Origin of the sequence: Paraburkholderia sp. BL17N1 (assembly GCF_003634175.1) — a bacterium.
In the GTDB taxonomy this organism is placed as follows: domain Bacteria; phylum Pseudomonadota; class Gammaproteobacteria; order Burkholderiales; family Burkholderiaceae; genus Paraburkholderia.
In genome coordinates this window covers 2,920,023-3,035,365 of record NZ_RBIW01000001.1, presented here as the reverse complement: position 1 = coordinate 3,035,365, position 115,343 = coordinate 2,920,023, and the positions used below count along the sequence as shown (strand labels likewise).

95 protein-coding genes and 6 tRNA genes (1 of these 101 only partly in view) are annotated in these 115,343 nt (G+C 63.8%); 39 read left to right on the top strand and 62 right to left on the bottom strand.

The genetic code is table 11. The annotated features are described in order from the left end of the window. The first annotated feature begins 136 nt into the window (after positions 1-136). Positions 137-952, top strand: a complete 816-nt coding sequence (locus tag B0G82_RS13675) for a pyruvate, water dikinase regulatory protein (protein WP_012433432.1) — start codon at positions 137-139, stop codon at positions 950-952. A gap of 154 nt (positions 953-1,106) precedes the next feature. On the opposite strand, the gene B0G82_RS13670 is transcribed toward B0G82_RS13675, so the two are convergent. From B0G82_RS13670 to rpsB, 16 genes are all read right to left on the bottom strand, one after another. Then, on the bottom strand, positions 1,107-1,892 hold the full coding sequence (locus B0G82_RS13670) for an RNA methyltransferase (RefSeq protein WP_116140548.1): 786 nt from the start codon (positions 1,890-1,892) through the stop codon (positions 1,107-1,109). Between the two features lie 74 nt (positions 1,893-1,966). Next, entirely contained in the window at positions 1,967-2,713 is a 747-nt protein-coding gene (rnhB, locus tag B0G82_RS13665; RefSeq protein ID WP_116140546.1) for a ribonuclease HII, read from the bottom strand. Beyond that, positions 2,710-3,879 (bottom strand): lipid-A-disaccharide synthase, encoded by a 1,170-nt coding sequence (lpxB, locus tag B0G82_RS13660; protein ID WP_106279647.1) that lies wholly within the window; start codon positions 3,877-3,879, stop codon positions 2,710-2,712. The genes rnhB and lpxB overlap by 4 nt, the downstream gene beginning before the upstream one ends. A 3-nt stretch (positions 3,880-3,882) precedes the next feature. Beyond that, on the bottom strand, positions 3,883-4,671 hold the full coding sequence (lpxA, locus tag B0G82_RS13655; RefSeq protein ID WP_116148372.1) for an acyl-ACP--UDP-N-acetylglucosamine O-acyltransferase: 789 nt from the start codon (positions 4,669-4,671) through the stop codon (positions 3,883-3,885). A 117-nt stretch (positions 4,672-4,788) separates the two neighbouring features. Next, positions 4,789-5,253 (bottom strand): 3-hydroxyacyl-ACP dehydratase FabZ, encoded by a 465-nt coding sequence (gene fabZ / locus B0G82_RS13650; protein WP_012433437.1) that lies wholly within the window; start codon positions 5,251-5,253, stop codon positions 4,789-4,791. Between the two features lie 228 nt (positions 5,254-5,481). Continuing rightward, positions 5,482-6,582, bottom strand: a complete 1,101-nt coding sequence (gene lpxD / locus B0G82_RS13645; RefSeq protein ID WP_121307637.1) for a UDP-3-O-(3-hydroxymyristoyl)glucosamine N-acyltransferase — start codon at positions 6,580-6,582, stop codon at positions 5,482-5,484. 74 nt (positions 6,583-6,656) lie between these two features. Beyond that, the gene (locus B0G82_RS13640; RefSeq protein WP_181916899.1) at positions 6,657-7,178 is read right to left on the bottom strand and encodes an OmpH family outer membrane protein; all 522 of its coding nucleotides are present in this window, start codon (positions 7,176-7,178) and stop codon (positions 6,657-6,659) included. 62 nt (positions 7,179-7,240) lie between these two features. Then, positions 7,241-9,544, bottom strand: a complete 2,304-nt coding sequence (gene bamA / locus B0G82_RS13635) for an outer membrane protein assembly factor BamA (RefSeq protein WP_116140542.1) — start codon at positions 9,542-9,544, stop codon at positions 7,241-7,243. 67 nt (positions 9,545-9,611) lie between these two features. Continuing rightward, positions 9,612-10,997 carry an RIP metalloprotease RseP gene (gene rseP / locus B0G82_RS13630; RefSeq protein ID WP_121308687.1) on the bottom strand — a complete coding sequence of 462 codons (1,386 nt, stop codon included), beginning with the start codon at positions 10,995-10,997 and terminating at the stop codon, positions 9,612-9,614. Between the two features lie 7 nt (positions 10,998-11,004). Then, the gene (locus tag B0G82_RS13625; protein ID WP_106279639.1) at positions 11,005-12,210 is read right to left on the bottom strand and encodes a 1-deoxy-D-xylulose-5-phosphate reductoisomerase; all 1,206 of its coding nucleotides are present in this window, start codon (positions 12,208-12,210) and stop codon (positions 11,005-11,007) included. Positions 12,211-12,220: 10 nt separating this feature from the next. Continuing rightward, positions 12,221-13,042: a CDP-archaeol synthase gene (locus B0G82_RS13620; RefSeq protein WP_116140540.1), complete on the bottom strand. Its 822-nt coding sequence runs from the start codon at positions 13,040-13,042 to the stop codon at positions 12,221-12,223. Beyond that, entirely contained in the window at positions 13,036-13,818 is a 783-nt protein-coding gene (gene uppS, locus B0G82_RS13615; protein WP_106279635.1) for a polyprenyl diphosphate synthase, read from the bottom strand. The genes B0G82_RS13620 and uppS overlap by 7 nt, the downstream gene beginning before the upstream one ends. A 63-nt stretch (positions 13,819-13,881) precedes the next feature. Then, positions 13,882-14,442, bottom strand: a complete 561-nt coding sequence (gene frr / locus B0G82_RS13610; RefSeq protein WP_012433445.1) for a ribosome recycling factor — start codon at positions 14,440-14,442, stop codon at positions 13,882-13,884. 100 nt (positions 14,443-14,542) lie between these two features. Further along, positions 14,543-15,256 carry a UMP kinase gene (gene pyrH, locus B0G82_RS13605; RefSeq protein WP_012433446.1) on the bottom strand — a complete coding sequence of 238 codons (714 nt, stop codon included), beginning with the start codon at positions 15,254-15,256 and terminating at the stop codon, positions 14,543-14,545. 221 nt (positions 15,257-15,477) lie between these two features. Then, positions 15,478-16,359, bottom strand: a complete 882-nt coding sequence (gene tsf, locus B0G82_RS13600) for a translation elongation factor Ts (protein ID WP_106313372.1) — start codon at positions 16,357-16,359, stop codon at positions 15,478-15,480. Positions 16,360-16,564: 205 nt separating this feature from the next. Next, entirely contained in the window at positions 16,565-17,317 is a 753-nt protein-coding gene (rpsB, locus tag B0G82_RS13595) for a 30S ribosomal protein S2 (RefSeq protein WP_012433448.1), read from the bottom strand. Positions 17,318-17,796: 479 nt separating this feature from the next. On the opposite strand from rpsB, the gene map reads away from it, so the two are divergent. The 4 genes from map to B0G82_RS40425 all read left to right on the top strand — a co-directional run bounded on the left by map (position 17,797) and on the right by B0G82_RS40425 (position 23,496). Continuing rightward, a complete protein-coding gene (map, locus tag B0G82_RS13590) occupies positions 17,797-18,606 on the top strand; it encodes a type I methionyl aminopeptidase (protein WP_116117591.1) in 810 nt (269 codons plus the stop codon). Positions 18,607-18,636: 30 nt separating this feature from the next. Continuing rightward, on the top strand, positions 18,637-21,216 hold the full coding sequence (locus tag B0G82_RS13585) for a [protein-PII] uridylyltransferase (RefSeq protein ID WP_121307636.1): 2,580 nt from the start codon (positions 18,637-18,639) through the stop codon (positions 21,214-21,216). Positions 21,217-21,424: 208 nt separating this feature from the next. Further along, the gene (locus B0G82_RS40430; RefSeq protein ID WP_241974542.1) at positions 21,425-22,765 is read left to right on the top strand and encodes a hypothetical protein; all 1,341 of its coding nucleotides are present in this window, start codon (positions 21,425-21,427) and stop codon (positions 22,763-22,765) included. Beyond that, positions 22,744-23,496, top strand: a complete 753-nt coding sequence (locus B0G82_RS40425; RefSeq protein ID WP_241974541.1) for a pseudouridine synthase — start codon at positions 22,744-22,746, stop codon at positions 23,494-23,496. Before B0G82_RS40430 ends, B0G82_RS40425 begins: the two co-directional genes overlap by 22 nt. Before the next feature lie 123 nt (positions 23,497-23,619). Here B0G82_RS40425 and def read toward each other — a convergent pair whose 3' ends face one another. The 5 genes from def to B0G82_RS13555 all read right to left on the bottom strand — a co-directional run bounded on the left by def (position 23,620) and on the right by B0G82_RS13555 (position 32,467). Then, the gene (def, locus tag B0G82_RS13575; RefSeq protein ID WP_012433453.1) at positions 23,620-24,153 is read right to left on the bottom strand and encodes a peptide deformylase; all 534 of its coding nucleotides are present in this window, start codon (positions 24,151-24,153) and stop codon (positions 23,620-23,622) included. Beyond that, positions 24,150-26,216, bottom strand: a complete 2,067-nt coding sequence (gene ligA, locus B0G82_RS13570) for an NAD-dependent DNA ligase LigA (RefSeq protein ID WP_121307634.1) — start codon at positions 26,214-26,216, stop codon at positions 24,150-24,152. The genes def and ligA overlap by 4 nt, the downstream gene beginning before the upstream one ends. 190 nt (positions 26,217-26,406) lie before the next feature. Then, complete coding sequence (locus tag B0G82_RS13565; protein WP_121307633.1) at positions 26,407-27,687, bottom strand: cell division protein ZipA C-terminal FtsZ-binding domain-containing protein; 1,281 nt, start codon at positions 27,685-27,687, stop codon at positions 26,407-26,409. A 116-nt stretch (positions 27,688-27,803) separates the two neighbouring features. Continuing rightward, on the bottom strand, positions 27,804-31,322 hold the full coding sequence (gene smc / locus B0G82_RS13560) for a chromosome segregation protein SMC (protein ID WP_121307632.1): 3,519 nt from the start codon (positions 31,320-31,322) through the stop codon (positions 27,804-27,806). A gap of 149 nt (positions 31,323-31,471) precedes the next feature. Then, positions 31,472-32,467 carry a DMT family transporter gene (locus B0G82_RS13555; RefSeq protein ID WP_121307631.1) on the bottom strand — a complete coding sequence of 332 codons (996 nt, stop codon included), beginning with the start codon at positions 32,465-32,467 and terminating at the stop codon, positions 31,472-31,474. A gap of 571 nt (positions 32,468-33,038) precedes the next feature. On the opposite strand from B0G82_RS13555, the gene dapC reads away from it, so the two are divergent. The 6 genes from dapC (at position 33,039) to cls (ending at position 39,644) form a co-directional block, all read left to right on the top strand. Then, positions 33,039-34,256 carry a succinyldiaminopimelate transaminase gene (gene dapC / locus B0G82_RS13545; protein WP_121307630.1) on the top strand — a complete coding sequence of 406 codons (1,218 nt, stop codon included), beginning with the start codon at positions 33,039-33,041 and terminating at the stop codon, positions 34,254-34,256. A gap of 70 nt (positions 34,257-34,326) precedes the next feature. Beyond that, positions 34,327-35,154, top strand: coding sequence for a 2,3,4,5-tetrahydropyridine-2,6-dicarboxylate N-succinyltransferase (gene dapD, locus B0G82_RS13540; RefSeq protein ID WP_121307629.1), 828 nt, complete (start codon positions 34,327-34,329; stop codon positions 35,152-35,154). Further along, positions 35,154-35,519 (top strand): ArsC family reductase, encoded by a 366-nt coding sequence (locus B0G82_RS13535; RefSeq protein ID WP_012433461.1) that lies wholly within the window; start codon positions 35,154-35,156, stop codon positions 35,517-35,519. The genes dapD and B0G82_RS13535 overlap by 1 nt, the downstream gene beginning before the upstream one ends. A gap of 243 nt (positions 35,520-35,762) precedes the next feature. Then, positions 35,763-36,902 (top strand): succinyl-diaminopimelate desuccinylase, encoded by a 1,140-nt coding sequence (gene dapE / locus B0G82_RS13530; protein WP_121307628.1) that lies wholly within the window; start codon positions 35,763-35,765, stop codon positions 36,900-36,902. Between the two features lie 16 nt (positions 36,903-36,918). Next, the gene (gene prmB, locus B0G82_RS13525; RefSeq protein WP_106279611.1) at positions 36,919-37,803 is read left to right on the top strand and encodes a 50S ribosomal protein L3 N(5)-glutamine methyltransferase; all 885 of its coding nucleotides are present in this window, start codon (positions 36,919-36,921) and stop codon (positions 37,801-37,803) included. Positions 37,804-38,192: 389 nt separating this feature from the next. After that, positions 38,193-39,644, top strand: coding sequence for a cardiolipin synthase (gene cls / locus B0G82_RS13520; RefSeq protein WP_116140516.1), 1,452 nt, complete (start codon positions 38,193-38,195; stop codon positions 39,642-39,644). Positions 39,645-39,655: 11 nt separating this feature from the next. Here cls and B0G82_RS13515 read toward each other — a convergent pair whose 3' ends face one another. Continuing rightward, positions 39,656-40,135, bottom strand: coding sequence for a glutathione peroxidase (locus tag B0G82_RS13515; protein ID WP_116140514.1), 480 nt, complete (start codon positions 40,133-40,135; stop codon positions 39,656-39,658). A 134-nt stretch (positions 40,136-40,269) separates the two neighbouring features. On the opposite strand from B0G82_RS13515, the gene B0G82_RS13510 reads away from it, so the two are divergent. Then, positions 40,270-42,222, top strand: coding sequence for an ATP-binding cassette domain-containing protein (locus B0G82_RS13510; protein ID WP_116140512.1), 1,953 nt, complete (start codon positions 40,270-40,272; stop codon positions 42,220-42,222). Between the two features lie 12 nt (positions 42,223-42,234). Here B0G82_RS13510 and B0G82_RS39685 read toward each other — a convergent pair whose 3' ends face one another. Further along, on the bottom strand, positions 42,235-42,504 hold the full coding sequence (locus B0G82_RS39685; protein WP_121307627.1) for a hypothetical protein: 270 nt from the start codon (positions 42,502-42,504) through the stop codon (positions 42,235-42,237). On the opposite strand from B0G82_RS39685, the gene B0G82_RS13500 reads away from it, so the two are divergent. Next, the gene (locus B0G82_RS13500; RefSeq protein ID WP_121307626.1) at positions 42,491-43,534 is read left to right on the top strand and encodes a CaiB/BaiF CoA-transferase family protein; all 1,044 of its coding nucleotides are present in this window, start codon (positions 42,491-42,493) and stop codon (positions 43,532-43,534) included. The genes B0G82_RS39685 and B0G82_RS13500 overlap by 14 nt on opposite strands. Positions 43,535-43,759: 225 nt before the next feature. Here the strand turns inward: B0G82_RS13500 and B0G82_RS13495 are convergent, their stop codons facing one another. The 3 genes from B0G82_RS13495 to alr form a co-directional block, all read right to left on the bottom strand. Then, positions 43,760-44,038, bottom strand: a complete 279-nt coding sequence (locus tag B0G82_RS13495) for a DUF2866 domain-containing protein (RefSeq protein ID WP_106279604.1) — start codon at positions 44,036-44,038, stop codon at positions 43,760-43,762. Positions 44,039-44,180: 142 nt separating this feature from the next. Continuing rightward, positions 44,181-45,557: a DNA repair protein RadA gene (gene radA / locus B0G82_RS13490; RefSeq protein WP_121307625.1), complete on the bottom strand. Its 1,377-nt coding sequence runs from the start codon at positions 45,555-45,557 to the stop codon at positions 44,181-44,183. 76 nt (positions 45,558-45,633) lie between these two features. Beyond that, positions 45,634-46,704 (bottom strand): alanine racemase, encoded by a 1,071-nt coding sequence (alr, locus tag B0G82_RS13485; RefSeq protein WP_106279600.1) that lies wholly within the window; start codon positions 46,702-46,704, stop codon positions 45,634-45,636. Between the two features lie 221 nt (positions 46,705-46,925). Between alr and lplT (B0G82_RS13480) the strand changes: the two genes are divergently transcribed. Further along, positions 46,926-48,233 carry a lysophospholipid transporter LplT gene (gene lplT, locus B0G82_RS13480; RefSeq protein WP_106279598.1) on the top strand — a complete coding sequence of 436 codons (1,308 nt, stop codon included), beginning with the start codon at positions 46,926-46,928 and terminating at the stop codon, positions 48,231-48,233. Positions 48,234-48,292: 59 nt separating this feature from the next. Then, a complete protein-coding gene (thiD, locus tag B0G82_RS13475) occupies positions 48,293-49,099 on the top strand; it encodes a bifunctional hydroxymethylpyrimidine kinase/phosphomethylpyrimidine kinase (protein ID WP_121307624.1) in 807 nt (268 codons plus the stop codon). Between the two features lie 7 nt (positions 49,100-49,106). On the opposite strand, the gene B0G82_RS13470 is transcribed toward thiD, so the two are convergent. The 4 genes from B0G82_RS13470 to tsaB are packed head-to-tail and all read right to left on the bottom strand — an operon-like array spanning position 49,107 to position 52,630. Continuing rightward, positions 49,107-50,096: a DUF1853 family protein gene (locus B0G82_RS13470; RefSeq protein WP_241974683.1), complete on the bottom strand. Its 990-nt coding sequence runs from the start codon at positions 50,094-50,096 to the stop codon at positions 49,107-49,109. 20 nt (positions 50,097-50,116) lie between these two features. Next, positions 50,117-51,331 (bottom strand): uracil-DNA glycosylase family protein, encoded by a 1,215-nt coding sequence (locus B0G82_RS13465; RefSeq protein WP_121307623.1) that lies wholly within the window; start codon positions 51,329-51,331, stop codon positions 50,117-50,119. Continuing rightward, positions 51,318-51,812, bottom strand: coding sequence for a ribosomal protein S18-alanine N-acetyltransferase (gene rimI / locus B0G82_RS13460; RefSeq protein ID WP_012433475.1), 495 nt, complete (start codon positions 51,810-51,812; stop codon positions 51,318-51,320). Before rimI ends, B0G82_RS13465 begins: the two co-directional genes overlap by 14 nt. Further along, on the bottom strand, positions 51,809-52,630 hold the full coding sequence (gene tsaB / locus B0G82_RS13455; RefSeq protein WP_121307622.1) for a tRNA (adenosine(37)-N6)-threonylcarbamoyltransferase complex dimerization subunit type 1 TsaB: 822 nt from the start codon (positions 52,628-52,630) through the stop codon (positions 51,809-51,811). Before tsaB ends, rimI begins: the two co-directional genes overlap by 4 nt. 342 nt (positions 52,631-52,972) lie before the next feature. Here tsaB and B0G82_RS13450 point away from each other — a divergent pair, with 342 nt between their 5' ends. The 3 genes from B0G82_RS13450 to aceA all read left to right on the top strand — a co-directional run bounded on the left by B0G82_RS13450 (position 52,973) and on the right by aceA (position 57,187). Then, the gene (locus B0G82_RS13450; RefSeq protein ID WP_012433477.1) at positions 52,973-53,242 is read left to right on the top strand and encodes an acyl-CoA-binding protein; all 270 of its coding nucleotides are present in this window, start codon (positions 52,973-52,975) and stop codon (positions 53,240-53,242) included. 532 nt (positions 53,243-53,774) lie between these two features. Next, the gene (locus B0G82_RS13445; protein WP_121307621.1) at positions 53,775-55,421 is read left to right on the top strand and encodes a DEAD/DEAH box helicase; all 1,647 of its coding nucleotides are present in this window, start codon (positions 53,775-53,777) and stop codon (positions 55,419-55,421) included. Positions 55,422-55,882: 461 nt separating this feature from the next. Next, entirely contained in the window at positions 55,883-57,187 is a 1,305-nt protein-coding gene (gene aceA / locus B0G82_RS13440; RefSeq protein WP_116140496.1) for an isocitrate lyase, read from the top strand. Positions 57,188-57,433: 246 nt separating this feature from the next. On the opposite strand, the gene B0G82_RS13435 is transcribed toward aceA, so the two are convergent. Both B0G82_RS13435 and B0G82_RS13430 read right to left on the bottom strand, forming a co-directional pair. Then, a complete protein-coding gene (locus tag B0G82_RS13435; protein ID WP_012433480.1) occupies positions 57,434-57,868 on the bottom strand; it encodes a universal stress protein in 435 nt (144 codons plus the stop codon). A 191-nt stretch (positions 57,869-58,059) separates the two neighbouring features. Then, entirely contained in the window at positions 58,060-58,962 is a 903-nt protein-coding gene (locus tag B0G82_RS13430) for a LysR family transcriptional regulator (RefSeq protein WP_116140494.1), read from the bottom strand. Between the two features lie 151 nt (positions 58,963-59,113). Here B0G82_RS13430 and B0G82_RS13425 point away from each other — a divergent pair, with 151 nt between their 5' ends. Further along, positions 59,114-59,929, top strand: coding sequence for a haloacid dehalogenase type II (locus tag B0G82_RS13425; RefSeq protein ID WP_121307620.1), 816 nt, complete (start codon positions 59,114-59,116; stop codon positions 59,927-59,929). An 82-nt stretch (positions 59,930-60,011) separates the two neighbouring features. Then, entirely contained in the window at positions 60,012-61,622 is a 1,611-nt protein-coding gene (aceB, locus tag B0G82_RS13420) for a malate synthase A (RefSeq protein WP_121307619.1), read from the top strand. Between the two features lie 208 nt (positions 61,623-61,830). Here the strand turns inward: aceB and B0G82_RS13415 are convergent, their stop codons facing one another. Both B0G82_RS13415 and rraA read right to left on the bottom strand, forming a co-directional pair. Continuing rightward, positions 61,831-62,232, bottom strand: coding sequence for a gamma-glutamylcyclotransferase family protein (locus B0G82_RS13415; RefSeq protein WP_121307618.1), 402 nt, complete (start codon positions 62,230-62,232; stop codon positions 61,831-61,833). An 88-nt stretch (positions 62,233-62,320) separates the two neighbouring features. Beyond that, complete coding sequence (gene rraA / locus B0G82_RS13410; protein WP_116140490.1) at positions 62,321-62,815, bottom strand: ribonuclease E activity regulator RraA; 495 nt, start codon at positions 62,813-62,815, stop codon at positions 62,321-62,323. Positions 62,816-62,989: 174 nt separating this feature from the next. Between rraA and B0G82_RS13405 the strand changes: the two genes are divergently transcribed. Then, entirely contained in the window at positions 62,990-63,889 is a 900-nt protein-coding gene (locus B0G82_RS13405) for a helix-turn-helix transcriptional regulator (protein WP_116140488.1), read from the top strand. A 36-nt stretch (positions 63,890-63,925) separates the two neighbouring features. Here B0G82_RS13405 and B0G82_RS13400 read toward each other — a convergent pair whose 3' ends face one another. The 7 genes from B0G82_RS13400 to gltX form a co-directional block, all read right to left on the bottom strand. Continuing rightward, complete coding sequence (locus B0G82_RS13400; protein ID WP_106279573.1) at positions 63,926-64,390, bottom strand: GNAT family N-acetyltransferase; 465 nt, start codon at positions 64,388-64,390, stop codon at positions 63,926-63,928. 142 nt (positions 64,391-64,532) lie between these two features. Further along, positions 64,533-64,609 (bottom strand) — tRNA-Asp (locus B0G82_RS13395). A gap of 94 nt (positions 64,610-64,703) precedes the next feature. Further along, positions 64,704-64,779, bottom strand: a tRNA-Glu gene (locus B0G82_RS13390). A 61-nt stretch (positions 64,780-64,840) separates the two neighbouring features. After that, positions 64,841-64,917, bottom strand: a tRNA-Asp gene (locus tag B0G82_RS13385). Positions 64,918-65,014: 97 nt separating this feature from the next. Further along, positions 65,015-65,090: transfer RNA gene (locus B0G82_RS13380), tRNA-Glu, on the bottom strand. A 155-nt stretch (positions 65,091-65,245) separates the two neighbouring features. Continuing rightward, positions 65,246-65,321: transfer RNA gene (locus B0G82_RS13375), tRNA-Ala, on the bottom strand. A 121-nt stretch (positions 65,322-65,442) separates the two neighbouring features. Next, positions 65,443-66,852 carry a glutamate--tRNA ligase gene (gltX, locus tag B0G82_RS13370; RefSeq protein WP_121307617.1) on the bottom strand — a complete coding sequence of 470 codons (1,410 nt, stop codon included), beginning with the start codon at positions 66,850-66,852 and terminating at the stop codon, positions 65,443-65,445. Positions 66,853-67,258: 406 nt separating this feature from the next. Between gltX and B0G82_RS13365 the strand changes: the two genes are divergently transcribed. Beyond that, positions 67,259-68,209, top strand: coding sequence for a patatin-like phospholipase family protein (locus B0G82_RS13365; RefSeq protein ID WP_121307616.1), 951 nt, complete (start codon positions 67,259-67,261; stop codon positions 68,207-68,209). Positions 68,210-68,323: 114 nt separating this feature from the next. Here the strand turns inward: B0G82_RS13365 and B0G82_RS13360 are convergent, their stop codons facing one another. The 5 genes from B0G82_RS13360 to B0G82_RS13340 form a co-directional block, all read right to left on the bottom strand. Then, complete coding sequence (locus B0G82_RS13360) at positions 68,324-68,989, bottom strand: C40 family peptidase (protein ID WP_121307615.1); 666 nt, start codon at positions 68,987-68,989, stop codon at positions 68,324-68,326. A 137-nt stretch (positions 68,990-69,126) separates the two neighbouring features. Further along, complete coding sequence (locus tag B0G82_RS13355; protein WP_121307614.1) at positions 69,127-70,761, bottom strand: dipeptide ABC transporter ATP-binding protein; 1,635 nt, start codon at positions 70,759-70,761, stop codon at positions 69,127-69,129. Beyond that, entirely contained in the window at positions 70,758-71,864 is a 1,107-nt protein-coding gene (locus B0G82_RS13350) for an ABC transporter permease (protein WP_106279563.1), read from the bottom strand. Before B0G82_RS13350 ends, B0G82_RS13355 begins: the two co-directional genes overlap by 4 nt. Continuing rightward, positions 71,864-72,901, bottom strand: a complete 1,038-nt coding sequence (locus tag B0G82_RS13345; RefSeq protein WP_121307613.1) for an ABC transporter permease subunit — start codon at positions 72,899-72,901, stop codon at positions 71,864-71,866. The genes B0G82_RS13350 and B0G82_RS13345 overlap by 1 nt, the downstream gene beginning before the upstream one ends. 35 nt (positions 72,902-72,936) lie before the next feature. Beyond that, positions 72,937-74,778 (bottom strand): extracellular solute-binding protein, encoded by a 1,842-nt coding sequence (locus B0G82_RS13340; protein ID WP_241974682.1) that lies wholly within the window; start codon positions 74,776-74,778, stop codon positions 72,937-72,939. A gap of 246 nt (positions 74,779-75,024) precedes the next feature. Between B0G82_RS13340 and fabI the strand changes: the two genes are divergently transcribed. Beyond that, positions 75,025-75,816 carry an enoyl-ACP reductase FabI gene (gene fabI, locus B0G82_RS13335; protein ID WP_116140470.1) on the top strand — a complete coding sequence of 264 codons (792 nt, stop codon included), beginning with the start codon at positions 75,025-75,027 and terminating at the stop codon, positions 75,814-75,816. A 155-nt stretch (positions 75,817-75,971) separates the two neighbouring features. Here the strand turns inward: fabI and B0G82_RS13330 are convergent, their stop codons facing one another. Beyond that, a complete protein-coding gene (locus B0G82_RS13330) occupies positions 75,972-76,319 on the bottom strand; it encodes a hypothetical protein (RefSeq protein WP_116140468.1) in 348 nt (115 codons plus the stop codon). A gap of 757 nt (positions 76,320-77,076) precedes the next feature. Here B0G82_RS13330 and B0G82_RS13325 point away from each other — a divergent pair. From B0G82_RS13325 to B0G82_RS13310, 4 genes are all read left to right on the top strand, one after another. Then, positions 77,077-78,363 carry an MFS transporter gene (locus B0G82_RS13325; RefSeq protein ID WP_121307611.1) on the top strand — a complete coding sequence of 429 codons (1,287 nt, stop codon included), beginning with the start codon at positions 77,077-77,079 and terminating at the stop codon, positions 78,361-78,363. A gap of 24 nt (positions 78,364-78,387) precedes the next feature. Then, positions 78,388-80,811 (top strand): glycoside hydrolase family 31 protein, encoded by a 2,424-nt coding sequence (locus B0G82_RS13320; protein ID WP_121307610.1) that lies wholly within the window; start codon positions 78,388-78,390, stop codon positions 80,809-80,811. 63 nt (positions 80,812-80,874) lie between these two features. Continuing rightward, positions 80,875-82,059, top strand: a complete 1,185-nt coding sequence (locus tag B0G82_RS13315) for a porin (protein ID WP_121307609.1) — start codon at positions 80,875-80,877, stop codon at positions 82,057-82,059. A gap of 157 nt (positions 82,060-82,216) precedes the next feature. Beyond that, positions 82,217-83,128, top strand: a complete 912-nt coding sequence (locus B0G82_RS13310) for an amidohydrolase family protein (protein ID WP_121307608.1) — start codon at positions 82,217-82,219, stop codon at positions 83,126-83,128. Positions 83,129-83,278: 150 nt separating this feature from the next. Here the strand turns inward: B0G82_RS13310 and B0G82_RS13305 are convergent. From B0G82_RS13305 to cysS, 6 genes are all read right to left on the bottom strand, one after another. Further along, positions 83,279-83,372 (bottom strand) — tRNA-Ser (locus tag B0G82_RS13305). A 191-nt stretch (positions 83,373-83,563) separates the two neighbouring features. Further along, complete coding sequence (locus B0G82_RS13300) at positions 83,564-84,814, bottom strand: aspartate kinase (RefSeq protein WP_106279546.1); 1,251 nt, start codon at positions 84,812-84,814, stop codon at positions 83,564-83,566. Positions 84,815-85,198: 384 nt separating this feature from the next. Beyond that, positions 85,199-86,632, bottom strand: coding sequence for a tRNA lysidine(34) synthetase TilS (tilS, locus tag B0G82_RS13295; RefSeq protein WP_116140184.1), 1,434 nt, complete (start codon positions 86,630-86,632; stop codon positions 85,199-85,201). A gap of 48 nt (positions 86,633-86,680) precedes the next feature. Then, on the bottom strand, positions 86,681-87,652 hold the full coding sequence (locus tag B0G82_RS13290) for an acetyl-CoA carboxylase carboxyltransferase subunit alpha (RefSeq protein WP_074283028.1): 972 nt from the start codon (positions 87,650-87,652) through the stop codon (positions 86,681-86,683). Positions 87,653-87,777: 125 nt separating this feature from the next. Continuing rightward, positions 87,778-88,827 carry a DNA-3-methyladenine glycosylase gene (locus tag B0G82_RS13285; RefSeq protein ID WP_116117630.1) on the bottom strand — a complete coding sequence of 350 codons (1,050 nt, stop codon included), beginning with the start codon at positions 88,825-88,827 and terminating at the stop codon, positions 87,778-87,780. A 47-nt stretch (positions 88,828-88,874) separates the two neighbouring features. Then, positions 88,875-90,272, bottom strand: coding sequence for a cysteine--tRNA ligase (gene cysS / locus B0G82_RS13280; protein WP_116140180.1), 1,398 nt, complete (start codon positions 90,270-90,272; stop codon positions 88,875-88,877). 239 nt (positions 90,273-90,511) lie between these two features. Here cysS and B0G82_RS13275 point away from each other — a divergent pair, with 239 nt between their 5' ends. From B0G82_RS13275 to B0G82_RS13260, 4 genes are all read left to right on the top strand, one after another. Next, the gene (locus tag B0G82_RS13275) at positions 90,512-91,276 is read left to right on the top strand and encodes a tetratricopeptide repeat protein (protein ID WP_116140178.1); all 765 of its coding nucleotides are present in this window, start codon (positions 90,512-90,514) and stop codon (positions 91,274-91,276) included. A 48-nt stretch (positions 91,277-91,324) separates the two neighbouring features. After that, positions 91,325-91,906, top strand: coding sequence for a peptidylprolyl isomerase (locus B0G82_RS13270; protein ID WP_106279534.1), 582 nt, complete (start codon positions 91,325-91,327; stop codon positions 91,904-91,906). A gap of 143 nt (positions 91,907-92,049) precedes the next feature. Further along, complete coding sequence (locus tag B0G82_RS13265; RefSeq protein WP_106279532.1) at positions 92,050-92,544, top strand: peptidylprolyl isomerase; 495 nt, start codon at positions 92,050-92,052, stop codon at positions 92,542-92,544. Positions 92,545-92,590: 46 nt separating this feature from the next. Next, positions 92,591-93,388, top strand: a complete 798-nt coding sequence (locus B0G82_RS13260; protein WP_106279530.1) for a UDP-2,3-diacylglucosamine diphosphatase — start codon at positions 92,591-92,593, stop codon at positions 93,386-93,388. Between the two features lie 172 nt (positions 93,389-93,560). Here the strand turns inward: B0G82_RS13260 and cysE are convergent, their stop codons facing one another. Continuing rightward, positions 93,561-94,394 (bottom strand): serine O-acetyltransferase, encoded by an 834-nt coding sequence (cysE, locus tag B0G82_RS13255; protein WP_121307607.1) that lies wholly within the window; start codon positions 94,392-94,394, stop codon positions 93,561-93,563. A 208-nt stretch (positions 94,395-94,602) separates the two neighbouring features. Then, positions 94,603-95,421, bottom strand: a complete 819-nt coding sequence (locus B0G82_RS13250; RefSeq protein ID WP_121308684.1) for an RNA methyltransferase — start codon at positions 95,419-95,421, stop codon at positions 94,603-94,605. A 407-nt stretch (positions 95,422-95,828) separates the two neighbouring features. Between B0G82_RS13250 and B0G82_RS13245 the strand changes: the two genes are divergently transcribed. The 4 genes from B0G82_RS13245 to B0G82_RS13230 all read left to right on the top strand — a co-directional run bounded on the left by B0G82_RS13245 (position 95,829) and on the right by B0G82_RS13230 (position 102,333). Then, positions 95,829-96,632: an inositol monophosphatase family protein gene (locus tag B0G82_RS13245; RefSeq protein WP_106279526.1), complete on the top strand. Its 804-nt coding sequence runs from the start codon at positions 95,829-95,831 to the stop codon at positions 96,630-96,632. A 201-nt stretch (positions 96,633-96,833) separates the two neighbouring features. Further along, positions 96,834-98,132: a lysophospholipid transporter LplT gene (gene lplT, locus B0G82_RS13240; protein WP_121308683.1), complete on the top strand. Its 1,299-nt coding sequence runs from the start codon at positions 96,834-96,836 to the stop codon at positions 98,130-98,132. 171 nt (positions 98,133-98,303) lie between these two features. After that, positions 98,304-100,988 carry a DNA mismatch repair protein MutS gene (gene mutS / locus B0G82_RS13235; protein ID WP_121307606.1) on the top strand — a complete coding sequence of 895 codons (2,685 nt, stop codon included), beginning with the start codon at positions 98,304-98,306 and terminating at the stop codon, positions 100,986-100,988. After that, a complete protein-coding gene (locus B0G82_RS13230) occupies positions 100,975-102,333 on the top strand; it encodes a hypothetical protein (protein ID WP_121308682.1) in 1,359 nt (452 codons plus the stop codon). Before mutS ends, B0G82_RS13230 begins: the two co-directional genes overlap by 14 nt. Here B0G82_RS13230 and B0G82_RS13225 read toward each other — a convergent pair. Beyond that, a complete protein-coding gene (locus B0G82_RS13225; protein ID WP_012433513.1) occupies positions 102,313-102,855 on the bottom strand; it encodes a peptidylprolyl isomerase in 543 nt (180 codons plus the stop codon). The two genes, B0G82_RS13230 and B0G82_RS13225, sit on opposite strands and share 21 nt — an antisense overlap. Positions 102,856-102,887: 32 nt before the next feature. On the opposite strand from B0G82_RS13225, the gene B0G82_RS13220 reads away from it, so the two are divergent. Next, positions 102,888-104,138 carry a cupin domain-containing protein gene (locus B0G82_RS13220; RefSeq protein ID WP_121307605.1) on the top strand — a complete coding sequence of 417 codons (1,251 nt, stop codon included), beginning with the start codon at positions 102,888-102,890 and terminating at the stop codon, positions 104,136-104,138. A 232-nt stretch (positions 104,139-104,370) separates the two neighbouring features. Further along, on the top strand, positions 104,371-104,646 hold the full coding sequence (locus B0G82_RS40420; RefSeq protein WP_083772052.1) for a hypothetical protein: 276 nt from the start codon (positions 104,371-104,373) through the stop codon (positions 104,644-104,646). Between the two features lie 145 nt (positions 104,647-104,791). Here the strand turns inward: B0G82_RS40420 and B0G82_RS13205 are convergent, their stop codons facing one another. The 3 genes from B0G82_RS13205 to B0G82_RS13195 all read right to left on the bottom strand — a co-directional run bounded on the left by B0G82_RS13205 (position 104,792) and on the right by B0G82_RS13195 (position 108,402). Then, positions 104,792-107,065, bottom strand: coding sequence for an ATP-dependent DNA helicase (locus tag B0G82_RS13205; protein ID WP_121307604.1), 2,274 nt, complete (start codon positions 107,063-107,065; stop codon positions 104,792-104,794). 64 nt (positions 107,066-107,129) lie between these two features. Then, complete coding sequence (locus B0G82_RS13200) at positions 107,130-107,348, bottom strand: DUF465 domain-containing protein (protein ID WP_007181361.1); 219 nt, start codon at positions 107,346-107,348, stop codon at positions 107,130-107,132. 124 nt (positions 107,349-107,472) lie between these two features. Then, positions 107,473-108,402 (bottom strand): hypothetical protein, encoded by a 930-nt coding sequence (locus B0G82_RS13195; protein ID WP_121307603.1) that lies wholly within the window; start codon positions 108,400-108,402, stop codon positions 107,473-107,475. Here B0G82_RS13195 and B0G82_RS40060 point away from each other — a divergent pair. Continuing rightward, on the top strand, positions 108,338-108,634 hold the full coding sequence (locus tag B0G82_RS40060) for a hypothetical protein (RefSeq protein WP_199730142.1): 297 nt from the start codon (positions 108,338-108,340) through the stop codon (positions 108,632-108,634). The genes B0G82_RS13195 and B0G82_RS40060 overlap by 65 nt on opposite strands. Before the next feature lie 157 nt (positions 108,635-108,791). Then, positions 108,792-111,140, top strand: coding sequence for a Tex family protein (locus tag B0G82_RS13190; protein WP_121307602.1), 2,349 nt, complete (start codon positions 108,792-108,794; stop codon positions 111,138-111,140). Between the two features lie 181 nt (positions 111,141-111,321). On the opposite strand, the gene B0G82_RS13185 is transcribed toward B0G82_RS13190, so the two are convergent. From B0G82_RS13185 to B0G82_RS13175, 3 genes are all read right to left on the bottom strand, one after another. Then, a complete protein-coding gene (locus B0G82_RS13185) occupies positions 111,322-113,208 on the bottom strand; it encodes a potassium transporter Kup (RefSeq protein ID WP_106279511.1) in 1,887 nt (628 codons plus the stop codon). A 291-nt stretch (positions 113,209-113,499) separates the two neighbouring features. Continuing rightward, positions 113,500-114,090 carry a phosphoribosyltransferase gene (locus B0G82_RS13180; protein ID WP_106279509.1) on the bottom strand — a complete coding sequence of 197 codons (591 nt, stop codon included), beginning with the start codon at positions 114,088-114,090 and terminating at the stop codon, positions 113,500-113,502. A gap of 3 nt (positions 114,091-114,093) precedes the next feature. After that, positions 114,094-115,343, bottom strand: partial view of an adenylosuccinate synthase gene (locus B0G82_RS13175; RefSeq protein WP_106279507.1) — the 3' portion only. 97 nt of this gene lie beyond the right edge of the window; 1,250 of the gene's 1,347 nt are visible here — the last part of the coding sequence; its start codon lies beyond the right edge, outside the window; the stop codon is at positions 114,094-114,096.

The following is a 115,343-nucleotide window of genomic DNA, read 5'->3' as shown; positions in this document are numbered from 1 at the left end:
TCCGGGCGCAATTGCGGTGCCCACGGCGCGCTGGTCGGACGCTGCTGCAATCTCCGGTTAGCCACCGGGCAGCGTCGTCCGCACAGCGATGTTTCTTTCGAGCGCTTTTTTTCGCTCACGTTCCCCAGCCCCACTGATGCCGCCCACCGTATTCATCGTCTCCGACGGTACCGGGATCACTGCCGAAACCTTCGCGCATTCGATCCTCTCCCAGTTCGACCAGAAATTCCGCCTGGTTCGCGTGCCCTTTGTCGACTCGACCGAGAAGGCCTACGCCACGCTCGAAAAGATCAACGAAGCGATCGTGCAGGACGGCCGCCGTCCGATCGTCTTCACCACGCTGGTGGACAGCGCGTCGAATCAGATCGTCAAAGGCTCGAATGCGCTGGTGCTGGACATGTTTCAGACTTTCGTCGAGCCGCTTGAACAGGAACTGGAGCTGAAGTCGAGCCACGCGATGGGCCGCGGCCACCAGAACGCCGACACCGAGGAGTACAAGAACCGGATCGAGGCGATCAACTTCTCGCTCGCTCACGACGACGGTCAATCGAACCGTAATCTGGCGGACGCCGACGTGATTCTGGTCGGCGTGTCGCGCAGCGGCAAGACGCCGACAAGCCTCTATCTGGCCATGCAGTATGGCGTGAAGGCGGCCAACTATCCGTTGATTCCGGAAGATTTCGAACGCGGCAAATTGCCGACGCCGTTGCTGGCGCATCGGCAGAAGATGTTCGGTTTGTCGATCGATCCGCAGCGGCTTTCGGAGATTCGCAACGAGCGCCGGCCCGGCAGCAAGTACGCCGCGCCGGAGAATTGCCGTTATGAGATCAACGAAGCCGAAGCGATGATGCGGCGTGAAGGGATCAAGTGGTTGTCGTCGACGCACAAGTCGATCGAAGAGATCGCGACGACGATCCTGCAGGAAATCAAGCTGGATAGACCTTCTTATTGAGTCTGTGCACATGGGTCGCGCAAGCCCGGCGGCCTTGAACATGGACACGCGCGAGAACATGCGTGTCGTCGACCAACGGCATAGGCACGATCAGCGCCCCGCAGCCTGAAACAGCCTCGAGTGCGGACGAACGCGGGAGCGCAGGTCTGCTGCTTTAGCTACGGCCGCGCTGCTGGCGGCACTGCTCGAACACGCACACAGCCGCCGCGGCCGCTACATTCAGCGACTCCATGCCGCCCGGCTGGGGAATCGTCACCCGCAACGAAACCTTGTCGCGCCAGATTTGCGAGACGCCCGCGCCTTCGTTGCCGAACACCCACGCGAGCGGTCCGCTCAGGTCGCAATCGTAGATCGCCTCGGCGCCGTGCGAATCTGTAATCACGATCGGCAGCGCGAGGCGCTCGATCAGCGTCTGCGCTTCCACGTCCTCGTGAATCTGCAGCAGGAAATGCGCGCCCATGCCCGAGCGCAAGACTTTCGACGACCACGCGTACGCCGTGCCCGGCGCGCAGAACACCTGCTGAATGCCCGCCGCCGCCGCGCTGCGCAGAATCGAGCCGACGTTGCCCGCGTCCTGTACGCCGTCGAGCACGAGGCAGGTTTGCGCGACCGTGTCGGGTAGCGGCGTGCCGAGCTTTTCAACCAGCAGCAGAATGCCCACACCGTGCACGACATTCGACAACTGCCCGAACAATGCGTCCGGCAGCGTCATGACACGATGATCTTCGATGCGCGAAACGATCGCCTGCGCTTCGTCGTGGCGCAGCGCGCCTTCAGTGACGACGCACATTTCCGGTTGCCCGGCGACGTCGAGATAGGCGCTCGCGAGATGAAACCCTTCGAGCAGCGCGTGGCCGCTCTTGCGCTGTTGATGCGTCGAGCCGGCCAGTGCCTTCAGGCGCTTGTAGAGCGGATTGTCCCGCGAGGTGATGGCTTTCACAGGCAGCGAAGAAGACAGTGAGAATGAGGAAAGAACGGGTCACGCGCAGCGCTCATGAGGCGCTCGTGTGAAGCTCAGGCGGCGCTGCCGCGTTCGCCGAAGGCGTCGTCGTCGAACATCACTTCGGACACGACGATCACTTCACCCGCCGGCAGCGGCACGCCCGTGCCCAGGCGCAGATGCGCCTCACGCACCGGTGCGAATGAACGCCGATGATGCTCGCAAGGCCCATGCTCGCGCAGCGCCTTGAGATGCTGTGGCGTGCCGTAACCGGCATGCGCGTTGAAGCCGTAGACGGGATGCGTCTGGTGCAATTCGAGCAGCATCCGGTCGCGCGTAACTTTGGCGAGAATCGACGCCGCCGAAATGCTTTTGACGAGCGCGTCGCCGCCGATCACCGCTTCACTGCGCACGCTCAGCGTGGGGCAGCGATTGCCGTCGATCTTGACGAGCGTCGGCACGACCGACAGGCCCTCCACGGCGCGCTTCATGGCGAGCATGGTGGCATGCAGGATATTCAGCGAATCGATTTCTTCGACGGATGCCGACGCAATGCAGTAAGCGAGCGCCCGGTCGACGATCTTGTCGTACAGTTCGTCGCGCTTTTTCGCGGTCAATACTTTGGAGTCGTCGAGGCCGCGAATCATCGGCTTCGACGGGTCGAAAATCACCGCCGCGGCCACGACCGGGCCGGCCAACGGGCCGCGCCCTGCTTCGTCGACGCCGCAGACGATGTCATCCGGCGTCTCGAAGTTCAGGCCGACCTGCTGCGCCGCCGCACCGGCGACGGTTTTACGGCGCGGCGCGCGTGACAGGGTCACGGCCGCCCCTTCCGCTTTTCGATGACGCTCGCCACGACTTCCGCCGCACGCTGCGCGGTGTTCTGCTTCAGCACGTGATGCATCTCCGTGAAGATTTCCGTCAGCGTGCGCCGGTTGGTCTCGTCGCGCAACTGTTTCAGCGTGGCTTCGGCCAACGCCTGCGGGGTGGCGAAGTGCTGCAGGATCTCCGGCACCACGAAGCGCCCCGCCAGGATGTTCGGCAGCCCGACATACGGCAGATAGCCCTGGCGGCGCATGATCTGGCCGGTCAGCCAGGGCACCTTGTACGAGATCACCATTGGCTTTTTCAGCAGCGCGGCTTCGAGCGTCACGGTGCCGCTCTTCACGAGGATCGCGTCGGCCGCCGTCATGGCGAGTTGCGCCTGGCCGTCGGTAATCGTCAGCGCGAGGCCGGGGTGCGAATCGACCAACGGCCGCAGCATTTCGCGCAGCGCCGGCGTGGCCGCCGGCATCACGAAGCGCAGACTCGGCTCCTGGTGCTGCATCATCTCCATCGCGGCGAAGAACGTCGGGCCGATCAGATCGATCTCGGAGCGCCGGCTACCCGGCAGCACCGCGATGATCGGACCGTCTTCCGCAAGACCCAGTGCCCGGCGTGCGCCCAGCGTGTCCGGCACGAGCGGAATTTCGTCAGCGAGCGGATGGCCCACGTACGAGGCCGCGACACCGGCTTTTTCCAGCAGCGCCGTTTCGAACGGGAACACGCACAGCATGTGGTCGACCGCCTTGGCGATCTTCTTGATGCGGCCGCCGCGCCACGCCCAGATGGACGGGCACACGAAGTGAACGGTTGGGATCCCGGCCTCGCGCAACGGATGCTCGAGCCCAAAATTGAAATCGGGCGCATCCACGCCGACGAACACCGACGGCGGCTCTGCCAGCAACTGCCGCTTCAGTTCGTTGCGAATGCCGAGAATGCCGGGGATATGCTTCAGCGCCTCGACATAGCCGCGCACCGAGAGCTTTTCCATCGGAAAGTGGGCGTCGAAGCCCGTGGCGATCATGCGTGGGCCACCGATCCCGTAGTACTGGGTGCCGGCGGGCAGACGGCTCGTGAGGCCGTCGAGCAGCGAGGCCGCCAGCAGGTCGCCGGACGGCTCGCCGGCCACCATCGCGACGCGCAATGGACTGGGTTGCAATGCCATCGGTTAGCGGATGATGCCGCGTTGCGACGCTTCGACGAACGCGAGCAGCGTCTGCACCGGCGCGTCGCCATCGCCGCCCGCGGTCGCGAGTTCGCGCAACTGCACCTTCGCTTCTTCGAGCGAGAGACCGTTCTTGTACAGCACGCGATACGCCGCGCGCAGCGCCGAAATCGCGTCCGGCGAGAAACCGCGGCGGCGCAGGCCTTCGACGTTAATGCCGTGCGGCTCGGCCTTGTTACCGGCGGCGATCACGAACGGCGGAATGTCCTGCACCAGCGCCGAAGCGCCGCCCAGCATGGAGTGCGCACCAATGCGCACGAACTGATGCACGCCCGACATGCCGCCGACGATCGCGTGGTCGCCGATCGTGACATGTCCGGCCATCTGCGCGTTGCTCGACAGAATGACGTTGCTGCCGACGTGGCAATCGTGCCCGATGTGCACGTACGCCATGATCCAGTTGTCGTCGCCGAGCGTGGTGACGCCCGCGTCCTGCATCGTGCCGGTGTGGATCGTGGTGAATTCGCGGATCGTGTTGCGGTTGCCGACCACGAGCCGGGTCGGCTCGTCCTTGTACTTCATGTCCTGCGGACGGCCGCCGACCGATGCGTAGTGGCCGATCCGGTTGTCTTCGCCGAGGGTGGTGTGACCTTCGATCACGCTGTGCGAACCGACCATGGTCCGTGCGCCGATCGTCACATGTGCGCCGATCACGGCATACGGTCCGACTTCGACGGATTCGTCGAGTTGTGCGCCCGGTTCGACGATCGCAGTGGGATGAATCCTGCTCATGCGTCCTCGCTTCTGATTCTGTTGCGTTGTCTGGATGGGCGTCTGGCGGGAGGCCAGCGCGCGCATGACGCCGCCGACCACCCGGACGCTGGCTTAAGCGCCTCGCGCCTAAGTGCGTTAAGCGTCTTTGTCCGTGTGCCGCACCGCGCACATCAGGTCGGCTTCCGCCGCCACCACGCCATCCACTTCGGCGCGCGCCTTGAACTTCCAGATGCCGCGCATGTGACGCTCGAACGTGCAGTTCAGGATCAGCTGATCGCCCGGTTCCACCACGCGCTTGAAGCGCGCGTTGTCGATGCCGACGAACAGATACAGCGTGTTCGACGGGTCGCTCGGCTCTTCCGAAAACGTCAGCAGAGCCGCCGTTTGCGCGAGTGCTTCGAGAATCAGCACGCCCGGCATCACCGGACGCGTCGGGAAGTGGCCCTGAAAATACGGTTCGTTGATCGACACGTTCTTCAACGCTTTGATGCACTTGTGCGGCTCGAGTTCGAGCACCCGGTCGACCAGCAGGATCGGGTAACGATGCGGCAGCAGCGTGAGAATCTTATGAATGTCGAGATTGATTTTTTCGGTGCTCATGGTGTTTCTGCTCACGCATTGACTGCGCGGTGATGACTGCGGATGCTGGTGCAGGTGGATTGGTAAAGCGTGCTGCCGGCGCTCGCCGTGACCCGGCGGCCGCGCCACCCGGTCACGGCAACCGACTTTGCTTCCTGTTGCTTGCCCGCCATTTTACGCGGTGCCGGCGGGTTGCCCGGCGAAATGCTGAGTCTGCTGAGTCAATTGCCCTGCGAGTTGCCCTGAGGTTCAGGCTTTGCTGCCCGCGGAATTGCTTGCTGCGCCGTCCTGCTTCGCAGCCGCGGCGTTTTCAAGCGCCTTGATTCGATCGCGAAGTTTGTCGATATTGCGCAGCAACGCCGCGCTCTTGTTCCAGTCTGCATGGTTCACGGCCGGGAAGGCACTGGTGTACATACCAGGCTTGAGCAGCGACTTCGAGACGCCGGACTTGGCCGTGACGATCACATAGTCGGCCAGCGTGACATGCCCGGCAATTCCGACCGCGCCGCCGATCATGCAATGGCGGCCAATGGTCGTGCTGCCCGCGATGCCCGCGCAGCCGGCAATCACCGTATAAGCGCCGACTTTGCAGTTGTGGCCGATCTGCACCAGATTGTCGATCTTCACGCACTCTTCGATGATCGTGTCCGCCATGGCGCCACGGTCGATGGTGGTGTTCGCGCCGATTTCGACGTCGGCCGCAATCGACACGCCGCCGACCTGCGGAATCTTCACCCAGCTGCCGGTACGCGCCTCACCCTCGCCGACGAAATCCGGAGCGAAGCCGAAACCGTCCGAGCCGATCACCGCGCCCGCGTGCACGATCACGCGCTCGGCGAGCTTGCAACCGTGGTACACCGCGACATTGGGATAAAGATGCGAGCCCGCGCCGATGCGCGTGCCACGGCCGATCACGACATTGGCGTCGAGCCGCACGTTGTTGCCGATCACCGCACCCGCTTCCACCGTGACGTGCGGTCCGATCACCGCGCTCGCGGCGATCTGCGCCGACGGGTCGATGGTCGCGCTCGGATGCACGCCGGGCGCCGCCTTGGGCGCAGCGAGGTCGATGAAGGTTTGCGCGACGCGCGCGAAGTAAGCGTACGGATTGGGCGTGACGATGAAGTTACGATTCTCGCGGGAAGCGAGCTTGGCGAGGTCGTCGGCGTTGATCAACACCGCGCCCGCACGGGTCGTTTCAACCTGCGACAGGTACTTCGGATTGGCGAGGAACGCCAGCTGGTCCGGACCTGCCTGGTCGAGCGGCGCAAGACTGCCGACGCGCTGCGAACCGTCTCCGACTACTTCACCGCCGAACCGCTGGACGATGTCCTCGAGCGTAAATGCCATGCCTATCCTGTCTCCTGGTATTCGGTCCGACTTGTCAGATCCGCTGCCGGGGCCGTTAAGCCCGGCAGCCATGCTCAGTTACCCGACGCCGCCAGAGCCTTCAGCACCTGATCGGTAATATCGATGCGCGGACTCACGTACACCGCTTCCTGGACGATCAGATCGTAATGCTGCGCTTCGGCGATCTGTTTGATCACCTTGTTGGCGCGGTCGAGCACCGCCGCCAGTTCTTCGTTGCGGCGCTGGTTCAGATCCTCACGAAACTCGCGTTGCTTGCGCTGGAAGTCCGTGTCCAGTTGCGACAGGTCGCGCTGCTTCTGCGCGCGGTCGGCGGGCGACATGGACGCGCCGTTCTTGTCGAGCGAATCGGACATCGACTTCAGCTTCTGCGCCATGTCGGCCAGGTCCTTGTCACGCTTGGCGAACTCGGCCTCGAGCTTGACCTGCGCGGCCTTCGCGGCAGCGGATTCGCGCAGGATTCGGTCGGAATTCACCGCCGCGATCCTGGCCTCCTGCCCATGCGCGACCCCGACACCCAAGGTCATTGCCAGCGCCAGCGCGCACGCCACACGTTTCGAAAACATACCGGTTAGCAAAGTCATCCTCTCGATACTGTAGTTTGGCCGGGCCGCCAGCCGCCTGCCTCCAGGCCGCCGGATCAGAATGCCGTCCCGATCTGGAACTGGAATTTCTGATACTGGTCGCCGGTGTGCTTCGTAAGCGGGAAGCCCAGGCTGAGCTTGAGCGGGCCGATCGGCGAGATCCACGCCAGACCGACACCGTAGCCGTAACGCAGGCCGTTGGCGCCGATACTGTTGCCTTCCGTACCCCACACGTTACCGGCGTCGAGGAACGTGAAGACACGCAACGTGCGGTCGTAGCCCGTGCCCGGCAGCGGGAACGTCAATTCGATGTTACCCACCAGCAGCTTCGAGCCGCCGATCGGGTCGTTCGTCTTGGCGTCGCGCGGACCCAGCGAGCTCGGCTCGTAGCCCCGCACCGAACCGATACCGCCCGCATAGTAGTTCTTGAAAATCGGATAAGGCTTGCCGCCGAGGCCGTTACCGTAACCGCCCTGGAAGTTGAAGCCCAGCACGAAGCCGCGCGAGAACGAATAATAGTACTGCGCGTTGATGTCGGCCTTGTAGTACTGCGTGCCGCCGATCGGCGTGCCGTATTCGGCGTTCGCCTGCGTGAAGTAGCCGCGGCTCGGCACCAGCGCGCTGTCACGCGCGTCGCGCGACCAGCCCACCGTGATCGGCACGTTGTTCGACACGCGGCCGAATTCATGCACGTAGTCGATGTAGCTCTGCGGCGTGTTCGCGTCGATATCCAGCTGGTTCTGCTCGAGGCCGGCACCGAAATACACCGTGTCGACTTCCGAGAACGGAATACCGAACTTCAGGTCGCCACCGATCGTGACGATCTTGAAGCTCGAATCCGTGGAGTAGTACAGCGGCTGGTACGTACGGTAGTAGACGTCGGTAATACGCTTGATGCCGTCGACCGTGAAGTACGGGTCGACCTGCGTGACCGTCAACGTACGGTACGTCTTGGCGGTATTCACGTTCACCGAGAGACTCGTGCCCGAGCCGAACACGTTGTCTTGCGACACGCCGGCCGAGAGCACCACCTTGTCGGTCGACGAGAAGCCCGCACCCAGCGTGATCGCGCCGGTCGGTTTTTCGGCCACCTTGACGTCCACATCGACCTGGTCCGGCGTGCCTTCCACGGGCACCGTGGTCACGTCGACATCGGTAAAGTAGCCGAGACGGTTGATCCGGTCTTTCGACAGCGCGAGGCGGTTCGAATCGAACCACGAGCTTTCGAGCTGGCGCATTTCGCGGCGCACCACTTCGTCACGCGTACGCGTATTGCCGACCACGTTGATGCGGCGCACGTAGACGCGGCGGCTCGGATCCACCTGCAGCGTCAGGTCGACCTTGTGGTTGGCCTGATCGATCTGCGGCTGCGCGTTGACCGTGGCGAACGCATAGCCGTATTCGCCCAGCTTGTCGACGATAGCCTTGGTCGTGGCCTGCAGCTTTTCAGCCGAGAAGCGGTCGCCCGGTTTGATCTTGATGAGCTTGGCCAGCTCCGGCTCGCGATCGAGCAGATTGCCCGCCAGCTTGATATTCGAAATCGTGTACGGCTCGCCTTCGTGCAGCGTGACCGTCAGATACATGTCCTTCTTGTCGGGCGTGATCGACACCTGGGTCGATTCGATGTTGAACTCGAGATAGCCGCGATTCAGATAATACGAGCGAACGTTTTCGAGGTCGCCGGTCAGCTTGTCTTTCGCGTACAGGTCGTTCTTCGTGTACCACGAGAACCAGTTCGGCGTGGACAACTGCATTTCGTCGCGCAACGTGCCCGTGCTGAACGCCTTGTTGCCGATGAAGTTGATCTGGCGGATCTTCGCGCTCGGACCTTCGGCCACCGAGAACAGCACCGACACGCGATTGCGGTCGATCGGCGTGATCGTGGTGGTGACTTCAGCGGCGTAGTAGCCGCGCGTCAGATACTGACGCTTCAGTTCCTGCTCGGCCTTGTCGACCAACGCCTTGTCGTAATAACGGCCTTGCGACAAACCCACGGCGCGCAGCGCCTTGGTCAGATTTTCCTTGTCGAACTCATGAATGCCGGCGAAGTCGATCGTGCCGATGGCCGGACGTTCCAGCACCTGCACGATGACGACGTTGCCTTCGGTCGCGATCTTGACGTCGTTGAAGAAGCCCGTGGCATACAAAGCGCGGATGGCTTCCGATGCCTTGTCGTCGCTGAAGGTGTCGCCTTGCTTGATGGGCAGGTAGGCAAACACAGTACCAGGTTCGACGCGTTGCAATCCCTCGATCCGGATGTCTTGCACCACGAAGGGCGTCGTTGCGTGAGCAACCAGCCCATGCGCGGCGAACGCCGCGGCTATAACCGTCTTTGGAACAAAGCGATGAGGTTTAAACAACGTGCTTCCCCAGTGTGTATAGCTGCATCAGGTCGGGCGGTCGCCATCGTGAACGCCGCCGAACACTTTAAAAATGGATTAAACGAGCCAGATCGTTGAACAGCGCGATCGCCGACAACGCGACGATGCAGGCGAGACCCGCCCTCTGAAAAACGAGTTGCCAGCGATCGGAGACAACTTTACCGGTAACAGCTTCAACCAAATAATATAACAGATGACCCCCGTCCAATACCGGAATTGGTAACAGGTTCAGTACACCAAGGCTAATACTGACAAGGGCCAGGAACGACAGGAATGCAGAAGGACCTAGACGTGCGCTCTTTCCTGCGTAATCGGCGATCGTGACCGGACCGGAAAGATTTTTCAGCGATGCCTCGCCTACGATCATCCTGCCGAACATGCGCACCGAGTAAACCGCGAGATCCCACGTGCGGCGTGCACCCAACTGCAAGCTTTCAACCGGACCGTAATGCACGTCGATCGACGGCACCTGCGTGGCCAGTTCCGCGCCGATGCGGCCGATCTGCTGCCCGGTCGTTTCATCGCGCTGCGCCTGCGGCACGATGTTCACGTCTTCGAGCTTGCCCGCCGCTTTACCGCCTCGCTCGACCTGCAGCGTCACCGCTTTGCCGGCGTGCGATTTTACATAAGCGATGAAGGCCGTGGCGTTATCGGTCGGAATATCATCGACGGCACGCAGACGATCGCCGGCAACGAGGCCGGCCTTTTGCGCCGCGCTGCCCGGTTGCACACCCGCGACCGTCAGCTTGCCACCGCCCGGCTCGAAACCGAGATGCGACATGAAGTCGTCATCGACATCTTTTTCGCTGAGGCCGCGCAGATCGAGTTGGAAATCCGAGGTGCCGTGTGCGTCTTTTGCACTCAGAACGATGCGCTTGTGATCGAATGCCGCGCCGAGCAGCTTCCAGCGCAGGTCTGACCACGAACGCACCGGCTCGGATTCGGCAGCGTTCTCGGCACGCACGGCAACGATCGTTTCACCGCCGTCAAAACCGGCAACAGCCGCGGGCGTATTCGGCGCGGGCGCCGCGATCACCGCCGCCGGCTCCGTCACGCCAGTGGCGAAGACGAGCGCGAACAGCACGATGGCCAGCAGGAAGTTCGCGACCGGACCGGCCGCGACAATCGCAAAGCGGCGCCACACGGACTGCCGGTTGAACGCATGCGGCAAGGCTTCGGCGGGAATCGGCTCAGCGCCCGTTTCGCGCTCGTCGAGCATCTTCACGTAGCCGCCGAGCGGCAGCGCGGCAATGGTCCATTCGGTGCCCGTCTTCGGACTCACCCACTGAAACAGCGGCTTGCCGAAGCCGATCGAAAAGCGCAGCACCTGGACGCCGCACAGGCGCGCCACGCTGTAATGCCCGTATTCGTGGACGACCACGAGTACGCCAATCGCGACCGCGAAGGCGAGCAGTTCGATCAGCAGGTTCATGAGCGCCTCACTGGACGGCGCGTTCCGTGCGACGGGCGCCGTCGGGCAGACGCGCGATGAATTCGGCAGCGGCGCGACGCGCGGCGGCATCCGCTTCGATCACGTCTTCGAGCGCATGCGCGCTGCGGTTCGGCAATGCGCTGAGCACCGCGTCGACCACCTGGGCAATCGCCATGAAACCGATCTGGCGCGCGAGGAACGCTTCAACCGCGATTTCATTCGCGGCGTTCAGCGCCGCGCTCGCCAGGCCGCCCTCGGCCAGTGCCTTCACTGCGAGAGCAAGGCACGGAAAGCGCGTGTAATCCGGCTTTTCGAACGACAGGGACGCGACCTGCAGCAGATCGAGTTGCGCCACGCCCGAATCGACGCGATCCGGAAACGCCAGCGCATGCGCGATCGGCGTGCGCATGTCGGGATTGCCCAGTTGGGCGAGCACCGAGCCGTCGGCGTAGGACACCATCGAGTGAATCACGCTCTGCGGGTGAATCAGCACCTCGATGCGCTCGCCCGGCAGATCGAACAGCCAGTGTGCCTCGATCACTTCGAGGCCCTTGTTCATCATGGTGGCCGAGTCGACCGAAATCTTGCGGCCCATGACCCAGTTCGGATGCTTACAGGCTTCGTCCGGCGTGACGTCGACGAGGGTGGCCGGTTCGCGCGTGCGGAACGGCCCGCCCGACGCGGTCAGAATGATCTTGGAGACGCCGCCGTGCAGCGCGGCCTCGCGCGGCAGGCACTGGAAAATCGCGTTGTGTTCGCTGTCGACCGGCAGCAGCACCGCGCCGTTGTCGCGCACCGCGTCCATGAAGATCGCGCCGGACATGACCAGCGCTTCCTTGTTGGCAAGCAGGATGCGTTTGCCCGCGCGCGCGGCGGCAAGACTCGGCGCGAGGCCGGCCGCGCCGACGATCGCCGCGACCACCGTATCGCAGCCGTCGCTCTTCGACACGTCGACGAGCGCTTGCGGTCCATACGTGACCTCGGTCTTGCAACCCGCTTCGCGCAGTTTCGCCGCGACGCTCGCGGCCGTATCGGCGTCGCCGACCACCGCGACTTCGGGCTGAAAGCGCAGGCATTGCTCGACGAGCTTGTCGCCGTTGCGATGCGCGCTCAGCGCATAAACCGAAAAGCGCTCGGGATGACGCGCGACGACGTCGAGCGTGCTGTCTCCAATCGAGCCCGTGGAACCGAGCAATGTCAGACGTTTTTGCATATCTCTTTCTCTAGCCGAGCAGCAGCATGGCAAGCGGCAGCACCGGCAACAAGGCATCGATGCGGTCGAGCACGCCACCGTGCCCCGGCAACAGGCCGCTTGAATCTTTCACACCGGCCTGGCGTTTCATCATCGATTCGAACAGGTCGCCCACCACGCTGAATGCCACCAGCAAGGTCAGCGCGAGCAGCGTGCGCACGGCGCCCCAGTGCGCCAGCAGCGCAGAATACAGGGTCGGCTCGAACGCATGCAAAAAGACCGCCGCCGCCGCGACGATCATCACCACCAGCCAACCGCCGATCGCGCCCTCCCAGGTCTTACCCGGACTGATGGCAGGCGCCAGCTTGTGTTTTCCAAACGCTTTTCCGGAGAAGTATGCGCCGATATCGGCCAGCCATACCAATAGCAGCAGCGACAGCACGAATGGCACACCCTGCATGCGCGCGGCGACGAGAGCATGCCAGCACGCGACGAATACCACAATGCCGGCAAGAAACAGGAAGGGACGCCACGCGCCCTGCGCGAGCGTGGGCTTGCGCAGCAGCACGAACGGGCCGGCGATCACCCAGAAAATAGCGGCCGCTTCAAAGAGCGGCCTGGCCTGTTCGATGCCGGTACCGAGGCGCGTGCTTGCCACCAGCGCCACTGCGGCGATCAGGGCGTAAATGACCGGGCCCGCGCCGCCCAGCTTGAGCAGGCGCGCCCACTCCCACGCGGCGAACACGACGACAAAAGCGATCAGCGCGCCGAACGCGCCCACCGGCGCGAACAACGTGACCGGCAGGAACACTGCCAGCAGGATGATCGCCGTGATGACACGGGTTTTTAGCATGGAAGCGAATCGACGTTTTGCGATTGCGGCTCGAGTTGAGCACTGGTGCGGCCGAAGCGGCGTTCGCGCTCCGCGTACGAAGCGATGGCGTGGCCGAGCGCGTCGGCGTCGAAATCCGGCCAGAACGTGTCGGTGAAGTAGAACTCGGTGTAGGCGAGTTGCCACAGCAGGAAGTTGCTGACGCGGCGCTCGCCGCCTGTGCGGATGAAGAGATCCGGCTCCGGCGCATAAGCCATGGAGAGGTGTTCGGCGAACGAATCTTCGGTCACCTCGACCGCCTTGCCCGCCAGCGCCGACTGTTCGGCGAGCTTGCGGGTGGCCTGCATGATGTCCCAGCGGCCGCCGTAATTCGCGGCAATCGTGAGTGTGAGACGGGTATTGCGCGCGGTCTTGGTCTCCGCACGCTTGATCAGGTCGCGGATGCGCGTATCGAAGCGGGCCAGGTCGCCCACCACGCGCAAGCGGATGCCGTTCGCATGCAGCTTGCCGATCTCGCGCTCCAGCGCGGTCACGAACAGGCGCATCAGGAACGAGACTTCCTCGTTCGGACGGCGCCAGTTTTCCGAGCTGAAAGCGAACAGCGTCAGATATTCGACACCCTGACGGGCGCACGCCTCGACGGCCGCACGCACCGCGTCGACGCCGCGCGTATGGCCCGCCACGCGCGGCAAGCGCCGCTGGGTGGCCCAACGGCCGTTGCCGTCCATGATGATCGCGATATGTCGCGGCACCGCGGCGACATCAGGCACGCGCACGGTTGAGCTGGTATAGGTCATGGCCGTCGGGACAGTGACTGCAAATAAAAGAAGTGGAGAACGTGAGCAACTGAGCGGCCGGCCTCAGACCGTCATGATCTCGGCTTCTTTCGTCACGACGAGCTTGTCGATTTCGGCGACGAACTTGTCCGTCAGCTTCTGAACGTCGTCGCCCGCACGACGTTCGTCGTCTTCCGAAATTTCCTTGTCTTTCACGAGCTTTTTCAGCTGCTCGTTGGCGTCGCGGCGCAGGTTGCGCACCGCGACCTTGGCCGTTTCCGCTTCGCTCTTGACCACTTTGGTCAGTTCGCGGCGGCGTTCTTCGGTCAGCGCGGGCATCGGCACGCGGATCACGTCGCCTTGCGTGGCCGGGTTCAGACCCAGGTCCGACTCGCGGATCGCCTTTTCGACGACCTGCACCATCTTCTTTTCCCACGGCTGCACGCCGATCGTGCGTGCGTCGATCAGCGTCAGATTCGCGACCTGCGAAATGGGCACCGGCGAACCGTAGTAATCGCACTGGATGTGATCGAGCAGGCCCGTGTGCGCACGGCCCGTGCGGATCTTCGACAGGTCGTTCTTGAACGCGTCGATGGAACGCTGCATCTTTTGTTCAGCGCCCTTCCTGATATCAGCCACAGACATTTTTAAACCTCCGAACCTTCAAAACGGTGCGAGCCGGCCAGCGCGCGCAAGATACGGCGGCCCGGGCTCGCGCTAAAGCCCACGTTATGTGAACGAGAGTTTACACGTGGACGAGGGTACCCTCGTCGTCGCCTTGTACGATGCGCTTGAGCGCGCCCGGTTTGACGATCGAAAACACCCGGATCGGCAGTTTCTGGTCGCGGCACAGCGCGAATGCCGTGGCGTCCATCACCTGCAGATTGCGGCCGATCGCCTCGTCGAAGCTGATCGTGGTGTAACGCGTCGCGCTCGGGTCTTTCTTCGGGTCGGCGGAATACACGCCGTCTACCTTGGTTGCTTTCAGCACGACTTCCGCGCCGATTTCCGAGCCGCGCAGAGCGGCGGCCGTGTCGGTCGTGAAGAACGGGTTGCCGGTGCCGGCCGCGAAAATCACGACTTTGCCTTCTTCGAGCTGGCGAATCGCGCGGGGCCGGATGTACGGCTCGACCACCTGGTCCATGCGCAGCGCCGATTGCACGCGCGCCTCGATGCCGGCGTGGCGCATGGCATCCTGCAGCGCCAGCGCGTTCATCATGGTGGCCAGCATGCCCATGTAGTCGGCCGTGGCGCGGTCCATACCCGCCGCGCCGCCCGCGACGCCGCGGAAAATATTGCCGCCGCCGATCACCACGGCCAGCTGCGTTCCGAGACGGACCACTTCGGCCACGTCCGCTACCATTCGTTCGATGGTCGCGCGATTGATGCCAAAGGCATCGTCGCCCATCAGAGCTTCACCGGAGAGTTTGAGCAGGACGCGTTTATAGGCAGTGGGCATAGGGGTATCCAGATCGCGCAGAACAGGGCAACAACAAGGGACTAATGTAGGGGTGAAATGCTGATTCGGGCAAGCGTCGCCAAATTGACGAACCCTGGGTTCGCCAGCGGCGGCTGCGCGGCGAGGGTCAACCCGCGCGCAGCCTTGCGGCGCTGCCGACCGCGGCAAAGTCTTGCTCCGCCGCGGGTCCGACGATACAACAGTTGCTGCTTAGGTAAGACTTATTGTTGCTTTGCAGCAGCGACTTGAGCGGCCACTTCAGCTGCGAAGTCGTCCTGCTTCTTCTCGATGCCTTCGCCCACCACGAACAGCGCGAACTTCTGCACGCTCGAGTTGCCGGCCTTCAGCATCTGTTCGATCGTCTGCTTGTCGTTCTTAACGAACGTCTGGTTCAGCAGCGACACTTCCTTCAGGTACTTCTGCACGCTGCCGTCGACCATCTTGGCGACGATTTCAGCCGGCTTGCCCGATTCAGCAGCCTTCTGCTCAGCAATGCTGCGCTCCTTGGCGATCAGGTCCGCCGGCACGTCGTCCGACGACAGCGAAACCGGCTTCATCGCGGCGATGTGCATCGCGACGTCCTTGCCGACCTGCTCGTCCGCGCCGGTGTACTCGACCAGCACGCCGATACGCGTGCCGTGCAGGTACGCTGCCAGCTTGTTCGAGGTTTCGAAGCGCACGAAACGGCGGATCGACAGGTTTTCACCGATCTTGCCGACGAGTGCCAGACGCACTGCGTCGACCGTCGAGCCGTCCAGCGGGAGTGCCGCCAGCGCTGCGACGTCAGCCGGATTTTGCGTGGCGACCAGTTCAGCGACTTTCTTCGAGAAACCCAGGAAGTCGTCGTTCTTCGAAACGAAGTCGGTTTCGCAGTTCAGCTCGACCAGCGAACCCGCGTTGCCGCCGATGAACGAGGCAACCACGCCTTCTGCCGTTACGCGCGATGCAGCCTTGCTGGCCTTGTTGCCCAGCTTCACGCGCAGCAACTCTTCAGCGCGCGCCATGTCGCCGTCGGCTTCCGTCAGCGCCTTCTTGCATTCCATCATCGGCGCGTCGGTCTTTGCGCGCAGTTCTGCAACCATGCTTGCGGTAATTGCCGCCATCATTTGCTCCTTGAGTTCCGTCTGTCACACACCGCCCGCACTTCGATGCCGGCGGCAAGAATTCGTTTCAGCGTTTACCGTATTTTTTACGGAGGACGCGTTGAGCGCTGCTTCGGACATTGCCGGCAGCGCCCCACTACAATGTCGCGGCTTAAAAAAAGGGGGCCTGTAGAAAGCCCCCTTTTTTGCCGGACACGGGGCAGCTTTACGCTTCCGAGTTGACCTCGACGAACTCGTCGCCGTCGCCACCACGTGCAGCCTGCACCACTTCGTTGACCGCGTTCGCACGGCCTTCGACGATCGCGTCAGCCACGCCAGCCGTGTACAGAGCGACAGCCTTCGAGGCGTCGTCGTTACCCGGGATCACGTAGTCGATGCCTTCCGGCGAGTGGTTCGTGTCGACCACGGCGATGACCGGAATGCCGAGCTTGTTCGCTTCGGTCACGGCAATCTTGTGGTAGCCGACGTCGACCACGAAAATCGCGTCCGGAATGCCGCCCATGTCTTTCACGCCGCCGATCGACTTGACCAGCTTGGCCATTTCGCGTTCGAACAGGAGCGCTTCCTTCTTGCTCATGCGTTCGGTTTCACCGGCTTCCAGCGCTGCCTCCATGTCCTTCAGGCGCTTGATCGAAACCTTCAGCGTCTTGAAGTTGGTCAGCATGCCGCCGAGCCAGCGTGCGTTGACGAACGGCATGCCAGCGCGCTGTGCTTCTTCAGCGATCGTGTCGCGCGATTGACGCTTCGTTCCGACGAACAGGATCGTGCCGCGATTGGCTGCCAGTTGACGCGCGTACTTCAGCGCGTCGTTGTACATCGGCAGCGTCTTTTCGAGGTTGATAATGTGAATCTTGTTGCGATGACCGAAAATGAAGGGGGCCATCTTCGGGTTCCAGAAGCGCGTTTGGTGACCGAAGTGGACACCGGCTTCCAGCATTTGACGCATGGTAACTGCCATGAAAATCTCCGCGAGGGTTGGGTCTTAAGCCGGCTGCCGTATCGGCCGCGCTGCCATCTCTCTGGCTGAACGCGACGGACACCCTGGGTGCGCCGGCTTGCGAGTCTGCTGCGTGTACTGCCTTTTGTTGCCTTTTCGTTGCCTGTTGCCTTCTTATGCTCTGCTTTCGCTTCTGCATGACCTCATAGTGCAGGCAACCGGCGCTATGAGAAGCCAATCGTGCCGCTTTTTTGCCCACATGGACAAATATTGCAAGACAGAGATCGACTTAGCCAAAGATTATAGCACGCGACTATTGCACGACTCAACCTACCCGGTAGCCCCGTTGATGGCCTGCGGGTTGCACCCGCGCGAGCGCCGGCCGCCTTGAACAAGCCCGCACGCGAGCCTGAGAAAGCCGCCGGTCCGGCCGCAAAAGCCTGCGGCGGTCGGAATATGGTGCGATAATCCTGCAATAAATCGCATTTCAGGCCCGACTCATGGCTATTACGCTCAAAAACGAACACGATATCGCGCAAATGCGCGTCGCCTGCAAACTGGCAAGCGAAGTGCTCGACTACATTACTCCGTTCGTCACCGCCGGCATCACGACCGGCGAACTCGACCGTCTGTGTCACGAATACATGCTGAAGGAACAGGGCACCGTTCCGGCGCCGCTGAACTATCAGCCGCCCGGCTACCCGCCCTACCCGAAGGCCACCTGCATTTCCGTCAACGACGTGATCTGCCACGGCATTCCCGGCGACAAGACGCTGAAGAACGGCGACGCTCTCAATATCGACGTCACCGTCATCAAGGAAGGCTATTTCGGCGACACCAGCCGCATGTTCATCGTCGGCGAAGGCTCGATCATGGCGAAGCGGCTCGTGCAGACCACCTTCGAATGCATGTGGCTCGGCATCGACCAGGTGCGCCCGGGCGCGCATCTCGGCGATATCGGTTACGCGATCCAGAAACATGCGGAAAGCCATGGCTACAGCGTGGTGCGCGAATACTGCGGCCACGGCATCGGCACGGTATTCCATGAAGACCCGCAGATCCTGCATTACGGCCGTCCCGGCACCGGACTCGAACTGCAAACCGGCATGATCTTCACGATCGAGCCGATGATCAACGCCGGCCGCCGCGACATTCGCACCATGCCGGACCAGTGGACCGTCAAGACCAAAGACCGCAGCCTGTCGGCGCAGTGGGAACATACGATCCTCGTCACCGAAACCGGCTACGACGTGCTGACCGTCTCCGCCGGCACGCCCGCGCGCCCGCCGGTCGTCGCGGCCACGGCCTGACCGACTTCCCACCTCTGCGCCTCCCTGCCAATGAGTAGTGTTCCAGCCGTCGCTCAATCCCCTGCCACGTCGCTCAAGGCGGAGTACAAAGTGGCCAAAGCCCAACTGCTGGAACGTTTCAGGACGGCCACCAACGTCGACGCGTTGATGGCCTCGTTGGCGCGCGCCACCGACGACTCCCTGCGCGCCGCCTGGAACACCTGCGAACTTCCGCCCGAACTGGCGCTAGTGGCGGTAGGCGGCTACGGGCGCGGCGAATTGGCGCCGCATTCCGATATCGACATTCTGGTCCTGCTGCCCGACGCACCGATCGGGCATCTCGAACCACGTATCGAACGCTTTATCAGCCTCGCATGGGATTTAGGGCTGGAACTCGGCAGCAGCGTGCGCAGCGTGTCGCAATGCCTCGAAGAAGCCGCCAACGACGTCACGGTGCGCACCTCGCTGCTCGAGGCACGGCGCATTACCGGCAGCGCTGAGCTGTTCGACGACTTCGCGAAGCGTTACCGCGAAGCGCTCGACCCGAAAGCCTTCTTCCAGGCCAAAGTGCTGGAAATGCGCCAGCGCCACGCGAAATTCCAGGACACGCCCTACTCGCTCGAACCCAATATCAAGGAAAGCCCGGGCGGCCTGCGCGATCTGCAGCTGATTCTGTGGATCACCCAGGCGGCCGGTTTCGGCAGCAGTTGGCGTGAACTCGAAGCACGCGGCCTGATCACCGAGCGCGAGGCGCGCGAGCTTCGCCGCAACGAGAGTTTCCTGAAGGCGCTGCGCGCCCGGCTGCATGTGATCGCCGGGCGTCGTCAGGACATCATGGTGTTCGACCTGCAAACGGCGGTGGCCGAGAGCTTCGGCTACAAGCCGACCGCGACCAAGCGCGCGAGCGAACAGCTGATGCGCCGCTATTACTGGTCCGCCAAGGCGGTCACGCAGCTCGCCACGATCCTGATACAGAACATCGAAGCGCAGCTCTTCCCCAGCACGAGCGGCATTACGCGCGTGCTGTCGGACCGCTTTGTCGAAAAGCAGGGCATGCTGGAAATCGCCAGCGACGACGTGTTCCAGCGCGAGCCGAACGCGATCCTCGAGGCCTTCCTGCTGTACGAACAGACGCCCGGCGTGAAGGGCCTGTCGGCGCGCACGCTGCGCGCAATTTACAACGCCCGCGACGTGATGGACCAGCACTGGCGGCGCGATCCGGAAAACGGCCGCCTCTTCATGGACATCCTGAAGCAGCCGGCCGGCATCACCCACGCGCTGCGATTGATGAACCAGACCAGCGTGCTGGGGCGTTACCTGCTGAACTTCCGGCGCATTGTCGGACAGATGCAGCACGACCTGTATCACGTCTACACCGTCGACCAGCACATCCTGATGGTGCTGCGCAATCTGCGCCGCTTCGCGGTGGCCGAACACGCGCACGAATATCCGTTCTGCAGCCAGTTGATCGCCAACTTCGACCGGCCGTGGGTGCTGTACGTCGCGGCACTGTTTCACGACATCGCCAAAGGCCGCGGCGGCGACCATTCCACGCTAGGCATGGCCGACGCGCGGCGCTTCTGCCGCAATCACGGCATCGAGGGCGAGGACGGTGAACTGGTCGTGTGGCTGGTTCAGCAACATCTGACCATGAGCCAGGTCGCGCAAAAGCAGGACACGAGCGACCCGGAGGTCATCAAGCGGTTCGCCGAACTGGTCGGCACCGAGCGGCGCCTCACGGCGCTCTATCTGCTGACCGTGGCAGATATTCGCGGCACCAGCCCCAAAGTCTGGAACACGTGGAAAGGCAAGCTGCTGGAAGACCTGTACCGCGCCACGCTCGCCGTGCTGGGCGGCGCGCGGCCGGATGCGCATTCGGAGCTGAAGTCGCGTCAGGAAGAAGCGCTCGCGCTGCTGCGCCTCGAAACCGTGCCGGAAGGCGCGCAGAAAGCGCTGTGGGACAAGCTCGACATCGGCTATTTTCTGCGCCACGACGCGGCGGATATCGCGTGGCAAACACGTGTGCTGTACCGCCACGTGGAAACGCCCACGCCGATAGTGCGCGCCCGTCCGTCGCCGATCGGCGAGGCGCTTCAGGTGCTGGTGTACGTCAAGGACCAGCCGGATCTGTTCGCCGGCATTTGCGCGTATTTCGACCGCAACGGGCTGTCGGTGCTCGATGCGCGGGTCAGCACGACTCGACACGGGTACGCGCTCGATAATTTCCTCGTCGCGCATACCGAAGAAGACGTGCATTATCGCGATATTGCCAATCTGGTCGAACAGGAACTGACCGCCCGCCTCACCGGTGACGGCACCCTGCTCCCCGGGCCGTCGAAAGGCCGTTTGTCGCGGCTGTCGCGGACCTTCCCTGTTACCCCGCGCGTCGATCTTCGGGCCGACGAGCGCGGCCAATACTACATCCTGTCCGTGTCGGCGAACGACCGGCCAGGCCTTCTTTATTCGATCGCGCGCGTGCTGGCCGAGCATCGGGTCGGCGTCGCTTCGGCGCGGATCAATACGCTCGGCGAACGCGTCGAAGACGTGTTCCTGCTGGATGGACACGGTCTGTCGGACAGCCGCCTGCAAATTCAGGTCGAGACCGAACTGCTGCGCGCGATCGCAGTGTGAGATTTCATGCGAGTCAAATTAACAGCCAAGCACCCGCGGCCGGCTTCGTCCGAACGCGCCCCTGTCCGTACCGGCAGCACGTCGGCGCGTAAGCCGACGCGCCCGGCGGGACCCAGGCCGGCGACGCCGGCTCCCGGCGGGGCGCGGGACGAACGCGCCGGCGCGGCCGGCGGCGGTAAGCGGCCGGCGGGCGCTGGCAAACCGGCCGGTGCCGGCGCGCGTCCTGCGCGTCCCGCCAGGGCTGAAGGGTCGTTTTCGCGCGAGCGGGACGCCGGTGGCGCGCCGCGCGCGGCGTCGGATCGACCGGCGCGCCGCGAGGGCGCGGGTGGTGCGCCGCGTCGGTTCGAAGGCGGTGGCGATCGTGCTCCGCGTCGGGATGATGGTGAGCGTGCGCCGCGCCGGTTTGAGGGTGGCGGCGATCGTAGCGAACGTGCGCCGCGCAGGGCTGACGGCGAACGGGGTCCACGAAGGTTTGAAGGTGGCGGCGATCGTGCTCCGCGTCGGGATGATGCGGAACGCGCGCCGCGCCGTTTCGAAGGCGGCGCGGATCGCGGCGAACGTGCGCCGCGCCGGGCGGACGGCGAGCGCGGCCAAGGCGCTCCGCGTCGGTTTGAAGGCGGTGGTGACCGTACCGGCGGCGCCCCGCGCCGTTTCGAAGGTGCGGGCGATCGCGCTGAGCGGGCTCCACGCAGGTTCGAGGGCGGTGGCGATCGCTCGGAACGCGCGCCGCGCCGATTTGAAGGCGCAGGCGATCGAGCCGAACGCGCTCCGCGTCGCTTTGAAGGCAGTTCAGATCGCGGCGAACGCGCCCCGCGCCGTTTCGATGGCGCCGCGGACCGCGGTGACCGCGCGCCACGTCGTGAAACCGGTGATCGAGCCGAACGCGCACCGCGCCGCTTCGAAGGCAGCACGGATCGCAGCGAACGCCCGCCGCGCAGCTTCGGCGATCGCGCTCCGCGCCGCGACGACGGCGAACGCCGTCCGTTCAGCGGAGCACGTACGGGCGCAGGCCGTACGTCGGAAGGCGCTCCGCGTGGCGAGCGTCCGGAACGCCGTGAACGCGATGCATCCGACCGCCCGCGTTTCAGCAGCGACCGTGGTGCTCCGCAAGACCGCCGAGGCAGCGAGCGCGGGCCGCGCAGCGATAGCGCGCCGCGCCGTTTCGAAGGCGAACGCGGTGCATCCGAACGCGGCGAACGCAGCTTCGCCAAGCCCGTCAAAGCCGGCTTCAGCGACCGCGCGGACCGCCCGGCGCGCGCGCCGCGCGACGAGCGTGGCGAACGCGCCCCGGCCAAACGCGAATTCGGCGACCGTCCGGCGCGCAGCGCTGAGCGCAATGAACGCACCGAGCGTGGCGAGCGCCCAGTGCGCAGCTTCGACAAGACGCTGCCGGCCGCCGGCCGCCGGTTTGGCGACGACCGTCCCGCGCGCGCCGACAAGCCGCGTGGCGCGGCCCGAGCCGAGCGCGACAGCGAAATCGACGCCGCTCCGCGCACCCCGCGTCGTGACTACGAAGACGCGCCGGGCATGCTGCGCCTGTCCAAGCTGATGTCCGAACTCGGCATGTGCTCACGCCGCGAAGCCGACGAGTGGATCGAAAAAGGCTGGGTGATGGTGGACGGCGAGCGCATCGACACGCTCGGCACCAAGGTCCGTCCGGACCAGCGCATCGAAATCGACCCCGCCGCCGAGGCCGCGCAGATGAGCCAGGTGACGGTGCTGATTCACAAGCCGGTGGGTCTGGTCTCAGGTCAGGCGGAAGACGGTTATCAACCGGCCATCACGCTGGTCACGCCGGAGAATCGCTGGGAAGGCGATCACTCGGACATCCGCTTCTCCGTCGCGCATTTGCGCCAGCTTGCGCCGGCCGGCCGCCTGGACATCGATTCGACGGGCCTGCTGGTGCTGACGCAAGACGGCCGGATCGCCAAGCAACTGATCGGCGGTCATTCCGAGATCGATAAGGAGTATTTGGTGCGCGTGGCATTCGGCGAACACACCACCGACGTCGAAAGCCACTTCTCGCCCGAAAGTCTCGAGCTGCTATGCCACGGCCTGTCGCTCGACGACGTGCCGCTGAAGCCCGCGCAAGTGAACTGGCAAAACGGCGAGCAATTGCGTTTCGTGCTGCGCGAGGGCAAGAAGCGCCAGATTCGCCGCATGTGCGAACTGGTCGGCCTCGAAGTAATCGGCCTGAAGCGCGTGCGCATGGGCCGTGTGATGCTGGGCGCGCTGCCGCCGGGCCAATGGCGTTATCTGTCGCCGGACGAGTCGTTCTAAAGCCGCGCGCCTGACCGACGCCTCAAGAAAAAACCCCACGCAATCGCGTGGGGTTTTTTTATCCCTGCGCTGCGCCAAGCCGAATACGCCAGCGCCGCAGTGCCCGAAGCAGCACAAGCCGCCTCAATCGTCGCTATTCGGATCCATATCCGGAAACAGCACCTCCGTGAAGCCGAACTTCGCGAAGTCGTTGATCCGCATCGGATACAGCTTGCCGATCAGGTGGTCGCACTCGTGCTGCACCACGCGCGCGTGAAAGCCCTCGGCGACACGGTCGATCGGCTTGCCGTATTGATCGAAGCCGTGATACTTGATCATTGAAAAGCGGCTCACCGCGCCACGCAGCCCCGGCACCGACAGACAGCCCTCCCAGCCCTCCTCCATATCCAGCGAGACCGGCGTGATGGTCGGGTTGATCAGCACCGTTTCCGGCACCGGCGGCGCGTCCGGATAGCGCTCGTTGTGCCCGAAGCCGAAGATCACCACCTGCAGATTCACGCCGATCTGCGGCGCGGCAAGGCCCGCGCCGTTCGCGTCGTGCATGGTCTCGAACATGTCTTTGACGAGCTCATGCAACTCGGGCGTGTCGAAGTGATCGACCGGATCGGCAATACGCAAAAGGCGCGGATCGCCCATCTTGAGAATTTCGCGGATCATAACTGCCCCTCCAGGAGCTTACGCATACCATCTTCGTCGAGTACGGGAACGCCGAGTTCCTCAGCTTTCGCCAACTTGCTGCCCGCATCGGCGCCCGCCACCACATAGTCCGTTTTCTTCGATACGGAGCCGGCCACTTTTGCGCCGGCCGCTTCCAGCATTTCCTTCGCCTCTTCGCGGGCAAGGCTCGGCAAGGTGCCGGTCAGCACGACCGTCTTGCCGGCCAGCACGCCCACAGGCGCCTTCGGCGCGGGCGGGCCTTCGGGCCACGTGACCTTGCCCGGCGCGCGCAACTGCTCGACCACCGTGCGGTTGTGCTCCTCGGCGAAGAACTGATGAACCGACTCGGCGACCACCGGCCCCACGTCGTTGACCTCGAGCAAGGCTTCGACCGAGGCGTCCATGATCGGATCCAGTGAGCCAAAGTGCTTGGCGAGATCTTTCGCCGTGGATTCGCCCACATGCCGGATGCCGAGCGCGTAGATGAAGCGCGCCAACGTGGTGTGCCGGGCTTTTTCGAGCGAATCGAGCAGGTTCTGCGCGGACTTTTCGGCAAAGCGGTCGAGTTCGGCGAGCGTGGCAAAACCGATGTTGAACAGATCGGCCGGCGTACGCACGAGGTTTTGTTCGACCAGTTGGTCGATGATCTTTTCGCCGAGGCCGTCGATATCCAGCGCGCGCCGCTGCGCGAAATGCCAGAGCGCCTGCTTGCGCTGCGCGGGGCAAAACAGGCCGCCGGTACAACGCGCGATAGCCTCGTCCGGCAGGCGCTCGATGCTCGAACCGCACACCGGACATTGCGTGGGCATAACAAATTCGCGGGCGTCGGGGGGACGCCGGTCGAGCAGCGCGCTCACCACTTCGGGAATCACGTCGCCGGCGCGCCGCACGATCACCGTGTCGCCGATGCGGATGTCCTTGCGACGCACTTCGTCTTCATTGTGCAGCGTGGCATTCGTAACCGTCGCGCCGCCGACGAACACCGGCTCCAGCCGCGCTACCGGCGTGATCGCGCCGGTCCGGCCGACCTGCACGTCGATCGCGACGAGTTTGGTCAGCGCCTCCTGCGCGGGGAATTTGTGCGCCAACGCGAAGCGCGGCGCGCGCGACACGAAGCCGAGCGCGTCCTGTTCATCGCGCCGGTTGACCTTGTAGACCACACCGTCGATGTCGTACGGCAGCTTCTCGCGTTTCTCGCCGACGCCGTGGAAAAAGCCCAGCAAGCCCTCGGCGCCCTGCACCACGGCTCGCTCGCTATTCACCGGCAAGCCGAGTTCCTTGTACCAGTCGAGCAGTTCGCTATGCGTGGCCGGCATCTCCATGCCTTCGAGCACGCCGATGCCATAAGCGAAAAACGACAGCGGCCGTTGCGCGGTGATCTTCGAGTCGAGCTGCCGCAAGCTGCCCGCCGCGGCGTTGCGCGGATTGGCGAATTCCTTCTGTTCCGCAGCCCGCTGGCGTTCGTTCAGACGCTCGAAATCGCGCTTGAACATCAGCACTTCGCCACGCACGTCGAGCACGTGCGGGACACGCTTGCCCTTGAGCTTGAGCGGAATGGAGCGAATCGTGCGAACGTTGCCAGTGACGTTCTCGCCGGTCGTGCCGTCGCCGCGTGTGGAGGCTTGCACAAAAGCGCCGTCGACGTAACGCAACGAGATGGCGAGGCCGTCGAATTTCAGCTCGGCCGCGTAGTCGACCGGCACCGGCGGCTCGCTCGCGTTCTTGCCGAGCGCGTCGCCGACGCGCTTGTCGAACGCGACGATGTCTTCGTCGGCGAAACCGTTGTTCAGCGACAGCATGGGCTGGTCGTGCACGACCGGCTCGAAGCCGCTCGCCGCCTCGCCGCCTACGCGCTGGGTGGGCGAATCCGGCACGATCAGGTCCGGATGCTCCGTCTCGATACTCTCCAGTTCCTTGAACAGCTTGTCGTATTCCGCGTCAGGCAAATCCGGCTGGTCGAGCACGTAGTACGCGTAGTTGGCGCGTTCGAGTTCCGCGCGCAGCCACGCGGCACGCTCGGCCGGGGCGTTGGTTGCGGGATGTGAGGCGGAGGTTCGGGCCATGCTGTCGGAAGGTTCTTCAGTGAAGTTCAGACATTGGATTATCGCAGGAAGCGTGCCCCTTTACATCGGCCGAATGGCCAGTTTAGGCGCGTTGCGCGTCGGGTCGAAATGCGCACGTGAAGCCGCGGCCTGAAACGACGACGGCCGCACATTGTGCGGCCGTCGGAGACAGCGGTAAGACGTAAAAAATTTACTGGCTGAACAACCGCCGCGTGGCCGGCGAACCCGCCGGAATGCCCGCCTGTTCGAGCTTCGCGTAGAGGGTCATCAACTGCTTTTCGATCGCGAGCAGCGCGGTTTCCGGCAACGGACGGCGGCCGTCGTCGACCACCCGCCCGCCGATGCGCTCGGCCAACGATTTCGCGTAGTCGCACATCAGACGGAACGGCAGGATGTCTTCGTCGGCCACCGGCACGTCGAGCACCAGCGTGATCATCTGGCCGCCCTTGTAGGTGAGGTCGTCGCGCAAAAAGTTGGTGTCGCCGAATTGCAGCATGAACACCGGGCTTTGCCGCGCGTCGAGCTTGACGAACCGCGTGCCGTCGCGCGAAAGCAGCAGGCCGTCTTGTGACGCGACCGCCTGCACGTAGTTGGCGGACCACGGCGCGCCGTCGGAGAGCACGTTGATCGACAACTGCGCGTCGCACTGCGCGGCAAAGCCGTCGAGTTCGCGCGCCATCGCGACCGTTTCGAGCATGTCCGGGAATTCCGGCGACGCGTCCAGCGCGTCGGCAAACTGCTGCACGCCGGTCACGAACTCGGAAAACTCCAGTTCGTTGAGGGCGCCGCTGCGATTGGCCAATTGCGCGGCCGCGCGCAGTTCTTCATAGCGCGCGCCGTTTTGCAGCAGTTCCCACGCGCCGCCTTCGAGCTTGCCTTCGATATGCACCGGCTTGCTGCCCGCGCGGCGCAGACGCTGCGCGAGCGGAATCACCTTGTCGCCCGCGACCGGACCGTTCAAACGGATCGGCACGATGCAATCGATACGCCGATCGACAATAGCCGGCGGCGCCGACGAGATCGTCGTGGCGGCCGGCAGAATCGGTTCCACGGGTTCGCCGGACTGGCGGGCTTGCGCGGTCTCGGCGCTCGCGTCGCGCTCGGCTTCGGCCACGCCCTCGGCTTCCGGATAGCCGTTCGGCGTGGTCGTCTCGGCCTGAATATCGGCGGCCGTGTCGAGCGGCGCCGTGCCGGCTGCCTGGCCGCCGAACGTTGGTTCGACACGCGCCGCCGTGCCTGGCTCCGCCGCCTCGGCGCCCACTACGGGCTCACGGCGCGTGGTCGGACGGGCCGGTTCGATGAACGGGCTCTGTTCCTCCTGATCGTCCCGCGCGAGATTTTCGGCGGTGTCGGCCGGCATCGGCCGCGGCATCTTCCGGCGCACCTTCGCGCTCTGCCATGCGTTGTACACGACCACGCCCCCGACCACCACGGCACCCGCGCCGATCAAACCGAGTGTCAACTCGTCCATGCATGCTCCATCAGCAATTCTTTTATCTGCGCGGCTCTGCGCCCGCTCCACGTGTCGCGCGACCACCGGCCGCTGCGCTGAACGCGGACACCCGCGAGGCTCAATTCAAATCAAACTCAAACGATATTCTGGGCGAAACCAGCGGCCGATTCCATGTCGACGGCAACGATCCGCGACACGCCCTGCTCCTGCATGGTCACGCCGATCAACTGCTGCGCCATTTCCATCGCGATCTTGTTGTGCGAGATGAACAGGAACTGGGTCTTGTCCGACATCGCCCGCACGAGGTTCGCGAAACGTTCCGTGTTGGCGTCGTCGAGCGGCGCGTCCACTTCGTCCAGCAGACAGAACGGCGCCGGATTCAACTGGAACATCGCAAACACCAGCGCGGTCGCCGTCAGCGCTTTTTCGCCGCCCGACAGCAGATGAATGGTCGAATTCTTCTTGCCCGGCGGTTGCGCCATCACCTGCACGCCGGCGTCGAGAATTTCGTCGCCGGTCATGATCAGCTTCGCCTGGCCACCGCCGAACAGACGCGGGAACAGTTCGCCGAAATGCTGGTTCACCTGGTCGAAGGTGCCCTGCAGGAGCGTGCGCGTTTCCGCGTCGATCTTGCGGATGGCGTCTTCGAGCGTTTCGATCGCGCTGTTCAGGTCGGTGGATTGCGAGTCGAGGAACGACTTGCGCTCGGTCGCCGCCTTCAGTTCGTCGAGCGCGGCCATGTTGACCGGGCCCAACGCGGTGATGGCGTTGTTGATGCGCGTGACTTCGCCCTGCAGGTACGACGGCTTCATGTCCGGCGTGAGCTTGGCCTGCAGTTCGGCCTCGTCGACACCGGCAGCGGCCAGTTGCTCGATAAACTGCTCGCCGTTCAGGCGCGCCGCCTGTTCCTTCAACTGCAATTCGTTGATGCGGTCGCGCAGCGGCTGCAGCGCGCGCTCGGCAGTCAGACGCGTTTCGTCCGCGGCACGCAGCTTGGCGGTGAGATCGTCCAGTTCGAGGCGCGCGGCATGCAGCGCCTCTTCCTTGACGGCGCGAATATCGAGCGCGTCCTGCAAGCCGGTGTGTGCGGTCTGCTCGTTGATGGTTTCCAGTTCGGCGCGCGCATCTTCCAGCGACGCGGCCACACGCTCGCTCTGCTCGTGCGCGACCTGAATGCTGCGCTTCAATTCGTCGATGCGGTTCGCCATGTTGCGCGCCGCGAAGCGCGCGTCGGTGGCGGCACGGTCGAGATCGCGCGCCTGAGCACGCGCGGCGGTAAGTTGCTCGTCGAGCGCTTCGAAAGCGAGTTGATGGTCTTCGAAACGCGCCTGCAATTCGGCGAGTTCGCCATCGTGACGCTCGAAGTTCGCTTCCGACTCCACGCGCATGGCGCGCTGCTCTTCGATCTGCGCGGTGATCTCCGCGAGTTCCTCGCGAATCTGCGTGCTGCGCTGGGTGTAGCGCTCGTGCGCCTGGGTCAGTTTGAGCACGTCCATTTGCAGGGCGTGCACGCGCTGCGTGGCGCGCTCGGCCTGTTGACGCACATCGGTCAACAGCTGGGCGGCTTGCGTGTGAGCGGCTTCGGCGCGGATCGCGGCGGCCTTCGCTTCGTCGGCGAGCAAGGCTTGTGCGCGAACCTGGCGCGCCAGATTTTCGATTTCCTGCTGACGGGCCAGCATGCCGGCCTGCTCGGAATCGGCGGCATACAGTTGCACGCCGACGCGCGTCACCACATGCCCCGCCTTGACGACGAACGAACCGCCTTCCGGCAGTTGCGAGCGCATGGCGAGCGCCTGCTGCAGATCGTCGGCGACGAACGCGAGGCCGAGCCAGTCGTTCAGCACCGCGCGGATGCCCGCGTCGTCGATCCGCACCAGCGACAGCAACGGCCGCAGAGCGGGCGGCGTGGCGGCGGGCTGGCCGGCGACGGGCGGCGCATAGAAGGCGAGCTTGGCGGGCGGCGCGTCGGTCGCGAAGGCCTTGACCCAATCGAGGTTCGACACTTCCAGCGCGGCGAGCCGCTCGCGCAGCACGGCTTCGAGCGCGGCTTCCCAACCGGCTTCGACATGCAGCTTTTTCCACAGACGCGGCAGGCTGCCTAACTCGTGCTTTTCGAGCCACGGCTGGATCTTGCCTTCGGTCTGAACGTTTTCCTGCAACTGCTTGAGGGCGGCCAGGCGCGCGTCGAGCTGATGAATCTGGGCGCTTTCCGCCTGCACGCGTTCCTGCGCCGTGCGGCGTTCACCGTCGAGGCGCGGCAGCGTTTCCTGCGCGTCGGCCAGACGCGTTTGCGCGTCGTGCAGGATTTCCTCGTGCTCGGCGAGCTGCATGCGCAGGTCTTCGAGCTGCGCTTCGTCGGGGGCGTCGAGACCGCCCGCTTCCGACTTCAACCGCTCATGACGCGCCTGCAGTTGTTGCAATTGCTGATCGGCATTGCGCTGATGCGCGGCTTCGAGCTTGAGCGCCTGTTCGGTCTGCGCGATACCGCCGCGTTCGGCGTTCAATTCCGTTTGCGCATCGCGCCAGCGCGCTTCGAGCGCGGGCATCGCGTCGTGCCTGGCGGCGGCTTCGTCTTCGGCGAGCGCGGCTTTTTCTTCGGCGACGGCCAGTTGTTCCTCGGCGTCTTCGAGATCGTCTTGCGCTTTTTGCGCCTGCGATTGCCACTGCTCACGCTGCGCGTTCAGGGCGGCGATCTGCGCCTGCACGCGATTGCGCGATTCGACGATGAACTTGATCTCGGCTTCGAGCCGGCTGACTTCCGAATTCGCCTCGTAGAGCGCGCCTTGCGCGCCTTGCATCGCGTCGCTGGCGGAGTAATGCGCGACGCGCAGCGTTTCGAGTTGCGCTTCGACTTCGCGCAGCCTGGCGGTATGCGCTTCGAGATCGATCTGGGCCTGTTCGATCGCGCGTTGCTGGCGTTCCTGCTCGCTGCCGGCTTCGTTCTTGCGCAACAGCCACAAAAGCCGCTGCTTCTCTTCGCCGTCGGTCTGCAGTTCCTTATAACGCGTGGCGACCACGGCCTGCGCTTCGAGCTTCTCCAGATTCGAACTGAGTTCCCGCACGATATCTTCGACCCGCGTCAGATTCTCGCGCGTGTCGTGCAGACGGTTCTCGGTTTCGCGGCGGCGTTCCTTGTACTTCGACACGCCCGCGGCTTCTTCGAGAAACACGCGCAGCTCTTCCGGCTTGGCCTCGATCAGGCGCGCGATCATGCCCTGCCCGATGATCGCGTACGCGCGCGGCCCGAGGCCGGTGCCGAGGAAGATGTCCTGAATGTCGCGGCGGCGCGCCGGCAGATTGTTGATGTAGTAGCTCGAGGTGCCGTCGCGCGTGAGCACGCGCTTCACGGCGATTTCGGCATACTGGCCCCACTGGCCGGCGGCACGGCCGTCGGCGTTGTCGAACACCAGTTCGACGCTGGCGCGGCTACCCGGCTTGCGCGCGGTCGAGCCATTGAAGATCACGTCCTGCATCGACTCGCCGCGCAGCTCGGAGGCGCGCGATTCGCCGAGCACCCAGCGCACGGCGTCGATGATGTTGGACTTGCCGCACCCGTTCGGCCCCACCACGCCGACTAGCTGGCCCGGAACCTGGAAATGCGTGGGATCGACGAATGACTTGAAGCCAGCGAGTTTGATCGAGGTCAGACGCACGGCGATTTCGCTGTTTGAAAAGGGAAAAAAATAGGTGGCTCGTGAGGGCCGCGCCAGCCGTTCGCCGACAGAGCGACACGGCCCGCGAACCCTCGCGCCTCGGGTGCCGGCTTCATGCATTGAGGCATGCGCCGGCTAATGAGGGGCAATCATACCATCGCGCGTGGGCGGTTTTTGCCGTCCTTACGGTCGTCGGGTCCGGCATCGCGTTCGTCAGCGAGACTGACCTCCTGAATGGCCGGATCGGGCGGCATGGCCTTGGTCCGATGCACCCAGCTGGACAGCGCCGAAGCCAGCACGATGCACACGCCGCCCGCCCACTCGCGCGGGCCGGGCGTCTCGCCGGCGAAGAGCCACGCGGACAGCGCCGTGACCACGATCTCGAACAGCATGATGATCGAGGCCCGGTTGGCCGGCACGCGTGCGAGACCGTACTGCACCAGCATATTGTTCGATGCCAGCAGAAAGCCGAGCCCGAGCACCAGCCAGGCCGCCGTGCCGAGATGCGCGCCGGTGGGCGGCGCGGGCATGGCCTCGAACAGGGAAGCACAGGCGCTGAATAACGCCGCACCGCCGAAGATCGTCGCGGTGCGCATTTCCGGTTTCATGTCCGGCAGCACGCGGCTCGTCTTGAGAATCAGCACGTTGCTCATGGCGAAGCCCATGCCGCCCGCGAGGCCCGCCCATTCGGCGAGATTGCCGGGCACGGGGATGCCGAGTTGCGGCGACCACAGCATGGTCATCGCGCCGGCCAGCGACAGCGCGGCGAGTGCCGCGCCGGCCCAGGTCAAGCGTTCATGCAGGATGAAATGCGCGAAAAGCGCGGTCCACGCGGGGGTGAGATAGAACAGCAGCAGCACGCGCATCACCTGGCCGTGAATCGAGCCCCATACGAAGCCGAGGTTGGTGATACCCGCCGCCAGCGCGAGCGCCGGCAGCAGCCAGTGCCAGCGCACGGTCTTGAGCGCGCGATAACGCACCAGCAGCACGAACAGGCAGCCGGCGCCGCTCGTCAGCGCGCTCGCCGCCGTGCCGGTCACGCCGAGCGCGTTCAGCATGCGCAAGGGGTACCAGATCATCCCCCACACCGACGCGCCCAGCATGATCGCGAGCGTCGGCCAACCGTTGCGAAGCCAGTTGCTCATGGTGCGGGGCTCCTTGCGGAGGTGATCGGGGTGTGTCTGTCGCGGACCGCGATGCGTGTTGCGCGGGCGCCGATGAAGCTTGGGCCGAGAACTGCGGCGTTTCTGCCGAAGGTGCCGCTGGCGTTCAGGCCGTGGACCGCGGCGCTCCTGCGCCTGTTGTGTCCGGATGTCTCCAAGACTGCTGCGTACATTGCTGCTCCTGCTTCTTCTTGCGCGAACCGTCGGCGGCTCGCGTCGTTCCCGCTGCAGCGCATTGCCTGCGCCACCTGGCGGGTTGCACCGTTGCTCAACGGGGCGATGTTCTTCATCTGCTCAACGCTTCACTTGCCTTCACCGCGCTGCCGTGGATCGCCTGCGCGACGCCGCCGTGCCATGCTTACCCGCAAAACCGCCACGCCGCCGTATGCCCGCCATGCCGGCCTCGCCACGCTATAATCATTCGCCCGCCGCTGCTGCCGGCCGTTCAGCGTGTTTTGTACGTTTTTACCGCCGCCGGCGCGTGCCCCGCTTTTTGCTGCATGCTTTTCCGCAGCCGTCTCTCGCTCATCTTCGATCAGGCTCGATCCGCCCAGTGAATCCGCTACTCGACTCTCTTCAGCCCTACCCGTTCGAAAAGCTGCGCGCGCTTTTCGCGGACGTCACGCCGAGCGCCGGCCTCGCGCATATCAGCTTCGGCATCGGCGAGCCGAAACATCCCACGCCCGAATTGATCCGTGACGCCGTGGTGGCTTCGCTCGGCGGCTTGTCGTCGTATCCGGCCACGATCGGATCGCCCGCACTGCGCGAGTCGATCGCGAAGTGGGCCACGCGCCGCTACAACCTGCCGCCGGTCGATCCGGCCACCCAGGTGCTGCCGGTGTCGGGTTCGCGCGAGGCGTTGTTCGCGCTCGCCCAGACCGTGCTCGACCCGAAAAAGAATGCTGACGGCGAGCCTGCGATCGTACTCTGTCCGAACCCGTTCTACCAAATCTACGAAGGCGCCGCGATCCTGGCCGGCGCGCAACCGTACTTCGTGAATAGCGACCCGGCGCGGAACTTCGCCTGCGACTACTCGGCGGTGCCGGCCGACATCTGGGCACGCACGCAACTGCTCTATGTCTGCTCGCCCGGCAATCCGACCGGCGCGGTGCTCACGCTCGACGACTGGCGCGAACTGTTCGCGCTGTCGGACCGCTACGGCTTCGTGATCGCCTCGGACGAGTGCTACTCCGAAATCTATTTCGACGAAGCCAACCCGCCGCTCGGCGGCCTGGAAGCGGCACACAAGCTGGGCCGCGGCTATGAGCGTCTCGTCATGCTGTCGAGCCTGTCCAAGCGCTCGAACGTGCCGGGCATGCGCTCGGGCTTCGTCGCGGGAGACGCGGCGATTCTCAAGGATTTCCTGCTATACCGGACATACCACGGCGCGGCCTTGTCGACGGTATTTCAGAGTGCCAGCATCGTGGCCTGGAACGACGAGACGCACGTGCGCGAGAACCGCGCGAAATACGTGCAAAAGTTTTCCACCGTTACGCCGATGCTCGCCGAGGTGCTCGACGTGCGCCTGCCGGACGCCGCGTTCTACCTGTGGGCGGACGTCTCGCGCACGGGCCTCACGGACACCGAGTTCGCCCAGCGCCTCTACGCCGACTATAATGTGACGGTTCTGCCGGGCTCGTTCCTCGCGCGCACTGCGCACGGCGTGAACCCCGGCCGCAATTTCGTGCGCATGGCGCTCGTCGCCGGCGTCGACGAATGCACGCAGGGCGCGCAGCGGATCGTCGACTTTTGCCGTGCGCTGGCGGGTTGAGTTTTCGTCGATCGCCACCCCGCGCACCGCATCCCTTCTTCAGACTTCAACTCTTCGATAAAGCACGCATATGTCGCAACAACTTCAGCAGATCATTGACACCGCCTGGGAAAACCGCGCCGAACTGTCGCCGAAAGCCGCTCCGGCCGACGTGCGCGAAGCCGTCGCCCACGCCATCGAGCAACTGGACAAGGGCCTGCTCCGCGTCGCGGAAAAGAAGGACGGCGACTGGGTCGTCAATCAGTGGCTGAAGAAAGCCGTGCTGCTGTCGTTCCGCCTGGAAGACAATGCGCCGATGCCGGCCGGCGGCTACAGCCAGTTCTACGACAAGGTGCCCTCGAAGTTCGCCAAATACACCGCTGAAGACTTCGCCGCCGGCGGCTTCCGCGTGGTGCCACCCGCCATCGCGCGCCGCGGCTCGTTTATCGCGAAGAACGTCGTGCTGATGCCGTCGTACACCAACATCGGCGCGTACGTGGACGAAGGCTCGATGGTCGACACGTGGGCCACCGTCGGTTCGTGTGCGCAGATCGGCAAGAACGTGCACCTGTCGGGTGGCGTGGGCATCGGCGGCGTGCTGGAGCCGCTGCAGGCGAACCCGGTCATCATCGAAGACAACTGCTTTATCGGCGCGCGTTCGGAAGTGGTGGAAGGCGTGATCGTCGAAGAAAACTCGGTGATCTCGATGGGCGTGTACCTCGGCCAGAGCACCAAGATTTACGACCGCGAAACCGGTGAAGTCACGTACGGCCGCATTCCGGCGGGCTCGGTGGTGGTGGCGGGCAATCTGCCGTCGAAAGACGGCACGCACAGCCTGTACTGCGCCGTGATCGTCAAGAAGGTCGACGCCAGGACGCGCGCGAAGGTCGGCCTGAACGAGCTGCTGCGAGGCGACTGATGGCGCGCGGCACCAAAACCGTCGTCTACGGCATCCCGAACTGCGACACCGTGAAGAAAGCCCGCGTGTGGCTGGAAGAGCATGGCGTCGAGTTCGAGTTCCACGACTTCAAGAAACACGGCGTGACCGAACCGCTCGTGCAGGACTGGCTGAAAGACGTGAAGCTCGACGCCTTGCTGAACCGGCGCGGCACCACGTGGCGCGCGCTGTCCGACGACATGAAAGCGGCCGCGGACACGCAGTCGGGTGCGATCGCGTTGATGATCCACAAGCCGTCGGTGATCAAGCGGCCTGTGCTGGTGGTCAACGGGCGCGTCAAGTCGCTCGGTTTTTCCGCGGACGAGTACACGGCGCTGTTCGCCTGAGAAAGTTATTGTTGCCTGAGCGCGGAGCTGTTTGTTCAGGCAGGGCGCGACTCGCCTGGTTTGGCGTGCAGTGCTGGATACTGGGGCTCGCGGCCAGTCCGCGCGAGTCTCAGTGCATGCGCCGAACGCACCGCGCCATGTAGTAGAACGCGGCCCGGCCGCGTGACTCAAAAAGCTGTTGCCGGCTGCGGTGTTCAACCGCCAGCCGGCATTTTTTCATTTCAAAGTGGCTGTATCGAATCCATGTCCGGCACCCTCGCCCTTACCGAACAACTGATCGCGCGCGCGTCCGTCACGCCCGACGACCAGCATTGCCAGCGCCTCCTGATCGAGCGCCTCGCCGCACTCGGCTTCGAGCACGAGACCATCGAATCGAACGGCGTGACCAACCTGTGGGCCGTCAAACGCGGCGTCGACGGCACCGCGGGCAAGCTGCTCGCGTTCGCCGGCCATACCGACGTGGTGCCGACCGGCCCGCTCGAACAATGGCGCTCGGCGCCGTTCGAACCGACGCATCGCGATGGCAAGCTGTACGGCCGTGGCGCGGCGGACATGAAAGCGTCGATCGCGGGCTTCGTGGTCGCGAGCGAGGAGTTCGTCGCCGCGCATCCGGCGCACCGCGGCTCGATCGCCTTCCTGATCACGAGCGACGAAGAGGGCCCCGCCACCGACGGCACCGTGAAGGTCGTCGAAGCGTTGCAGGCGCGCGGCGAGCGCATGGACTATTGCGTCGTCGGCGAACCGACTTCGAGCGCGCAGTTCGGCGACATGGTGAAGAACGGCCGGCGCGGTTCGATGTCGGGCAAGCTGATCGTCAAGGGCGTGCAAGGTCATATCGCCTATCCGCATCTGGCGAAGAATCCCGTGCATCTGCTCGCGCCCGCCTTGGCCGAACTCGTCGCCGAACGCTGGGACGACGGCAACGAATATTTCCCGCCCACCACGTGGCAGGTGTCGAACATTCATAGCGGCACCGGCGCGACCAACGTGATTCCGGGCCATGCGGACGTGATGTTCAACTTCCGCTTCTCGACGGCGAGCACCGTGGAAGGTCTGCAGGCCCGCGTGCACGCGATCCTCGACAAGCACGATCTCGACTACGATTTGCAGTGGACCGTGAGCGGGCTGCCGTTCCTCACGCCGCGCGGCGATCTGTCGAACGCGCTCGCCAAGGCGATCAAGGACGAAACCGGCGTGAGCACGGAACTGTCGACCACCGGCGGCACCTCGGACGGCCGCTTCATTGCGCGCATCTGCAATCAGGTGATCGAGTTCGGCCCGCTGAACGCCAGCATCCACAAGATCGACGAACATATCGAAGTCGCACACATCGAGCCGCTGAAGAACGTGTATCGCCGCGTGCTCGAACAACTGATCGCCTGACCCAAGGACTATTGCGATGACGCTCCCGTTTTCCACCGTTCGCGACCTGCTGCGTTTCGCGGTCTCGCGCTTCAACCAGGCCGAACTGTCGTTCGGCCACGGCTCGGCCAATGCCTACGACGAAGCCGTTTATCTGGTCCTGCACACGCTGCATCTGCCGCTCGATCTGCTGGATCCGTTTCTCGACGCGCGCTTGACCGCGGCTGAAATCGACGCCGTGCTGAACGTGATCGAGCGCCGCGCCACCGAACGCGTGCCGGCCGCCTACATCACACAGGAAGCCTGGATGCACGGCTTCCGCTTCCACGTGGACGAGCGTGTGATCGTGCCGCGTTCGTTCATCGGCGAACTGCTGCAGGATGGTTTGCAGCCCTACGTGGAAGATCCCGAGCAGGTGAGCGCCGTGCTGGAGTTGTGCACGGGTTCCGGCTGCCTCGCGATTCTCGCCGCCCACGCGTTCCCGAATGCGGATATCGACGCCGTGGATCTGTCGGCGCCCGCGCTGGAAGTCGCCGCGCGCAACGTCACGGACTACAAGCTCGACGACCGCGTCGCCCTGTTCGAAGGCGATCTGTACGCGCCGCTCGCGGAGCGCCGCTACGATGTGATCATCAGCAACCCGCCGTACGTGAACGCGGCGTCGATGCAGGATCTGCCGGCCGAATACAAGCATGAGCCGGACATGGCGCTGGCGGGTGGCGTCGACGGCATGGACATCGTGCGCCGGATCATTGCCGAGGCGCGCAACTGGCTGACCGACGAAGGCGTGCTGGTCGTCGAAATCGGCAATGAGCGGCAGCACGTTGAAGCGGCGTTCGGCGGGCTCGATCTCGTCTGGCTCTCGACCAGTGCCGGCGACGACAACGTGTTTCTGATCCAGGCGGCTGATTTGCCGGTTTGAGGTCTTAGCGCTTCTTCGGGATGCGGTGCGCGCAGCGGGGTTGTCGTGCCGTGCGCACCGCGCCTGGGCGAAGCTGCTTTTCCGGGCGTTCGCAATCGCGCCCAATCGCGGAATATCGCGCTTCCGAGTGAGGCAGGCCTCACGAGCGCTCCCTTTGAGCCGAAAACTCGACGAGGCTCCCAAGGCCCAACTCGCGCGCTTGCCGGCCAGGGCAAGCGCAAAAAAATCTTTTGCCACGTCGACCAGCGCGTTCAGGCACCCGCCCTTCAAGCCTGACCGTGGCCCGACCATTCCCCCCAACGCACACACGTTCGGTAAGATGAGCGCGGTCAGCTGCCCGGCGCTCATCGAGCCGGCCCAGGCAGCGCTTCGCCAACCCAACGCCGCCTATGCAATTCGACCTGCTTCACATCGGCACGCTGGTCGCCCTCTGCCACATTCTCGGCGTGGCCGCGGCATGTCACGCGATTCTCAACACGCGCACTTCGCAAGGCGCGATTGCGTGGGCCGTGTCGCTGGTCGCGATGCCTTATCTGACGCTGGTGCCATACCTGTTCCTCGGCCGCAGCAAGTTCGCCGGCTACGCGGACGCTCGCCGCGTCGAAAACGAACTGCTGCGCACGCGCGCGCATCCGCCGGAATGGGACACGCGTGCTTCGTCAGCGGGACTGCCGACGCTGGAACTCGGCGGCCGGCTTGTGCATTCGCTCACGCGTCTCGGCGGCATGCCGTTTCTGCCTGGCAACTCGGTGCGCACGCTGGTGAACGGCGCGGCGACCTTCGAGGCGATCTTCGACGCTATCGAGCACGCGCGCCGCTACGTGATCGTGCAGTTCTTCATCGTGCGCGACGATGCGCTCGGCGAGATGCTCAAAGACGCGCTGATCGCGAAAGCGCAACAAGGCGTGCGCGTCTACTTCCTGTACGACAGCATCGGCAGCTTCGATCTGCCGCACCGCTACGTGGCGGCGCTGCGCGCGGGCGGCGTGGAGACGCATCCGTTCGCCACCAATCGCCGCTTCGTCAACCGTCTGCAACTGAACTTCCGCAATCACCGCAAGATCGTTTCGGTGGATGGCGAACGCGCGTTTGTCGGCGGACATAACGTGGGGGTTGAATATCTCGGCGGCAAGCCGCCACTCTCGCCGTGGCGCGATACCCATATCGAGGTGCGCGGGCCGGCCGTCGCCAGCATCCAGTTCGTGTTCACGGAAGACTGGCATTGGGCCACGCAGCAGTTGCCCGAGTTCGACCTGCCGCCCTTTCCTGTCGCCGACCCCGCAGCGGAGCAAGGCATGCACTGCCTCGTCGTGCCAAGCGGTCCCGCGGACAAGCAGGAGACCTGCTCGCTGTTTTTCGTCGAAGCGATCAACGCGGCACGCGAACGGGTCTGGATCACCTCGCCCTACCTGATCCCCGACGAGTCCGTGTTCGCGGCGTTGCGGCTCGCGGCGCTGCGCGGCGTGGACGTGCGCATTCTGATTCCGAGCCGGCGCGATCACCTGGTCGTGTTCGCCGCCTCGAAACTCTATGCGTACGACTCGTTACGCGCGGGGATCCGGATCTTTCGCTACCAGCCGGGCTTCCTGCATCAGAAGGTCGTGCTGATCGACAGCGTCGCCGCGGCAATCGGCAGCGCGAATCTCGACAACCGCTCGTTCCGGCTGAACTTCGAGATCATGGTGCTGACCGTTGACCGCGCCTTCGCCAAAGAGGTCGAAACGATGCTGCTGGCCGACTTCGCCGAATCGCGCGAAATCGACCGCAACGAATACCGCAAGGCGACCGCTTTGAAACGCGTGTTAATGCATGTGGCGCGTCTCTTTTCGCCGATCCTCTAGCGGCCGCCGCCTCATAGCAGCTTTTCGATGTCTTCGGTGATCGCGTCGGGCTTTGTCAGCGGCGCATAGCGCTTCACCACGTTGCCGTCGCGGCCGATCAGGAACTTGGTGAAATTCCACTTGATCGCTTCCAGGCCGAGCAGTCCCGGCGCCTCGCCCGTCAGATAACTGAACAGCGGATGTGCGTTCGCACCGTTCACGTCGACCTTGTCGAACATCGGGAACGTGACGCCGTAATTCTTTTCGCAGAAGCTGCCGATTTGCGCGGCGTCGCCCGGCTCCTGCTTGCCGAACTGGTTGCAGGGAAACCCGAGCACCGTGAGCCCGCGTGCGGCGTAGGTGTCGTACAGGTTCTGCAAGCCCGCGTACTGCGGCGTGAACCCGCATTCGCTCGCCGTGTTGACGATCAGCAAAACCTTGCCTTCATACTGCCCAAGGCTGACTTCCTCGCCGCCCAACGTGCGTGCCGAAAACGAATAAATCGATGTCATATGCTCCCCCGTGAAAGCCGTCAGTCTATGCCAAAAGCCTCGCCGTTACAGTCGGCCGAATGGCCGATCCCGGTTGAGCGCCCGGTGTCGGGCCCGGCAGTCTAAAATAGCGGTTTTCTTCAGCCGGCCTCTTCGTGATCCGCTTTAACCAGTTCAGCCTCGCGCGCGGCACCAAGCCGCTCTTCGACAACACCACGTTCACCCTCAACCCTGGCGAGAAGGCCGGCCTGGTGGGGGCAAACGGCGCGGGCAAGTCGACGCTGTTCGCCGTGCTGCTCGGCGAACTGCACGCTGACGGCGGCGATTTTTCGATCCCGCCGAACTGGCAGATCGCCCACGTCGCGCAGGAAACGCCCGCCGCGGACAAGACCGCCCTCGCCTACACGCTAGATGGCGACGCCGCCTTGCGCGCGATCGAAGCGGCGATTGCCGCCGCCTCCGCGGCGCATGACGGCGCGGCCGAAGGCGAAGCGCACGCCGCGTTCGCCGACGCCGACGGCTACACCGCGCCCGCGCGCGCCGAAGCCCTGCTGCTCGGCCTCGGCTTCACGCTCGACCAGACTCGCGAACCCGTCAGCAGTTTCTCGGGCGGCTGGCGCATGCGGCTGAATCTGGCTCAGGCGCTGATGTGCCGCTCCGATCTGCTGCTGCTCGACGAACCGACCAACCACCTGGATCTCGACGCGATCGTCTGGCTGGAAGACTGGCTGGCCCGTTATCCGGGCACGCTGATCGTGATCTCGCACGACCGCGAATTCCTCGATTCGGTCTGCAATGTCACGCTGCATCTGGAGCAGCAGCAGATCAAGCGCTACGGCGGCAACTACTCGCAATTCGAAGTGCTGCGCGCGCAGCAGATCGCGTTGCAGCAGAGTGCGTACGAAAAGCAGCAGCGCACGGTCGAGCATTTGCAGAGCTACATCAACCGCTTCAAGGCGCAGGCGACCAAGGCGCGCCAGGCGCAGAGCCGCGTCAAGGCGTTGGAAAAGATGGAGCTGATCGCGCCGGCGCATGCGTCCTCGCCATTCACGTTCGAATTCCGCACGCCCGATTCCGCGCCGAACCCGATGATGGTGATGGAAGACGTGCGCTGCGGCTACCGCAGCGAAGGCGAGCCCGCGGTCGAGATTCCCATCGTCGATCACGTCATGCTGTCGATCCAGAATGGTCAGCGCATCGGGTTGCTCGGCGCGAACGGCCAAGGCAAGTCCACGCTGATCAAGACGCTGGCCGGCACGCTCGAGGCGCTCGGCGGCCATGTGCGCGAAGGCAAGGGGCTGCGCATCGGCTACTTCGCCCAGCATCAGCTCGAAACGCTGCGCCCGGACGATACGCCGTTGCAGCACCTCGCACGTCTCGCACCGGACACGCGCGAACAGGAATTGCGCGACTTCCTCGGCAGCTTCAATTTTTCCGGCGAGATGGCGACGTCGAAGATCGCGCCCTTCTCCGGCGGCGAAAAAGCCCGTCTCGCGCTCGCGCTGATCATCTGGCAAAAGCCGAACCTGCTACTGCTCGACGAACCGACCAACCATCTGGATCTCGAAACACGGCACGCGCTGACCATGGCGCTCGCGCAGTTCGAAGGCACGCTGATTCTGGTGTCGCACGACCGGCATCTGCTGCGCGCCACGACGGATCAGTTCATGCTGGTCGCGAAACATCGCCTGCAGGAATTCGATGGCGACCTCGACGACTACCGCGACTGGCTGCTGCAACACGCAGCCGAACAGCGCGCGGCGCTCAAGGCGAATGCAGCGGCGAGCGGCAGCAATGGCGGCGACAGCGGCCCGGACGGCGTGAACCGCAAGGAACAGCGACGCCTCGAGGCGGAAACGCGCCAGAAGCTTGCGCATCTGAAAAAGCCGCTGCAAAGCCGGATCACGAAGATCGAAAAGGAAATGGACGCGCTCAACGCGGAGAAGGCGACGCTCGACGCGTTCGTCGTCGACCCGGCAAGTTACGAGCCCGAGCAGAAAAGCAAACTGACGGAGGCGATCCGCCGTCAGGCAGATGTGAACGCGCGCCTCGAAGCGCTCGAAGCCGAATGGCTCGAGACTCATGAGGAACTCGAACAAATCGGCTGACGGCACGCTGTTTCAGGTCCGCGCCGGCATCGACGGGAGCTTGGCTTTGTCATCCGGGAATTCATCCGTCTCAACGCCTGGGGCGTCGGCTGGGGCGTCGTCGGCGGCTTCGGCTGCTTCATCCGTGGCGGCTTCGGCGACTTCATCGGCGCCGAATTCGGCCGCATCTTCGGCTGCCGCTTCGGCCAAGTCTGCGGCTACTTCACGGGCAGCGGGTTCGGCCACTTCGCCGGCCGCCTCCGCGCCACCCGCGTTACAGGGCTTGCGCGTGCTCGACCTCACGCGCCTGCTGCCGGGCCCGGTTGCCGCGTTGCGGCTCGCCGAACTGGGCTCAGACGTGCTGAAGATCGAAGCGCCCGGTGCGGGCGACCCCACTCGCACGATGATGCAGTCGTCGAGCGATCGCGTGGCGGGGCGGCCCGGCGCGTTTTACCGGCTGGTGAATCGCGGCAAGCGCGAAACGCGCCTTGACCTCAAGTCCGAGGCGGGACGCAACGTGCTGTGCGCGCTCGCCGCCGAAGCCGACGTCCTGATCGAGAGTTTCCGGCCGGGTGTGATGGAGCGGCTGGGCCTCGGCTACGAAACACTGCACGCGCTCAATCCCCGGCTGGTTTACTGCGCAATCAGCGGATACGGCGCGAGCGGTCCGTTCGTCGATCATGCCGGCCACGATCTGAACTACATCGGCTACGCGGGCGTGCTCGATCAACTGGCGGGCCGTGACGGCGCGCCGATCCTGCCGAATTTCCAGATTGCCGACCTGCTCGGCGGCGCCCTCAGCGCGGTCACGCAGATTCTCGCGGCGCTATGGCATGTGTCGCGCGGCGGCGAAGGCCGCTTCGTCGATGTCTCCATGACGCACGTCACCTACGCGCACAACGTGGTGGCGCAGGTCGCGCTCGCCAACGACGGTGCGGCACCTGCCGCCGGCGCCGGCCTGCTGAACGGCGGCGTGCCGTGCTACAACCTGTACCGCACGCTCGATAACCGCTGGCTCGCCGTCGGTGCGCTGGAACTGAAGTTCTGGGAAACGCTCTGCATGGCGCTCGACCGGCCTGAATGGGCGACGCGCCATTGGAGTCTCGGCCAGGCGATCGGTGGCCCGGACGCCGCCGCGCTCACGCAAGAACTCGCCGAGGTGATCGGCAAGCGTCCGTTGGAAGAATGGGTTTTGCTACTGGAGTCGCTCGACTGCTGCGTCTCGCCGGTGCTGACGGCAGGGGAAGCCGCGCGCCATCCGCTGTTCAATCCGCAGGCTTACGAGGCGGCGAGCGCAGACGGTGCCGACGAGGAAGACAGGCTGATCAGGTAGCGCGCGCGGGCCAGCCAAGGCTGGTCGGTAATACGGCGCTTGATATGGTGCGCGTTCGCTCCGTTAGGCTGATCAGCCTCACTAGCCGCGTTGGCATCGTCGCACTGTGTGCGGCGTTGGTTTCGTCGCACCGTTCGTGGCATTGGCCCCAAGTGGCATGACCGGCAACCGGGGCACAAAACCGATCACCACCCCCGCACCCGCAGATCCGCGCCGCGCAAGCCCTCAGCGCCGCGCTACCGCCTGCCGCGGCAAAGTCTGACGCGGCGTCTTTTCGTCGTCGTACAGCACGTGCTTGCGGCCTTCCACATGACGATTGATCGTCGCGCGGACTTCGGCGGCCGTGGCGTCTTCGGCCACGACCCGCCGGGAAATCTGCCCTGCCGTGTCGATCCACTCGACGATCCGGCAAGCGCCGCCCCAAGGCTGGCGAATAGGCGCGGAGACGCGGCAGCCGCGCACCTGTATTGGCTGTTCGGCTACGGTTTCATATGACTGTTTCAAGGCGCGATCCTTTTTCGGGCATCAGAAGGGATGCATACCCTTGCAGCTTAGGAAAAAGGAATGTCGGGTAGGTTACAGCCAATATGGAGATATTTACGGGCCATTACGGAACGTCGGGCGCCGCCAGGCACCCGAACCCCGTCTATTCAAGCGTGCGGACCCGGTCGATAGCCTGTTCGATCCGTTCGACCGCAACGACCTGTAAGCCTTCGATCGGCTGTTTCGGCGCATTGGCCTTGGGAATCACCGCAACCGAAAAGCCCAGCTTGGCGGCTTCCTTCAGGCGCTCCTGACCGCGCGGCGACGGCCGGATCTCGCCGGCGAGGCCCACTTCCCCGAACACCACCAGCCCCTTGGGCAGCGGCTTGTTGCGCATGGACGAGTGAATCGCGAGCAGCACGGCGAGGTCGGCGGCGGGCTCGGTGATCTTCACGCCGCCCACGGCGTTCAGGAACACGTCCTGATCGAAGCACGCGATGCCGGCATGCCGGTGCAGCACCGCCAGCAGCATCGCGAGCCGGTTTTGCTCCAGACCGACGGCGAGGCGCCGCGGGTTCGGCGCGTTGGCCGAGTCCACAAGAGCCTGCACCTCGACCAGCAGCGGGCGCGTGCCCTCCTGTGTCACCAGCACGCAGGAACCCGGCACCGACTGTTCGTGCTGCGACAGAAACAGCGCCGACGGATTGGCCACGCCGCGCAAGCCGCGCTCGGTCATGGCGAACACGCCGAGTTCGTTGACCGCGCCGAAGCGGTTCTTGATCGCGCGCACCAGACGGTACGAGGAATGCGTGTCGCCTTCGAAGTACAGCACCGTGTCGACGATGTGCTCGAGCACACGCGGCCCGGCCAGCGCGCCTTCCTTGGTCACGTGGCCGACCATGATGATGGTGGTGCCGGACTGCTTGGCAATGCGCGTGAGTTGCGCCGCGCACTCGCGCACCTGGGCGACCGAGCCCGGCGCGGATGTCAGCGCGTCGGAATAGACGGTCTGGATCGAGTCGATCACCGCGACATCGGGCCGCTGCTCGGCGATCGTCGCCTGAATTTTTTCGAGCTGGATTTCCGCCAGCAATTGCAGCTCGCTTGCCTTCGAACCGGGCTCCAGCAACGAAAGCCGTTGCGCGCGCAACGCAATCTGCGCGGCCGACTCTTCGCCGCTGATATAGAGCGCGCGTTTGTCGGCGGCGATCTCAGCGAGCGATTGCAGCAGCAGCGTCGATTTGCCGATGCCCGGATCGCCGCCGATCAGCACCACGCCGCCCGGCACCAGCCCGCCGCCGAGCACGCGGTCGAACTCGCTCACGCCGGTGGAAAAGCGCGGCACGTCGGATGCATCGATATCGGCGAGACGGCGCACGGGCGCGCTCTCCGCGAGCGACTGGAAGCGGTGCGTGGACGGCGCTTCCGCCACCGACTCGACCAGCGTGTTCCATGCATTGCACGAGGGGCACTGCCCGGCCCATTTCGGCGATTGCCCGCCGCATTCACTGCAGATGTACAACGTTTTGGGTTTTGCCACGCGTTATTGCCTGTGTTGCTGTTCTTTGGGATTGAAACGCTTGATGTGGGGCCGGGCGCGCACCGGGTTGCGTGCCTTACTCCGCCCGCACCGGCACGCGCGGCGCCACCGCGCACATCAGCTCATAGCCGATGGTGCCGCACGCCTGCGCGACGTCGTCGATCGGCAGCGAGGTGCCCCACAGCTCGACGCGCGAGCCGACGTTGGCGGTCGGCACCGGCGTCAGGTCGACGGTGAGCATGTCCATCGAGACGCGCCCGACGACCCGCGTGCGCACGCCGTCGACGATCACCGGCGTGCCTTCCGGCGCGACGCGCGGATAGCCGTCCGCGTAGCCGCACGCCACCACGCCGATGCGCATCGACCCGCGCGCCTTGAAAGACGACCCGTAGCCGACCGTATGGCCTTCGGCAAGTGTCTGCACGGCGATTAGTTCCGAGGCGAGCGTCATGGCGGGCTGCAGGCCGGTGCCTTCGATCGCCGCCGTGACGCCGGACGGCGATGCGCCGTACATGATGATGCCCGGGCGCACCCAGTCGAAATGCGTGGCAGGATGCCACAGCGTGGCCGCCGAGTTGGCAAGGCTGCGCGCGCCGGCAATGCCTTGCGCGCCGCGCTCGAACGCCTGCACCTGATAGTCCACGCCGCGATCGCCGTCGGCGTCGGAGAAATGGGTCATCAATGTGATCTGGCCGACGCCCTGGGCAGCGCGCGCCCGCTCCCAGGCGGCGCGGAATTTCTCCGGCGTGTAACCGAGGCGATTCATGCCGGTGTTCATCTTCAACTGGATATTGACCGGTTTGGACAGGCGCGCCATTTCGAGCATGCGCAACTGTTCGTCCGAATGCAGCGCGGTGGTCAGGCTGTAGCGGTCGATCACGTCGATATCGGTCGGACGAAAGAAGCCTTCGAGCAGAAGAATCGGGCCGGCCCAACCCAATTCACGCAACTTCACGGCTTCTTCGAGGTCCAGCAACCCAAAGCCGTCGGTTGCGCGCAGGCCCGGAAAAACGCGCGCAAGGCCATGCCCGTATGCGTTGGCCTTGACGACGGCCCAGATTTTGGATTTCGGTGCATAGCGCCGGGCAACGGCGAGATTATTGGCGAGAGCGGAGGTATGAATCGTGGCTGAGAGCGGGCGCGGCATGGGATATTTTCGTAAAGACGCTTGCGAATCAGCGGCTTACAGTGCGTTTTCAGCGCTCCGTAGCCCGCTGGGCGGTGCGATCAAGGATTCTGCTAGTCCGAATGCATCTATTTTCATGATATAAAGCCGTGCGCACAACCCATTTCGACGAACGGCATAAGCCCGGACGCTCAACCAGCGGCCGGGGCGGACAGACCGCAGCGAGGACAGCATCGCATCAGATGAAAAAAGGTTTTTACACCATCATGGCCGCGCAGTTTTTTTCGTCGCTGGCCGACAATGCGCTTCTGATCGCTGCTATCGCACTGCTGAAAGATCTTCACGCCCCGAACTGGATGACGCCGCTGCTCAAGCTGTTCTTTGTGCTGTCGTACGTCGTTCTCGCCGCGTTCGTGGGCGCCTTCGCCGACTCCCGTCCGAAAGGACGCGTGATGTTCATCACCAATACCATCAAGGTCGTCGGTTGCATCACGATGCTGGTGGGCGCGCATCCGCTGCTCGCGTACGGAATCGTCGGCTTCGGCGCGGCGGCCTACTCGCCCGCCAAATACGGCATTCTCACCGAGCTGTTGCCGCCTGACCGGCTGGTCGCCGCGAACGGCTGGATCGAAGGCACGACCGTCGGCTCGATCATTCTCGGCACGGTGCTCGGCGGAGCGCTCATCAGCCCGCACATCGCCGCGCCGATCCTGCGGCACCACATACCGTCCGTCAACACCCCCGCCGAAGCCGCAATGCTGGTCATCATGGCCATCTACGTTATCGCGGCGCTGTTCAATCTGCGCATTCCCGACACCGGCGCGCGCTATCCGAAACAGGAACGCGGCCCGATCAAACTCGTCACCGATTTCGCCGACTGTTTCCTCGTGCTGTGGCGTGACAAGCTCGGCCAGATTTCGCTCGCCGTGACCACGCTGTTCTGGGGCGCGGGCGCGACGCTGCAATTCATCGTGCTGAAGTGGGCTGAGGTGTCGTTGAACATGTCGCTGTCCGAAGCGGCCATTCTGCAAGCAGTGGTGGCCGTGGGCGTGGCGGCCGGCGCGATCTTCGCGGCCTCGCGCGTGCCGCTGAAGAAGTCGCTGTCGGTGTTGCCGGTCGGCATCATGATGGGCATTGCCGTGATGCTGATGGCGTTCTATACACGCGACCTCTTCCCCGCCCACTGGGGCATTTATTTCGGCCGCGTGCACTTACCGGGCTATCTGATCGTCGCGTATATTTTCCTGATGATCGTCGGCGGCCTGTCGGGCTTTTTCGTCGTGCCGATGAACGCGCTGCTCCAGCATCGCGGGCACGTGCTGCTGTCGGCCGGTCACTCGATCGCCGTGCAGAACTTCAACGAAAACCTCTCCGTGCTCGTCATGCTGTGCCTCTACGCCGTGCTCGTGTGGCTCGACGTGCCGGTCACGGCGGTGATCGTGCTATTCGGCACCTTCGTCTGCGTGATGATGTGGTTCGTGATGCGGCGCCACCAGGCCAACCAGCGCGCGTTCGACTCGGTCGCGCTGATCGGCGAAGTCAAGCACTGATTCGCGGCGGGTCGTCCGCTCACGTCGCGGCCCGCGCCTTCCTCCTTCCTCGCTTTGCCATGACTCAACCGATTCCCAATGTGCTGACGATCGCCGGTTCCGATTCCGGCGGCGGCGCCGGCATTCAGGCCGACCTCAAGGCTTTCTCGGCGCTCGGCGCGTACGGCGCGAGCGTGATCACCGCGCTCACCGCGCAAAACACGCGCGGCGTCACCGCGATTCACGCGCCGGACCCCGGCTTCATTACCGCGCAACTCGATGCGGTGTTCGACGACATCCGCATCGACGCCGTGAAGATCGGCATGCTGGCGAACGCGCCGATCGCGCGCGCGGTCGCCGATGCATTGCGCCGCCACAAGCCGAAGCACATCGTGCTCGACACGGTGATGATTTCGAAGAGCAACCACGCGCTGCTGCTGCCGGACGCGGTCGCGGCGGTGCGCGACGAATTGCTGCCGCTCGCCGATCTGCTGACGCCCAATCTGCCGGAAGCCGCCGCGCTGCTCGGCGTGCAAGCCGCGACCGACGAAGCCGGCATGGTCGAGCAAGGCGAAGCACTGCGGGCGCTCGGCGCACGCGCGGTGCTGATGAAGGGCGGCCATTTGAGCGCCGCGGATAGTCCGGACTGGCTGGTGCAGGAAAGCGGCACGCTTCGTTTAGGCGGCCCGCGAGTGCCGGTGAAGAATACGCATGGAACGGGCTGCACGCTGTCGTCGGCGATTGCGGCGCTGATTCCGCAGCGTGGCGATCTGGCGAGCGCCGTCGCCGATGCCAAGCAGTATTTGACCGGCGCGCTGCAGGCGAGCGATCGGCTCGACGTCGGCGGTGGCGTGGGGCCGGTGCATCATTTTTATCGGTGGTGGTGACGCGCCGCTACTGCCGCGCGTAGTGTCGCGCCAGCTCGGGCCACTCGTCGGGCACGATAAAGCCGCGCGAGCGCTCGATCAGTTTGCCTGCGCTGTCCTCGACGAACGCGCCGACCATCGCCGGTCCGTGCTGATGCAACGTTTGCCCGGCGAGCGTTTTCGCATCGACGAATGCGAGGTCCGCACTCCGCACCTCAAGAGCCGCATGGCGTCGCGGCGCCAGCCATTCCAACCGCGGCAATGTCCGCCATTTCTCCGCATGCGCCGCCGCGAACGCCGGCCAATCACTACGCGTCACCCACCAGCCGCGACCATGTGCCGGATCGAGTTCGACCGGGTCGACGGACGTTTCGCCATGCCGATAAAACAGCCAGCCTTTGATGAACATCTGCGGTGTCCACGGACCGGCGTAGCCGACCGAGGCAAACTCCTCACGCGCGCTCAACGGCAATTGATGATTGAGCACATGAGCGAGTTTCAGATCGAAGCGGTCTTTCAGATTCGGGCCGACGTAGTCGGATAACTGCGCGGATAACTGCGCGCGCCCGTCGCCGGCATGCAGATAGCACTTCACGGCCAACTCCCAATGGAGCCGCGCGCCCCGCCGCGTCCGCACCAGGAAATCGCATTCGCCGAGCGTGACGCCCCCGCGCCGTAGCGGCACGCCCGCCGCCACCAGCCGCGCCGCCGGCCCATGCTGCAGGAACCAGCCGAGCAGCCGTTCGGCGTAGCGGCCGAGGCGCGTGATGCGCGTCGCCGCGAGTTCGTGATGCAGGGGTTCAGGCGCGGCGTCGAGCGCGCGCAGCCAGTCGAGGGTCGCCTGTGCTTCCTGTGGCGTGTCGAAGGGATTCGCCAGCGCGCCGACCGGTGGTTGCGGGCGCAACAGGTCGGCGCTCAGCAGCAGCCAGGCGAGATCGCGCACGGCGGCGTCGCGCAAGCTGTCGAGCAGCGCATCACGGCTCGCGTCATCGATGCCGGGCGTCGCGGCGCAACCGATCGCCGGACCCTCGCCGGACTTCACTTCGACGCGTTCGACGGCGTGCCGCCGGCCGCCCGCCACGTGTCGCGCGCGAGGCACAGGTCGGCCCAGGCTTTCGCCTTATCGGGCAGGCTGCGCAGCAGATACGCCGGGTGATAGGTGACGATCACGGGCACGCCTTCGTATTCATGCACGCGGCCGCGCAGCGACGAAATGCTCGCCTCGGTCTTCAGCAAACTCTGCGCCGCGAAGCGGCCCAGCGCGACGATCAGCTTCGGCTTGACCAGCGCGACCTGACGTTGCAGATACGGCTCGCAACGCGCGACTTCGTCCGCTTCGGGATTACGGTTGCCGGGCGGCCGGCACTTGATCACGTTGGCGATATAGACGTTGGTGTCACGCGCGAGCGTCAGCGAACGCAGCATGTTGTCGAGCAGCTTGCCGGCCTGGCCCACGAACGGTTCGCCCAGACGATCCTCGTTCTCACCCGGCGCTTCGCCGATCAGCATCCAGTCGGCGCCGCGATCGCCGACGCCGAATACCGTATTGGTGCGCTTCTCGCACAGACGGCAAAGCTGGCAGGCGGCGACGCGCTCGCTCAGCGCATCCCAGTCGAGCGTGTGGATTGCCGGCGCCGCAGGGGCTTCGTGGCGTGCGTCCGTGGGAGCCTGGGTTGGCAGATCGTCGAACCAGGCGAAATCGTCGTCGGGCGGCGCGTCGAACGGCGGTGGCTCGGGGCTACGGGGTTGCTGGAGCCGTGCCGACTGCGGTGCTTGCGGCTGGCTTGCCTCGACCGACGCTTGCATCCGGCCTGGCATCGGGTCTTGTGAAGGCAGCCTTTGAGGTTCGGTTTGCGCACCGCTCTGCATGGACCGCGACGACTCGCCTGAGCGCGTGTCAGCGGGCGGCTGGCGCTCAGCGAACCGTTCGCGTGCCCCGGCCGCGGGTGATGCCTGATCCGGACGTCCAGACGCGCCGCGTTCGCCTGGCGCCGGCGCGGCGTTGGCTTGGTGAACGTCGGCGGCGCGCATCGCGGGCTGCGAGGTTTCCTGCGCACGAGCAACGGGCGGCAGCCCTGGCGACGCCCCACGCGCATCATCACGACGCGCGGCCGGCGCAGCCGCGCCCTGCCCGACCACGGCCGCGGCTTGCGCCTGCGGTTCAGCGACCGGCTCCTGCTCCGCCGCCATACCCCGACGTACCCACAGCGGTGTGAGTCCGAACTCTTCCAGAACCGATTCATGCAGCGCCATCTGCGCCCTCCGTGGCAAACGAGAAACGCATCACGATGGCGTCCTCCCGGCTGCGATGCCGCGCCGGATAATAGTTTTTGCGCCGGCCGATCGAAGCGAAGCCGAAGCGCTCGTAAAGCCGGATCGCCCGATGATTCGACGGTCGCACTTCCAGCAACAGCCCCTCGAGTTTTTCAGCGCGGGTAATGCGCACGGCTTCGCGCAGCAGCGCGAGCCCGGCGCCGGCGCCTTGCGCCGCGGGCGTCACGCATAGATTGAGCAGATGCATTTCGTCGACGACCGGCATCAGCACGCAATAGCCGATCAGGGTACCCGTGACATGGCGCAGACAGACGCCGAAGTAGCCGTTGCGCAGCGAGTCGCCAAAATTGCCCCGGCTCCAGGGAAACTCATATGCGATTTTTTCGATGGCGGCGACTTCATCCAGATCGCCTTCAGTCATCGGCGACATGTAGCGGTCCGCGAGCAACACGCCACTCATTGCCGGCCCTCGCCTTGCGCTGCGTCGTGCGCGAGTCGGGCGGCCTGCTCGGCCCTGGCGGCTTTCTCGGCTTTCTCGGCGACCCGTTCGGCGGTGGTCTGGGCGACCTTGTCGCGCACGTATTCCGGCGCGGCCTGGTCGGCGGGCACCGTGCGACCCGCCCGCAACGCGCGCAGCGCGGCGTGCGCTAGCGGCACGGCATGCGGCAGCGCTTCACTGTCGACGCTGCGCGCCGCGGCGACTGCGGGCAGCCGCGCGCCGAACGCCGCGGCGGCATTGCCTGCCAGCGTGAAGGGGACGTCGGGCAAAACGAGCCGGTCCGGCGCATCGAGCGAAGCCGTCTGCAGCGTGCGCCATTCACCTTGCGCGTCGTCCCATGCGTAGTCGGCCCAATAGATTTCGTCCATACGGGCGTCGAGCGCTGCGAGCACGCGCGTCGCCGACGGATCGCGCAGGCGGGCGCTCTCGGCACAAGCGAGCAGCGTACTGACCGGCACGACCGGCAGATTCAGGCCGAACGCGAGGCCTTGGGCGACACCGGTGGCGGTACGCAAGCCGGTGAACGAGCCGGGACCGGAACCGAAGGCGATGGCGTCGCAGTCCGCCAGTGTCAGGCCGGCTTCGTCGAAAAGTTCGCGGATGGCGGGGAGCAGGCGCGTGCTGGAAACCGCGCCGGTTTGCTCGTGGCGCACCCACAGATGCGGTTCGGCGCGGGCCTCTTCAGGCGTCGCGCCGGCCGCGTTGCCGGCGGCGGACAAAAGCGCCACCGAGCAGAATTCGGTCGAGGTATCGAGGGCGAGGAGCACAGTTTGAGTCATGGACCGTATTGTAATCGGCACGGCGCGCGCAAATGTGGTTTGGCATGCGCCGAGGTGGCTCGGGTCGCGCGAAGGTGGCTGCCCGCTCGCGAGGCTGGCTTGGGTCGCGCCAAGTGGTTTGGATCGTGCGAAAGTGGTCCACCTCGCGCGAGGCGCATATGGCTTGCGCCCAGCAGCGGCCCAGTTTGCGCCAAACCGGGTTCGCCTCGCGCCCGAGCCTGTCCGTCTTGCGCCGCATCGCCGGCCGGCGTTTGGAATGAGCCCTCGGCCCCTGCCGGGGCATCCAGTTGTTATGATCGTCAGCCGAGTTCAATCCCGATCCCGCCTGGCGGGCAAACGACAATGACCGACATCGACACCCAGTTCACCCAAGCCCACGAAGACGTCCAGCAACTGCCGGAGCGTCCGGGCAATCTCACGCTGCTGCGCCTTTACGCGCTCTACAAGCAGGCCACCCGCGGCGACGTTCAGGGCGACAAACCCGGCTTCACCGACATCGTCGGCAAATACAAGTACGACGCGTGGGCCGCGCTCAAAGGCACCGCGCAAGACGCCGCGAAGCAGCAATACGTCGAACTCGTCGAATCGCTCAAGAGCGGCGCGTCGGCCTGACTGGTCCCGATCGATGCCAGGCGACTTCACGCGAACGATTGCCTGATCCGCCCCCGGCCGACGGCGAATCGCCCTGAACCGCGCCGGCACGACGATAGCCGGCCGGCGCAGCCGCCTGTCGAGCCGCCCGAACAGCACCCCGGCACAAACTTTTCCGCCAGGAAAATTCCTAATGGTGGCGCAGTGCAGCAAAAGGCTATACAATGCTGCCTGCGCTTCACTGCTTTGCCCGGCTTTCCTCTAGCGGCCTTTGCGGCGCAGCGCCTCGTAGCGTTTAGCTCCAATCCAGTTTAGAACCTGTCCCCTCCTGCCTAGCCCCTCCGGGCGATCATGTCCCAGGCTGGCGGCACGCCGTGTTGGCATGTCGCATCCGATACAGCTTCTAACGAAAAGCTCGCCTTCATTGCCGCGAGCTGCCCCCGTTTTTCGATTTGCTCGCTGCTTCTTTGCTCGCTGAATCCGACGACTTGGGTATGCCGATTGGCGCCGACGTTTTAATTCCGTGTGTACCAAGGATTTACCAAGGATTCTCATGACTTCGAGCAATACCCCCAGCAGCCCGTTGAACGCCATCGCCGATCAAGCCCTCGGTCTCGAAAGCCGCGACGCAGCACCCGCACAAGCCGCAGCCGTTGCTGCCGCTCCGGAAGCCGTCGCAGCAGAAGCCGCAGCGCCGACCGGCCCGTCGTTCGCGTCGCTCGGTCTCTCCGCGGATGTCGTCTCCGCGCTGACCGCCGCTGGTTATCAGAACCCGACTCCGGTTCAGCAACGCGCAATCCCGGCTGGCATCGCCGGCCGCGATCTGATGGTCTCGAGCCCGACCGGTTCGGGCAAGACCGCCGCGTTCATGCTGCCCGCCATCGAACGTTTCTCGCAACTGCAAAAAGCACAAGCCAGCCAGCCGCGTGAACCGCGTCCGGCTGACGGCGCCCGCACGCGTCGTCCGCAACCGGTTGCCCGTCCGACCATGCTGGTTCTGACACCGACCCGCGAACTCGCCATGCAGGTCACCACCGCCGCCGCCACGTACGGCAAGCACCTGAAGCGCTTGCGCACCGTCAGCATTCTGGGCGGCGTCGCTTATGGTCAACAGCTGATGCTGCTGGCCAAGAACCCGGAAATCCTGGTTGCCACGCCGGGCCGTCTGATCGACCACCTGGAACGCGGCCGTATCGATCTGTCGCAACTGCAGATCCTCGTGCTCGACGAAGCCGACCGCATGCTCGACATGGGCTTCATCGAAGACATCGAAACGATCGTCGCCGCTACGCCGGCTTCGCGTCAAACCATGTTGTTCTCGGCCACGCTCGACGGCAAGATCAGCTCGCTGACGGGCCGCCTGCTGAAGGATCCGGAGCGTATCGAGATCGTTCAGCGCCTGGAACAGCGCACCAACATCGCGCAAACCGTCCATTACGTGGATGACCGCGATCACAAGGATCGTCTGCTCGACCATCTGCTGCGCGACGAGGGCCTCGACCAGGCTATCGTGTTCATGGCAACCAAGATGGACGCCGACCAGCTTGCAGGTCGTCTGGCCGATGCCGGTTTCGAATCGGCAGCTTTGCACGGCGATCTGCCGCAAGGCGCGCGTAACCGCACGATCAAGGCACTGCGCGAGCGCCGTGTCCGCGTACTGGTGGCGACGGACGTCGCCGCTCGTGGTATCGACATCCCGGGCATCACGCACGTGTTCAACTACGACCTGCCGAAGTTCGCTGAAGACTACGTGCACCGTATCGGCCGTACCGGCCGTGCTGGCCGCTCGGGCATCGCGGTGAGCCTCGTGCATCACGCCGAGCAAGGCGCGCTCAAGCGCATCGAGCGTTTCGTGCGTACCCCGCTGCCGGTCAGCGTCGTCGAAGGCTTCGAGCCGCGCAAGTCGGCTCCGTCGGGTAACGGCCGTCCTGGCTTTGGCGGCCGCGGCCGTCCGGGCGGTGGCAACGGCGGTGGCCGTCGCTTCGGCAGCGGTTCGGGCAAGCCGGCCGGTAACGGCGGCGGTGCGCGCAGCGGTAGCGGTAGCGGCACCGGCGGCGGCTGGGCCGGCAAGTCGGCTGGCGGCGGCTCGCGCGAAGGCGGCTTCGGCGGCGGTTCGCGTGAAGGCTACGGCGGTTCGCGCGACGGCGGCTACGGCGCACGCCGCAGCGACGGCCCGCGTACGGCGCGTCGCGGCAGCTAAGTACTGAGACGGGCGTACTCTGCATCAGGGCTTCGGCCCGTTGCGGCGCTCATCCAGTACTGTCAGCAGTCAGCCTGAAAAAAGACCCGGACGGCTTCTCGCCGTTCGTCAGTCGGAAGAAACCGGTGCTCATGCGCCGGTTTTTTTTTCGCCCATCAATCGGCGCGCCCCAAATTTCACGATGTGGAAAATTTTTTTGCGTCGTAAAAAATCGTGCTGCACGGCACAAGAGCGCCCATTGCAAGATGGGAAAAATCGTTTCTTAATGCGAAACGTGCATCGTAATTCATTGATTTTAAATACAAATAAATATTCAAAAAGGCCGTCTAGGCGGCTGTTGTGTGATCATCGATTTGCCTAGACTCTTATACAAGACTTCACGAAACGAAACGCCTCAACCGGCCGGCCGCTTCGACGAAGAAAAGAGTCACCCATCCATACAGGCAACCAAGGAGCACATCATGTCCCGTCAAGAACAAGTCAAGCAACTCCAACAGCAATGGGAAACCGATCCGCGCTGGAAAGGCGTGAAGCGCAGCTACACGGCGGAAGATGTGATCCGCCTGCGCGGCTCGGTGCAAGTCGAGCACACGCTCGCCAAGCGCGGTGCGGAAAAGCTCTGGGAGAGCGTGAACAACGAGCCGTTCGTGAACTCGCTCGGCGCGCTGACCGGCAATCAGGCCATGCAGCAGGTCAAGGCCGGCCTCAAGGCGATCTATCTGTCGGGCTGGCAAGTGGCGGGCGACGCGAACGTCGCCGGTGAAATGTACCCGGACCAGTCGCTGTATCCGGCGAACTCGGTGCCGCTCGTGGTGAAGCGCATCAACAACACACTGACGCGCGCCGACCAGATCCAGTGGTCGGAAGGCAAGAATCCTGGCGACGAAGGCTATGTGGACTACTTCCAGCCGATCGTGGCGGATGCGGAAGCCGGCTTCGGCGGCGTGCTGAACGCGTTCGAACTGATGAAGGCGATGATCGAAGCAGGCGCCGCGGGCGTGCACTTCGAAGACCAACTGGCTTCGGTGAAGAAGTGCGGTCACATGGGCGGCAAGGTGCTCGTGCCGACGCGTGAAAACATCGCCAAGCTGACGGCCGCGCGTCTGGCCGCTGACGTCTCCGGCACGCCGACCGTGCTGCTGGCGCGCACCGATGCGGAAGCCGCCGATCTGATCACGTCGGACATCGACGACAACGACAAGCCGTTCCTGACCGGCGAACGCACGGTGGAAGGCTTCTACCGAACCAAGCCGGGTCTGGAACAGGCGATCTCGCGTGGCCTCGCCTACGCGCCGTACGCCGACATGATCTGGTGCGAAACCGGCAAGCCGGACCTCGAGTTCGCGAAGAAATTCGCCGACGCGATCCGCAAGGAGTACCCGGACCAACTGCTGTCGTACAACTGCTCGCCGTCGTTCAACTGGAAGAAGAACCTGGACGACGCGACCATCGCCAAGTTCCAGCGCGAACTCGGCGCGATGGGCTACAAGTTCCAGTTCATCACGCTGGCCGGCTTCCACGCGCTGAACTACTCAATGTTCAACCTCGCGCACGGCTATGCCCGCAACCAGATGACGGCCTTCGTCGAAATGCAGCAGGCTGAATTCGCTGCGGCCGAAAAGGGCTTCACCGCGGTCAAGCATCAACGCGAAGTCGGCACCGGCTACTTCGACGCCGTGACGCAAACGGTCGAGCGCGAAGCATCGACGACCGCGCTGCACGGCTCGACGGAAGACGAACAGTTCTTCGACAAGAAGGTCGCGTAAGCAGGCACGCGGTCTGATCGCTGGAACAAGGCAGATAGACGAAAAGCGGCGCCGTCAGAGAGCCGCCGTCACAGGGAGGAGCAAGGCCGTCGGGGCGGAAGTCGAACCGCACCCGGCGGCCGAAGTCTCGCAGCGGAACTTGGGAGAGCTCGCAGCAGCAGTGGAGAGAAAGCCAGCACAACGGATTGTGCGGCGAACACAGCGCGCGCCGGCCTCACCGCCGGCGCGTTTTTTTCGCCCGCGATTTCAGCGATACACGATCACCGGAATCTTGGTATGCGTGAGCACCCGCTGCGTTTCGCTGCCGATCAGCAGGCTGCCCAAACCGCGCCGGCCATGCGAGGCCATGAAGATCACATCGCAGCCGCCCTGCTCCGCCGCTTCGATGATGCCGAGATACGGCGCCGGGTGCACGCTGGTCCGGCTGTCGACCGTGACGCCGACACGGCGCGCCGCCATTTCCACCTCGCGCAGATGCACGCGCGCTTCGCGCTCGCTGCGCTGCAGGAATTCCGAGGGCGGTTCGACCACGACGTCGGAGAACGGCGAGTACGGGTATTGCGGCAGACACGCGTAGGCGGTCACGTGGGCGTTGACGGCTTGCGCAAGATCGATGGCGCCGTCGATTGCCTTGCGCGACAGGTCGGAACCGTCGGTTGGAACCAGGATGTGCCTGAACATGATGCCCTCCGTCGCCGACTGCGCAGAGCGCGGCGTCGGCGTCCAACGAGGCTCGGCTTACGAGCCGCTTGAATCGATTGTAGGTCGCGGAATTGAGCACATGAATCTGTCGAGGGTCTGCCCGCATATCGGAAACCCCGTGTTCGCGGCGGCGCCAGCAACATCCGCCGCGCACCCGGCCTTCCGCATGTTCAACCCCAGTAGTCAGGGTGTCCGTACGTATGCTTGAGAAAGTCCAGAAACAGCCGCACGCGCAACGGCAAGTGACGGCGCTGCGGAAACACCGCGTGAATGCCGATGGGCGGCGCGGCGAATTCGTCGAGCACGCTGACGAGCCGCCCGGCCGCGATGTCCGTGCCGACTTCCCACCACGAGCGCCAGGCGAGTCCGTAGCCTTCGAGACACCATTCGTGCAGCACCGCGCCGTCCGAGCATTCCATCGTGCCGGACACCTTGATCGACACGACCTTGTCGCCCTGCTGGAACATCCAGCCACGCTGCTGGTTGGCGCTCGCGCCGAGCGCGAGGCAGTTGTGATGCGCGAGGTCGGCGAGGCTGTGCGGCGCACCGCGCCGGCTCAGATACGTTGGCGACGCCACGCACACACGGCGGTTCTCGCCGAGCTTGAGCGACACCAGCGACGAATCCGGCAACTCGCCGAGACGCACCGCACAGTCGAAACCTTCGTTGACCAGATCGACGAGGCGGTCGGACAGGTCGAGCGTGATCGACACGTCCGGATGCGCGACCGTGAAGGCCGGCACCAGCGGCGCGACGTGCCGCCGCCCGAAGCCTGCGGGCGCGGACAGCCGCAAATGGCCGCTCGCCTTTACGCCGCCCGCCGACACGCTGGCTTCGGCGTTCTGCATCTCGTGAATGATGCGCTGGCAGTCTTCGAGAAAGGCCGAGCCTTCGAAGGTCAGCGTGATCTTGCGCGTGGTGCGCACCAGCAATTTGACGCCGAGGCGCTCTTCGAGCGCGTCGATGCGGCGGCCGATGATGGCCGGCGCGACGCCTTCGGCCGAAGCCGCTGCAGACAGGCTGCCTTTCGCCGCGACGGTCACGAAAGTCTCGATCTGCTTGAAACGGTCCATGAGCGATGGGAGCCGCGTCTAGGCGGGAAAGTGGTCGGTGCGCGTCAGATTAGGTGGATGAAAGTAAAAGATCAAGTGATGTTTAGCCTCTTTTTTAGCGTCCGGCATCACTAATACAATCCGTCCTGACCTCTGACAGGAGTGCACGGCAATGTCGGCCACAACGACACTCTCCCCGAAAGCAGTGATTTTCGACGCCTACGGCACGCTCTTCGACGTGCATTCGGTGATCGCCGCCGCAGAGCAGATGTTCCCCGGCCGCGGCGACGCGCTCTCGCAGTTGTGGCGGCAAAAACAGATCGAATACACGCAGTTGCGCACGCTCGCCGATTCCGCGGACGCACCCGGCGCGCATTACCGGCCGTTCTGGGACATCACGCTCGACGCGTTGCGCTTTGCCGCAAAAAAACTTCAGCTCACGTTGGGCCGCACGGCCGAGAAGCGTCTGATGGACGAATACGCGTGCCTGTCCGCTTTCCCCGATGCCGTGGCCGCGCTGCGCCAGTTGCGCGAAGCTTCTCCTGACTCAGCGGCGCGCGCGGGCGGTGAATCCACCCCGCCGCCGCGCCTCGCGATTCTCTCGAACGGCAATCCGCAAATGCTCGACGTCGCCGTGAAGAGCGCCGGCATGACGCGCCTGTTCGACCGCGTTCTCTCCGTCGACGCGGTGCGCGCCTACAAACCCTCGCCCGCGGCTTACGCGCTCGGCACGCAAGCCTTCGACGCGCTGCCGCGCGAGATCGTCTTCGTGTCGTCGAACGGCTGGGATGTGGCAGGCGCGACGTGGTTCGGCTTCACCACTTTCTGGCTCAACCGGCAGAACGCCCCAGCCGAAGAACTGGGCGTCACGCCGCATGGCGCGGGCGGAGGCATGGCCGATCTGCTCGCTTTTCTGAAGAACCCCGCGTCGCCCGGCCGCAGCAGCGGTGCCGGCGGCAGCCGCACGCGCCACAGCCCTGGCGCATGACGGTTACTGCTGGCTAACGCGACGCACAACTACCGCATCTCAACATTTGCACCGTTGCAATCTGACCGACCAAGGAGAAAACATGGCAAGCCCGCAGTCCTCGCATTCACCGTTGCAGTTGCCGCAGGGCATGGAAATCACGGCTGACCTCAAGCCGGGCTATGACGCGATCCTCACGCGCGAAGCGCTTGAACTCGTCGCCGCGCTGCATCGCACGTTCGAGCCGCGCCGCCAGCAGCTGTTGCAGGCGCGCGCGGAACGCACGAAGCGCCTCGACGCCGGCGAGCGCCCCGACTTCCTCGCCGAAACGAAAAGCGTGCGTGAAGGCGACTGGAAAATCGCGCCGCTGCCGCAGGATCTGCAATGCCGTCGCGTGGAAATCACCGGTCCGGTCGAACGCAAGATGATCATCAACGCGCTGAATTCGGGCGCGGATTCGTACATGACCGACTTCGAGGATTCGAATGCGCCGAGCTGGGATAACCAGATCACCGGCCATATCAATCTGAAGGACGCGGTGCGCCGCACGATTTCGCTGGAACAGAACGGCAAGTCGTACACACTGAACGACAAGGTCGCCACGCTGATCGTGCGTCCGCGCGGCTGGCATCTCGACGAGAAGCACGTGAAGGTGGACGGCAAGCGCGTGTCGGGAGGCATCTTCGATTTCGCGCTCTTCATGGTGCACAACGCGAAGGAACTGGTGGCGCGCGGCTCGGGGCCGTACTTCTATCTGCCGAAGATGGAAAGCCACCTCGAAGCGCGTCTGTGGAACGACATTTTCGTCGCCGCACAGGAAGCCGTCGGCGTGCCGCGCGGCACGATTCGCGCGACGGTGCTGATCGAAACGATCGTCGCAGCCTTCGAAATGGACGAGATCCTGTACGAGCTGCGCGAACACAGCTCGGGTCTGAACGCCGGCCGTTGGGACTACATCTTCTCGGCGATCAAGAAGTTCAAGGCCGACCGTGACTTCTGTCTGGCCGACCGCTCGCAGATCACGATGACGTCGCCGTTCATGCGCGCCTACGCGCTGCTGCTGCTGAAGACTTGCCATCGCCGCAATGCGCCGGCGATCGGCGGCATGAGCGCGCTGATTCCGATCAAGAGCGATCCGGCGGCGAACGAAAAGGCGATGAGCGGCGTGCGTTCGGACAAGGCGCGCGATGCCGGCGACGGTTACGACGGCGGCTGGGTCGCGCATCCGGGCCTCGTGCCGATCGCGATGGAAGAGTTCGTCAAGGTGCTCGGCGACAAGCCGAACCAGATCGGCAAGCAACGCGACGACGTGCTCGTCACGGCCACCGACCTGACGGACTTCCGTCCGGAAGCCCCGATCACCGAAGGCGGTCTGCGCAACAATATCAACGTCGGCATTCACTACCTGGGCGCGTGGCTCGCGGGCAACGGCTGTGTGCCGATTCACAATCTGATGGAAGACGCCGCCACCGCGGAAATCTCGCGCTCGCAAGTGTGGCAGTGGATCCGCTCGCCGAAGGGCAAGCTCGAAGACGGCCGCAAGGTGACGGCGGAACTGGTGCGCGAGTTGGCGACGCAGGAACTCGAGAAGGTAAAGCAGGCCGTGGGCGGCGATACCAGGCCGTACGAGCGCGCCGCGCAGATCTTCGAAGAAATGTCGACGTCGGAACAGTTCACCGACTTCCTCACGCTGCCGCTGTACGAGGAAATTTGAGGCTGGCGTCAGGCCTCGCGCATGCATCGGGCGCAGTCATTCAAATGCACTCCGATGCATCAACAACGGACGACGCAGTAACAAGCCCGCCTTCACGCGTCTTTAGCACGCGGCGTGAAGTGGCTTGAGTCGCAAGGCTGACCGACCGGACGGCCCGACAGGCGTATGCCTGCCGGGCCGTTTTTTATGCGCCCGTAGCGCCGCCTGGTCAGCGCGTGCTGCGGTGCTCGATCCAGTCGCCCGATTTGATTTCAGGCAAGCCCTTCACCACATTCGGTGCAACCGGATAAAAGCGGCAGTTGACGACGTTGCCGTCGACTTTCACCATCACTTCGCGCGCAAGGAAACGATCCTCGACGCCCGGATAGACCGCCTCGATTTCATCGAGCACGGCGACCAGTTCGTCTTCGATCTCGTAGACGTCGCCGATCACGTCGACGCCGGCTTCGTCGATCACGAGGCCCGGATAGGAGCCGAAGTCGAATAGGTGGCCACGCACCGTGGCCGTGCCGAGCAGATTGGGCGCGGCGATCTCGTTGCGCGCCGCGGCGTGGCGGATGTCGTTCACTTCACCGGCGCGCAATGTGCCGTATACAAAGACGGTCTGCATCGTCGTTTGCTCTCCTTGAATCAGGTTTGGGAGGGTTCTGTTTCCAGTTCTGTTTCCGGCTCTGTTCGAGCTCGAGTCCGGGCTGGGTTCAGTTCAGCGCCGCGCTCGCCACGAGCACGCCGTCGATATCCACGTAGATCCATTCGCCGGGACGCACGAGCGCGCCGGGCAATTGCACCGCCACGTCGCGCTCACCGGTGCCGAGCTTCCGGCCGCGCCGTGGTGAAGTGGTCAAAGCCGCAATGCCGACATTCACCTCGTTGAGTTCGAGCGCATCGCGCACACAGCCGTTCAGGACGATGCCCGCCCAGCCGTTCTGTTCCGCGATTTGCGCGAGATTGCCGCCGACCAGCGCGCAACGCAGGCTGCCGCCGCCGTCGATCACCAGCACACGGCCCGCGCCCTTCTCTTCGAGCGTGGCCCGCACGAGCGCGTTGTCCTCGAATACCTTCAGCGTCACGGCCTCACCGCTGAAACACTCGGCGCGGCTGAACAGGTGGAAAACCGGCTCGAGCACACGCAACGTGCCGAGCGCCAGCTGGTCCTCGTGCGCGTCGCACAGATCCGCGGTGGCAAAGCTCATGGCGTTCTCCTCGGGTCCGTAATCGGGACATTATGCAACGCCCTGTCCTTTGCAACACCTACAATGAGAAGCCCGCGGCGGTTTGTCCGCCCGCACGGGGTTTTGCCTAGCGGCGCTTTCGGCGTACCGGGAGAGCGCGCTGCCCGCGTTCCGTTATCGGGATCGATCTTCACCATGACTTCGTCCGCCGACTCAAACCTGTCGAGCCTCGTACGCTTCGCCGATATTCCGCCCGAGTTCCAGCCGAACGAAACGCATCCGATCCGTGTGCGTTCGCGGCAGATGCCCTCGGGCTGGCGCATCGCACGTCACACGCATGCGTGGGCGCAGGTGGCCTATGCGTCGCGCGGCGTGCTGCGGGTCGCGACGACCGGCACGACGTGGATGGTGCCGCCCTCGCGGGCAATCTGGGTGCCGCCGCACGTGACGCACGAAGTGGTCGCCGTGGAAGACGCGTTCCTGCGCACGCTCTACATCACCGAAAGCACGGTGCCGGCCGGTCTCGATACGCCACGCGTCGTCGAAGTCTCGGATCTGCTGCGCGAAGTGATTGCCGCGCTCGACACGCCCGGCATCTCTGCCACGCGCGAGCGGTTGCTGGGCGCCCTCGCACTCGACGAACTGACTCGCTCGGAGCCGCTGCCGCTCTCCGTGCCGATGCCTAACGAAAAGCGTCTGCGCGCGCTGTGCGAAGCGGTGATTGCCGACCCGACGCATGGCGAGTCGCTCGAACAATGGGCGTCCAGCGTGGGCGCGAGCACGCGCACCATTGCGCGGCTGTTTCGTCAGGAGCTGGGCGTGAGTTTTTCGCAGTGGCGCCAGCAGGCGATTCTGGCGCGCGCGATCCCGCTATTGAGCCAGGGGCGGCCGCTTTCGCATGTCGCGTTGGAACTCGGCTATCAAAGCCAGAGCGCGTTCTCTGCGATGTTCCGCCGTGCCTTCGGAGAAAGTCCGCGCGCGTTTATCGAGCGTGGCTCGGAACATCGGGCGGCGCATGGCGAGCACGGCGAGACAGACGTGGACGACGAGACGGCGCGGGATCGCGCGGATGCCGAGAGCGATGCGGAGCATTGAGTGAGTGTGTAAAACCGCGGCGGCACGCGCCACGCCTCAAACCCGTCGCGCCAGATGGCGAATCGCACCCAGTTGCGCAAGACGCGGCCCGGCCAGCTTGTAGCCTTTGCGCTGATAGAGGCGGGCCGCAGGATTGTCGACGAACACACGCAATTGCAACTCGCGCAGGCCGCGCTCGCGTGCCCATTGATGCGAGACATCGAGCAGATACGTGCCGGCGCCGAGCCGGCGATGGCCTTCGGCAATCTGCACGTCGCGGATATGCAGCGAATCGCCCTCTTGCGTGATGCGCAACACGCCGATCGGCGTGCCATCCATTTCGAGAATGAAATTCTCCGACTCGCGCCAGCTGCCGAGAAACAGATCGCCACGCCAGACGAGATGATGGCGATGGTAGTAGCCGCCCATGTTGTTGCGTGTCAGCGCCTCGGCGAACTCGAAATCGTCCATGCTGGCTTTGCGCAGATGAAACGGTAACGGAGCTTCGGTGGGATCGAACATGGTGGGGCGACAAGGGAGAGTCGGGTCAACGGTAAAACAGGCCGCGCACGCTGGCAATGGCTGTTTGTCCCGAGCATACCCAGGCACGCTGGACAGTGGAATAAAAAAAGCCCACTTCTTTCGAAGTGGGCTTTCTCAAATCTGGCGGAGCGGACGGGACTCGAACCCGCGACCCCCGGCGTGACAGGCCGGTATTCTAACCAACTGAACTACCGCTCCAGATTTTCTTGCACCGCAGCTGATGAGACTGGCTCATTCACCGCTGCATTACCGCTGCACCGTTCAAACTTCCAACCGAACGACGCCGATTTGCTGGCGTCCCCTAGGGGATTCGAACCCCTGTACTCACCGTGAAAGGGTGATGTCCTAGGCCTCTAGACGAAGGGGACAACGTACTGCTTACACCTTTAATGAAAAAGCCCGTTCAAGTTCGTATGAACGGGCTTTGTCTGGCGGAGCGGACGGGACTCGAACCCGCGACCCCCGGCGTGACAGGCCGGTATTCTAACCAACTGAACTACCGCTCCAGTTTGCCTATCAATGACTTGCGAGCGTTGGTCTTCTCTCTGCAAGCTGTGCCGCTTACTACTCGAATAAATCGAACACTAAAGCGACGCTGATGTTTGGCGTCCCCTAGGGGATTCGAACCCCTGTACTCACCGTGAAAGGGTGATGTCCTAGGCCTCTAGACGAAGGGGACATAATCTTTTCAGATTTGTCTTTATCTTGCTGCTAACTCACGCTAACTTCTGTTTCGCCAGCAGCAAAGACCGATATTCTAACTACGTTACCGCTGTTTGTGAAGTCTTTTTTGCTACAGGTTCCACGCTTCCGAACAACTTCACTCTGCTCTGATGGTGGAGGTAAGCGGGATCGAACCGCTGACCTCTTGCATGCCATGCAAGCGCTCTCCCAGCTGAGCTATACCCCCTTGCAGAACAGAAACGAGATTCTAGAGGCCAATTTGCGCTTTGTAAATACCCTTTGAGCAATTGCATGCGACTTTTTTCCAAAGCCGCATGCAAACCCGCTCAAGGCACGCGCGAACGCGCTCAGACCAGCGCTTTTTCGATACGGCCCACGACGACGTCACGCCCGAACAGCATCAGCACGCTGTCGATCGACGGCGTATGGGTGGTGCCCGCCACCAGCAGACGCACCGGCATTGCCAGTTGCGGCATCTTCAGCTTGTGCGCGCCAAGCGTTGCCTTCAATGCGGCGGCGATCGCTTCCTTGGTCCATTCCACGGTCTTGAGCGCGGCGGCCAGATCGGCGAGCGCCGGGCGCACTGCGTCGGTCACGTGCTGCGCGACGGACTCGGCATCCAGCGCCGGCGTGCGATAGAACATCGCGGCGTTCTCAGCGATTTCCTTCACCGTTGACGCACGGTCCTTCAGCAAGCCGACCACGGCCACCAGATCGGCGCCTTGCGCGAGCGCGGCCTCGTCGATACCCAGTTCGGTGAAGAACGGCTTGGCCAGCTGGGCGAGACGTGCGTTATCCGCTTCCTTGATGTAGTGCGCATTCAGCCAGGCCAGCTTGTCGTGGTCGTACTGCGCCGGGGACTTGCCCAGATGCTCCAGATCGAACCACTCGACGAACTGCTCGCGCGAGAAGATTTCCGCGTCGCCATGCGACCAGCCGAGGCGCGCCAGATAGTTGACCACCGCCTCCGGCAGGAAACCGGCGTCACGATAACCCACCACGCTCATCGCGCCGTGGCGCTTGCTCATCTTCTCGCCCTGCTCGTTCAGCACGGTGGGCAAATGCGCGTAGACCGGCGGCTCGCCACCGAGCGCGCGCAGAATGTTGATCTGCCGGGGTGTGTTGTTGACGTGATCGTCGCCGCGAATCACGTGCGTGATGCGCATGTCCAGATCGTCCACCACCACGCAGAAGTTGTAGGTCGGCGTGCCGTCCGGGCGCGCGATCACGAGATCGTCGAGTTCTTCGTTCGAGATTTCGATGCGGCCCTTCACGGCGTCGTCCCACGCCACCACGCCGGTGAGCGGGTTACGGAAGCGCAGCACCGGCTGCACGCCCGCCGGCGGCTGCGGCAACACCTTGCCTGGCTCCGGACGCCACGTGCCGTCATAACGCGGCTTTTCGCCGGCTTCGCGTTGACGCTCGCGCAGTGCGTCGAGTTCTTCCGTTGACATGTAGCACGGGTACACCAGCCCGGCGTCCTGCATCTGCTTGAGCACTTCGCGGTAACGGTCCATGCGCTGCATCTGGTAGAACGGACCTTCGTCGAAATCGAGGCCGAGCCACGCCATGCCTTCGAGAATGGCATCGACAGATTCGGAGGTGGAGCGCTCCACGTCGGTGTCCTCGATCCGCAGCACGAAGGTCCCTTTCATCTTGCGCGCGAACGCCCACGGATAAAGCGCGGAGCGAATGTTGCCGAGGTGGATGAAGCCGGTGGGACTCGGTGCGAAACGGGTACGAACAGAGGTGGTCATTAGCGGTTACTCGGAAGACGGGCGCCGGCGCTCGGGGCGGACATCGCCCGCGAAGCGCGGCAGCGGAGCGCGCCCATTCGGCAAAACAGCGCCGTGCATGGGCACGAAGGAATTAAATGCGAGAGCCGAATTATACCTTCGAGAGGCGTCTTACCTGCCCTCGTCCGAACGGCCAGGTGGCGCGTGCGTGCCGCGCGGCGTAGCGTCCAAGGGCTTCCTCTGCAACGTTTCATTACCGCGCCGCCGCGCGCGCGGGGCTTTGCTTTATGATGTGCGCGCGCTGCGGCCGGAGATAGATCCACGGCGCATGGAATCGCCGCCGGCGATCCCGTCCGTCTGACTATCCGCCTGATCGCGGCCACCGGCGACGCCGACTGCGTCGCCCGCGCCGTTGCTGGAGAACTCGTTGAAGCCCTCATCGCCTAGCCTCGCCCGCCGCAACTTTTCACTGGCCGCCGCCTCCGCGGTGCTGGCCGCCTGCACCACGACCGGCAGCAAAACTGGCAGCACGCCCGTCGCCGTCACACCCGTTACGCCGACGCCGCCACTCGACAAGCCGCAGCGGCCGCTGCGCGTCGCGCTCGCGCTGGGCGGCGGTGCTGCGCGCGGCTTCGCGCACATCGGCGTGATCAAGGGGCTCGAGGCGCGCAATATTCAGGTCGATCTGGTGGCCGGCACCAGCGCCGGATCAGTGGTGGGCGCGCTGTACGCGTCTGGCATGAACGGTTTCGCGCTGAACAAGCTCGCATTGACCATGGACGAAGCGTCGATCAGCGACTGGGCCATGCCGTTTCGCACGCGCGGCTTTCTGCAAGGCGTCGCGCTGCAGAACTACCTGAACACGACGCTCAACAACCGACCGATCGAGAAGATGGCCAAGCCGCTCGGCGTGGTCGCCACCGATCTGAAAACCGGCCAGCCGATCCTGTTCCAGCGGGGCAATACGGGTATCGCGGTGCGTGCGTCGTGCAGCGTGCCGTCGATTTTCGAGCCGGTGAGGATCGGCGGCCACGAGTATGTGGACGGCGGCCTGGTGAGCCCGGTGCCGGCGTCGTTCGCGCGCAAGATGGGCGCGGATTTCGTGATCGCGGTGGATATCTCGCAGCGCCCGGAAAGCGGCCTGACGGCCAGTTCATTCGACGTGCTGATGCAGACCTTCACCATCATGGGCCAGACGATCAAGGCTTATGAACTCGACAAATACGCCGACGTCGTGATCCGTCCCAATCTGGCCGCCATGAGCGGCAGCGATTTCTCGCAGCGCAACGCGGCGGTTCTGGCCGGCGAGGAAGCGGTGGCGAAGATGATGCCGGAATTGCAGCGCAAGCTGGCGGCGGCGAGCCGGGCCGCGGCGTAAACGAACCCGCGCGGACCCGCGCAGCCCCCGCCGCCGCCTCGTCCGCCGCTCAAACGCAAAAAAGCCTGCTTCGTTCGAAGCAGGCTTTTTCATGCGAGAAACGCAGGCGCGATCTTACTGATTGCCGCCGATTGTTGCGTTCACGCGCTTGCGCAGATCCTCGCCTTCCTGATACGAGGTCTCGATACGACGCGCGCCGGTGAAGCGCTTTTCCCAGTAGCCGTCATCCATGTCGTCGACACGAATCGTGCTGCCCGTGGAGGGCGAATGCACGAACTTGTTGTCGCCGATATAGATGCCGACGTGCGAGAACGTGCGGCGCATGGTGTTGAAGAACACCAGATCCCCCGGCTTCAGGTCGCTCACGCGAACCTTTTCACCGACACGGCTCATTTCCTCGGCGCGGCGCGGCAGCGCCATACCGAGCGTGTCCTGGAACACGTAGCGCACGAAGCCGCTGCAATCGAGCCCTGAATCCGGGGTGTTGCCACCCCAACGGTAGCGCACGCCGATCATATTCAACGCACCGACAACCACATCGCCCGCTTTGCCGGCCATGCCGGACAGGAACGATTTGGCGCCGCTGTCGCTAGTGGGAGCGGTGGCTTGCGAGGTAGGGGTGGACAAAGAATTCGACCCGTTGAGGGTCGAATATGAGGCATTCTGATTGAAACTGCTTACTTCGTCGGCGAACGCGCCGGGAGCTGCTGCCATCAAGACGCCAATGAACATCCCGGCGACGACGCGCGTGCAAGCCTGGGTTAGGTTTCTGTGCTGCATTGGTCGGTATTTTTTGCCTAAAAATCAGGGGTCTACGGAAAAAAGTTTGGTCGATACTAGCCAGTAAGTATTCACATGTCAAAACAAATAGAAAAATACAATCGAGAGGCGCACCCAATTGGTGAAAAAGCGGTAAATCAATGGTCCAGCGCTGCTTTCAGCAGCTTTCGGGTGTACGGGTGGGAGGGTGTCGCAAAAATCTCCTCAACCTCGCCGCTTTCGACAATTGAACCGTTTTGCATGACCGCGACACGATGCGCCATGGCCCCGATCACCGCTAAGTCGTGGCTAATAAAAACGAAGCCGAGGTTGTACTTCCGTTGCAACCCGGCGAGCAGTTTCAGCACCTGCTGTTGAATGGAGACATCGAGCGCGGAGGTCGGTTCGTCGAGGATCAGAATGCGTGGTTCGAGAACCAGCGCGCGCGCAATCGCGATCCGCTGACGTTGCCCGCCGGAGAATTCGTGCGGATAGCGTTGCAGCACCGTGCGGTCGAGGCCGACCTCGCGCAGCACCGAGGTCACCTTGTCGCGGCGCGCTTGCGGCGTCATGGCCGGCCGGTGCAGCGCGAGCCCTTCTCCGACGATCCGCTCGATGGTCTGCCGCGGCGAAAGCGAACTAAACGGATCCTGGAAGACAACCTGCATGTTCGACCGTAAGGCGGTCTGTTCGGCGCCACGATAGCTGTCGAGCGCCCTGCCCTGAAACTCGATCTCGCCGTGCACGGTGCGTTGCAGGCCGAGCAAGGCCATCGCGAGCGTCGACTTGCCCGAACCCGATTCCCCGACAATCCCGAGTGTCTCGCCCTGGCGCACCGACACGTTTGCATCCGCGACCGCGCGAAACCGCCCCGAGCGGAACCAGCCGCTGAAGCCCGGCAGCTTCGTTTTGAAGTCGACCGAGATTCCGCGCGCTTCGAGCAGCACCGGCGAAATCGGCAGCACCGGCACCACCGTGCGTTCCGGGCGGCTCGCCAGCAGACGTTGCGTGTACGGATGCTGCGGCGACCCGAACACCTGTTCGACCGGCCCGCTCTCCACCAGCACGCCCTTCTCCATCACCGCGATGCGTTGCGCGAAATGGCGCACCAGATTCAGATCGTGCGTGATCAGCAGCACGGCCATGCCACGTTTCTCCGCTTCGTCGCGTTGCAGTTCCAGCAGCAGGTCGACGATCTGCGCGCGGATCGTCACGTCGAGCGCGGTGGTCGGCTCGTCGGCGAGCAGGAGGCGCGGACGGCACGCCAGCGCCATCGCGATCATCGCGCGCTGGCGCTGGCCGCCTGAAAGCTGATGCGGATAGCTGTTCACGCGCTTGCCCGGCTCGGCGATACCCGTGCGTCCCAGCAGCGCCACGGCGCGCTTGCGCGCCTCGTTTGCGCTCACGCCGTCATGCACGACGATGGTTTCCGCGATCTGGTCGCCGACCGTGTAGAGCGGATTGAGCGCGGTCATCGGCTCCTGGAAGATCATCGCGATGTCCGAGCCGCGCAGGCCGCGCATCTCGCGCTCGGTCTTGCCGAGCAGATCCTCGCCATCGAAACGGATCGAGCCGCTCACCTGCGCGTCGCTCAGCAGCCGCAGGATCGACAGCGCGGTCACGCTCTTGCCCGAGCCCGATTCACCGACCAATGCCACACGCTCGCCGCGCTGGATCGCGAGCGTCACGTCGCTCACCGCGACGGTGTCGCCGAAGCGCACGTGCAAATGGTCGAGTTCCAGCAGCGGCGGTGTCGTGGCCGATGTCGCGTTGCTTTGCAAATTCGCGCTCATTGATTGCCTCCGGCACGCATCGCATCGGAGATACGGGTATCGAGCGCGTTGCGCAGCGCGTCGCCCATGAAGGTCAATAGCAATAGCATCGCCACCAGCACGCCGAAGGTGGACAGCGAAATCCACCACGCGTCGAGATTCGCCTTGCCTTGCGCGAGCAGTTCGCCGAGGCTCGGTGTCGGCGACGGCACGCCCAGACCGAGAAAGTCGAGGCTCGTCAGCGCGAGAATGGCGCCGCTCATGCGAAACGGCAGGAACGTGATCACCGGCGTGAGGCTATTGGGCAGCACATGCCGCCACATGATCTGCCAGTTCGACAGCCCCATCGCGCGTGCCGCCCGCACGTAGTCCTGATGACGATTGCGCAGGAATTCGGCGCGCACGTAATCGGACAAACCGATCCAGCCGAACAACGAGAGCAGTACGATCAGCAGAATGAAGCCCGGTTCGAAGATCGACGAAAAGATGATCAGCAGATAAAGCTCGGGCATCGCGCTCCAGATTTCGATCAAACGCTGCCCGATGATATCGATACGTCCTCCGAAATAACCCTGCACGGCGCCCGCGGCGATACCCAGTATCGTGCCGATCAACGTCAGCACCAGCCCGAATTCCACCGACACCCGGAAGCCGTACAGCAAACGCGCAAACAGGTCGCGGCCGCGGTCGTCGGTGCCGAGCCAGTTCTCACGCGACGGCGGCGCCGGATTCGGCGCTTTCGAAAAGTAATTCAGCGTGTCGTAGTAGTAGCGATTCGGCGGATACACGGCGAAATTGCCCGGCGCGTCGAAACGATGCTTGATATACGGGTCGAGATAATCGGCCGGCGTCGGGAAGTCGCCGCCGAAGGTGGTCTCGGCGTAAGTCTTGAACATCGGAAAATACAGGCTGCCGTCGTAGCGCACCACGAGCGGTTTGTCGTTCGACCACAGCGGTCCGGCGAGGCTCGCCGCGAACGCCACGACGAACACGATCAGGCTCCAGTAGCCCAGACGCTGCTGGCGAAAACGCTGCCACACACGGCGCGCCGGCGAAGGCGAGACGAACGCGCGCGCCGGTTCGGAGCGCGCCGACGCGTCGGCGGAAAGACGGGCTCGATTCATCAGCGCTCCAGTTGTTCGAATTGGATGCGGGGATCGACCCACACATAGCAAAGATCGGAAATCAGCTTGGTCGCGAGTCCGATCAACGTGAACAGATACAACGTGCCGAGCACGACCGGATAGTCGCGCCGCACCACCGATTCGTACGACAGCAGCCCGAGGCCGTCGAGCGAAAATAGCGTTTCGATCAGCAGACTGCCGGTAAAGAACGCGCCGATAAACGCGCCCGGAAAGCCGACGATCAGCGGCAACAGCGCATTGCGAAACACGTGTTTCCACAGCACGCGCTTTTCCGACAAACCTTTGGCACGCGCGGTCAGCACGTATTGCTTGCGGATCTCGTCGAGGAAAGCGTTTTTCGTCAGCATGGTGACGACGGCGAAACTGCCCACCACCGAGGCCGTGATCGGCAGCGCGATATGCCACAGATAGTCGAGAATCTTGCCCGCCACGCTCAATTGCGCCCAGTTGTCCGAAGTGAGATTGCGCAGCGGGAACAGTTGCAGGAACGTGCCGCCGCCGAACAGCACGAGCAGCAATACGCCCAGCACGAAGCCCGGAATCGCGTAGCCGACCAGCACCACGAGGCTTGTCGCGACATCGAAACGCGAGCCGTTGCGCACCGCCTTCGCAATGCCGAGCGGCACCGATATCAGATACGTCAGAAAGAAAGTCCATAAGCCGATGCTGATCGACACCGGCAGCTTGGAAACGATCAGCGACCACACGCTTTGATGGCGGAAATAACTCTGGCCGAGATCGAAAGTCGAGAAGCGCTTGAGCATCAGCATATAGCGTTCGAGCGGCGGTTTGTCGAACCCGTAGAGCGCTTTGAGTTGCGCGATCTGCTGCGCGTCGACGCCGTTGTGCGCGCGCAGACCGAACGGCGCGCCGTTTTCCGCGCCTTTGCGCAACTCGTGCTGCATCTGCTCGACCGGGCCGCCGGGAACGAACTGGATCACGACGAAGGTCAGCGTCAGCACGCCGAGCAAGGTCGGGATCATCAGCAGGAGGCGTTTGACGATGTAGCTCCACATGGCGGCGTTTCCGAATGAATGACGCGTTGGTGCGCTTAAGGTTGCGCCGGCGGCTGCGGCTGCGATGGTGGCTGCGCGAACCACCACATCGACGTAATCCAGCCTTCCGCTGAATAGTACAGGGGCAGCGTTTTGGGCCACGCAAGACCGCGCTTGAACGCCACCCGATGCGTGGCGCTGTACCAATGCGGCACGACATAGTAGCCATGCATCAGCACACGGTCGAGCGCATGCGTGGCGTCGACCAGTTGCTCGCGCGTTTGCGCATGCACGAGCGCACTCAGGATCGCATCCACCACAGGCGACTTCAGCCCGATCATGTTATCGGACCCGTGCGTATCGGCGGCCTTGCTGCCGAATCGTTCGATCTGCTCGGAGCCAGGCACCTGCACGTCCGGCATGCGAATCGTGGTGGTGTCGAAATCGAAGGCGTCCAGACGCTTCTGATAGACCGCGAAATCCGACACGCGAAACGTGGCCTGGATGCCCAGCTTCTGCAGATTGCGAATGAAGGTGGCGACGATCGGCTCCATCTGCGCGGACGAGCCGGAGTCGTCGAGAATCTCGAAGCGGAACGGCTCGCCCTTGGCGTTGCGCAATGCGCCGTCGCGATAGGTCCAGCCGGCCTGCTCCAACAGCACGCGCGCTTCCAGCAGATTGGCACGCAGCGAGCCGGGCGGATCGGTATCCGGCTGCTTCGGCGGCGGACCGAACACCGCCGGGTCGAGCTTCGCGCGCCACGGCTCGAGCAAGGCCAACTCGCCCGGAGAAGGCAGACCCTTCGCCTGCAGATCGGTGTTGGCGAAGAAACTGTCGATACGCGTGTACTGGTTGAAGAACAACTGGCGATTGAGCCATTGAAAGTCGAGCGCGAGATCGAGTGCCTTGCGCACGCGAACGTCCTGAAACAGCGGCCGCCGCGTGTTCAGCATAAAGCCCTGCATACCGGTGCCGTTATGTTGCGGAAACACCTGCTTGATCAGTTCGCCGCTATCGAATTTTTTGCCGACGTCACGCCGCACCCAGTTGCGCGCGACGTACTCGACCAGTGCGTCGTACTCGCCCGCCTTGAACGCCTCCAGCCGCGCCGTGTTATCCGAGTACAGCTTGTAGACGACGCGATCGAAGTTATTCATGCCGACGCGCACCGGCAACGCCGCGCCCCAGTAATTCGGATCGCGCCGGTAGGTAATCGTGCGGCCGTTGTCGTATTGCTCGATCAGATAAGGCCCGCTGCCGATCGGCTTTTCGAACGCGAGCTGGTCGAATGGAATACGGCTGCCGTCCGGCTTCAATCCCCACTTGCGCGAGAACACCGGTATGCCGCCCGCAAGCAAGGGCAGCTCGCGATTGCGCTGGTGAAACTCGAAGCGGATCGTATGCGGATCGACCACCACCGCGCGCGTGATTTCGCCGAAGATCGACGCGAATTGCGGCGCGGCCTGTGGGCTTTTGAGCGTGTCGAGTGAGAACTTGACGTCGTCGGCGGTGACCGGATCGCCGTTCGAAAAGCGTGCGCGCGGATTGATGTGGAACGTCACCGACAAGCCATCCGGCGCGATGTCGATGTCGTCGGCGAGCAGCCCGTAGGCGGTTGCCACTTCATCGCTGCTGCCGACGGTGAGGCTTTCGAACATCAGGTCGATACCGGGCGCCGTATTGCCGCGCAGCGTGAACGGATTGAATTTGTCGAAACTGGTGAGGCGGCTTGGATTGGCGAGCACCAGCGTGCCGCCCTTCGGCGCATCGGGATTGACGTAGTCGAAGTGCTTGAAATCCGCCGGATATTTCGGTGCGCCGTATTGCGCGATCGCGTAGACCGCGTGCGCCCGTGGCGCCACCAGCAGACCGGCCACGGCCAGCACGCCGCACATCATCGCGGCGCAGACGGAACGCCAGGAACGCGGCGCAAACGCAAGGCCGTCACACGAGGGTTGGTGAATCACGCTGCACCGAAGTGCACGAGGCGTTGGAACCCGTCGCGAGCCAGTTGTCATGGGGGCCTTGATGGTCAGTGGGCAAGTGCAATGTGAGAGAATTCTACCCAATAAACCCGCGCGATCCGCACGTCCGTCGCGCATGGTGTCGACGTGCGCGGCGCGCCGATGCGATCAGGAGATTTCATGGGCTTCCTCGCTGGCAAACGTATCCTGCTGACCGGCTTGCTGTCGAATCGTTCGATTGCCTACGGCATCGCGCAAGCCTGCAGGCGTGAAGGCGCCGAGTTGGCGTTCACCTATGTCGGCGAGCGCTTCAAGGACCGCATCACCGAATTCGCCCACGAGTTCGGCAGCGACCTCGTATTCCCCTGCGACGTCGCTGACGACGCCCAGATCGACGCCCTCTTCGTCTCGCTCCGGCAGCGCTGGGACGGCCTCGACGGCCTCGTCCATTCGATCGGCTTTGCACCGCGCGAAGCGATTGCCGGCGATTTCCTCGACGGCATGACGCGCGAAAATTTCCGCATCGCGCACGACATCTCCGCGTACAGCTTTCCGGCGCTCGCCAAGGCCGCGCAATCCATGTTCACGCCGGACGCGTCGCTGCTCACGCTCAGCTACCTCGGCGCCGAGCGCGCGATTCCGAATTACAACACCATGGGCCTCGCCAAGGCTTCGCTCGAAGCGAGCGTGCGTTATCTGGCGGTCTCGCTCGGCGCGAAAGGCGTGCGCGTCAACGGTATTTCGGCGGGTCCGATCAAGACCCTGGCCGCGAGCGGTATCAAGGGCTTCGGCAAGATTCTCGAGTTCGTCGAACAGAACGCGCCGCTCAAGCGCAACGTGACGATCGAACAGGTCGGGAATACGGCGGCGTTCCTGTTATCGGATCTGGCGGCCGGTGTGACGGCGGAAATCGTGCACGTCGATAGCGGGTTTAGCGCGGTGGTGGGCGGCATGGCCGCCGTGGCGGAATGAACGACGAAGGTTCCGCGTGAACGCGTGATGCTTCGTACTCGTTGCTGCGCTTTACGGGCTGATGGCAGAGCTTATGACAGAAGCCCAATGAAGAAACCGCCCACGTGGGCGGTTTTTCTTTGACCTCGCGATCCGGTCAACCGCGGCCTGAACGCTTAGTGCCAGCCGCGATGGTTGTCGTAATGGTCGCGGCCGTAGTTGTAATGGCCCGGGGGATGATGACGATACCAGTCATCGCGCGCCCAGTAGCGGCGGCCGTCCCAGTAGCGGTCGCCATGCCAGCCGATCACTACCGCCGGGCCGCCGTAGTACACGGGTGCCGGTTGATAAACGACCGGCGGAGGAGGAGGCGGCGGCGGTGCGTATACCGGTGCCGGCGCGACGTAGACCGGCGCGGGAATACCGATGTTGACCCCGATGTTGACACCGCCGGCCATTGCGGCACCCGACGCACCCAGTGCGAAAACCCCGATCAAAAGTGGAACAAGACGAGCGGACTTCATCGATCACCCTTTTAGAAGAATGTGTTGTTGGCGGAAATATAGCGCAAGGCGCCGCACCGCGTATTTCAACTTTGTAATAACTGATGCATAACATCGCACGCAACGCCGCGCGGTTACGTCTCGTTACATCGGACATGCTTTTGGTGAAAAGGCGGTGGCGTTGCAATCAGAGCGGGCCAGACGCGAGGCGCCTCTGCTCGCAGCGCACTCATGCCTTGAAGGATTCGACCGCGGCGATATGCAAGCCAGGCACGCATGGCGTTTGCTCGTTTTCAGTGCGGACGAAATCCGTAGGATATCGAATTACTATTTCCTCCTGCCTTGCCCTTCCTCGACATAGAGACGTTCGGATTCGCCTGGCGCGGTTCGAGTGCTGCCAGTTTCGGGACGCCGGTCGAGCCGGTGCCTGCGGCAAGACAAGTTGACGGCATCGACACGCCGTCGCCATCGCAAACACGCCCAGCGACCCGCCATTTGCGTCCATGCGCAAAACGAACATTCGATGTTCGAAGGAACATTTACAGAAAAATCAAGAAGTAGCCGGTCGTCCGACATCTAGCTAGTCACGCATCGCGCAAAGGCCTGTTTCATTGACAATTCCTCGCAAATATGGACCTGAATACATGGTTTTCCCTAGTATTCGACAACCATATCAGTGATACGATGACTGACACTAAACGAAGATAAATGTTCGAATTCGCGCATAACCGCTTTCCCAACGGCCAGCCACCGAACACTTCGCGTACGGAGACGGATTTTGAAAACAATCATTGGTTTGCGCTGGTGGATCATCGCGCTCGTATGTCTCGGGACGATCGTCAACTACCTGTCGCGCAACGCACTCGGCGTGATGGCGCCGGAGTTGATGAAGTTGCTGCACATGAGCACGCAGCAATACTCGTACGTGGTGGGCGCCTTTCAGGTCGGCTACACGATCATGCAGCCCATCTGCGGGCTGATCATCGATCTGATCGGGTTGCGGCTCGGCTTTGCGCTATTCGCCTGCCTGTGGTCGCTGACAGGCGTGCTGCACGGCTTTGCGAGCGGCTGGCTTTCGCTCGCGGCTTTGCGCGGACTCATGGGCCTGACCGAGGCCGTCGCCATTCCGGCCGGCATGAAGGTGGTCGCCGAATGGTTTCCCAATCGCGAGAAGTCCGTCGCGGTAGGCTACTTCAATGCGGGCACCTCGCTGGGTTCGCTGCTCGCTCCGCCGCTTGTCGTGTTTCTCTCGTTGCGATACGGCTGGCAAAGCGCCTTTGCCGTAACCGGCGCACTCGGCTTCGTCTGGGCCGCTGCCTGGTATCTGCTGTACCGATCGCCGACTGAGCACGCCCGCATCAGCAAAGCGGAGCGCCAGACGATCGTCGGCGGCCAGACGCCGGGCGCGCCGCAGCGGCGCAGCATCCGCGAAGTGCTGCGCACGCGCCGCTTCTGGGCGATCGCCCAGGCGCGTTTCTTCGCCGAACCGGCCTGGCAGACATTCAGCTTCTGGATTCCCCTGTATCTCGCCACGCAACGCCATATGGATCTGAAGCAGATCGCGATGTTCGCGTGGCTGCCCTTTCTCGCCGCCGACCTGGGCGGCTTATTCGGCGGTTACCTGTCGCCTTTCCTGATGAAGCATCTGCGTGTGCCGCTGATCTGGTCGCGCATCGCGGGCGTCGTGCTCGGCGCGCTCATGATGCTCGGGCCCGCGTGCATCGGTCTCGTCGCGTCGCCGTATCAGGCCATTGCGCTCTTCTGCGTGGGCGGCTTCGCGCACCAGATGATCTCGGCGCTCGTGAATACGCTCGCCGCCGACGTGTTCGATCCCAGCGAAGTCGGCACTGTCGCCGGTTTTGCGGGCATGTCCGCGTGGATCGGCGGCCTCGGCTTTTCGCTGCTGGTGGGCGCCCTTGCCGATTCGATCGGCTACACGCCGCTCTTCGGCGCACTCGGCGCTTTCGATCTGATCGGCGCCACGCTGCTGATCATCCTGATGCGCGGCGTGACCCGCGACGCGCGTCCGCATCAAACCGATAGCAGCGCCAGCCCCGCTGCGTGACCTCAATCGAATCGAAGACACATCATGCATTCACCGACGAATCTGAAGCACCCGCCGCGCTTCTCGCTGTCGACACAGACCGGCAATCACATCGTTCTCGCCGCGCAGGCACAATGCCGGATCGAACTGTTCGTGCTCGCAGAAGACATCATCCGCGTGCTCGTGCTGCCTGACGGCGAACTGCATGGGCCGCGCACCTGGTCGATTGCGCCGGGCGAAGACGACGTCGCGCTCGAAGGGCGCGAGCGGCGCGACCTGAGCGGCTTCACGCCGCCGCCGTTCGAGGTGTCCAGCGACGCGCAACAGGTGGTGATCGAAACGGCGTGCATCCGCCTGACGGTCACGCTCGACGGCGGCTTCTGCGCCTGGGACATCCTGCACGACGACGCATGGCAGCGCGTGATGAGCGATCGCAAGACGCAGGCGTATAACTTCGGCTGGTGGGACGAGCGCGTGTATCACTACATCGAGCGGCGCCGGGATGAAATGTATGTCGGCCTCGGCGAGCGCGCCGGGTCGCTGGATCGCGCGCAGCAAAGCTACGAGATGCGCAATATCGACGCAATGGGCTACAGCGCGCGCACCACCGATCCGCTCTACAAGCACATCCCGTTCTACGTGACCTGGCAGCCGCAGACGTCGACGGGCTTCGGACTTTTCTACGACACGCTCGCCGATTGCCGCTTCGACATGGGCCGCGAGCTGGACAACTATCACGGCCACTACCGCCACTTCGTCGCCGAGCATGGCGATCTCGACTATTACTTCATCGCGTCGGCGGGCACGCCCCTGCACGCGGTGCGTCGTTTTACATGGCTGACCGGACGGCCGGCGTGGATGCCGAAGTGGGGACTCGGCTATTCCGGCTCGACGATGAGCTACACCGATGCGCCCGACGCGCAGCAACGCATGGGCGAATTCATCGAACGATGCGGCGAACACGACGTGCTGTGCGATTCGTTCCATCTGTCGTCGGGCTATACGTCGATTGGCGCGAAGCGCTACGTGTTCAACTGGAATCACGAGAAGTTTCCAGATATCGACGGCTTCGTGCAAAGCTATCTCGACCACGGCGTGCGTCTGTGCGCGAACATCAAACCTTGCCTGCTGCAAGACCATCCCGCATTCGAGGACGTTGCCCGAGCCGGCCTGCTGATCGAGTCGCGCGACGGCAGTCCTGCCTGGGTGCAGTTCTGGGACGAAGTGGGCGCGTATCTGGATTTCACCAATCCCGACACCATCGACTGGTGGAAGGCGCGCGTCAAGGACAGTCTCCTGAAGCACGGCATCGCGGCCACGTGGAACGACAACAACGAATTCGAGATCTGGTCGCCCGACGCGATCGCACGCGGCTTCGGCGCGGCGTATCCGGCGCGCGAGGCCAAGGTGCTGCAAACGCAATTGATGATGCGCGCGTCGCACGACGCGCAGCGCGAGCACGCGCCTGAGAAGCGGCCCTTTCTCGTGTCGCGTTCGGGCGGCGTCGGCATGCATCGCTATGTGCAGACCTGGTCCGGCGACAACTACACGTCGTGGGAAACGCTGCGTTTCAATCTGAAGATGGGCCTTGGCCTCGCCATGTCCGGCATCTCCAACAGCGGCCACGACATCGGCGGATTCTCCGGCCCGGCGCCGGGCCCGGAACTGTTCGCGCGCTGGGTCGCGTTCGGCATCTTCCTGCCGCGCTTCAGCATTCATTCGTGGAACGACGACGGCACCGTCAACGAACCGTGGATGTACCCCGAAGTCACGCCGCAGGTTGCCGCGCTGATCAAACTGCGCTACCGCTTCATTCCTTACCTGTACGAGTTGCTCTGGCAATCGCACAGCGCCTACGAACCCGTCTTGCGCCCGATGTTCGCCGAGTTTCCCCGCGACCCACGCTGCCTCGTGGACGGCGACGACATGATGCTCGGTTCCTCGATGCTGGTCGCGCCGGTGGTCGACGCGGGCCAGTCGACGCGTGACGTGTATCTGCCGTCCGGCTCGCGCTGGGTGGCGTACTGGGGCGGCGAAACGTTCGACGGCGGCCAGACCGTGAACCTGCCCGCGCCGTTCGAGCAGCCGGTGATCCTGCTGCGCGAGGGCAGCGTGATTCCATTGAACGTCGCTGAACAACACTTCGGCCGCCCCGCCGACGAACGGGCGTTCATCGCCGTGCCGCAAGCCGGCGTTGGCACCACGCGCGGCGGCTGCGTCGAAGACGACGGCGAGAGCGAAGCCTGGCGCGAAGGCGCGCAAGGCCGCTGGCACATCACGCTGGCCGGCGACGCGAGCACCTTGCGAGTTTCAGTCGAACGCGAAGGCTGGATGCCGCAGCCGCAGCGCGAAGTCCGGATCTTTGTGCCGAAGGACGAAGCGCGCGCGGTCGAATGCATCGGCGGCGCACTCGTGGCCGATCACACCGCCGACGGCTGGCGATGCCTGACGATTTCCATGGCCCACTAAACAAGCCCGCATCACCGGCCTGTAGCACTCAGGCCGCTCATCTAATCCGGAGACCTGCAAGCGATGAACTCATTCAAGCGTGCGCGTACACGCGCACTCGTCCTCTCGTGCCTGCCGTTCGCGGGCGCCGCGCTGTCGAGCGACGCGGCGGCGCAAAGCAGCGTCACGTTGTACGGTGTCGTCGATAACGCGTTCACCTATGTCAGCAATCAGCGCGGTCACGCCAACTTCTACATGAGTCAGGGCAACCTGCAGGCGAGCAAGTTCGGCTTGCTCGGTTCGGAAGACATCGGCGGCGGCACGAAAGCGATTTTCCGGCTGGAGAGCGGCTTCAACTCGCTGACGGGCGCGCAGAGCAGCGCGGGTTTCCTATTCAATCGGCAGGCCTATGTCGGGCTGAGCAACGACCGGTACGGGACCTTCACGCTCGGCCGTCAATACACGCCCTACTTCCAGATGGTCGGCGCACTCGGGCCGACCGGCGTGCTGACCGGCGCGACCGGCGCGCACCCGGGCGATGTCGATGCGCTCGACACCACGCTGCGCTTCAATAATTCGGTAACCTATCTATCTCCGAACATCGCCGGCCTGCAATTTAGCGCGCAATACGGCTTGGGCGGCGTGCCGGGCAGCGTGGCCAACGGCAGCAATTTCAGCGCGGCGTTTCGCTACGACTACAAGCCGTTCGCGGTCGCGGCGGGCTATGTCAAGCTGAAAGACATTGCGACGAGCGCGGCGCTCGGCACCTTCGCCATCAACTCGCCGGTGAATAGCGGTTATGCGACGGCACGCAGCGCGCAACTGTTCGCCGCGGCCGCTCGTTATAACCTGCGGGACCTGATGGTCGGCGTCAACTATTCGAACGTGCAGTATGCGCCGGGCTCCGGTTCGCTATTTGCCAGCGAAGCGGTATTCAACACGTACGGCGTGATTTCGACGTATCGGATTACGCCGGCGGTGATCGTCGGCGCCGGCTACAGCTATACGCGCGCGAGCAAGGCGAATGGCATGAGCGATCCGGCGCGCTATCACCAGATTTCGCTGGAGCAGACCTATAACCTCTCGGCGCGCACCACGTTGTACGCGCTGGAAGCGTATCAGCTCGCGCGCGGCAAGACGCTGATCGCGGCGGGCGGCGCCACGAGCATCACCGACGCGGTGGCCGTGGTCGGGGATTCGCAGAATACGACGCCGTCATCGGGGCCTTCGCAGTTTGTCGGGATGGTGGGGTTGAGGCACGCGTTTTGAGGGCGACCTGAAGGGACAATGAGCAACGGTGAACCCGCGATGGGAATCGGCTGCGAGAACACGCCGGGGGACTTCGCGGGATGCAGAAGCGACTCGTGCTAACCTCGCTGGACAGGCACTGTGCTTCAGTGCCGGCTCTCGTACGGAGACCTGGACGATGGACTGCGCCGCGCTGCCGATCCTTGACTGTCACCAACACTTCTACGACGCCCGACGCTTCCATTACCCCGTCTTCGCGACGCGCAGCGAAGGCTTCGAAGCGCTCGTCGGCGATTACGGCGCGCTCCCCCGCGTCTACTTACCCGACGACTACGCGCGCGACACGACCGCGTTAAATGTCGTCGGCACAGTCTGGGCGGAATTTATGTCGACCGATCCGGTGGGCGAGGCAGGCTGGGCACAGGAACTGGCGGACGCGACACGACGCCCTGACGGCATCATCGCGCTGGTCGATTTTTCGAGTCCTGATCTGCCGGCCACGCTAGACGCGTATTCGTCAGCGCAACGGATCCGTTGCGTTCGCCAGCATCTGGGCTGGCATCCGGCGAACCCGCTGCTTCGCTATGCGCCAAGGCCCGACCTCATGTCGGACCAGGCATGGCGACGCGGGCTCGCGTCGCTGCGCGGACATGGCGTGATTTGCGAACTGGAAATGTTCGCGCCGCAACTGCCCGAACTTGCTTCGCTGGCGACCGCGTTTCCCGACACTCAGTTCGTGCTGCCCGCCATGGGCTGGCCACTTGACCTGACCAGCGAAGGCCAGGCGGCGTGGAAACGTGAAATGAATGCGGTGAGCGCGTGTCCCAATGTGGCAGTGAAAATATTCGGGCTGGAGTGCATCTTCGGCATTCATTGGACGGTCGCTCAGGTCCGGCCTTGGATACTGGAAACCATTGAAGTCTTCGGCCCCGATCGATGCATGTTTGCCAGTCATATGCCGATAAGCAAGCTGGCCTGCAGCTTCGAAAAACTGTATCGCGCGTACTTTGAGGTGATAGCGGAATTCAGCGTTTCGGAGCAACGAAGACTTCTGCATGACACGGCCGCGGCGATTTACAAGCTGAGCTAAATGTTGGTTGCGGGAGAACCGGACTGCGCGTACCGCTGCGAACGCGGGTGACGCGACCCGTTGTCGTGCTGATCCGTTCGAACTGCAACACCCCCAAAAAAACAAAAACCCCGCAGAGCCTAGACTCTGCGGGGTTCTCTCTACCACTTCTGGCGGAGACGGAGGGATTCGAACCCTCGATCCAGGTTTTGGCCCAGATGCTCCCTTAGCAGGGGAGTGCCTTCGACCTCTCGGCCACGTCTCCCAAACTTTCGGTCGCGCAGGGAGTCAGCGCGACGAAGCCAAGATAATAGCGGGCCGAACCGCGAAGGTCAATGTCTGGCGGACAGTTTTTGTGCCAGTTTCGTCATTGGCGACGCAATTTATTCACCTGGGCCACCGCGGCCGCGCAAAACAAACGGGACGCTCTTGCACGCCCCGCCTATTCAAAACTACTTACGCCTGATCCAGCTCGAACGCTTTATGCAGCGCGCGCACGGCGAGCTCCATATACTTCTCGTCGATCAGCACCGAGATCTTGATTTCGGAGGTCGAGATCATCTGGATGTTGATGCCCTCTTCCGACAGCGTGCGGAACATCGTGCTCGCGATACCCACATGCGAGCGCATGCCGACGCCCACCACCGAGACCTTCGACACCTTCGGATCGCCCAGCACCTGCTCGGCCTGCACGTGACCCTTCACCTGGTTCGTGAGGATGTCCATGGCGCGTTGATAGTCGCCACGGCCGACCGTGAACGTGAACGCCGTTTTGCCTTCCACGCTCTGGTTCTGGATGATCATGTCGACGTCGATATTCGCGTCCGCCACCGGGCCGAGAATCTGATACGCGATGCCCGGCTTGTCGGGCACACCCATCACGGCGATACGAGCTTCGTCGCGCTGAAACGCGATGCCCGAGATGACTGCTTTTTCCATGGTCTCGTCTTCTTCAAAAGTAATCAGGGTGCCCGACTTCATTTCAGCGTCGAGCGGTATCAGCGGATCGGTCAGGCTCGACAACACACGTGTCTTCACCTGATATTTGCCGGCGAATTCCACCGAGCGGATCTGCAGCACCTTCGAACCCAGGCTTGCCATTTCCAGCATTTCTTCGAACGTCACGCGATCGAGCCGGCGCGCCTCTTCCACCACGCGCGGGTCGGTCGTGTAGACCCCGTCGACGTCGGTGTAGATCAGGCATTCATCGGCTTTCAACGCGGCCGCGACCGCGACCGCCGACGTATCCGAACCGCCGCGGCCGAGCGTGGTGATGTTGCCGTCAGGATCGATGCCCTGGAAGCCGGTGATCACCACCACCTTGCCCGCGTCGAGATCGCGCAGCACGCGCTCGCCGTCGATTTCGCTAATGCGCGCTTTCGTGAACGCGCTATCCGTTTTGACCGGCACTTGCCAGCCGGCGTAGCTGACCGCGTCGACGCCGGCTTCCTGCAGCGCGATGGCGAGCAGACCCGAGCTGACCTGCTCGCCCGTGGCGGCAATCATGTCGAGTTCGCGCGGGCTCGGCTGACCCGTGATTTCCTTCGCGAGACCGAGTAAGCGGTTGGTTTCGCCGGACATCGCCGACGGCACGACGACCATCTTGTGGCCAGCCTTGTGCCATTTCGCGACGCGCTTGGCGACGTTCTTGATGCGCTCGACCGAGCCCATCGAGGTGCCGCCGTATTTGTGTACGATGAGTGCCATTGTCGTTCTGAACTGGAGGAGAAACCGCGCTGGCGCGCTGGAGACGACCGCACAAAAGCACAGAAGCGCAACGTCTTGTGAACGACGGCAGAGTGTGTGGCGGCGTAAATGCAGCACGCGTGCAGCACGCGCGGATTTGCCCGGGAATGATCGCTGATGGCTTACCGGAAACGACGGATCACGATCGCAAACCGACTAATTCAACAAAAGCGAAGGCGAAATCGGGTCGGGCAAACAAGTTAACGTACCCGATCGAGCGCAAAAAGACAAGCCGGAAAGGCCATCGGATCACGCTGAATATGCGCTGCAAAGGCCTGTTTCATGCGGATTTGCGCCCTATTTCCGGATTCGCCGCATGGACAATCGAGGTGTCCGACCGGCCGGTCAGGCGATCAGCAGATCCACGCGCCAGACGATCCTGACGCGCGATTCGGCCTCGTCGATCGGCTGCGGCAACGTAGCGCGATTGATCCCGAGCCCGGGCACGAACAGCAGTTCATCGCCGATGTAAAGCAGCGGCACATCGCGCTTCCATGCGGGAATGCCGCGCTCCTGGAACAGATTCTTCAACGTGCGGCTCGGTGCGCCGGGCGCGTCGCTCGTGCGCATGCGTTCGCCGCCGCTGCGCGGACGCGCGCTCAACACCGCACGCTGCAAAACGCTCACGGGAATCGTCGCGTCGGCATCACCAACCGCGGCGTGGGCGAATACAAACGTGCCGCGCCATTGCGGCAATCGCCAGATCGACTCGCCCTGCCACGCGAGCTCGCTGACCGCGCGCGCGACGAGCGCGGTTTCGTCGGCGGGCTCGCTACTGTCTCCCGGTTCCCAATAGATCACGCCGCGATAGCTGCGCAACGCATGTCCCGCGTGATCGATACGCAGACCATGGCCCTCGCCCGCCGCGCCGATCTCACGCAACTGACGCAGCGCATCGCCAAGACGCGCGTTCGATGCGGCGACGAAGCCCAATGTGCGCATCCAGTAACGCAGAAGATTCAGCGCGCGGTCGTCGTCAAGCGCCAGCAATGCATCGTGCGATAGCGCGCGCCCTTCGTCGCGTGACGCTTCTTCCATATCGATGCGCGCAAGCGTATCGAGCAAACGCTGCGCCGACGCCGCATGCGCCGCCGTGCGCGCAAGCGCGTCGCGAAAGCCCGGAAAGTGCACGGCCAGCGCGGGCGTCACTTCGTGGCGCAACGCATTGCGGGCGTAGCGTGTATCGGCATTCGATTCATCGTCGATCCAACGCAACGCACGCTCGCCAGCGTATTGCTCGAGCTGTGCGCGCAACAGGTGAAGCAAAGGCCGCACGCGCGTTGCCGACGCATTCGCCGGCAAATACTCGGGCGCCATCGCGGCAAGACCGGCGAGACCAGCGCCGCGCAGCAATTGCAACAACACGGTCTCAGCCTGATCGTCCGCATGCTGTGCGAGCCACAGCGTGGCGACGCCGCGCGACGCGCACATCTCGTCCAGCGCGCGATAACGCGCATCGCGTGCGGCGGCTTCGACGCTTACGCCCGCATCACGCGACACCTCGACGCGCTCTGCCGCGAACTCGACGCCACGCTCCAGCGCAAACGCCTCGCAGTGCGCGAGCCATGCATCGGCATGCGCGCTCAGTCCATGATGCACATGCAGCGCGATGCAACGCGACGCGCCCGCGACACGCGCCGCGGCATCGAGCAGCACACTCGAATCCACCCCGCCGCTGAAGGCAATCGCAATACGCGCGCTAGCGGGAAGCGCAGACAAAGAAAAGCCGACCGCCTCGAGAACGAGGCGGTCGGCGGGTGTTTCGGCGGTGGAGGTCACGTCGCTAGCGCATGAAGCGCTGAAGGACGAAAGAAAACGCGCGCGGGCTTAGGCACCCGGCGTCGTTTCCTTGAATTTGCCGTACGACATCAGCCGTTCGAAACGGCGTTGACGCAGGTCGTTGATGCTCATGCCCTGGAACTGGCGCAGCGAATCGGCGAGCGCACGGCGCAGCATCGCGGCCATGCCTTTCGGATCGCGATGCGCGCCGCCCAGCGGCTCGTTCACGATCTTGTCGATCAGGCCGAGCGCCTTCAGACGATGCGCGGTCAAACCGAGCGCTTCCGCAGCTTCCGGCGCCTTCGCGGCGCTCTTCCACAGAATCGACGCGCAGCCTTCCGGCGAGATCACCGAATAGGTCGAGAATTGCAGCATCAGCACGCTGTCGCCGACTGCAATGGCCAACGCGCCGCCCGAACCGCCTTCGCCGATGATCGTCGCGATCAACGGCGTTTTCAGTTCGGCCATGACGTAAAGATTGCGGCCGATCGCTTCCGACTGCCCGCGCTCTTCCGCGCCGATGCCCGGATACGCGCCCGGCGTGTCGATGAACGTGAAAATCGGCAAGCCGAATTTTTCGGCGAGACGCATCAGACGTTCGGCCTTGCGATAGCCTTCCGGACGCGGCATGCCGAAGTTGCGCAGCGCGCGCTCCTTGGTATCGCGGCCCTTCTGATGGCCGATCACCATGCACGCCTGGCCGTTGAAACGCGCGAGGCCGCCGACGATCGACAGGTCGTCCGCATAGTTGCGGTCGCCGTGCAATTCGTGGAAGTCGGTGAACAACTCGCTCACGTAGTCGAACGTGTACGGGCGTTGCGGATGACGGGCGATTTGCGAAACCTGCCACGGCGTGAGGTTCGCGTACAGATCTTTGGTGAGCTGTTGACTCTTCTTGGACAGCCGCTCGATCTCTTCCGAAATATCGACGGCCGAATCGTCCTGCACGAAGCGCAATTCTTCGATCTTCGCTTCGAGTTCAGCGATCGGCTGTTCGAAATCCAGAAACGTGGTCTTCATTGTTTGTAATCCTTGGACTTACCGGCAGCGCGTATTCTAACCGCGCGGGCCGATGTCAAAACCATCTCGCAACTATCAATCTTTAACCTTTGATAGCTTTTGAAATAGTCCCATTTCTTCTTTTTTCAGTAGTCGACCGGCAACGGGTCAAGACTACGCCACATATACCAGGTGGCGACGGTGCGCCACGGCTCCCAGTTGGCGGCGACCTCGCGCGCTTCGCTGCGTGTGACCGGTTCGCCACTGAAATAGTTGACGCTGATCGCACGAATCAGGCCCAGGTCGTCGAGCGGCAGGACGTCGGGGCGCGACAGGTTGAAGATCAGGAACATCTCCGCAGTCCAGCGGCCGATGCCGCGAATCTGCGTGAGTTCGGCGATCACGGCCTCGTCTTCCATCGACGTCCATTTGCCGACGTGCAGCGCGCCCGAAACGAAATGCTGCGCGAGATCGAGCACGTATTCGGCTTTGCGCCTGGACAGTCCGCACGTGGTCAGCTTTTCCAGACCGAGCTTGATGAACTGCTGCGGCACGAGCTTGGGACACGCGGCCTCGACCTTCGCCCAGGCGGCCTGCGCGGACGCGACCGAAATCTGCTGCCCGACCACCGAACGCGCGAGCGTGACGAACGGATCGCCGCGACTCAGCAGATGCACTGGGCCGAACTTCGGAATCAGTTTCTTCAGAATGCGATCGCGCTTGACGAGGTCGGCACACGCCTTGTCCCAATAGGCCGGACGCGTGACTTCAGGCGTGAGGCCAGCGATCTGCACCGGCACCGCGGCTTCGCTCGCGCTCGCCGCTTCGCCGCCCGCGGTTGCGGACGCGCGCGTCTTGCGCACCACTTCGCCTTCGTGCCCCTCGACCTTGATGCGGGCGAGTTCCTGCACGTCACCGGCCAGTTCCGCCGACAAGGCGCCGTTGCTCTTCGCACGCTGCGGCTTCGCGCGCTTCGCGACAGGAGCGTGCGCCGACGCGCCGTTGAGCGCACGCTGCACGGTGGTCTTTTTCGCTGCGCCCGCTGCGGTCTTGGCCACCACCCCGGCGGCTTTCGACGATGCTTTCCTTACCACGCCGCTGCCCGTGCGAGCCGACGTGCGTGTCGACTTTGCCGCGGCTGCCGCGTTTGTTTGAGACGCGGCTCGTTTAGCCGGCGTCTTCGTGGCCGTTGCCATCCTGCCTCCTGCCTGGCGAGTCGATCAAAGGGTAAGTCGGGGTGCGCTCACACGCGCCGCCACTCGGTCAACCCGCCGGGTTTGTCTTCAAGTGCAACGCCGGCCTCGAGCAATTCGGCCCGGATCCGGTCTGCTGCCGCATAGTCCTTCGCCTGTTTGGCGGCCACGCGCGCCGCGATCTTCGCTTCGATCGCGGCGGGCTCGAGCGCGCCCTCAGCTGCAGCCCCCGCTGCCTGCTGCAGGTATGCACGCGGCTCGCGGCCAAGCAGTCCGATCACCGCGCCCAGCGAGCGCAATTGACGGGCCAGCGCGGGGTCGCGCGTGCGATTCACTTCTGTTGCCAACTCGAACAACACCGACACTGCAACCGGTGTGTTGAAGTCGTCATTCATTGCTGCCTGGAAACGAAGCGCATGCGCCTCATTCCAGTCGAGCTCGGCGGCGTCCGGCGTGACATCTTTCAGCGCGGTGTACAAACGCGCAAGAGCGTTGCGGGCGTCGTCGATATGCACGTCGCTGTAATTCAACGGCGAGCGGTAATGCGCGCGTGCGATAAAGAAACGCACGACCTCGGCATCGTACTGCGCCAATACTTCGCGGATCGTAAAGAAGTTGTTCAACGACTTCGACATCTTCTCATTGTCGATCTGTACGTAGCCGTTGTGCATCCAGAAATTGACGAAGGTTTGACCGGTAGCGGCTTCACTTTGCGCTATTTCGTTTTCATGGTGCGGAAACTGCAGGTCTTGCCCGCCGCCGTGAATGTCGAAATGTTCGCCGAGCAATGTGCAGCCCATTGCTGAGCATTCGATATGCCAGCCTGGACGGCCGCGCCCATACTTCGAATCCCAGCCTGTATCCGCAGGCTCTTCCGGCTTGGCCTGTTTCCACAAGACGAAATCGAGCGGGTCCTGCTTCGCGTCGTTCGCCGCGACGCGTTCGCCCGCGCGCAGATCTTCGAGCGACTTGCCCGACAGCTTGCCGTAGTTCGCGAACTTGCGCACCGCATAGTTCACGTCGCCGTCGCCTGCCTGATAGGCGTAGCCGTTCGCTTCGAGCTGCTCGATCATGCCGAGCATCTGCGGAATGAAATCCGTGGCGCGCGGTTCGATGTCAGGCCGCTGGATGCCGAGTGCGTCCGCGTCTTCGTGCAATGCGTTGATGAAGCGATCGGTCAGCGCCTTGATGGTCTCGCCGTTCTCCACTGCGCGCCGGATGATCTTGTCATCAATATCCGTGATATTACGCACGTAGGTCACGTCGTAGCCGAGCGTGCGCAACCAGCGCTGCACGATGTCGAACACGACCATCACCCGCGCATGACCGACGTGACAATAGTCGTACACGGTCATCCCGCAGACGTACATTCGCACGACGCCTTCTTGCAGCGGCACGAAAGTTTGCTTGTCACGCGCGAGCGTGTTGTAGATGCGCAGTGATTCCATAGAGAACGGTGCGTGGGCCGAAAGAAATCCGCAATGTGTTTCATGCGCGGCGTGCCCCGCCAGTCAAGAACCGGACGGCGGGCGCGTCGCATACAGCAAAACCGGTGCACCTGGTGCGGCGGTCAGGCTGCGATCAAGGCGGAGACGACCACGAGTGGCGAAAAGACAGTTTGCGGTTCGACGGAACGCGCAGACCTTTTGTTAGAATGGGTCGGAGTATAACATCCAGACCTGAGCCTATGAAACCTTCAAGCGGCCGCGCGCGCAGCGCTGCGACCCTCGCCGCGACAGCCTTCGGTGGCGCCACGCGGGCGCTCACCTTGCGCGTCACCGTGGCGCTTGCCCTTGCGGCCATGCCGGCCGCGGCCGCCTTTGCGCAGAAAACCGCCACGCTGCCGCAGGGCCCCGCCGTGCGCGACAACACGCCGGAAATCGACGCATCGATCGCGCAGAAAAACTGGGCCGCCTCGCTGACCCAGCTCGACGCGCGCATCGCCTCGAATCCGCGCGACGCGCAAGCGAAGTTCAAGCGCGGCACGGTGCTCGCCCACCTGAATCGCGACGACGAAGCTATCGTCGCGTTCACCGAACTCACGCAGACCTACCCTGAGTTGCCCGAGCCCTACAACAACCTCGCCGCGCTTTACGCGAAGCATGGTCAATACGCCGAAGCGCGTGTCGCGCTCGAAACGGCGACCAAGGTCAACCCGGGCTACGGCCTCGCCTACGAGAATCTCGGCGACCTTTACCTGCGCATGGCCAATGAGGCTTATCGCCACGCGCAGAGCCTGGGCAAGGTGAGCCCCACCACCACGCAGCGGCTCGCGGACATTCAGAAAGTCATCTCGCCGGTCAAGACCGCGGCCCGGGCGAAACAGGCCGTTAGCACCGAAGACGACTACACCGCCCGCGCCACCTCGAACATGACGCAAACGCCGAGCTTCCAGTACGGCGGTGCGAACGGCTCGCTCGCCATGCCGCCCTACATGGCGCCGTCGAAGTAAAGCCATCACGTTTCGCGCAATACGTTTTTTCCAACCCTGAGGATCTTCATGAAATGGTTGATGTTGGCGCTCGGCAGCGCCGCCCTGATCGCAAACGCTCCCGCATTTGCCCAGTCCGGTTCGCAAGCCGCGCATCCGTCCGTCCTCTTCAAGACATCGGAAGGCGACATCCGCGTCGAGTTGTATCCTGAGAAAGCGCCCAAGACGGTCGCCAACTTCCTCGACTATGTGAAGTCCGGCCAGTACAGCGGCACGATTTTCCATCGCGTGATTCGTGGTTTCATGATTCAGGGCGGCGGCTATACGCAAAGCTTCGCGGAGAAGCCGACGCGCGCGCCAATTCCGCTCGAAAGCCGTAACGGTCTGAAGAACATGACGGGCACGCTCGCCATGGCGCGCACCAGCGACCCGAATTCGGCCACCGCGCAATTCTTCATCAACACGGTGGACAATGCCGGCCTCGACTATCCGAATCCGGACGGCAACGGCTATGCGGTGTTCGGCAAAGTCACGGGCGGCATGGACGTCGTGAAGAAGATCGAAGGCACGCCCACCACCTCGCGCGGCCCGATGAGCGACGTGCCGCAAAAGCCGGTCGTGATCGAGTCGGCCACGGTCGTCGGCAAGTAATTGCAGCAACAGGACGCGCGCCGCAGTCAGGCGCGCGCACGAGAAAAGCGTCAGCGCTCAATCCACGCCCCGGCGCGGCTCAACGTCAACTCTTGACGACTCGCCGCGCCTTTTATCCACCCTGTTCATCAAAGGATTCCATCATGGTTGAACTGCATACGAACCACGGCGTCATCAAACTCGAACTGGACGCTGAAAAGGCGCCGAAGTCGGTTGAGAACTTCCTCAACTACGTGAAGGCCGGCCACTACGACAACACGGTGTTCCACCGCGTGATCGACGGCTTCATGATCCAGGGCGGCGGCTTCGAACCCGGCATGAAGCAGAAGCCGACGGGCGAGCCGATCCCGAATGAAGCGAACAACGGTCTGAAGAACGTCAACGGCTCGGTCGCCATGGCGCGCACGAACGACCCGCACTCGGCCACGGCGCAATTCTTCATCAACGTGAACGACAACGACTTCCTGAACCACTCGTCGCCGACGCCGCAAGGCTGGGGTTACGCCGTGTTCGGCAAGGTGGTCGAAGGCCTCGACATCGTCGAGAAGATCAAGAAGGTCAAGACGGGTTCGAAGGGCTTCCATCAGGACGTGCCGGCGGACGACGTGGTGATCGAAAAGGCTGTGATCGTCGACTAAGTCGTAGCGAGCATCGATTCGTTCGAACTGATATCAGGCACCTTCAATGCTGCAAGAAACGCCGCTGCGAAGCGTCGCCGCGGGCGTGCCTGGCGAGGGCAAACGCCCGCACGCCGCACGCCCGTTTTTTTTCCTCTCCGATATTCATCTGAGCGAGGCGATCCCGCATACGGTCGCCGCGTTCGAGCATTTCATCCGCTTCACGGCCGAGCAGGCCGATTCGGTGTTCATACTTGGCGATCTGTTCGAGTACTGGATCGGCGACGACATGCTCGCCGAGCCGTTCGTCGCGCGCATGGCGGCGCTGCTGCATACGTTGTCGGAACGCGGCATCGCGCTCTACATCATGCATGGCAACCGCGATTTTCTGCTGGGCAAGCGCTTCATGAAAGCAGCCGGCGCGATCTGGCTGCCCGATCCGTTCGTGATCACCGCGTTCGGCACGCGTATCGCGCTCGCGCATGGCGACGGCTTATGCACGGCCGATCGTGGCTATCAAGTGTTCCGGCGTTTTGCGCGTAACCGGTTCGCGCAGATGCTGTTTCTCGCGTGGCCGTTGCGCTGGCGTCAGAAGCTCGCCGAAAACATGCGCTCGAAAAGCGAGCAAGGCCGCGCGCGGCCGGTTTCGCCGAAATACGATGTGACGGCGGCAGCCGTGGCCGCGTTATTCAAGTCGTCGAAAACGGCGACCCTCATTCACGGGCACACGCACCGGCCGGCGCGGCATCGCGAGCCGGGCGGCACGCGCTGGGTCCTGCCGGATTGGGATCTCGACCACGGCGAGCGCCGTGGTGGGTATTTGCGTATCGACGCTGAAGGGATTCGGGCGTTGCCGTTGGGTTGAGTGTGGCGGCAGTTGATTGCACCCGTGCCGACGGGTCACGTGCGCAAGGTAGTTCCGCGCTGTTCCACGCCACGCGTGCCGGCGTTGTGGCTGCTCTCGCTCTGCGCCGCATGCAGCGTTGCTGTTAGAAGCCGGCCAATAGCGCCGGCGTCGGCGGCGCGCGCGAATAACTTCACCGCTCCGCCGCCACCGCTTCCCCTTTCCCTGCAATCGCGGCCGACAACCGCCGCAAATCGAGCAACGCCGCATCGGCGCCTTGCAGTCCTTCGAGACTCGTACCCAGCCGCTCCAGCGCATCGACGATTTCGTCGATGCGCTTGGCTTGCGTCGCCGCGTGATCGATCAGCCCATGAATCGCCAGCGACACCGGATCGTCGGCGTTCGGCGTGATGCCGTATGCGCAGAAGCCGCTGCTTGCGGCGGAGCGTTTGCCCTCGCGCGCGGCGCCGCCGGCATCGGCATTAGCCGCTTCCGGAGCCACAGTGGCCGCCGCCGGCACGATGATCCGTGCCGGGTTACCCACCGCCGTGCCACGTGCCGGCACGGGCTTGGTCACCACCGCGTTGGATCCGATCTTCGCGTCCGCGCCGATCGTGAAACCGCCGAGCACCTTCGCGCCCGCGCCGACGATCACGCCGCGCTCGAGCGTTGGGTGCCGCTTCGCACCGCGCGTGAGCGACGTGCCGCCGAGCGTGACGCCCTGATAGATCGTGCAGTCGTCGCCGATCTGCGCCGTCTCGCCGATCACCACGCCCATGCCGTGATCGATGAACACGCGCCGCCCGAGCGTCGCGCCCGGATGAATTTCGATGCCGGTCATGAAGCGCGCCATCTGCGAGACGAAACGCGCTAGCCAGCGGCGTTTGGCTCGCCAGCACGCATGCGCAAGCCGGTGCAGCAAGAGCGCGTGCAGGCCGGGATAACACGTGAGGACTTCCCAGGCGCTGCGGGCGGCGGGATCGCGCTCGCGGATCGTGGCGATGTCTTCGCGAAGTCTCGTGAACATGGCAGGGACTGTGTTGTGGGAGAAAGAGCCGCACGCGAAAGCTGGCGCGCACGACGGCGTGGCTCGCCGCATAGCACGGCGGCAGCTTTGCTTAGAACGTTTTGAGGATTGTAGGGGGATTGCGGAAAACCTGCCGGAAGTCCACGCTGCCGGCGGGGTCGTCGCCGGCTAACGGGAAAGCATTCAGTTCGGGTATGACACGCGGCCTTCAGGACGCGTCGTCCTTGGGCTTGCTCTTCAACAAAATGTGTTTGGCGATGCCGCGCACGATATTCACTTCTTCACGCTCGAGACCCGAGCGCGCAAACAGGCGGCGCAGGCGCGACATCAGCTTCTTCGGATTGGCCGGGTCAAGAAAATCGAGCGCGACGAGCGCGCTTTCCAGATGCGTGAACATGCTCTCGATGTCGTCGCTCGCGGCGCGCGCACCGACGGGTTCGCCCTCCGCCGCCGCCTGAGGCGCGGCCGCGCCGCTGTCGGCCGACAGATACATTGTGCGCAATTCATACGCCAATACCTGCACGGCCTGCGCGAGGTTGAGCGAGCTATAGGCAGGATTGGCGGGAATATGCGCCAGCGCGCTGCACCGCTCGACGTCCTCGTTCGACAAACCCGTGCGCTCGTTGCCGAACACCAGCGCGATCTCGCCATGCATCGCCTGTTCGCGCGCGATGCTGGCGGCGGCACGCGGCGTCCATTGCGGCGGCCCATATTCGCGCAGCCGCGCGGTCAGCGCGATCGACCAGTGCACGCCGCTCAGGGCGTCGGCGAGGGTCGGCACGACGTGCGCGGACGCCAGCACGTCGTCGGCTCCGCTCGCCATGGCGATGGCTTCCGGATCGCTTTGCACGTGCGGCACGCGCGGCGACACCAGCACGAGCCGCGAGAAACCCATGGTTTTCAGCGCGCGTGCCGCGGCGCCGACGTTGCCCGGATGGCTCGGCTCGACCAGCACGAAGCGCGTCGAGGTGAAGCCGCCGCGCAGTTCGGCTACGGCGGGATCGGAGGAATGGTGGGTATGGTCCACGATGGAATTCGGCTGGCTAAAGACGCGTATGGTAGCGCCAACGCCGCGGCCGGTCGCAAACGAACACAGGTATGAACGCAGACGCGCATGCAGATGTCTGCGGCGAAGCGCTCGCGAATGCCGGACCGAGCCGCGCAGAACGCGGGCAAATCGACCTCCGCCCAGCAAACGCTGCCGCAGCGTCCGGACTCAGGTAAAATGCCGGAATTCGCGTCCGCTTTGCCGTCTGGCACTGCATGAACGCCTCGTTCTTATCCAATTCGTCTCCGTCGGCGGAATGCGCACCGGTTGTACCGGGCGAGCGTTCCGTGCTGTTTCCGCGCCTCTTAGAGGGCGCCCAATTAGCGCAGGTTAGCGCTCATTTTCCGGCCAGCAGCCGCGCTGCCCCGGTACAAGGATCCAGTCTCATGCATCCCATGCTCAATATCGCTGTGAAGGCCGCGCGCCGCGCGTCACAGATCATCACCCGCGCGTCGCTCGATCTCGATCTCGTCCAGGTCAGCAAGAAACAGCACAACGATTTCGTCACGGAGGTCGACAAAGCGTCTGAAGCGGCGATCATCGACACGCTCAAGACCGCCTACCCCGATCACGCCATCCTCGCCGAAGAATCCGGCAAGTCGGATAACGAATCCGAATACCAGTGGATCATCGATCCGCTCGACGGCACCACCAATTTCATCCACGGTTTTCCGTACTACTGCGTGTCGATCGCGCTCGCGCACAAGGGCATCGTGACGCAGGCCGTAGTCTACGACCCGACCCGCAACGACCTGTTCACCGCCTCGCGCGGTCGTGGTGCGTTCCTCAACGATCGCCGCATCCGCGTGGCCAAGCGCGATCGTCTGGCCGATGGCCTGATCGGCACCGGCTTCCCGTTCCGCGAAAGGGACGGCCTGGAAGCGTACGGCCGCCAGTTCGCTGAAATGACCGAAGCGTGCGCCGGCCTGCGCCGTCCGGGCGCCGCCGCGCTCGATCTGGCAAACGTCGCCGCCGGCCGCATGGACGGCTTCTTCGAGCAAGGCCTGAATGCGTGGGACGTCGCCGCCGGCAGCCTGCTGATCACGGAAGCGGGTGGCCTGGTCGGCAACTACACGGGCGATTCGGATTTCTTGCACGTCGGCGAAATCGTCGCGGGCAACGCGAAGGTCTACGCGCAGATGATCCCGATCCTGTCGCGCTACAGCCGCACGCGCCAGCAAGCGGCGTAATCCCTACGAGGGCGGCGCCGGCAAGCGGGACATGAAAAAGCGGCTGCGGCCGCTTTTTCGTTGGCGCGCCTGCATGCAGCGGGCGTTCGTGCTACAAAGCGGAATGCCGCGCCGGCGCAGGTCATTGCCGGCTGCGTTTCGCGCGTTTTTCGCTGCGCCCTGCCTTGCGCCCGCCGTCTCGCGCAGCTTCCGATCCGCTTCATGAAAAAAGGCTTCTACACAATCATCGCGGCGCAGTTTATTTCGTCGCTGGCGGACAATGCACTGTTGATCGCGGCCATCGCGCTGCTCTCCGTGATTCGCTCGGCCGCCTGGGTCACGCCGCTGCTGCAGATTTTCTTCACTGTTTCGTACGTGCTGCTTGCACCGTTCGTCGGCGCTTTCGCTGACTCGATGCAAAAGCGCCACGTCATGTTCATCTCCAACGCGTTGAAGGCGAGCGGCTGCCTGATGATGGTCGCGGGCGTTCATCCGATGATTGCCTACGGCGTGGTCGGCTTCGGCGCGGCCGCGTATTCGCCGGCCAAGTACGGCATCCTCACCGAACTGCTGCCCGCGGAAAAACTCGTCAAGGCGAACGCGTGGCTCGAATCGGCCACCGTGCTGTCGACCATCGTCGGCACGATGGTGGGCGGCGCGCTGATCAGCACCTTCGCCGACAAATTCGTCGCGCATGCGCATCTGCCGCTGATCCGTTCCTCCGCCGATCTCGCCATGTTCGCGACGATGGTGACCTATGCGATCGCCGCCGCGATCAACATCTTCATTCCCGACACTGGCGCGCGTTATGAAAGCCGCCTGAGCGAACCGAAGAAACTGGTCGGCGATTTCTATCATTGCTTCAACGTGCTGTGGGCCGACAAACTCGCGCAGATCGCGCTGTGGGTGACGACTCTGATGTGGGGCGGCGCGGTCACGCTGCAATTGCTGGTGCTCAAATGGGCCAACGTGAATCTCGGGCTGTCGCTCTCGAAGGCGGCGGTCATGCAGGGCGTCACGGGTCTCGGCATCGCAGTCGGCGCGGCGGCGGCCGCTGCGCTGATTCCGTTGCGCAAGTCGCTGCGCGTGTTGCCGGTCGGCATTCTGACCGGCGCGGTGGCGATCGCCATGGCCTTCTACAACAAGGACCTGTTCCCGCCGGGTTCAGGCATTCGCATCGGCACGTACGTCATGCCGTTTTACATTCTGCTCGCCTATCCGCTGATGATTCTGCTCGGCGCGCTGTCAGGGTTTTTCATCGTGCCAATGAACGCGATCCTTCAGCATCGCGGCGCGACGCTGCTGTCCGCGGGGCATTCGATCGCCGTGCAGAATTTCAACCAGAACCTCGCGGTGCTGCTGATGCTCGGCGTCTACGCGCTGCTGCTTACGGCGAAGATGCCGGCGCAGTGGATCATCGTTGTGTTCGGCACGTTCATCACTTTCATGATGTGGCTCGCCAGGCGGCGCAGCGCGGTGAACGAACGCACGGTGGATATACGGGCGATGGTGGAAGAATGAAGCCTTCATGCGGCTGAGGCGCGGCGCGGTGCGGCTCGCGTCGGCTGCTCGCCGCGGCGTTTGGCCGGAATGCGGATTTGCAGCGCAGATTGGCCATCCGGCCAGGGTCCGCCCGCCGTCCCGTCAGGTTAAACTCACGCCCTGAACAGCTAACGCAAGAAGATACCGAGGATGGGCATTCAAACCGCAGCGGCCAACGACGTCGCACAGCATACGCCGATGATGCAGCAATATCTCCGCATTAAAGCGGATCATCCCGGCACGCTGGTGTTCTACCGGATGGGCGACTTCTACGAACTCTTTTTCGAAGATGCGGAAAAAGCCGCACGTCTGCTCGATCTGACACTCACGCAGCGTGGCGCGTCGGCGGGCAATCCGATCAAGATGGCCGGCGTGCCGCATCACGCGGTCGAACAATATCTCGCCAAGCTCGTGAAGCTCGGCGAATCCGTCGCGATTTGCGAGCAGATCGGCGACCCGGCTACATCGAAGGGTCCAGTCGAGCGCAAAGTGGTGCGCGTGGTCACGCCGGGCACGCTCACGGATGCAGCGCTGCTGTCCGATAAGAGCGACGTCTATCTGCTGGCCATGTGCGTCGCGCATAACCGACGCGGCGTCGCGACCAGCGTCGGCCTTGCATGGCTGAATCTTGCGAGCGGCGCGTTGCGCCTCGCCGAAGTCGCACCCGACCAGGTGGCGGCCGCGCTCGAACGCATTCGCCCCGCGGAAATTCTGGTTGCCGACACACCAACCGACTCGGCGAGCTGGACGCCGCCGGTCAATGCGGGCGCCCTCACCCGCGTGCCGGTCTGGCACTTCGACGTTACCTCGGGCACGCAACGCTTGTGCGATCAGCTGGAAGTGGCGGGCCTCGACGGCTTCGGCGCGCATTCCCTGACCTGCGCATGCGGCGCGGCCGGCGCGCTGCTGCTCTATGCCGCGGCCACGCAAGGTCAGCAGTTGCGCCACGTGCGCAGCCTGAAGGTCGAATACGAGTCCGAATATATCGGCCTCGACCCCGCCACGCGCCGCAACCTCGAACTCACGGAAACACTGCGCGGCACGGAATCGCCTACGCTGTGTTCGCTGCTCGACACCTGCTGCACGACCATGGGCAGCCGCCTGCTGCGTCACTGGCTACATCATCCGCCGCGCGAATCGGCGGTGGCGCAGGCGCGTCAGCAGGCGATCGGCGCCTTGCTCGACGCGCCGCCGGGCGCGAGCGTCGATTCGTTGCGCAGCGCATTGCGGCAGATCTCGGACATCGAGCGCATCACCGGGCGTCTCGCGCTGCTGTCCGCGCGGCCTCGCGATCTGTCGAGCCTGCGCGATACCTTCATTGCGTTGCCCGAGTTGCGCACGCAGCTCGCGGCCGTTGCGCCGGATGCGGATTCGCTGGCGCGCATCGACGCTTCGCTGGAACCGCCGCAAGCCTGCGTCGAACTGCTCAGGCGCGCGGTCGCGCAGGAACCGTCGGCGATGGTGCGCGACGGCGGCGTGATCGCTCGTGGCTACGATGCGGAACTGGACGAGCTGCGCGATATTTCGGAGAACTGCGGGCAGTTCCTGATCGACCTCGAGACCCGCGAGCGCGCACGCACGGGTATCGGCAATCTGCGCGTCGAATACAACAAGGTGCATGGCTTCTACATCGAAGTCACGCGCGGCCAGACCGACAAGGTGCCCGACGACTATCGCCGCCGTCAGACGCTGAAGAATGCCGAACGCTACATCACGCCGGAACTGAAAACGTTCGAGGACAAGGCGCTCTCCGCGCAGGAACGGGCGCTCGCCCGCGAACGCTCGCTCTACGACGCGCTGCTGCAGGCGCTGCTACCCTTCATCCCGGATTGCCAGCGGGTCGCTTCGGCGCTTGCCGAACTCGATCTGCTGGCGGCCTTCGGCGAGCGCGCCCGCGCGCTCGATTGGGTCGCGCCCACGTTCTCGGCCAACGCCGGCATCGAAATCGAACAGGGGCGGCATCCGGTGGTCGAGGCGCAGGTCGAGCAGTTCATCGCCAACGACTGCTCGCTCACGCCCGAGCGCAAACTGCTGCTGATCACCGGCCCGAACATGGGCGGTAAATCGACCTTCATGCGGCAGACCGCGCTGATCGCGCTGCTCGCCTATGTGGGCAGTTATGTGCCCGCCCGGCGCGCCGCCTTCGGGCCGATCGACCGCATCTTCACGCGCATCGGCGCAGCGGACGATCTCGCCGGCGGGCGCTCGACCTTCATGGTCGAGATGACCGAAGCCGCCGCGATCCTGAACGACGCCACGCCGCAAAGTCTCGTACTGATGGACGAGATCGGCCGCGGCACGTCCACGTTCGACGGCCTCGCGCTGGCGTGGGCCATCGCGCGGCATCTGCTCGCGCACAACGGTTGCCATACGCTGTTCGCCACGCACTACTTCGAATTGACGCAGTTGCCGGCGGAGTTTCCGCAGGCCGCCAACGTGCATTTGTCGGCGGTCGAGCACGGGCACGGCATCGTGTTCCTGCACGCGGTCAACGAAGGTCCGGCGAATCAGAGCTACGGCCTGCAGGTCGCGCAACTCGCCGGCGTGCCGAATGCGGTGATTCGCGCGGCGCGCAAGCATCTTGCGCATCTGGAACAGCAGTCGGCCGCACAGCCCGCGCCGCAACTCGACCTGTTCGCCGCGCCCATGCCGATGCTGCTCGAAGACGCGGACGACGAGCGCGACGCGAAGACGGGACCGGCGGCGTCGCCCGCCATGCAGGAACTCGTCGAGCGGCTGCGCGGCATCGATCCGAACGATCTGCGGCCCCGCGAAGCACTCGATCTGCTGTACGAATTGCATGAACTGGCCGCCGCGCCGGATGCGGATCATTGACTCACACAGGCCCCCGCGGCGTCCGCGCAAACTTCGCGCGGCGCTGACCCTCGCCCTCACACTTACCGGTGGTGGCGTGCCGCTTGCGGGATTGTTCGCGGGGTTGTCGGGTTTCACACCGGCGGCCTACGCCGACACGCCGCGCTATACCTTCGCGGTCATCGCCAACACGATGCAAAGCGTCGCCGACGAAGCGCCCACGCAGCGGTTGATCGAAGCGATCAGCCGCGAGCGCGATGTGTCGTTCATCGTGTACGACGGCAATCTCAAGGGCGCGAAAGAAGCATGCCGCGATGCGCTTTATGAGCGCCGCCACGCGCTGCTCGAAACGTCACGGCCGGCCCTTTTCTTCATTCCCGGCCAGCACGACTGGGCCGATTGCGGCATCGGCGAAGCCGGCGGTTTTGATCCGACCGAACGGCTCGACCAGTTGCGCCAAACGCTTTTTGCCGACGCCACCTCGATGGGTCAGAACCCGATCGCATTGACGCGTGAAAGCGAAGTCTCGCGCTTTCGCCCCTATCGCGAGAACGTGCGCTGGCAAGTGGGCGATACGGTGTTCGTCGGCCTGAATGCGCCGAGTCCGAACAATCATTATCTGACTGCGGGCGGCCGCAATGGCGAATTCGAAGATCGCGTGATCGCCAATGCATTCTGGCTGGAACATGCCGGCGAATATGCGAAACGCCGCGACGCGCGGGCGCTTGTCGTGTTCATTCAAGGCGATCCGGACCCTGAGCGTTACGAACGGCCCGACCGTTTCGCGTGGCTGCGCTTTGCACGCAACACCCGCCGCGACGGTTTTCTGGAATTGAAACGCAGCCTCGTGAAACTCGCGCAGATTTTCCGGGGGCCAGTGCTAGTGATTCATTGCGACGACGAACGAGCAAGCGCCGGCTTCGTGATCGATCAGCCGCTACGCAATGACAAGGGAATGCTGGTGACGAATCTCACGCGTGTCGCGCTCGCGCCGCATGATCGACTCAACCAGTGGATTCAGGTGGATGCGGATCTCGGCAGGAAACCGCCGTTCCGCGTAAGTGTGCGCGATGTGCCCAGGCAAATGCCGATGCCCACCGCGCAACCCGTGCTGCCGCACGATGAACCGGCTGCTTCGATGCCGGCTGTACCGGCTCTCGGACCCGCGTCGGAATTGCCGCCACTGCTGCCGACGCCCGGAGACTCGCAACCGGATCAGCAACCGCGCATACCGGCGGATCAGGGTGGCGGCGGTTACGGGCCGGCCACGTCGACGCCGCCCGCCTCCGCCGCTCAACCGCACACGCCGGGCGCTTCTTCAAGCGTGCCCGGCATGCCTGCAAGCTCAGTGCAGCGTGGGCCCTGACTTGCCTTCTTCTTCGTCGTCCTCGTCTTCGTCGAGGACTTCGAGGCCGTCGGCGCCATGCGCGTGTTCGTGCTGGATTTCGTCTTCCGTAGCAGGACGCACGTCTTTCACCGTCAGCGCGAAACGCAGCGCCATGCCGGCGAGCGGATGGTTGCCGTCGAGCACGACTTTATCTTCGGCGACGTCGGTCACCACGTAGACGAGCGAATCGAGGTCCTCGTCGCCTTCTTCCGGCGTGCCTTCGAATTGCATGCCGACTTCGAGCGGTTCCGGGAAGCGATTGCGCGGCTCGATCTTCACGAGATCAGGGTCGTACTCACCGAACGCGTCTTGCGGCTCGAGCTGGATCTGGGTCTCGAAACCGGCCTCGTGGCCGTCGAGCTCTTCCTCGATCTTGGGGAACGTGCCATCATAGCCGCCGTGCAGATAGACCATCGGCTCGTCGCTTTCTTCAATCAGATTGCCCTGCGCATCCGACAGCTTGTAAGCGACCGACACGACGGTGTTCTTTGCGATTTTCATTCGATTCTCCAGAATACAACTCACATTATACGATGCCCAAGCGGCCCACTGACCACCCGGCCGACGCAGCTTCGGCACGGAATTCGTCGCCGGCTTCAAAGCCGGCTGTTCCGGTTCTCCCGCCTTCGCCAGACACACCGACACCGCTGCTCGGTAACCTGACGCCGTCGCAATTCATGCGCCGCTACTGGCAGAAAAAGCCGCTGCTGATTCGCCAGGCGATCCCGAACGTCGCGGCGCCATTGTCGCGCGACGAATTTTTCGAGCTGGCCGATCAGGACGAAGTCGAAGCACGCCTGATCACCCATTTCCGCAATAAATGGCAGCTCGAGCACGGGCCGTTCGCGCCTGACGAACTGCCTTCGGTGAAGCAGCGCGCATGGACACTGCTTGTGCAAGGCGTCGATCTCCACGACGATCGCGCCCGCGCCCTGCTAGACCGTTTCCGCTTCGTGCCGGACGCGCGTCTCGACGACCTGATGATTTCCTACGCAAGTGACGGCGGCGGCGTAGGGCCGCACTTCGATTCCTACGATGTGTTTCTTTTGCAAGTAAAAGGCAAGCGCCGTTGGCGCATTAGCGCGCAGAAAGATCTGACGCTACAACCCGGTTTGCCTTTGAAAGTTTTACAGAACTTCCAGCCCGAAGAGGAGTGGCTGCTCGAACCGGGCGACATGTTGTATCTGCCGCCGCACATCGCGCACGACGGCATTGCCGAGGGCGAATGCATGACCTGTTCGATCGGGTTTCGCGCCCCTTCGGCGAGCGAACTGACCGCGCAATTCCTCTACCATCTGGCCGAACGCGGCGAGTCGGCGGGTCAGCCGGGCGCGCTTTATCGCGATCCGCAGCAACCTGCCGTGGAGCGTCCGGCCGAGCTCCCCGCGGCGCTGGTCGAGAGGGTTGGCGCAATCCTTGCTGGCATCAAATGGAATGAGCAGGATATTGCGTCGTTCCTTGGCACGTATCTCAGCGAACCCAAGCCGAGTGTCGTCTTTGATCCGCCGCAAAGGCCGCTTAATGAAGCCCGTTTCATCAGTCAGGCATCGAAGTCAGGCATTCGGCTGGACCGCAAGACTAATTTGTTGTACAACCGCCGTTTTTTCTTCGTAAATGGAGAGGAAACCTCATTTGATGGTGCAAGAAAATGGTTGTTTGACCTCGCAAATCACCGCTGTATGAGTGCGAAACGCTTTGTAACACTCTCACACGATTCGTCGGTGACAGCACGGCTACACGAGTGGTATTGTGCGGGCTGGATACAAGTGGGCGAGCTTGCGTAACTCTGCCTGCCTGCTATACCGTACAGTGAAATTTTGTATGAGAAAGACAACGTATTGACCCCGGATTTATGGATTGTCAGTACGAAAGTGCATATAATTTCCGCCCAAGCCGTAGGGAAGATTCGAGCTCGTCAAAAGAGCTTCTCCACCAGCGGCCCAGGTCGGTGTTGGAGCACATTACCGGTTTTATTTTGCGCTGTTGCTTACCTTTAAACCATAAAAGGACGTGATCATGAAGAAATCCCTCCTCGTAGCATCCCTGTTGGCAGCTGTGGCACTGGCTGCATGCAACAAGAGCAACGACCAAGCCGCTGCCCCGGCTAGCGACGCAGCTGCTGCTTCGGCACCGGCTGCCGCAGCTTCGGATTCGGCTGCTGCTGCTTCGGGTGCTGCTGCTGCTGCGAGCGACGCTGCTGCTTCGGCTACGACCGCTGCTTCGGACGCAGGCGCTGCTGCTTCGGACGCTGCTGCTTCGGCTGCTGCTCCGGCTTCGGGCGCAAGCCAGTAAGCTGTCGCATAGGGTTCGCCTCTGGGCGAAAACTGCATCGGGAAATCATCGCGGTTTCCCGGGCAGTAAAGCAAAACGCCACGGATTCACATTCGTGGCGTTTTGTCATTCAAGCGCCGCTTTTTTATAGCGGCGTTCATTGATTTTAATCAGGCTGATCAACCTGTTGCGCCGGCGTCGCGCTCTCTTCAAAAAACTCGCGCACCACCTCGATCTCGCGTGTGCGTTTAAATGGCGGCAGACTCTGCCAGATACGGCGCCCATACGGTTTGTCGACGAGTCGTGTATCGCAGATCATCAGCACGCCACGATCGGTCTCAGCGCGAATCAGACGGCCCGCGCCCTGCTTCAGCGTGATGACCGCCTGTGGCAACTGATGCACGGCGAATGGACTCAAGCCTTTCTTGGTCAGTGCGTCGAGCCGTGCAGACAACACCGGATCGTCGGGCGGCGCAAACGGCAGCTTGTCGATCACCACCAGCGACAATGCGTCGCCGCGCACATCCACGCCTTCCCAGAAGCTCTGGCTGCCCACCAGGATCGCGTTGCCGTACGACCGGAATCGATCCAGCAGTTCGGTGCGGCTCGCGTCGCCCTGCACGAGCAGTGGATAGTCCCAGCCGCGCGCTTCGATCGTGTCGCGCAGCTTCGCCGAGATGCGGTCCACCGCGCGCAGCGTCGTGCACAACATGAAGACGCCGCCGCCCGATGCTTCAATCGCCGGCAGCGCGGCGTCGAATACGGCGTCGGTGAACATGGGTGAAGACGGCTGCGGCAAATTGCGCGGCACGTACAGCAGGCCCTGCGTCGGATAGTCGAACGGACTGGGCAGCGTCATCGAACGCTTCGCGTTCAGACCCATTTGCGCGGCGTAGTGCGTGAAATCGCCGCGCACCGACAGCGTAGCCGACGTGAAGATCCACGCGCGCGGCACACCGGCGCGCTGTTTCGCGAAGATCGGCGCGACCGACAACGGCGTTTCGTGCAACTGCACGGTGTGCGAGAAGACTTCGATCCAGCGCACCTTTTCGTTGGGATCGGCGCGCTCGGTTTTGCCGTCGGCAGAGGCGCCGTCAGCGGCTTCGCGCTCGGTCTGCGTGGGTGGCGTGGTCCAGCCCGCCAGCACGCCCTGCAACTCGCGTGCGCGGCGCAGACACGCGCCGATCGATTCCGCTCGCTCGGCCTGACTCGCGAGCGCCGACGCCAATGCATCGAGTTCGGTTTCAAGCGTTTCGAGTGCGGGGAACAACGGATGATCGTCCGGCAACTGGCCGATCGACAAGCGCACCGAGTCTTCCTTGAAGGCCAGCCGCACATCGCGCGCGGCGCGCTCGAGCGTGGCGCCGAGCTTGACCCAGTCGACCGTTTCACGCGCATGGCCTAAACCTTCGGCCACCGAATCGCGGGCGAGCTCGAGAAACTGCGTGGTCGACAGCGTCTCGCCGAAGAACAGCGTCGCCGTCTCGGGCAGTTGATGCGCTTCGTCGAAGATGATCGTGTTGGCGGTGGGCAGCAATTCAGCCATGCCCGTATCGCGCAACATGATGTCGGCGAAAAACAGATGGTGATTCACCACCACGATATCCGCCTGCTGCGCCTCGCGGCGCGCCTGCATTACAAAGCAGTCCTTGTAATGCGGACATTCCTGGCCGAGACAGTTTTCGCGCGTGGACGTGACCATTGACCACACCGCAGCCGTTTCCGGCACACTCGCCAGTTCGGCCTTGTCACCAGTGCGAGTGATCTTGGCGAAGCGCACGATATCCTGCAGATACGAGGTTTCCTGACGCGAGGGCAGACGGCCGTTATCCGCGGTGCGCTGCAGATAGTAGTGGCACAGGTAATTCGCGCGCCCCTTGAGCATGGCGACCGATACCGGCACCGCGAGCGCATCGCGCACGGTCGGAATGTCGCGCTGAAAGAGCTGATCCTGCAAATGCTTCGTGCCGGTGGAGACGATCACCTTGCCGCCCCACAACATGGCCGGCACCAGGTACGCATAGGTCTTGCCGGTGCCGGTCCCGGCTTCGACGATCAGCGTGTTTTCGCTGCCGTCAAGGCCGTCCGATCCGGCGTTCTCAGCGGCCTCGGCGGCGGCATCGGCACCTGCTCCCTGCAGACGCCGCGCCGGACGCTTCTGCGCCTCGAACATGGCCGGCTCGGGCATTGCGCGGCCCGATGCTTCCATGGCGGCGGCCACGGCACGCGACATTTCGATCTGCGAGGCGCGCGAACGATAGCCGTCGATCTGACGGGCCAGCAAACCGTCGGCGGCGAAGATCTCGTCCAGTTCGGCGACCCGGCGTGGATTCAGCGACGCGCTCAGTGCGGACGCGGCGGGACGCGGCGCCGGTGTAACGGCTCCTGATGCGTCGTCGCCCGGCGTGGCACGGGATGAAGTTTCAAGCGGTGAATTCAAGGCAAGCGTTTCCTGCAAAGTCCGGCTCGCGCGGCGCGCGCCCGGCGCCTGCCAGGCCGCGAACTCAGGCGCGTGCGTCCGGTTCGAGCTGCAATTGCAGCAAGATGATGGTGTCCTTGACTTTGAGTTTGCGCTTTTTCAGGCGCTGCAACTCGAAGTCGTCGATGCCGGGCTCATCCGACATTCGGTCGATCAAGCGATCGAGCCCACTATGCTCCGATTCCAGTTGCAGAATACGGTCGCGAAGTGTGTCCGCGTTGATGACGTGATGTTGATCGCGCATGCTCGCCTCCTCTCGTCTACGGCGCGGGCCGCGTGTGCGGCCCGATGCCTGAGGTTGCTGTCCGGCTTAAAACGCGTTACGGCGGCTACGGCCCTGCCACTCAGCTCAGGGCCCTTCAGCACGCTTACTGCTGCTCCTGCTGCTGCTTTTGCCGCTCTTCCTGTTGCTGCTGTTTCAACGCGTCCTGACGCTTCTGCTCGGCTTTCTCGGCCGCCTGCTTCTGACGCGTCTCCACCTCGGCCTTGTGCTGCGCGGCGTCCGCCTGCTTCTTCTCGAAGCTCTGCTGCTTCTGCACGCGCTCCTGCGCCTTCTGCGCACCTTGCGCACGCGCCTCGTCGAGCTTGCGCTGGAAGTCGCCCTGCTTCTGATCGTACGCCTGCTGGTTGGCTGCCGCCTGCGACGGGCTGATGCCGCGCTGCGCCTGATCCAGCGCGTGCTGACGCAGTTTGTCCTGATAGGCCTGCGCATTCGCGCTACGCTGCGGCGCCTCGGCGGCGCGCTGCGCCTGATCGATCTGATGCTGTTTCTGCTTGTCTTCGTACGCCTGCGCGTTGCGTGCGTCGTCGGCGGCACGCTGCGGCGCGCTCGCTTCGTCCTGCGCACGCTTGATGGCGGCCTGTTCGTCACGCACGCGGGCGCGCTGCGTGCGCTGTTCGCCGTCGAGCGCGAGCTGTTCCTTGCGAATGTCGGCCTGCACCGAGCGCATGCTGTCGCGCGCCTTGTTCAGGCAATAGTTGACGAAAAACTTGCTGTAGCAGTCGTGTTCCGCGACGCCGTAGCGGTAGTTGTTCTCCTCGGTGCGCTGATCGAGGGCTTTCTGGCGCGCGTTGAAATCACTATCCGACGCTACCGCGTTGCCAGCGCTGTCCGTGCCGTCGGCGTTCGTGGCGCCGTTGACCGTCGTGGCTTGCGCGCCCGACGCGGCGGACGGCGTCAAAGCGCCTGCGGGCCGCGCGGCGCTGCTGCTCGCCGGCGTCGCGGACTGAGCCATGGCCGGCGTGGGCGCGCCCAACGCGACGGCCAGCACACACGACGCGCAAGACGCGAAAAACACCCCACGGGAGGCGAACGCGGACCTGAACGCGGAGCGCGGCGCCGATGGGAGCGAAGAGCGCGAAGAGAGCGAAGAACGTGGCAAACCCGGTGCCAGACCCGGCGGGAAAAACGGCGGCAGTTGTGACAAGCGAGAGACCAAGCGGGAGCCCAGGCAGTTGAGTGACAAGGAGATCGGCAACGTCGTAGAGGGTCAACGGAATATGCCCGAAATTCTATCACCCTGCGGTTGAGCCCTTTTGCATTTATGGCAAAATGCCCCGCTCCAGCAACCTGGTCGCAGCGCGCACGCCCGTCGTGCCCCGACGTGCCTCATGCGGCCCTCGCGTGCCGCCCACGTTCGGTCAGCGCGCGGCCTCCGAACTGAGTCCGCAGGAACACCAAGACCTTATGACGGAAACCGTAGCACTCAAGATCGTACAGCGCATCGCCGCCGAACTGTCCGTCCAGCCGCGCCAGGTCGCGGCCGCGGTGCAACTTCTCGACGAAGGAGCGACTGTTCCGTTCATCGCCCGCTACCGTAAGGAAGTGACCGACAATCTCGACGACACGCAACTGCGCAACCTCGAGGAACGCCTGCTGTATCTGCGCGAACTGGAAGACCGGCGCGCCGCGATCATTGCCAGCATCGACGAACAGGGCAAGCTCACCGACGAGCTGCGCACCGCGATCGAAGGCGCGGACAGCAAGCAGGTGCTGGAAGACCTGTACCTCCCATATAAGCCGAAGCGCCGCACGCGCGCGCAGATTGCCCGCGAAGCCGGCCTGCAGCCGCTTGCCGACGCGCTGCTGGGCAATCCCCTGCTCGACCCGCAAACCGAAGCCGCCGCCTACGTGGACGCGGAGAAAGGCATCGCCGACGTCAAGGCCGCGCTCGACGGCGCGCGCGACATCCTCTCGGAACAGTTCGGCGAAACGGCCGACCTGCTCGGCAAGCTGCGCGACTACATGTTCAACCAGGGCGTGGTGTCGTCGAAAGTGGCGGAAGGCAAGGAACACGCGGAAGAAGAAAAATTCCGCGACTACTACGACTACGCGGAAACCATCCGCACGGTGCCGTCGCATCGCGCGCTGGCGCTGTTCCGCGGCCGCAATGCGGGCGTGCTGATGGTCAAGCTGGGTCTGGGCGAAGAACTCGACGCGCAGGTGCCGCATCCGGGCGAAGCGCTGATCGCGCGCCACTTCGGCATCGCGAATCAGAACCGTCCGGCCGACAAGTGGCTCTCCGACGTGTGCCGCTGGTGCTGGCGCGTGAAGGTGCAGCCGCATATCGAAAACGAGCTGCTGACCAATCTGCGCGACGAAGCCGAGCACGAGGCGATTCGCGTGTTCGCGCGCAATCTGAAGGACTTGCTGCTGGCTGCGCCCGCCGGCCCGAAGGCTGTGATCGGCCTCGATCCGGGTATGCGCACCGGCGTGAAGGTGGCGGTGGTCGATCGGACCGGCAAGGTGCTCGCCACCGACGTGATCTATCCGCACGAGCCGCGCCGCGACTGGGACGGCTCGATCGCGAAACTCGCGCGCATCTGCGCGCAGACGCAGGCTGAACTGATCAGCATCGGCAACGGCACCGCGTCGCGTGAAACGGACAAGCTCGCGAGCGAACTGATCGCGCGTCATCCGGAATTCAAGCTGCAGAAGATCGTCGTGTCGGAAGCGGGCGCGTCGGTGTACTCGGCATCAGAACTCGCGGCGAAGGAATTCCCCGACATGGACGTGTCGCTGCGCGGCGCGGTGTCGATTGCGCGCCGCTTGCAAGACCCGCTCGCCGAGTTGGTGAAGATCGAGCCGAAGGCGATCGGCGTCGGCCAATATCAGCACGATGTGAATCAGCGTGAACTGGCCCGTTCGCTCGATGCGGTGGTCGAGGACTGCGTGAACGCGGTCGGCGTGGATGCGAATACGGCGTCGGTCGCCCTGCTCGCCCGCGTCTCGGGTCTGAATGCCACGCTGGCGCGCAATATCGTCGACTATCGCGACGCAAATGGTCCGTTCCCATCGCGCGAGCATCTGCGCAAGGTGCCGCGTCTGGGCGACAAGACGTTCGAGCAGGCCGCCGGGTTTCTGCGTATCAACAACGGAGAGAATCCGCTCGACCGCTCGTCGGTTCACCCGGAAGCGTATCCGGTCGTTGAACGCATGCTCGCGAAAATCAGCAAGCACGTCGGTGAAGTGCTGGGCAATCGCGACGCATTGCGTGGCCTCTCGCCCGCGGAATTCGTCGACGATCGTTTCGGTCTGCCGACCGTGCGCGACATTCTGCTCGAACTCGAAAAGCCGGGCCGCGATCCGCGTCCCGAGTTCAAGACCGCGACCTTCCGCGAAGGCGTCGAAAAGGTCAGCGATCTGACGCCGGGCATGGTGCTCGAAGGTGTCGTGACAAACGTGGCGGCATTCGGCGCGTTTATCGATATCGGCGTGCATCAGGATGGTCTGGTGCACGTGTCGGCCATGTCGACGAAGTTCATCAAGGACCCGCATGAAGTGGTCAAGGCCGGCCAGATCGTCAAGGTGAAGGTTCTTGAAGTCGACGTGAAGCGCCAGCGTATCGCTTTGACGATGCGGATGGACGATGAAGTCGGTGTGGCGGCGGCACGCGGCGGCGGCGGCGCCCAGCAGGATCGCGGCGGCGCGGGTCGTTCGGGCGGCGGTGGACGCGGCGCGCAGCAACAGCGCTCGCGTGAGCCGGAAGCGGGTGGCGCGATGGCGGCTGCGTTCGCCAAGCTCAAGCAGAAGTAATTTTTGCCGCGTTAGAGGCGCGTGATTCGCTCACGCGCTTGCTGTGCTTGATGAGCTTGTTGAGCACCGCGCGGTGCCCGATCAGCCACTCGCTCGATCAAGCTGCAAGCAAAAAGCCCACACACGTGGGCTTTTTTTTCGCGTCTCGATACGCGAGGCGCCTGAAAATCAGCGGCGGCCTTCAGATCTCGATCTTGGTCCCCAACTCCACCACCCGATTAGCCGGAATACTAAAGAAGTCCGTCGGCTTCGCGGCATTCTGATGCATCCACGCGAACACACGTTCGCGCCACACCGACATGCCCGGCAGTTGCGTCGGCACCACCGTTTCGCGCGCGAGGAAGAACGACGTGTCCATCATCTCGAAGGTCATGTCACGGGTGCGGCCGACTTCGAGCAGCACCGCCTTCACGTCCGGCGTTTCGTTGAAGCCGTAGGCCGCCTTGACGAGATACAGGCCACCGTCGATGTCCTTGACCGTCACGCGCTCCGAGTCGTTCACGTACGGAATATCGCGCGTCACGAAGGTCAGGAAAATGGTGCGCTCATGCAGCACCTTGTTGTGCTTCAGATTGTGCAACAGGCTCACCGGCACGAGCGAATCGCTGCCGGTCAGATAGATCGCCGTGCCCGACACGCGATGCGGCGGATGCGCGAGCAAGCCCTGCAGGAACGGCATGAGCGGAATGCCGTCCGCGGCCGTGCGTTCCTTGACGATCATGCGGCCCTTGAACCAGGTCATCAGCAGGAAGAACAGCAATGCGCCGATACCAAGCGGCAACCACCCGCCTTCCTCCACCTTCAACAGATTCGCGCCGAAAAATCCTAGATCGACCGTCATGAACACGCCAATGATCAGCGCCACCAGCAGCTTGTTCCAGTTCCACACGTTCACCATCACGACGCACGCGAGAATCGTGGTGATCACCATGGTGGCCGTCACCGCGATACCGTACGCGGCCGCGAGATTGTCCGAGCTCTTGAAGGCAATCACGATGCACAGGATGATGAACAGCAGCATCCAGTTCACCACCGGCACATAGATCTGGCCGATCGCCAGTTCCGACGTGTGCAGGATCTTCATGCGCGGCACGTAGCCGAGCTGGATTGCCTGGCTAGTCAGCGAATAAGCGCCGGAAATCACGGCCTGCGAGGCGATCACGGTCGCGACGGTCGAGAGCACGACGAGCGGCAGCAATGCCCAGTCCGGCGCGAGCAGGAAGAACGGATTCTCGATGGCCTTCGGATCGTGCATCAGCAGTGCGCCCTGACCGAAGTAGTTCAGCACCAGCGAAGGCATGACCAGGAAATACCACGCCATGCGGATCGGCTTCGCACCGAAATGGCCCATGTCGGCGTACAGCGCTTCGGCACCGGTCAGCACCAGCACGACCGAGCCGAGCACCACGTAGGCCTGCAGCACATGCGCGGCCATGAAGGTGTACGCGTAATACGGGTTCAGTGCGCGGATCACGTTCGGCGACTGCAGGATATGCCACAGGCCGAGCACCGCGAGCACCGCAAACCACACCACCATGATCGGACCGAACAGGCGGCCGACCATCGCCGTGCCGTGCCGCTGAATCCAGAACAGCAGCACGAGGATCACCATGGTGAGCGGCAGCACCAGATGCGACAGATGCGGCGCGGCAACTTCCAGACCCTCGACTGCCGAGATCACCGAGATGGCCGGCGTGATCACCGCGTCGCCATAGAACATGCAGGCGCCGAAAATGCCGAGCATCACCAGCACGCCGGCCATTTTCGACTTCTCGTCGAGCGAGCGCAGTGCCAGCGCCATTAATGCGAGCACACCGCCCTCGCCGTTATTGTCCGCGCGCATCACGAACAACACGTACTTGACGCCGACCACGATCACGATCGCCCAGAACAGCAGCGAGATCACACCCAGGATTGATTGATCGGTCAGCGGAATGCCGTGAGAGGGGCTGAAGGCTTCTTTCAGCGAGTACAACGGGCTCGTGCCGATATCGCCGAACACCACTCCGATCGCAGCGAGAGCGAGGGAAGGCAGAGGCTGTTTGTGCACGTGATTGTTATCTGTCATAAACGCGAGGAAATCCGTTCCCTGAGCGGAAAAACGACCGCCATTCTAAACTGCCGGCATGGCGCCGCCCGGCTTGTTGTGGATACGCCACGTGATGGTCCGCGCAGTGTAGCACTGCGATATGGGCGCGTCTGCTGCGCGAGCCGCATTGCCGGCATCGGCGATGCACGTTTGCGAAGCGCACGCGCACGGCCCGCACATAAAAAAACGGAGCCCACTGGGCTCCGTTTTGCGAAACTGCGCAGGGTACGGCGCGACGAAGATGCAACACGTTCGGCGCCGAAGTGCGCATCACTTCTCCGACGACTCCTGCGCTTGCTGCATGCCGCGTTTGATCCACGCGCCGAGATTATGCGGGCGCACCGTGTCCCACTCCTCGAACGGCTGATGGATCCACGGATTGGTGGGCAAATACTGGACGTGATAGTCGGGCTTCACCTTCGAGCAGCCCTTGTACCAGAGCACCGCCGAACGCACGGCGGTGATCGCCGGATAACGCTCTTTCAGATGCTGCTGAACGCGCGCGAGCGTCACGCCCGAATCGACCAGGTCGTCGACCAGCAGCACGTTGCCGTGCAGCTCGCCGCGCGTCATGGTGATGTATTGCGCGATGTCGAGTTCGCCCTGCTCGGTGCCGGCCGCTTCACGATACGAACTCGTGGCGAGAATCGCCAGCGGCAGATCGTAAATGCGCGAGAGCTGATCGCCGACGCGCAGACCGCCGCGCGCGAGGCACAGGATCTTGTCGAACTTCCAGCCCGACTCATGCACCTGCAATGCGAGCAATTCGATCAGCCGGTGATACTCGTCCCAGCCGACCCACAGGTTCTTGTCGTCGTTGCGCGGATCTTTCATCGCAATCATGGGTACACCTTGAACCATGGCTTAAACCTTGAACGGATGACGAAGCAGAATGGTTTCGTCGCGATCCGGACCGGTCGACACCATGTCGATCGGAATGCCCGCGACTTCCTGCACACGCGACAGATAAGCGCGCGCATTCGCGGGCAGCTTGTCCCATTCCTTGATGCCGACGGTGCTTTCCTTCCAGCCCGCGAAGGTTTCGTACACCGGCTCGCAACGCGCGACTTCCGACGAACCGCGCGGCAGCAGGTCGACATGCTTGCCGTCGACCGTGTAGCCGACGCACAGCTTCACTTCGTCGAGACCGTCGAGCACGTCGAGCTTGGTCATGCACAGACCCGATACACCGTTGATCTGGATCGAGCGGCGCAGCGCGGCGACGTCGAGCCAGCCGGTGCGGCGCGGACGGCCGGTGACCGAGCCGAATTCCTTGCCGACGGTAGCCAGTTCCAGGCCGATCGCTTCCTGACGGGCGGCGTTATCCGCGTCGTACAGTTCGCTCGGGAACGGGCCCGAACCGACGCGCGTGCAATATGCCTTGGTGATGCCGAGAATGTAGTTCAGCTTTTGCGGACCGACGCCCGCGCCCGCCGTGGCAGCACCCGCCACGCAGTTGCTCGATGTGACGTACGGATACGTGCCGTGGTCGATGTCGAGCAGCGTGCCTTGCGCGCCTTCGAACAGCAGGTTGCTGCCGGCCGCGTTCGCGTCGTAGAGACGACGCGACACGTCGGTGACCATGGGCTTCAGACGATCGGCATAGCTGAGCATCGTGTCGAGCGTTTGCTGGAAGTCGACAGCGTCAACGCCCAGGTATTGCGTCAACACGAAGTTGTGGTAATCGAGATTTTCACGCAGACGTTCGGCGAAGGTTTCCGGCTCGAACAGGTCCTGCACGCGCAAGCCGCGGCGTGCCACCTTGTCTTCGTAAGCCGGGCCGATGCCGCGGCCGGTGGTGCCGATCTTGGCCGCGCCACGGCGCTTTTCGCGGCCCTGGTCGATGGCGATGTGATACGGCAGGATCAGGGTGGTGGCTTCGGAAATAAAGAGGCGATTCTGAACATCGACCCCGGCGGCTTCGAGCTCGCCGATTTCCTTGAACAGCGCTTCCGGCGACAACACGACGCCATTGCCGATGTAGCACGCGACGCCGGGATGCATGATGCCCGACGGAATCAGACGCAAGATGGTTTTCTTGCCGCCGATGATAAGCGTGTGACCGGCATTGTGACCGCCCTGGAAGCGAACGACGCCTTGAGCGTGGTCCGTCA

Bases quoted from the DNA above. Each gene is read 5' to 3' on its own strand.
- B0G82_RS13185 (WP_106279511.1), bottom strand. From the start codon at position 113,208: ATGACAGATAACAATCACGTGCACAAACAGCCTCTGCCTTCCCTCGCT.
- B0G82_RS13350 (WP_106279563.1), bottom strand. From the start codon at position 71,864: ATGAATCGAGCCCGTCTTTCCGCCGACGCGTCGGCGCGCTCCGAACCG.
- B0G82_RS13180 (WP_106279509.1), bottom strand. From the start codon at position 114,090: ATGGTTCAAGGTGTACCCATGATTGCGATGAAAGATCCGCGCAACGAC.
- lpxD (WP_121307637.1), bottom strand. From the start codon at position 6,582: ATGGCATTTACGCTCGAGGACATCGTCCAGCGGTTCGGCGGTGAAGTA.
- B0G82_RS13200 (WP_007181361.1), bottom strand. From the start codon at position 107,348: ATGCGCGATCAACATCACGTCATCAACGCGGACACACTTCGCGACCGT.
- lpxB (WP_106279647.1), bottom strand. From the start codon at position 3,879: ATGGCATTGCAACCCAGTCCATTGCGCGTCGCGATGGTGGCCGGCGAG.
- B0G82_RS40060 (WP_199730142.1), top strand. From the start codon at position 108,338: ATGGCCGGCGTGGGCGCGCCCAACGCGACGGCCAGCACACACGACGCG.
- B0G82_RS13310 (WP_121307608.1), top strand. From the start codon at position 82,217: ATGGACTGCGCCGCGCTGCCGATCCTTGACTGTCACCAACACTTCTAC.
- uppS (WP_106279635.1), bottom strand. From the start codon at position 13,818: ATGACCTATACCAGCTCAACCGTGCGCGTGCCTGATGTCGCCGCGGTG.
- pyrH (WP_012433446.1), bottom strand. From the start codon at position 15,256: ATGCCCACTGCCTATAAACGCGTCCTGCTCAAACTCTCCGGTGAAGCT.
- aceA (WP_116140496.1), top strand. From the start codon at position 55,883: ATGTCCCGTCAAGAACAAGTCAAGCAACTCCAACAGCAATGGGAAACC.
- B0G82_RS13675 (WP_012433432.1), top strand. From the start codon at position 137: ATGCCGCCCACCGTATTCATCGTCTCCGACGGTACCGGGATCACTGCC.
- B0G82_RS13430 (WP_116140494.1), bottom strand. From the start codon at position 58,962: ATGGACCGTTTCAAGCAGATCGAGACTTTCGTGACCGTCGCGGCGAAA.
- B0G82_RS13260 (WP_106279530.1), top strand. From the start codon at position 92,591: ATGCTGCAAGAAACGCCGCTGCGAAGCGTCGCCGCGGGCGTGCCTGGC.
- B0G82_RS13300 (WP_106279546.1), bottom strand. From the start codon at position 84,814: ATGGCACTCATCGTACACAAATACGGCGGCACCTCGATGGGCTCGGTC.
- lpxA (WP_116148372.1), bottom strand. From the start codon at position 4,671: ATGAGCAGGATTCATCCCACTGCGATCGTCGAACCGGGCGCACAACTC.
- rseP (WP_121308687.1), bottom strand. From the start codon at position 10,997: ATGAACCTGCTGATCGAACTGCTCGCCTTCGCGGTCGCGATTGGCGTA.
- B0G82_RS13565 (WP_121307633.1), bottom strand. From the start codon at position 27,687: ATGGACGAGTTGACACTCGGTTTGATCGGCGCGGGTGCCGTGGTGGTC.
- B0G82_RS13415 (WP_121307618.1), bottom strand. From the start codon at position 62,232: ATGCAGACCGTCTTTGTATACGGCACATTGCGCGCCGGTGAAGTGAAC.
- B0G82_RS13355 (WP_121307614.1), bottom strand. From the start codon at position 70,761: ATGAGCGCGAATTTGCAAAGCAACGCGACATCGGCCACGACACCGCCG.
- B0G82_RS13275 (WP_116140178.1), top strand. From the start codon at position 90,512: ATGAAACCTTCAAGCGGCCGCGCGCGCAGCGCTGCGACCCTCGCCGCG.
- B0G82_RS13245 (WP_106279526.1), top strand. From the start codon at position 95,829: ATGCATCCCATGCTCAATATCGCTGTGAAGGCCGCGCGCCGCGCGTCA.
- fabZ (WP_012433437.1), bottom strand. From the start codon at position 5,253: ATGAGCACCGAAAAAATCAATCTCGACATTCATAAGATTCTCACGCTG.
- B0G82_RS13330 (WP_116140468.1), bottom strand. From the start codon at position 76,319: ATGAAGTCCGCTCGTCTTGTTCCACTTTTGATCGGGGTTTTCGCACTG.
- dapE (WP_121307628.1), top strand. From the start codon at position 35,763: ATGTCCGGCACCCTCGCCCTTACCGAACAACTGATCGCGCGCGCGTCC.
- B0G82_RS13535 (WP_012433461.1), top strand. From the start codon at position 35,154: ATGGCGCGCGGCACCAAAACCGTCGTCTACGGCATCCCGAACTGCGAC.
- rraA (WP_116140490.1), bottom strand. From the start codon at position 62,815: ATGAGCTTTGCCACCGCGGATCTGTGCGACGCGCACGAGGACCAGCTG.
- alr (WP_106279600.1), bottom strand. From the start codon at position 46,704: ATGCCGCGCCCGCTCTCAGCCACGATTCATACCTCCGCTCTCGCCAAT.
- B0G82_RS40420 (WP_083772052.1), top strand. From the start codon at position 104,371: ATGAAGAAATCCCTCCTCGTAGCATCCCTGTTGGCAGCTGTGGCACTG.
- B0G82_RS13290 (WP_074283028.1), bottom strand. From the start codon at position 87,652: ATGAAGACCACGTTTCTGGATTTCGAACAGCCGATCGCTGAACTCGAA.
- mutS (WP_121307606.1), top strand. From the start codon at position 98,304: ATGGGCATTCAAACCGCAGCGGCCAACGACGTCGCACAGCATACGCCG.
- fabI (WP_116140470.1), top strand. From the start codon at position 75,025: ATGGGCTTCCTCGCTGGCAAACGTATCCTGCTGACCGGCTTGCTGTCG.
- aceB (WP_121307619.1), top strand. From the start codon at position 60,012: ATGGCAAGCCCGCAGTCCTCGCATTCACCGTTGCAGTTGCCGCAGGGC.
- B0G82_RS13190 (WP_121307602.1), top strand. From the start codon at position 108,792: ATGACGGAAACCGTAGCACTCAAGATCGTACAGCGCATCGCCGCCGAA.
- B0G82_RS13230 (WP_121308682.1), top strand. From the start codon at position 100,975: ATGCGGATCATTGACTCACACAGGCCCCCGCGGCGTCCGCGCAAACTT.
- B0G82_RS13345 (WP_121307613.1), bottom strand. From the start codon at position 72,901: ATGTGGAGCTACATCGTCAAACGCCTCCTGCTGATGATCCCGACCTTG.
- B0G82_RS13220 (WP_121307605.1), top strand. From the start codon at position 102,888: ATGCCCAAGCGGCCCACTGACCACCCGGCCGACGCAGCTTCGGCACGG.
- B0G82_RS13585 (WP_121307636.1), top strand. From the start codon at position 18,637: ATGAGTAGTGTTCCAGCCGTCGCTCAATCCCCTGCCACGTCGCTCAAG.
- B0G82_RS13265 (WP_106279532.1), top strand. From the start codon at position 92,050: ATGGTTGAACTGCATACGAACCACGGCGTCATCAAACTCGAACTGGAC.
- ligA (WP_121307634.1), bottom strand. From the start codon at position 26,216: ATGGCCCGAACCTCCGCCTCACATCCCGCAACCAACGCCCCGGCCGAG.
- B0G82_RS13360 (WP_121307615.1), bottom strand. From the start codon at position 68,989: ATGCAGCACAGAAACCTAACCCAGGCTTGCACGCGCGTCGTCGCCGGG.
- B0G82_RS13270 (WP_106279534.1), top strand. From the start codon at position 91,325: ATGAAATGGTTGATGTTGGCGCTCGGCAGCGCCGCCCTGATCGCAAAC.
- def (WP_012433453.1), bottom strand. From the start codon at position 24,153: ATGATCCGCGAAATTCTCAAGATGGGCGATCCGCGCCTTTTGCGTATT.
- prmB (WP_106279611.1), top strand. From the start codon at position 36,919: ATGACGCTCCCGTTTTCCACCGTTCGCGACCTGCTGCGTTTCGCGGTC.
- B0G82_RS13400 (WP_106279573.1), bottom strand. From the start codon at position 64,390: ATGTTCGATCCCACCGAAGCTCCGTTACCGTTTCATCTGCGCAAAGCC.
- cysE (WP_121307607.1), bottom strand. From the start codon at position 94,394: ATGTTCACGAGACTTCGCGAAGACATCGCCACGATCCGCGAGCGCGAT.
- B0G82_RS13445 (WP_121307621.1), top strand. From the start codon at position 53,775: ATGACTTCGAGCAATACCCCCAGCAGCCCGTTGAACGCCATCGCCGAT.
- B0G82_RS13625 (WP_106279639.1), bottom strand. From the start codon at position 12,210: ATGCAAAAACGTCTGACATTGCTCGGTTCCACGGGCTCGATTGGAGAC.
- B0G82_RS13340 (WP_241974682.1), bottom strand. From the start codon at position 74,778: ATGATGTGCGGCGTGCTGGCCGTGGCCGGTCTGCTGGTGGCGCCACGG.
- B0G82_RS13405 (WP_116140488.1), top strand. From the start codon at position 62,990: ATGACTTCGTCCGCCGACTCAAACCTGTCGAGCCTCGTACGCTTCGCC.
- thiD (WP_121307624.1), top strand. From the start codon at position 48,293: ATGACTCAACCGATTCCCAATGTGCTGACGATCGCCGGTTCCGATTCC.
- frr (WP_012433445.1), bottom strand. From the start codon at position 14,442: ATGTCTGTGGCTGATATCAGGAAGGGCGCTGAACAAAAGATGCAGCGT.
- B0G82_RS13435 (WP_012433480.1), bottom strand. From the start codon at position 57,868: ATGTTCAGGCACATCCTGGTTCCAACCGACGGTTCCGACCTGTCGCGC.
- rpsB (WP_012433448.1), bottom strand. From the start codon at position 17,317: ATGGCAGTTACCATGCGTCAAATGCTGGAAGCCGGTGTCCACTTCGGT.
- B0G82_RS13465 (WP_121307623.1), bottom strand. From the start codon at position 51,331: ATGGCGCTGCATGAATCGGTTCTGGAAGAGTTCGGACTCACACCGCTG.
- B0G82_RS13450 (WP_012433477.1), top strand. From the start codon at position 52,973: ATGACCGACATCGACACCCAGTTCACCCAAGCCCACGAAGACGTCCAG.
- B0G82_RS13555 (WP_121307631.1), bottom strand. From the start codon at position 32,467: ATGAGCAACTGGCTTCGCAACGGTTGGCCGACGCTCGCGATCATGCTG.
- B0G82_RS40425 (WP_241974541.1), top strand. From the start codon at position 22,744: ATGCTGCGCCTGTCCAAGCTGATGTCCGAACTCGGCATGTGCTCACGC.
- B0G82_RS13515 (WP_116140514.1), bottom strand. From the start codon at position 40,135: ATGACATCGATTTATTCGTTTTCGGCACGCACGTTGGGCGGCGAGGAA.
- B0G82_RS13320 (WP_121307610.1), top strand. From the start codon at position 78,388: ATGCATTCACCGACGAATCTGAAGCACCCGCCGCGCTTCTCGCTGTCG.
- cysS (WP_116140180.1), bottom strand. From the start codon at position 90,272: ATGGAATCACTGCGCATCTACAACACGCTCGCGCGTGACAAGCAAACT.
- B0G82_RS13620 (WP_116140540.1), bottom strand. From the start codon at position 13,042: ATGCTAAAAACCCGTGTCATCACGGCGATCATCCTGCTGGCAGTGTTC.
- lplT (WP_121308683.1), top strand. From the start codon at position 96,834: ATGAAAAAAGGCTTCTACACAATCATCGCGGCGCAGTTTATTTCGTCG.
- rimI (WP_012433475.1), bottom strand. From the start codon at position 51,812: ATGAGTGGCGTGTTGCTCGCGGACCGCTACATGTCGCCGATGACTGAA.
- tsf (WP_106313372.1), bottom strand. From the start codon at position 16,359: ATGGCGGCAATTACCGCAAGCATGGTTGCAGAACTGCGCGCAAAGACC.
- map (WP_116117591.1), top strand. From the start codon at position 17,797: ATGGCTATTACGCTCAAAAACGAACACGATATCGCGCAAATGCGCGTC.
- gltX (WP_121307617.1), bottom strand. From the start codon at position 66,852: ATGACCACCTCTGTTCGTACCCGTTTCGCACCGAGTCCCACCGGCTTC.
- B0G82_RS13225 (WP_012433513.1), bottom strand. From the start codon at position 102,855: ATGAAAATCGCAAAGAACACCGTCGTGTCGGTCGCTTACAAGCTGTCG.
- dapD (WP_121307629.1), top strand. From the start codon at position 34,327: ATGTCGCAACAACTTCAGCAGATCATTGACACCGCCTGGGAAAACCGC.
- lplT (WP_106279598.1), top strand. From the start codon at position 46,926: ATGAAAAAAGGTTTTTACACCATCATGGCCGCGCAGTTTTTTTCGTCG.
- cls (WP_116140516.1), top strand. From the start codon at position 38,193: ATGCAATTCGACCTGCTTCACATCGGCACGCTGGTCGCCCTCTGCCAC.
- B0G82_RS13315 (WP_121307609.1), top strand. From the start codon at position 80,875: ATGAACTCATTCAAGCGTGCGCGTACACGCGCACTCGTCCTCTCGTGC.
- B0G82_RS13425 (WP_121307620.1), top strand. From the start codon at position 59,114: ATGTCGGCCACAACGACACTCTCCCCGAAAGCAGTGATTTTCGACGCC.
- tsaB (WP_121307622.1), bottom strand. From the start codon at position 52,630: ATGACTCAAACTGTGCTCCTCGCCCTCGATACCTCGACCGAATTCTGC.
- B0G82_RS13285 (WP_116117630.1), bottom strand. From the start codon at position 88,827: ATGGCAACGGCCACGAAGACGCCGGCTAAACGAGCCGCGTCTCAAACA.